Source organism: Pirellulaceae bacterium (assembly GCA_019636385.1).
Taxonomy (GTDB): domain Bacteria; phylum Planctomycetota; class Planctomycetia; order Pirellulales; family Pirellulaceae; genus Aureliella.
In genome coordinates this window covers 807,403-922,745 of the sequence record JAHBXT010000003.1, presented here as the reverse complement: position 1 = coordinate 922,745, position 115,343 = coordinate 807,403, and the positions used below count along the sequence as shown (strand labels likewise).

At 55.0% G+C, this 115,343-nt stretch carries 88 protein-coding genes (1 of these 88 running past the window's edge); 49 read left to right on the top strand and 39 right to left on the bottom strand.

The window, feature by feature from the left end; translation table 11 throughout:
* The 3 genes in view from KF752_14255 to KF752_14245 are tightly spaced (at most 1 nt apart) and all read left to right on the top strand, a layout consistent with a single transcriptional unit that may run on beyond the window.
* On the top strand, positions 1 to 903 hold the 3' portion of the coding sequence (locus KF752_14255) for a hypothetical protein (GenBank protein ID MBX3422713.1). It extends 1,389 nt beyond the left edge of the window; the window shows 903 of its 2,292 coding nt (coding positions 1,390-2,292); its start codon lies beyond the left edge, outside the window; it ends in the stop codon at positions 901 to 903.
* Complete coding sequence (locus KF752_14250) at positions 900 to 2,954, top strand: hypothetical protein (GenBank protein ID MBX3422712.1); 2,055 nt, start codon at positions 900 to 902, stop codon at positions 2,952 to 2,954. The genes KF752_14255 and KF752_14250 overlap by 4 nt, the downstream gene beginning before the upstream one ends.
* 1 nt (position 2,955) lies before the next feature.
* Positions 2,956 to 3,666, top strand: coding sequence for an aminodeoxychorismate/anthranilate synthase component II (locus KF752_14245; GenBank protein MBX3422711.1), 711 nt, complete (start codon positions 2,956 to 2,958; stop codon positions 3,664 to 3,666).
* Between the two features lie 312 nt (positions 3,667 to 3,978).
* Here KF752_14245 and KF752_14240 read toward each other — a convergent pair whose 3' ends face one another.
* Entirely contained in the window at positions 3,979 to 4,218 is a 240-nt protein-coding gene (locus tag KF752_14240; GenBank protein ID MBX3422710.1) for a hypothetical protein, read from the bottom strand.
* Between the two features lie 419 nt (positions 4,219 to 4,637).
* Here KF752_14240 and KF752_14235 point away from each other — a divergent pair, with 419 nt between their 5' ends.
* Entirely contained in the window at positions 4,638 to 5,492 is an 855-nt protein-coding gene (locus tag KF752_14235) for a M28 family peptidase (protein ID MBX3422709.1), read from the top strand.
* Between the two features lie 363 nt (positions 5,493 to 5,855).
* Here KF752_14235 and KF752_14230 read toward each other — a convergent pair whose 3' ends face one another.
* From KF752_14230 to KF752_14190, 9 genes are all read right to left on the bottom strand, one after another.
* Positions 5,856 to 6,497 carry a hypothetical protein gene (locus KF752_14230; GenBank protein ID MBX3422708.1) on the bottom strand — a complete coding sequence of 214 codons (642 nt, stop codon included), beginning with the start codon at positions 6,495 to 6,497 and terminating at the stop codon, positions 5,856 to 5,858.
* Between the two features lie 171 nt (positions 6,498 to 6,668).
* Complete coding sequence (locus KF752_14225) at positions 6,669 to 7,139, bottom strand: pilus assembly protein (GenBank protein MBX3422707.1); 471 nt, start codon at positions 7,137 to 7,139, stop codon at positions 6,669 to 6,671.
* Between the two features lie 273 nt (positions 7,140 to 7,412).
* The gene (locus KF752_14220) at positions 7,413 to 8,807 is read right to left on the bottom strand and encodes a DUF1501 domain-containing protein (GenBank protein MBX3422706.1); all 1,395 of its coding nucleotides are present in this window, start codon (positions 8,805 to 8,807) and stop codon (positions 7,413 to 7,415) included.
* 32 nt (positions 8,808 to 8,839) lie between these two features.
* Positions 8,840 to 11,326 (bottom strand): DUF1553 domain-containing protein, encoded by a 2,487-nt coding sequence (locus KF752_14215; protein ID MBX3422705.1) that lies wholly within the window; start codon positions 11,324 to 11,326, stop codon positions 8,840 to 8,842.
* Between the two features lie 324 nt (positions 11,327 to 11,650).
* Positions 11,651 to 12,268 (bottom strand): IS630 family transposase, encoded by a 618-nt coding sequence (locus tag KF752_14210; GenBank protein ID MBX3422704.1) that lies wholly within the window; start codon positions 12,266 to 12,268, stop codon positions 11,651 to 11,653.
* The gene (locus KF752_14205; protein ID MBX3422703.1) at positions 12,265 to 12,603 is read right to left on the bottom strand and encodes a transposase; all 339 of its coding nucleotides are present in this window, start codon (positions 12,601 to 12,603) and stop codon (positions 12,265 to 12,267) included. Before KF752_14205 ends, KF752_14210 begins: the two co-directional genes overlap by 4 nt.
* A gap of 216 nt (positions 12,604 to 12,819) precedes the next feature.
* Positions 12,820 to 15,675: a family 78 glycoside hydrolase catalytic domain gene (locus KF752_14200; protein ID MBX3422702.1), complete on the bottom strand. Its 2,856-nt coding sequence runs from the start codon at positions 15,673 to 15,675 to the stop codon at positions 12,820 to 12,822.
* A 319-nt stretch (positions 15,676 to 15,994) separates the two neighbouring features.
* Complete coding sequence (locus KF752_14195) at positions 15,995 to 16,273, bottom strand: hypothetical protein (protein MBX3422701.1); 279 nt, start codon at positions 16,271 to 16,273, stop codon at positions 15,995 to 15,997.
* A gap of 287 nt (positions 16,274 to 16,560) precedes the next feature.
* Complete coding sequence (locus tag KF752_14190) at positions 16,561 to 17,067, bottom strand: hypothetical protein (protein ID MBX3422700.1); 507 nt, start codon at positions 17,065 to 17,067, stop codon at positions 16,561 to 16,563.
* 354 nt (positions 17,068 to 17,421) lie between these two features.
* Between KF752_14190 and KF752_14185 the strand changes: the two genes are divergently transcribed.
* Both KF752_14185 and KF752_14180 read left to right on the top strand, forming a co-directional pair.
* On the top strand, positions 17,422 to 19,293 hold the full coding sequence (locus tag KF752_14185; GenBank protein ID MBX3422699.1) for a hypothetical protein: 1,872 nt from the start codon (positions 17,422 to 17,424) through the stop codon (positions 19,291 to 19,293).
* 221 nt (positions 19,294 to 19,514) lie between these two features.
* On the top strand, positions 19,515 to 21,041 hold the full coding sequence (locus KF752_14180) for a hypothetical protein (protein MBX3422698.1): 1,527 nt from the start codon (positions 19,515 to 19,517) through the stop codon (positions 21,039 to 21,041).
* 9 nt (positions 21,042 to 21,050) lie between these two features.
* Here the strand turns inward: KF752_14180 and KF752_14175 are convergent, their stop codons facing one another.
* A complete protein-coding gene (locus KF752_14175; GenBank protein ID MBX3422697.1) occupies positions 21,051 to 22,244 on the bottom strand; it encodes a hypothetical protein in 1,194 nt (397 codons plus the stop codon).
* Between the two features lie 108 nt (positions 22,245 to 22,352).
* Between KF752_14175 and KF752_14170 the strand changes: the two genes are divergently transcribed.
* From KF752_14170 to KF752_14155, 4 genes are all read left to right on the top strand, one after another.
* Positions 22,353 to 23,135 carry an enoyl-CoA hydratase/isomerase family protein gene (locus KF752_14170; protein ID MBX3422696.1) on the top strand — a complete coding sequence of 261 codons (783 nt, stop codon included), beginning with the start codon at positions 22,353 to 22,355 and terminating at the stop codon, positions 23,133 to 23,135.
* Positions 23,136 to 23,385: 250 nt separating this feature from the next.
* On the top strand, positions 23,386 to 25,098 hold the full coding sequence (locus KF752_14165; GenBank protein MBX3422695.1) for a glycerol-3-phosphate dehydrogenase/oxidase: 1,713 nt from the start codon (positions 23,386 to 23,388) through the stop codon (positions 25,096 to 25,098).
* Positions 25,099 to 25,100: 2 nt separating this feature from the next.
* Entirely contained in the window at positions 25,101 to 26,741 is a 1,641-nt protein-coding gene (locus tag KF752_14160; GenBank protein MBX3422694.1) for an FAD-binding oxidoreductase, read from the top strand.
* A complete protein-coding gene (locus KF752_14155) occupies positions 26,725 to 28,296 on the top strand; it encodes an FGGY-family carbohydrate kinase (protein MBX3422693.1) in 1,572 nt (523 codons plus the stop codon). Before KF752_14160 ends, KF752_14155 begins: the two co-directional genes overlap by 17 nt.
* Here the strand turns inward: KF752_14155 and uvrA are convergent.
* The 3 genes from uvrA to ilvN all read right to left on the bottom strand — a co-directional run bounded on the left by uvrA (position 28,281) and on the right by ilvN (position 32,792).
* Positions 28,281 to 31,136, bottom strand: coding sequence for an excinuclease ABC subunit UvrA (gene uvrA, locus KF752_14150; GenBank protein ID MBX3422692.1), 2,856 nt, complete (start codon positions 31,134 to 31,136; stop codon positions 28,281 to 28,283). The two genes, KF752_14155 and uvrA, sit on opposite strands and share 16 nt — an antisense overlap.
* 42 nt (positions 31,137 to 31,178) lie before the next feature.
* On the bottom strand, positions 31,179 to 32,183 hold the full coding sequence (gene ilvC, locus KF752_14145) for a ketol-acid reductoisomerase (protein ID MBX3422691.1): 1,005 nt from the start codon (positions 32,181 to 32,183) through the stop codon (positions 31,179 to 31,181).
* A gap of 87 nt (positions 32,184 to 32,270) precedes the next feature.
* On the bottom strand, positions 32,271 to 32,792 hold the full coding sequence (gene ilvN, locus KF752_14140; protein MBX3422690.1) for an acetolactate synthase small subunit: 522 nt from the start codon (positions 32,790 to 32,792) through the stop codon (positions 32,271 to 32,273).
* 490 nt (positions 32,793 to 33,282) lie between these two features.
* Here ilvN and ndk point away from each other — a divergent pair, with 490 nt between their 5' ends.
* Both ndk and KF752_14130 read left to right on the top strand, forming a co-directional pair.
* Positions 33,283 to 33,744 (top strand): nucleoside-diphosphate kinase, encoded by a 462-nt coding sequence (gene ndk / locus KF752_14135; protein ID MBX3422689.1) that lies wholly within the window; start codon positions 33,283 to 33,285, stop codon positions 33,742 to 33,744.
* Positions 33,745 to 34,235: 491 nt separating this feature from the next.
* Positions 34,236 to 36,281, top strand: a complete 2,046-nt coding sequence (locus tag KF752_14130; protein ID MBX3422688.1) for a tetratricopeptide repeat protein — start codon at positions 34,236 to 34,238, stop codon at positions 36,279 to 36,281.
* A gap of 30 nt (positions 36,282 to 36,311) precedes the next feature.
* Here KF752_14130 and KF752_14125 read toward each other — a convergent pair whose 3' ends face one another.
* The 3 genes from KF752_14125 to KF752_14115 form a co-directional block, all read right to left on the bottom strand.
* Positions 36,312 to 37,706 carry a dihydropteroate synthase gene (locus KF752_14125; GenBank protein ID MBX3422687.1) on the bottom strand — a complete coding sequence of 465 codons (1,395 nt, stop codon included), beginning with the start codon at positions 37,704 to 37,706 and terminating at the stop codon, positions 36,312 to 36,314.
* 196 nt (positions 37,707 to 37,902) lie between these two features.
* A complete protein-coding gene (locus KF752_14120; protein MBX3422686.1) occupies positions 37,903 to 40,368 on the bottom strand; it encodes a hypothetical protein in 2,466 nt (821 codons plus the stop codon).
* Positions 40,365 to 41,213, bottom strand: coding sequence for a hypothetical protein (locus tag KF752_14115; protein ID MBX3422685.1), 849 nt, complete (start codon positions 41,211 to 41,213; stop codon positions 40,365 to 40,367). The genes KF752_14120 and KF752_14115 overlap by 4 nt, the downstream gene beginning before the upstream one ends.
* A gap of 474 nt (positions 41,214 to 41,687) precedes the next feature.
* On the opposite strand from KF752_14115, the gene KF752_14110 reads away from it, so the two are divergent.
* The 3 genes from KF752_14110 to xerC all read left to right on the top strand — a co-directional run bounded on the left by KF752_14110 (position 41,688) and on the right by xerC (position 44,367).
* Positions 41,688 to 42,737 carry a hypothetical protein gene (locus KF752_14110; GenBank protein MBX3422684.1) on the top strand — a complete coding sequence of 350 codons (1,050 nt, stop codon included), beginning with the start codon at positions 41,688 to 41,690 and terminating at the stop codon, positions 42,735 to 42,737.
* A gap of 267 nt (positions 42,738 to 43,004) precedes the next feature.
* Positions 43,005 to 43,295 carry a hypothetical protein gene (locus KF752_14105; GenBank protein MBX3422683.1) on the top strand — a complete coding sequence of 97 codons (291 nt, stop codon included), beginning with the start codon at positions 43,005 to 43,007 and terminating at the stop codon, positions 43,293 to 43,295.
* A gap of 175 nt (positions 43,296 to 43,470) precedes the next feature.
* Positions 43,471 to 44,367: a tyrosine recombinase XerC gene (gene xerC / locus KF752_14100; protein MBX3422682.1), complete on the top strand. Its 897-nt coding sequence runs from the start codon at positions 43,471 to 43,473 to the stop codon at positions 44,365 to 44,367.
* A gap of 125 nt (positions 44,368 to 44,492) precedes the next feature.
* On the opposite strand, the gene KF752_14095 is transcribed toward xerC, so the two are convergent.
* Entirely contained in the window at positions 44,493 to 45,593 is a 1,101-nt protein-coding gene (locus KF752_14095) for an SAM-dependent methyltransferase (protein ID MBX3422681.1), read from the bottom strand.
* A 293-nt stretch (positions 45,594 to 45,886) separates the two neighbouring features.
* On the opposite strand from KF752_14095, the gene infA reads away from it, so the two are divergent.
* Both infA and KF752_14085 read left to right on the top strand, forming a co-directional pair.
* Entirely contained in the window at positions 45,887 to 46,108 is a 222-nt protein-coding gene (infA, locus tag KF752_14090) for a translation initiation factor IF-1 (GenBank protein MBX3422680.1), read from the top strand.
* Positions 46,109 to 46,272: 164 nt separating this feature from the next.
* Positions 46,273 to 47,970, top strand: a complete 1,698-nt coding sequence (locus KF752_14085) for a hypothetical protein (GenBank protein ID MBX3422679.1) — start codon at positions 46,273 to 46,275, stop codon at positions 47,968 to 47,970.
* Positions 47,971 to 48,111: 141 nt separating this feature from the next.
* On the opposite strand, the gene KF752_14080 is transcribed toward KF752_14085, so the two are convergent.
* The 4 genes from KF752_14080 to KF752_14065 all read right to left on the bottom strand — a co-directional run bounded on the left by KF752_14080 (position 48,112) and on the right by KF752_14065 (position 53,933).
* Complete coding sequence (locus tag KF752_14080) at positions 48,112 to 49,086, bottom strand: hypothetical protein (GenBank protein MBX3422678.1); 975 nt, start codon at positions 49,084 to 49,086, stop codon at positions 48,112 to 48,114.
* A gap of 150 nt (positions 49,087 to 49,236) precedes the next feature.
* Positions 49,237 to 49,746, bottom strand: coding sequence for a hypothetical protein (locus KF752_14075; protein ID MBX3422677.1), 510 nt, complete (start codon positions 49,744 to 49,746; stop codon positions 49,237 to 49,239).
* 307 nt (positions 49,747 to 50,053) lie between these two features.
* On the bottom strand, positions 50,054 to 51,463 hold the full coding sequence (locus KF752_14070; protein ID MBX3422676.1) for a DUF1501 domain-containing protein: 1,410 nt from the start codon (positions 51,461 to 51,463) through the stop codon (positions 50,054 to 50,056).
* Positions 51,464 to 51,470: 7 nt separating this feature from the next.
* Positions 51,471 to 53,933: a PSD1 domain-containing protein gene (locus KF752_14065; protein ID MBX3422675.1), complete on the bottom strand. Its 2,463-nt coding sequence runs from the start codon at positions 53,931 to 53,933 to the stop codon at positions 51,471 to 51,473.
* 571 nt (positions 53,934 to 54,504) lie between these two features.
* On the opposite strand from KF752_14065, the gene KF752_14060 reads away from it, so the two are divergent.
* The 11 genes from KF752_14060 to KF752_14010 all read left to right on the top strand — a co-directional run bounded on the left by KF752_14060 (position 54,505) and on the right by KF752_14010 (position 66,009).
* Positions 54,505 to 55,707 carry a DUF1080 domain-containing protein gene (locus KF752_14060; GenBank protein MBX3422674.1) on the top strand — a complete coding sequence of 401 codons (1,203 nt, stop codon included), beginning with the start codon at positions 54,505 to 54,507 and terminating at the stop codon, positions 55,705 to 55,707.
* Positions 55,708 to 57,070: 1,363 nt separating this feature from the next.
* Positions 57,071 to 58,288 (top strand): hypothetical protein, encoded by a 1,218-nt coding sequence (locus KF752_14055; protein ID MBX3422673.1) that lies wholly within the window; start codon positions 57,071 to 57,073, stop codon positions 58,286 to 58,288.
* Positions 58,289 to 58,468: 180 nt separating this feature from the next.
* Positions 58,469 to 59,578, top strand: coding sequence for a DUF1559 domain-containing protein (locus KF752_14050; protein ID MBX3422672.1), 1,110 nt, complete (start codon positions 58,469 to 58,471; stop codon positions 59,576 to 59,578).
* A gap of 199 nt (positions 59,579 to 59,777) precedes the next feature.
* On the top strand, positions 59,778 to 60,314 hold the full coding sequence (locus tag KF752_14045) for a hypothetical protein (protein ID MBX3422671.1): 537 nt from the start codon (positions 59,778 to 59,780) through the stop codon (positions 60,312 to 60,314).
* Between the two features lie 266 nt (positions 60,315 to 60,580).
* Positions 60,581 to 61,576, top strand: a complete 996-nt coding sequence (locus tag KF752_14040) for a sugar phosphate isomerase/epimerase (protein ID MBX3422670.1) — start codon at positions 60,581 to 60,583, stop codon at positions 61,574 to 61,576.
* Positions 61,569 to 61,790: a sulfur carrier protein ThiS gene (gene thiS / locus KF752_14035; GenBank protein MBX3422669.1), complete on the top strand. Its 222-nt coding sequence runs from the start codon at positions 61,569 to 61,571 to the stop codon at positions 61,788 to 61,790. Before KF752_14040 ends, thiS begins: the two co-directional genes overlap by 8 nt.
* 11 nt (positions 61,791 to 61,801) lie before the next feature.
* The gene (locus KF752_14030; protein ID MBX3422668.1) at positions 61,802 to 62,677 is read left to right on the top strand and encodes a thiazole synthase; all 876 of its coding nucleotides are present in this window, start codon (positions 61,802 to 61,804) and stop codon (positions 62,675 to 62,677) included.
* An 88-nt stretch (positions 62,678 to 62,765) separates the two neighbouring features.
* Complete coding sequence (locus tag KF752_14025) at positions 62,766 to 63,359, top strand: thioredoxin family protein (GenBank protein MBX3422667.1); 594 nt, start codon at positions 62,766 to 62,768, stop codon at positions 63,357 to 63,359.
* A gap of 164 nt (positions 63,360 to 63,523) precedes the next feature.
* Positions 63,524 to 64,537: a ketoacyl-ACP synthase III gene (locus tag KF752_14020; GenBank protein ID MBX3422666.1), complete on the top strand. Its 1,014-nt coding sequence runs from the start codon at positions 63,524 to 63,526 to the stop codon at positions 64,535 to 64,537.
* Positions 64,538 to 64,603: 66 nt separating this feature from the next.
* Positions 64,604 to 65,158: a YqgE/AlgH family protein gene (locus KF752_14015; GenBank protein MBX3422665.1), complete on the top strand. Its 555-nt coding sequence runs from the start codon at positions 64,604 to 64,606 to the stop codon at positions 65,156 to 65,158.
* A gap of 284 nt (positions 65,159 to 65,442) precedes the next feature.
* A complete protein-coding gene (locus tag KF752_14010; GenBank protein ID MBX3422664.1) occupies positions 65,443 to 66,009 on the top strand; it encodes a hypothetical protein in 567 nt (188 codons plus the stop codon).
* 115 nt (positions 66,010 to 66,124) lie between these two features.
* On the opposite strand, the gene KF752_14005 is transcribed toward KF752_14010, so the two are convergent.
* The 4 genes from KF752_14005 to KF752_13990 all read right to left on the bottom strand — a co-directional run bounded on the left by KF752_14005 (position 66,125) and on the right by KF752_13990 (position 71,004).
* Entirely contained in the window at positions 66,125 to 66,526 is a 402-nt protein-coding gene (locus tag KF752_14005; GenBank protein MBX3422663.1) for a hypothetical protein, read from the bottom strand.
* Positions 66,527 to 66,575: 49 nt separating this feature from the next.
* The gene (locus KF752_14000; GenBank protein ID MBX3422662.1) at positions 66,576 to 67,961 is read right to left on the bottom strand and encodes a GMC family oxidoreductase; all 1,386 of its coding nucleotides are present in this window, start codon (positions 67,959 to 67,961) and stop codon (positions 66,576 to 66,578) included.
* Positions 67,961 to 69,553, bottom strand: a complete 1,593-nt coding sequence (locus KF752_13995) for an aldehyde dehydrogenase family protein (GenBank protein MBX3422661.1) — start codon at positions 69,551 to 69,553, stop codon at positions 67,961 to 67,963. The genes KF752_14000 and KF752_13995 overlap by 1 nt, the downstream gene beginning before the upstream one ends.
* 251 nt (positions 69,554 to 69,804) lie before the next feature.
* On the bottom strand, positions 69,805 to 71,004 hold the full coding sequence (locus KF752_13990) for an amino acid deaminase/aldolase (protein ID MBX3422660.1): 1,200 nt from the start codon (positions 71,002 to 71,004) through the stop codon (positions 69,805 to 69,807).
* Positions 71,005 to 71,779: 775 nt separating this feature from the next.
* Between KF752_13990 and KF752_13985 the strand changes: the two genes are divergently transcribed.
* The 10 genes from KF752_13985 to KF752_13940 all read left to right on the top strand — a co-directional run bounded on the left by KF752_13985 (position 71,780) and on the right by KF752_13940 (position 82,984).
* Positions 71,780 to 73,474, top strand: coding sequence for a type II/IV secretion system protein (locus KF752_13985; protein ID MBX3422659.1), 1,695 nt, complete (start codon positions 71,780 to 71,782; stop codon positions 73,472 to 73,474).
* A 10-nt stretch (positions 73,475 to 73,484) separates the two neighbouring features.
* On the top strand, positions 73,485 to 74,705 hold the full coding sequence (locus KF752_13980) for a type II secretion system F family protein (GenBank protein MBX3422658.1): 1,221 nt from the start codon (positions 73,485 to 73,487) through the stop codon (positions 74,703 to 74,705).
* A 45-nt stretch (positions 74,706 to 74,750) separates the two neighbouring features.
* Positions 74,751 to 75,269, top strand: a complete 519-nt coding sequence (gspG, locus tag KF752_13975; protein MBX3422657.1) for a type II secretion system major pseudopilin GspG — start codon at positions 74,751 to 74,753, stop codon at positions 75,267 to 75,269.
* A 34-nt stretch (positions 75,270 to 75,303) separates the two neighbouring features.
* Positions 75,304 to 75,987, top strand: coding sequence for a type II secretion system protein (locus KF752_13970; GenBank protein MBX3422656.1), 684 nt, complete (start codon positions 75,304 to 75,306; stop codon positions 75,985 to 75,987).
* Complete coding sequence (locus tag KF752_13965; GenBank protein ID MBX3422655.1) at positions 75,984 to 76,697, top strand: type II secretion system protein; 714 nt, start codon at positions 75,984 to 75,986, stop codon at positions 76,695 to 76,697. The genes KF752_13970 and KF752_13965 overlap by 4 nt, the downstream gene beginning before the upstream one ends.
* Positions 76,694 to 77,974: a hypothetical protein gene (locus KF752_13960; protein MBX3422654.1), complete on the top strand. Its 1,281-nt coding sequence runs from the start codon at positions 76,694 to 76,696 to the stop codon at positions 77,972 to 77,974. Before KF752_13965 ends, KF752_13960 begins: the two co-directional genes overlap by 4 nt.
* Entirely contained in the window at positions 77,971 to 79,770 is a 1,800-nt protein-coding gene (locus tag KF752_13955) for a hypothetical protein (protein ID MBX3422653.1), read from the top strand. The genes KF752_13960 and KF752_13955 overlap by 4 nt, the downstream gene beginning before the upstream one ends.
* On the top strand, positions 79,767 to 81,305 hold the full coding sequence (locus KF752_13950) for a hypothetical protein (protein MBX3422652.1): 1,539 nt from the start codon (positions 79,767 to 79,769) through the stop codon (positions 81,303 to 81,305). The genes KF752_13955 and KF752_13950 overlap by 4 nt, the downstream gene beginning before the upstream one ends.
* Positions 81,302 to 82,258 (top strand): hypothetical protein, encoded by a 957-nt coding sequence (locus KF752_13945; protein MBX3422651.1) that lies wholly within the window; start codon positions 81,302 to 81,304, stop codon positions 82,256 to 82,258. Before KF752_13950 ends, KF752_13945 begins: the two co-directional genes overlap by 4 nt.
* 108 nt (positions 82,259 to 82,366) lie before the next feature.
* Entirely contained in the window at positions 82,367 to 82,984 is a 618-nt protein-coding gene (locus KF752_13940) for a hypothetical protein (GenBank protein MBX3422650.1), read from the top strand.
* Positions 82,985 to 83,013: 29 nt separating this feature from the next.
* Here KF752_13940 and KF752_13935 read toward each other — a convergent pair whose 3' ends face one another.
* On the bottom strand, positions 83,014 to 86,475 hold the full coding sequence (locus tag KF752_13935; protein MBX3422649.1) for an efflux RND transporter permease subunit: 3,462 nt from the start codon (positions 86,473 to 86,475) through the stop codon (positions 83,014 to 83,016).
* A gap of 69 nt (positions 86,476 to 86,544) precedes the next feature.
* Positions 86,545 to 88,074 carry an efflux RND transporter periplasmic adaptor subunit gene (locus KF752_13930; protein ID MBX3422648.1) on the bottom strand — a complete coding sequence of 510 codons (1,530 nt, stop codon included), beginning with the start codon at positions 88,072 to 88,074 and terminating at the stop codon, positions 86,545 to 86,547.
* 446 nt (positions 88,075 to 88,520) lie between these two features.
* Here KF752_13930 and KF752_13925 point away from each other — a divergent pair, with 446 nt between their 5' ends.
* From KF752_13925 to KF752_13885, 9 genes are all read left to right on the top strand, one after another.
* Positions 88,521 to 88,709 (top strand): hypothetical protein, encoded by a 189-nt coding sequence (locus KF752_13925; GenBank protein MBX3422647.1) that lies wholly within the window; start codon positions 88,521 to 88,523, stop codon positions 88,707 to 88,709.
* 20 nt (positions 88,710 to 88,729) lie between these two features.
* Positions 88,730 to 90,481, top strand: a complete 1,752-nt coding sequence (locus tag KF752_13920; GenBank protein ID MBX3422646.1) for a thiamine pyrophosphate-binding protein — start codon at positions 88,730 to 88,732, stop codon at positions 90,479 to 90,481.
* Positions 90,482 to 90,571: 90 nt separating this feature from the next.
* Positions 90,572 to 91,477, top strand: a complete 906-nt coding sequence (locus tag KF752_13915; GenBank protein ID MBX3422645.1) for a bile acid:sodium symporter family protein — start codon at positions 90,572 to 90,574, stop codon at positions 91,475 to 91,477.
* Positions 91,474 to 92,445 carry an SDR family oxidoreductase gene (locus KF752_13910; protein MBX3422644.1) on the top strand — a complete coding sequence of 324 codons (972 nt, stop codon included), beginning with the start codon at positions 91,474 to 91,476 and terminating at the stop codon, positions 92,443 to 92,445. The genes KF752_13915 and KF752_13910 overlap by 4 nt, the downstream gene beginning before the upstream one ends.
* Complete coding sequence (locus KF752_13905; GenBank protein MBX3422643.1) at positions 92,442 to 93,260, top strand: SDR family oxidoreductase; 819 nt, start codon at positions 92,442 to 92,444, stop codon at positions 93,258 to 93,260. Before KF752_13910 ends, KF752_13905 begins: the two co-directional genes overlap by 4 nt.
* A gap of 159 nt (positions 93,261 to 93,419) precedes the next feature.
* Complete coding sequence (locus KF752_13900) at positions 93,420 to 94,766, top strand: Gfo/Idh/MocA family oxidoreductase (protein ID MBX3422642.1); 1,347 nt, start codon at positions 93,420 to 93,422, stop codon at positions 94,764 to 94,766.
* Positions 94,767 to 94,813: 47 nt separating this feature from the next.
* Complete coding sequence (locus KF752_13895; protein MBX3422641.1) at positions 94,814 to 95,914, top strand: Gfo/Idh/MocA family oxidoreductase; 1,101 nt, start codon at positions 94,814 to 94,816, stop codon at positions 95,912 to 95,914.
* A gap of 261 nt (positions 95,915 to 96,175) precedes the next feature.
* On the top strand, positions 96,176 to 97,060 hold the full coding sequence (locus KF752_13890; GenBank protein MBX3422640.1) for an ABC transporter ATP-binding protein: 885 nt from the start codon (positions 96,176 to 96,178) through the stop codon (positions 97,058 to 97,060).
* Positions 97,057 to 98,010 (top strand): ABC transporter permease subunit, encoded by a 954-nt coding sequence (locus KF752_13885; protein MBX3422639.1) that lies wholly within the window; start codon positions 97,057 to 97,059, stop codon positions 98,008 to 98,010. Before KF752_13890 ends, KF752_13885 begins: the two co-directional genes overlap by 4 nt.
* Positions 98,011 to 98,123: 113 nt before the next feature.
* Here the strand turns inward: KF752_13885 and KF752_13880 are convergent, their stop codons facing one another.
* The 6 genes from KF752_13880 to KF752_13855 form a co-directional block, all read right to left on the bottom strand.
* Positions 98,124 to 99,416 (bottom strand): amidohydrolase family protein, encoded by a 1,293-nt coding sequence (locus tag KF752_13880; protein MBX3422638.1) that lies wholly within the window; start codon positions 99,414 to 99,416, stop codon positions 98,124 to 98,126.
* Positions 99,416 to 100,564: an aminopeptidase gene (locus KF752_13875; protein ID MBX3422637.1), complete on the bottom strand. Its 1,149-nt coding sequence runs from the start codon at positions 100,562 to 100,564 to the stop codon at positions 99,416 to 99,418. Before KF752_13875 ends, KF752_13880 begins: the two co-directional genes overlap by 1 nt.
* 47 nt (positions 100,565 to 100,611) lie before the next feature.
* Positions 100,612 to 103,488, bottom strand: a complete 2,877-nt coding sequence (locus tag KF752_13870) for a VWA domain-containing protein (GenBank protein MBX3422636.1) — start codon at positions 103,486 to 103,488, stop codon at positions 100,612 to 100,614.
* On the bottom strand, positions 103,485 to 106,037 hold the full coding sequence (locus tag KF752_13865) for a BatA domain-containing protein (GenBank protein ID MBX3422635.1): 2,553 nt from the start codon (positions 106,035 to 106,037) through the stop codon (positions 103,485 to 103,487). Before KF752_13865 ends, KF752_13870 begins: the two co-directional genes overlap by 4 nt.
* A gap of 340 nt (positions 106,038 to 106,377) precedes the next feature.
* A complete protein-coding gene (locus tag KF752_13860) occupies positions 106,378 to 106,590 on the bottom strand; it encodes a hypothetical protein (protein MBX3422634.1) in 213 nt (70 codons plus the stop codon).
* A gap of 38 nt (positions 106,591 to 106,628) precedes the next feature.
* Positions 106,629 to 106,724 (bottom strand): VCBS domain-containing protein, encoded by a 96-nt coding sequence (locus tag KF752_13855; protein ID MBX3422633.1) that lies wholly within the window; start codon positions 106,722 to 106,724, stop codon positions 106,629 to 106,631.
* 10 nt (positions 106,725 to 106,734) lie between these two features.
* On the opposite strand from KF752_13855, the gene KF752_13850 reads away from it, so the two are divergent.
* The gene (locus KF752_13850) at positions 106,735 to 107,106 is read left to right on the top strand and encodes an integrase core domain-containing protein (GenBank protein ID MBX3422632.1); all 372 of its coding nucleotides are present in this window, start codon (positions 106,735 to 106,737) and stop codon (positions 107,104 to 107,106) included.
* A gap of 638 nt (positions 107,107 to 107,744) precedes the next feature.
* Here KF752_13850 and KF752_13845 read toward each other — a convergent pair.
* Positions 107,745 to 108,359, bottom strand: coding sequence for a hypothetical protein (locus KF752_13845; protein MBX3422631.1), 615 nt, complete (start codon positions 108,357 to 108,359; stop codon positions 107,745 to 107,747).
* Positions 108,360 to 109,394: 1,035 nt separating this feature from the next.
* On the opposite strand from KF752_13845, the gene ggt reads away from it, so the two are divergent.
* Positions 109,395 to 111,146: a gamma-glutamyltransferase gene (gene ggt / locus KF752_13840; protein ID MBX3422630.1), complete on the top strand. Its 1,752-nt coding sequence runs from the start codon at positions 109,395 to 109,397 to the stop codon at positions 111,144 to 111,146.
* 119 nt (positions 111,147 to 111,265) lie between these two features.
* On the opposite strand, the gene KF752_13835 is transcribed toward ggt, so the two are convergent.
* Genes KF752_13835 through KF752_13820 form a run of 4 tightly spaced genes read right to left on the bottom strand, consistent with a single transcriptional unit; the run spans position 111,266 to position 115,334 of the window.
* Complete coding sequence (locus KF752_13835; GenBank protein MBX3422629.1) at positions 111,266 to 111,799, bottom strand: bacterial transcriptional activator domain-containing protein; 534 nt, start codon at positions 111,797 to 111,799, stop codon at positions 111,266 to 111,268.
* A 22-nt stretch (positions 111,800 to 111,821) separates the two neighbouring features.
* Positions 111,822 to 112,592: a succinate dehydrogenase/fumarate reductase iron-sulfur subunit gene (locus KF752_13830; GenBank protein MBX3422628.1), complete on the bottom strand. Its 771-nt coding sequence runs from the start codon at positions 112,590 to 112,592 to the stop codon at positions 111,822 to 111,824.
* A 51-nt stretch (positions 112,593 to 112,643) separates the two neighbouring features.
* Complete coding sequence (locus tag KF752_13825) at positions 112,644 to 114,458, bottom strand: fumarate reductase/succinate dehydrogenase flavoprotein subunit (GenBank protein ID MBX3422627.1); 1,815 nt, start codon at positions 114,456 to 114,458, stop codon at positions 112,644 to 112,646.
* 33 nt (positions 114,459 to 114,491) lie between these two features.
* A complete protein-coding gene (locus KF752_13820) occupies positions 114,492 to 115,334 on the bottom strand; it encodes a hypothetical protein (GenBank protein ID MBX3422626.1) in 843 nt (280 codons plus the stop codon).
* Positions 115,335 to 115,343 lie beyond the last annotated feature (9 nt).

Below are 115,343 nucleotides of genomic sequence, written 5' to 3'. Positions count from 1 at the left end.
CAATCGCGGCTGGAAGGCATTGGACTGGCGATTACACCCCAGGCGGTGCTGCCGGTTCGTGGGCAAGTCACTGACGATCACGGAGTCGCTCAGGTCAGCGCTGAGCTTTCGGTCGATGAAACGCTGCTGGAGCCAGTACCGTTGCGGTTAGAAGCTGACCAATTAGCTGGAGAGGTAGATTTTCAAGCTTTGGCCCAACAGGGGACGTTGCGGCTACAGCCGGGATCAACCGTTGGCTTGTGTGTGCAGGCCACCGATTACTACAACTTGGACGATCTACCTCACGCTGGACGCGGCCAGCCCCAACAGTTGGCCGTGGTGACACCTGATCAATTGCTTGTGATCCTGGACCGCCAGGAATTAGAACTGCGTCAGCGACTGGAGCAGATCATCGATGAATTGCAGCAACTGCAGCAGGCCCTAAGCGGCCTGTCCGAAGCGACCGATTCGCAGCCTGTCGCCACGCTCAGGGCCCAACAATCTCAATTGCAGTCCGACAAATCCCGGCAAGAACTGGCAGGAATTGCCAGTCGCACACAGAATGTCCGCCTACAATTGAGGAATAATCGAATTGATAGCTTGGACCGGCAGCAGCGACTATTGGAGAAGGTTGAGCAACCGCTCGGTCAATTGCTGGCCGACCAGTACAGTCAACTAGATCGTGCCATGATCGAACTGCAGTCGGCGGTGGCGGCTGATCGCGGCCAGCCGGTAGCTGTGGCGGCACTGACCTGGCTGGAAAAAATATTGATAGCGCTGGAAGAGATCAAATCCAGTATGCTGGACTTGGAGTCGTTTAACGAGATCATTGACTTGGTTCGCGGGCTGTTGGACGAACAAGAGCGACTACTGAAGGAAACGGAAGAGACGCAAAAGGCGCGTATTTTGGATTTATTCAAATGAGAACCAGCATCTGCTTCCGCCGACAATCGTTCACTGCACGGCTCACAGGCTTGCTGACTTGGTCAGATCGAGTTTTTTTTTCTCTGGCGAAGGTCTTGAATCACAACCCGCGTCTGACCGTGCGTAGGCTGATTGGCTGTCTGTCGTTTTTCATATTAACGTTTATTGCCGTCGCGTTTGCCGGTGCGCAACCGACGGAATCGGACGGCAGCGATTCGCTGGCGACTGGACAGCAGCAAGTCGCCACACAATTGTCGCGGCTGGAAACGCTGCTGTTACGCTCGGCGGACATCGAGGCCCTGGATAATCCGACTCGGGCCGCTTTATTGCAGCAGGCAGCAGGCCTCAGCAAGCAGGCGCAGTTGGCTGACTTGCTGGAACGAGCTGCGCGACATCTGTCGGACAATCGGCTGAGCGAAGCCATCGACCAGCAAAAATCTGGGCGCGATGCACTGAAACGACTACTTGAGATGTTGCAGAGCGAAAACCGCGAACAGCGGGTGCGTCAACAGCGAGATCAGGTGCGGCGGTGGATCGAGGAGACCGATCGCCTGTTGCGGATGCAATCGTCTTTGCGCGGCCGAACAGAAGGCGGCCAGTCTGCACAACAAGCGGCTCTGGACCAAGCTCAATTGGCCAACAAAGCTCAGCAGATCGCTGGTGAGTTGGACAGCTCGACTGCCGAATCCGCAGATTCTGGGAAGGACGCATCTGATCAACAAGTTCCGCCCTCTACCGACGGCAGCGATCGTTCATCTTCCCAAGATTTACAGCAACCAACTGATGCCAAGCCTCAGGACGGTTCGACCGAGCCATCCTCCACTGAACAGCCACCTGAAAGCCAATCGGCAAGTGAGCCAGCGGCAGAGCAGCAATCGTCAGATCAGCCAATGGCACCAGACAAACAAGCTTCTTCGAATAAGCCTTCTGAAAGGGACCAAGCCTCCTCCGAACAGCCAGCAAATGCGTCGTCCGATCAACCGTCTGATAAACCATCCGACGGTCAGCCGGCAGCGGATCAGCAGCCTTCGCCGGATGATTCTCAATCCACGGCACCACCCGCTGCTACCCCAAATGCGTCGCCGCCATCGCAAGCTCAACCCACCCCATCGCAGCCTTCATCGCCTTCAGAGCCATCGCCTTCTGAGCCATCTGAAGGCCAACAATCCAGTGGTTCTCCGTCGGGTGACTCAAGTCCACCTGAGCCGCAGACACCTGCCGAGCGTGCTGCCAAGCGCATCCAGCAGGCCAGACAACGAATGCAGGAAGCTCAGCAGCAACTACAGGATGCGCAGCGCGAACAGGCAGTGGAAAAACAACTCCAGGCGGAACAGCAGTTGAAAGAAGCCTTGGAGGACCTGGAAGAGATTCTCAATCAACTGCGCGAAGAGGAGATTCGTCGATCTCTTGAAACGTTGGAGAGCCGCCTGCGGAGGATGCTGGAGCTGCACACGAACGTTGTTTCGGAGACGCAGCGCTTGCATGACGTAGCGGGCGATCAGCCTGACCGTCAGATACTGACTCGGGCTGCAACCCTGGGACGCGAAGAGCAAAAAGTAGCCGCAGAAGGCGAACGAGCATTATTGTTGCTCAGAGAAGAGGGATCGAGCGCAGCGTTTCCCGAGGCTCTGGTGCAGGTTAACCAGGATATCACTGGAATAATTCTACGCTTGGAGACCGGCGATGTAGGCCGCATCACTTTAGTGATGCAAAATGACGTTTTACAAGCGCTTCAGGAGATGGTTGAAGCCATTGCCAAGGTTAAACAAGACAACCAACAGCGCGAAAAGCAGCGACAACAGTCGATGCCGGGGCAAGAGCAGGAACCGGGTGCTCAGCCGTTGGTGGATAAATTGGCTGAGTTGCGGTTGATCCGCACGTTACAGCTGAGAATCAATACGCGCACCGCAGCGCTGTCAAACATGCTAAAGGATCCCACAGATCCCATCGGCCAGGTCGAAGCAGAAGATTTGCTGGCGCAGTTGCGTCAGTTGGGAGGTCGGCAGGTAAGCGTCGAACAGGTGACCCGCAACATCATGCGCGGCGATTAGAATGATTCTGCTGATCGACAACTACGACAGCTTCATCTACAACTTGGCTCGCTATTTGGTGCGACTGGGCGCGACCGTCTCTGTATTGCGCAACGACGCGCCGGACTTGATATCGGCGGCCGAGCAATCGCAGGCCATTGTGATTTCACCGGGACCTTGTGGCCCCGATCAGGCGGGGCAGTGCTTGGGAATCGTCCAACGCTACAGTGGCTTACGTCCGATCCTCGGAGTCTGCCTCGGCCACCAAATCATCGTTCAAGCCATGGGTGGAAAAATAATCCGCGCGGCCTACCCCATACACGGGCGGGCACTACCGATTGAATTTGACGACAGCCCGCTGTTTAGCGGTTTTCCAGCAGTCGCCAACATGGCTCGCTATCACTCTTTGGTTGCGTCTCCAGACCAGTTCCCGGCAAGTCTATCGATCATTGCTCGGAGTCGCGCAGAAGAGATTAGTCCTGCACAGCAGAGTTTACAGGTTCATTCTGTGCACGTTGGCCGGATGAGTCAGGAGATTTCTCGACAACCGCAGTTTTTCCCTGAGATCATGGCGGTACAACACCGCCAGCACCCAACCTTTGGAGTCCAATTTCACCCAGAGTCAGTTCTTTCTCCGCTTGGCTACCAACTGCTGGCTAATTTTCTAGTGCAATGTGGCTCGCCGCGTGCCACCCAGTTGCCTACACCTGACTATGCTGCCGATCTGCGGTAAGGCTCAGAATTCGCTCTTTCCGATGGCTGGGTTTGGCAAGTAGAAGCTTATGTGCGGGACAGCGGATTTCCGTGATCAATGGCATTTAGGCTAGCTCACGATTCAGATAGCGGGATAACGTCCACCGTCACCGGGCAGTGGGCGAAAAGCTGTCCAACAGGAGAAATCGCCAAGCTGTATGTAAGCGCTGGGATTGTCGCTGCCCATGGGCAACTTTCGGCACCCAGACGCCTTCCCATCCAAGTTGCTAGGATCGCGCCAGTGCAAAGCTGATTTCGGTAGACAGACGGCTCACGCCCACGAGAGCCTAGCCTAAGGAGCGGCAACGATCGAAAGGACACCCTCCTCGCTGATGGTGCGAGACAATTCCTCAAACGCCAGCTCATCGGTTTCAAACTCCTCATCCCAGACAGTGGAGGTACCGCCTGAGTCGACAACCTCAAGAATCCACTTGCTTGTGCCGCCACGATAGATGTCGATCTGAAGAGTATGCCCCTCAACCTTGAGCGTCTGGCAAAGTGGCGACATGATCAATTCAGGCTCGTTACTCATTATGCATCTCCTTCTGACGCACAGGTCTGATATCACTACGTTCAGGATTACAGGTACTCTCGGACCAACACAGTCACTGTCATCCAGCGATTTTAGCAAAACGGAGCAAGCAAAGGTTCCGTTTTGCGAATTTAATCGGCTCCTAGTCACCGCCTAGCTCTCGGACTCAGGCTGGCAGCAACAGTTCTTTGCCAGCTGCTCTAGCTTTACGGGGCTAAAGGTGCCACAGGCTTGTGCTAGTCTCGGATCAAACATGCTGCGTCGCTACCAGCAGCGTTGAGGGTTTATTAGGATGTGGGATATTTCGTTCGGATTTTCGGCAAATGCAAGTTTGTGAAAAACCGAAGCCGTCAAGATTGTGAGGGCGATTGCGGTCGCTAATGCGCGGCCGACTCCTTGAACATGGAAAACACTGTCCGATGCATGCCAACAGCGAATCGCTCTACCGTCATGTCGAGTTCCTGACTTCTCTTCGGCCTTTCCGGAATTTTCAAAACCTAGACTCGCTGGAGAAGGTCTGCTGTTACCTGAAGGCTGAGTTTGGTGCCTACGGCCTGGAGACGGTCGAACAGCCGTTTTTGGTGAACGGAATTGAGTACAAGAACATCATCGCTTCCTACAGGCCAGAGAAGCAGAGGCGAATGATCACAGGTGCCCATTATGATGTCTGTGGTGATCAACCGGGGGCAGACGATAACGCAAGTGCCGTCGCCGGATTACTCGAATCAGCCCGGATGGTGGCTGAAGCCCAGCCGGATATTGACTACCGGATTGACTTTGTTGCCTTCTGCTTGGAAGAACCGCCGTTTTACTCTACCAACCAGATGGGCTCCTACATACATGCCAGGTCGGTCAGCGAAATTAAGTCCGACCTAATCGGCTTGATCAATTTCGAAATGATTGGCTACTTTCACGATGGCGAACAGCCTTATCCAGTCCCAGGATTGAGAGAGCTATATCCCGAAAAGGCGAACTTCATCGCGGTGGTCGGCAAACGGGCCTATCATGACTTTAACCAAATGGTCTATCAACTCATGAAGACCGACGCCGGTATAGATATCCAGATGATTGATCTGCCAATGATCGAAAGTCTGGCCGGCATGTCCGATCAGAGAAGCTACTGGGAATTCGACATCCCGGCGCTGATGATCAACGACACGTCGTTTATTCGAAATCCAAACTATCACCAGATGAGCGACGATATTGACACGCTGGATTTCGAGCGCATGGCGGAAGTTGTTGCTTGTGCCTATCGGGCCATAACGGGCTTCTGATCTAAGTTGACCGCCCGATATCTTGTTAGGCGTTCCGGCTAGACGAGCGATTAGTAAGCGGATGTCAATTCACGTTGCAAACACATGGAATGATGACGCTAGATGGTGGATAGTGCTTTGAATCTCACGCAATACTTTAGCTTACATTCTGTGACGAACCTGAATGGAGATCTAAAGATTAGTGGCGATGCAAATGGTCGGCTGCTTATCAATCGCATGGCCAGGTGGGCCGAGTTCAAGCAGGAAATGACAAGGTCGCGCATGGCAGACGCCAAAACAGCACTTAATGCTCCTGGTCGTCGGTGTGCTGGCCGAGTAGCACACGAATATTTCGCTGACCCCGCCGGCTCACCAGATCATGCTTTATTTCACCAGATAGGGCATCGTGAGATGCTCATCGCCACTACCATCGACTAGTGTGTTGAAAGCCGTGATAGAGTTGGCTTCCAAATCAGTGGACATCATGCCGAAGAGTCGAGCCAATAGCAAAGTTAACTTTTGAGATTGGTCACCGCCACGACGAACAGTTACTCGTACCGCATTGGCTTGGTCTGGTGGAACAGCCTCAAAACTACGCGTAGAAAAGTTCCAAAAGCCTATGTTGATTTCGGTTTGATCCAGTATTCCAGTAGCAGCCTGATGATTCCGCTCGGCAAATTCAATGGCCAGTGCCTGGAGGTGGGGTATGAAAGAGGCATCAAATTCTTGAGGCTCTTCACTTTTTTTCTTGGCTTTCTTGTCTTTCTTTTTCATTTTTTTCTCGCCTGCAGTCGGTTCCTCGACCTCACCCAAGGCTACCCGCAGACGAAGCGCACCGGTGAAACTAGCGGAGTCAGCAGCATTCTGTAAACTGCTTTTGGTTGCATACAAATACCCCAGATCCACCACGAATAACCCCACACTTAACAGCACCACGATCATCACGGGGGTGAGTGCCAATATGGAACCTCGACGCCAATCAAGACCACGTCGTGCCTGTGCATTACGTTTGTCTTTTGGTGTCATGATTGATTCCTTGTGAACGGTTTTGTTATTGAGGCGCGCCGCGAATCAAACTTTCATCACAAGTATGCGGCGGGTTGTCCTCATCTGTTCAGATGCCTGGACATTGGAGGTAAAGTACACTCGGGGGCAACCGTTCCGCACTGACATTGCAATAGTTACCAATCCCCGTAGCTACTTCTTGTTCTTCTTGTTCTTCTTGTTCTTTTTGCCGGAGACTGGGTCTGGAAGTTTATCTCCTTCCACTTCAGCTGGCAGAACGCAAATTCCGCTTAACGAAGCTTGGGCCATGAATCTTGGCTGAAACCAGGACGCCTTACTGTAAGGAATGGATACCTGCACAGTTACTGGTTCAAACGGACCAAGACTGCTTAAATCTGGCGGGTTCAGCTCCACGGAATAGTCGGACAGATTGGCCTTAGTCATGGCTTTTTGGACGATACTCGTAACATCTCCAGGTGTCGCGCCCTCCATAATGGCTACTCGGCAACCGGCCCGAGCCGCCTCTTCGAGTACGTGCCGCACCATGACTCCTCGACCGACTTCGATACTACCCATGACAATCAGCACAAACACGGGTAGCACACACGCCATTTCAACCACCGCTGCACCGCGTCGGCTCGCAAAAGCATTTGAATGGAACATCGCTTTCATTACCTTACACAAGAACTATGATTGCCGATTGGTCTGCGCCAACTGACCTCTGGCTAAACGCAGATTGCAAGCCACTTCAACTGGCTTGTTCGGCCAGTCGGCTGCCCGACAGCCCGCAGAGGACTGTAGGTCCATAAAATCGAAAACGGGGTTGAGGCTTGATCGAATTGATGCTTTAGGTTCAGACATCTTCGGCAATTGGCTGGTTTGTATCGATTATTCCGATCCAGTCGAATTTGGCCTGGGAACTTTTCCGCCAACTGTTCACGCCAGGATAGGATGCAAGACGTGGCCCAAACCGTTGGTTGCAGACTGGTCGCGACCTGCACTGCGGAAAGTCAAGCGAGATTCGTCCAGGCCCATGAGATGCAGAACGGTAGCGTGTAGATCATGCATGCTAACGGGATGCTCGACTGGCAAATAGCCAAACTCATCGGTCGCCCCCAGGGTAAAGCCTCGCTTGACACCTCCACCTGCCAGCCACATCGTAAATCCGTAGGGGTTATGGTCACGACCATCTCGGTCTTGGGCCGTAGGCCCGCGACCAAATTCGCCACCCCAGATTACTAACGTTGAATCCAGTAGCCCACGTTGTTCGAGATCCAGCAACAAACCAGCCATGGGTCGGTCGGTCTCCATACAGTTTTTGGCATGCCCCTCTGCCAAGCCACCATGTTGATCCCAATTGTTTTCGTAGCCACCGTGGTAGATTTGTATAAATGGTACGTTCTGTTCAACCATTCGCCGGGCTAGCAGGCATTGACTTCCAAAATGCCGGGTCGTTGGGTCGTTAAGTCCATACAGTTCGTACGTCGCCTGAGTTTCACTGGACAGATCAACCAGATTGGGCACGCTGGCTTGCATCTGATAGGCCGTCTCAAAGGAACGAATTCTTGCTTCCAGTTCACTGGAGAACGGATGTTGCTGAGCGTGTTGTCGATTGAGGCTTTTCAGGAGTCTCTGCTGAGCGTGTTGAGTCGATTGGCTAAGGTCTCCTGGACGATCAATATACAGAATTGGTGACTTTTTAGGCCGCAAGGTGACTCCTTGGTACTGACCTGGAAGGAAGCCTGAGCCCCAAAGGCTGGCACCGCCTTCTGGTGAACTGCGATGGTCGTACATGACGACAAAATCTGGTAGATCGTTGGATTCACGCCCCAGTCCATAGCTGGCCCAACTGCCCAGCGCTGGTGAGCCCATCTGACGACTTCCAGTGTTCATCATGTAGCAGGCAGGTACATGATTTTGCTCTTCAGAAACACAGGCTTGCAAAAACGTCAATTTGTCGACCTGATGCGCTAGATGCGGCAGAACTTGGCTGACGGCGGCACCGCATTCTCCATACCTCCGAAACTTAAATGGCGAAGGCATGATCGGACCAGGATAGGGGAACAACGTTTTCAGCTCACCCGGAAATGGCTGACCCGCGTAACGTTCCAAGGCCGGTTTGTGATCCAGTAGATCAATACCCGACGGGCCTCCGTTCATAAACAGCCAGATAACCGATGTGGCTCGAGCCGGATGATGCTGTGTCTTTCCCGACAAACTGCCTGTGGCTTGCACCTCTTTGGACAATAAAGTCGATAAGGCCAAACTCCCCAGGCCTGCCCCTTGTCGTTGAAGCCATTCGCGGCGTCTAACTTGATCGTCTTGCAGCATGGACTACTCCGCCATCCAGTCACTTATCGACGCTAGTCGAAGTACCAAAACTCGTTGCTCATCAGTAAAACATGGACCAGGTCCTGGAGCGCGCCAGTTTCAAGAAACTCGTGGGCCTGCCTCAGTTCATCTGGACGCGGCATCCGTTGGTATACAAGACGGAAGAGTTGGGAGATCGGATCAGACCGTGGCTCTAAACTGGTCGCGCTTCCGCTGGACTCGATCTGGGCTGCTATGTGCTGGGCTTGGTCACGAATCCAAGGGTCGTTCCACAACAGCAACGCTTGCGTAGGCACGGTTGTTGCTTGGCGATGGGCACATGGTTGGCTGCGCTCAGGCGTGTCAAACAGTTGCAGCATGGGGACTGGATTGCTGCGTCGTCTGAGAATGTAAACGCTACGTCTCCAGACGTCTGGGCGCTCAAGGACCTGAGTGGGCCAAGTGGCGTCAATGTCTTCCTCTTCGCGATACATAATCGCTTCGTAAGGAATTGCCGGCTGAAAGGCTGGTCCATAGCGACGTCGGTTCAACCGTCCGGCCAGGTCCAATATCGCATCCCGGAACATTTCACCGGACAGACGCTGGGGAACGCGGCGCAACAGCGAATCGAACTGTTCGGAGTAGTACGGACTATCGGAACTCACCAGCGCTTGTCGCCATGTGCTGCTGTTAACAATCAAGCGATGAACATGCTTCTGACGCCAACCACTAACAACCAGTTGCTCTGCCAACCAATCCAATAAGGCGGCGCTACTGGGCGGAGCACCCTCCGCACCAAAATCGGCAGGCGTGCGGACCAGCCCAACCCCAAAGTGGTGTTGCCAGATACGATTCACGGCGACACGCGCCAGTAGGGCCCCTGCCCCAAACCGAATGTCCGTCATCCATCGGGCTAAAGCGGTTCTGGGGCGAGGCTCAGCCGCGGTGTCCCACAACGTCCAACCGCCGTCAGCCCAGTTGACTTTGACTTGAGTTAGACAGTCGATAAAGCGTGGACCAACGCTTTCGCCAAGTAAATTGATAGAGCCACCAGTCAGCACTGGCACCTGCTGCACTTGACTTCCGGTAATTGCCAGGGCTTTGGGGGGTTCCGGCGGTAGCATAGATCGCTTGCGATCCAGTTCCTGCTGTAAAAAGTCATATCGCGGCTTGTGTTGAGGTAGCGGTTTTAAACCATCTTTTAGAAATGTCTCGTCGACCAACAAGCAACGCCCACAGCGTGACAGCAGTTCGACTTGACGAGCGTTCTCAGGATCAATCGGCTGGCGCAGTAGATCCTTTTCATCCGAGGTGAAGTCGTTGTTGTCTTCAATGCGGTCATCTCGGACTCGCTGCAAGAGCATGGCCGTCATCTCATCACGATATTGATGCGACCAGCCAGCCTGCTGCCAGTATTCGGCCCCTCGGTCAGGCTGGAGATAAGTCTCTGTGCGCTTCGTCGATTGAAAAATGGCTGCCAGCCCATAGTACTCTTGACTGAGGATCGGGTCATAAAAATGGTCGTGACATCGAGCACATGCGATCGTCGTACCCAGCATCGACTGGCCTATGGTGGAAATGATGTTATCTAACTCATCGTATCGTTCCGACAGTTGCGGAATGAACGTATTCAACGGTGAGGCGGTCAGAAATCCGGTCGCCGCTGTTGCTAGGGGATTGTCAGGACAGATTTCATCACCGGCAATTTGCCAGCGCACAAACTCATCGTAAGGAAAATCCGCTTGCAAGGCCCAAATAACGAAATCTCGGTACGGGAAAGCATGCGGCCGCAATTCGTCCTCTTCGTATCCGTTGCTATCGGCATACCGAACGACATCCAACCAGGGTGTCGAAAGATGCTCACCAAATTCTGGACGTTCTAACAACTCGTCTACCAATTGCTCCCAATCATTTTCAGCGCGCTGCATCCATTTTTCCATATCTGACCACGCAGGTGGTAACCCGGTCAGACTCAACCACAATCGGCGAACTAACGTCCGTGAGTCGGCAGGTTTCGGCGGTGCCATTCCCTGCTTCTGCAGCTGATCGAGGACGTAGGTATCCAAGGCATTTCGGCACCAGTCATCTTGAGCAGCCTCCGGCAGCCGATGGTGGCGCAAGGGTCCATGCAGTTGATGGGCTGGCGTGGACGGTTCCAATTGAGTTAAATTGGTATAACTTATCGCCGGCTCATGGGTAGCCTTTGAGAGCGCTTGAGCTTCGGCGTCCTGGATAATCTTTGTCCACTTTGCTGTGACATCAAGCGTCGCCTGGTCCGCCAGACGCGTCTCTTCGCGCAGTTGCTCCAACGCGCGATGTTCAATGAGAATCTGTTGATCTTGTACCAGCCGCTGATTGATATGCCGTACATCGGCCACCAACACACGCATGGTGGCATAGAAAATCACTCCACCGATGATCATTGTTAGTGCCGCCAGGGCCAAGTGGCGACCCGGCCAGCGCAATAAGGATTTAGCTCTAGATGGCAAGCCTGCTGTCTGAGCGATGGGGCTTGATTCATGAAGCCGCTGGCTATTCATAGCAGCCGATTCCATTCCATTTCTGAAAAAACGGTCCGGATATCTCTAGCATCTATTTCGGCAAGGGTTGGCTTTGGCCAGCTAAGATCGTCGATGATCAACAATTCGATTAAGTAATCATTACCACTTTTACCGGTTGTGACCCTTGTAAGCTTGACTGGTAAAAGTCTTGCGACTGTTCAACCACGTCCAGCAAACCGAACCCGCCAAGCGATTCGACCCACAGGATGTTGCGCAATCGACAATTCACTCCTCAATTCAACGCATCTCGTTGTCTTACTCAATCGGGGCTGGGTCGGCTGCACCCTCGCCCTAGAGCAGACCTCAAGTAGTTGTAGCGGCTGTATTCTTCAGGCGATATCCGGCATGGATAATGTAGTTGAGGCATTCCTTCGGATGGAATCGGTCGACCAGTTTGCCAACTGCGTTCCAGAGGGCTTGGACGGTCCGGGTCGCCTCGCTTCGAATCAGCCACTTTAGTTTACTGTAGAGATTTTCGATCGGGTTCAGGTCGGGCGAGTATGGGGGAAGGTAGCGAACCTCGGCGCCAACCGACTCGATGGCTTCGACGACTCCGGCGACTTTGTGCGCCGAGAGATTGTCCATGACGACAATGTCTTTATAGCGAAGCTCTTTGCAGAACTGCTGTTTTATCCAAGCTAGAAAGACCGAACCGTTCACCGGCCCATCAATGACCAATGGAGATACGATTCCTTCGGATCGTAGTCCCATCAATACAGTCGTGGTTTTCCAATGGCCGTGGGGGATCATTTCGATGATTCGCTTGCCCGGGAGGGCTCTACCTCGCAAGCGTGACATATTTGTTTTTGCCCAAGTCTCATCCAGAAAGACAAATCGCCTTGCGTCCAGGTGTGGCACCGAACGACGCCATCGCAGCCGCTTCTCTGCTACATCAGGCCGCTGCTGCTCGGCCGCCGTCAATGTCTTTTTTTAAATCGATAGTTCAAACGACGAACAAAGCGGTCGACGGTTTGATGCGAGATGCAAAGCGGAAGTAATGCCGCGATTTCCTTGGCCGTTCGATCCGGCTGTTCCTCGACAATTCTCACGAGCTCCTCTTCGTGTCCGTGTAGTTTGGGAAGCGGGCCGTGTCTTTGCTCACGAGCACCGATTTGACCTGTTTCACGACGGCGTTGCTTGAGCCTTCGAATCCAAGCGGTCGACACGTCAAACAATTCGGCAACTTCCGTCGTTCCCAACCCTGAATCACAGGCCTTGAGTACACGAATTCTCAAATCCATCGAATAAGCACGCATTTGGCCACCTCCTTGGGCAAAATGTATTAAAGCAAATCCGCTACATCCGACGCTACATCAATTCGAGGTCTGCTCTAGTGGGGTGAAAGGATCGTGGCGGAGTTCGCTCAGCACCGACTGCGTATATTCCTCTTTGGCAGTCCGCAATTTGGCTAATCGTCGCGAGAAGCGGTCGGAGGAGTGCTGGTGTTCCACAGCTGCGTGCCCGCCTTGATTTTATTCAGCGCTCAAGATGGTGAAACGATACTCGCCTGATCCGACCTGAAAATTGATACAGTCGGCGTCTTCTGTTGCTCCGGAAACACCGAGTGTTCCATGGAGGTATTTGCCGCCTCGCCACACTTCATGGTCACCTTCTTTTACCACGAGCTGGCGGAATGTGAGCTTTGGTATGCTGACGTTTGCCCGGGCGTTGACAGGAATCACGACATTCACAGCGAGCTGGTCGGGGGCACGTTGCCATTGAATGCCGACCAGCCCCAATACTGATCGAACCTGGGCGGCAGCACCTGTCAGATCTCCTACCACTTGTGGGCGAAATTCGATTTCGCGGTACCACATAGGCATCGAGCGGTTGCCATAGTAATCCGGTCCCTGGATGCCAGCCAAGTCATTGTAGAAAAATTCATTGATAGAACCAAACATTTCCATGCTCGCTTCGCTGGTGTTGTATCCAACAAAGCCTTCCTGCGCATCACCCCACGACTCCCATATCGTCGTCGCACCCTGGCGTACCATATATCCCCAACCGGGATAGTCAGTTGAGTTGACGACGCGGTAAAGTAGTTCACTCGCCCCTAGCCGCGACAGAGAATCTACCAGGCATGTGATGCCCACGTTGCCTGCGTGAAAATGGCCATTGCGTTTGTTTTCAATATCGTCGATCAGATGCTCCAAAACGCGATGACGGTTAGCTGCCGGTACAACTCCCAGTGCCAACGGGAAAATGTTGGCCGTTTGTGTGCCCAGGGCATAGCGTCCTGCGGCCTCGTCAAACCATTTCTCGTTTAAAGCCGAGCGGATCGAATCGGCCAAGCGACCAAACTTAGCAGCATCATCCTCCATTGCGAGGATGCTGGCGGCTTGCGACAAGATCCACGCGTTGTTGTAATAGAATCCAGTCCACAGCAGGGCCGGTGGTGTCTCAGGCGAGATAAACTGTTCTTTGCCCGGCGCGTCGCCCGGCAGCATGTGATCGCCGTAATAGCCACCTGTTTCAATGCGATGGTGTCCATTGGCAATGCTCGACAGGTATCCCAGCCAGCGTTTCATATTGGGATAGTGCTCGGCCAACAGGCCGGGATCGCCGTAGGTTTGATAAACATACCACACGACCAGCGGATAATTACCGGCCCAGGCCGGGTCACCTGTTTTGCGACCCTTGAGCGGGTAAGCCGGAATGACATCGGGAATTACGCCGTCGGCATGCTGGGCGCACTGAACATCACGCAGAAACTTCTCCCAGTAGCGAGGCGTGTGTCTACGCGCAAACAGCATCGACGGAGTACTGGCAGGCTCAAGCCAGCCCCAATGCTCACGATACAGACAGTCCAAGGTGATACTGTACATGCCGTTGGTGTATGTCCACAGGCAATTGCGGTGGATTTGATTCAATAGCGGATTGGAACACCGGAAGTCGCCGCTCATGTCGATCGCGTTATGAACCACGCAGCCTTCAAGATTCTCAAGCGTGAGTTCGCCCGGGAAGCCTTCGATTTGAACATACCGCACCGGATGCAAGGTAAATCGGGGTTCGTAACACTCGCCTGCCAAATCGCCCTTGAGGATGTAGTAGTCCGTAGCGCCATCCATCCCGCGATGATGGCGTTTGTCCACCAGCCCGGATTCCGGCGTAACGCGGGTGGCGTATTTCGCATCCGCGTCGCGCTGGATACTTTCCTGAAGGGCTGTCAGATCACCTTCAGGAAAAAGTCGTTCGGCATACCGCAAGGCAATTCTTGTACCCGCCGGTCCCTTGACGCGCAGTCGCGCCCAACCACCAAATAGTTGGCCGAAGTCGTAAACATAAACTCCTGGTTTGGGATTGGTCAGCTTGACGGGCTGTAAAACACGGGTGACTTGGATCGGCTCGAGCATTTGCGATTCCAAGCGTCCGCCGGGCGGTGCTCGCTCCTCCGCTGCAATCCAGGCAGAATCATCGTAGTCGACTGAGAGCCATCCTGTCTTTTCAAGTCGAGCATCGTAGATTTCGCCGTGAAAAAAATCATTCTGCAATATCGGCCCCGTGGACGACATCCAGTCGTCGTCGCTGACGACGCGCTGCATGGTACCATCAGCTAATTCGACCACCAACTCCAGCAGCAGTCTGGGCGAGTCGCCATAGTTTGGACCCGGCGGTTCGCTATACCAGCCGTTACCAATCATGACGCCGATGATATTGTGACCGGGCTGAATCTGTTGAGTAACATCGTGGCTCACGTAAAGTATCCGCTTGTCAAAATCGGTCGCTCCAGGATCGAGTACGTTGTTGCCGATTCGCTGGCCGTTGAGATAGTATTCAGACCAACCTATCCCAGCTGCGTACAAGCGTGCTCGTTTGACTGGACCGCCGACAAGAAACTTCCGGCGCAGCAATGGCGAGGCTGCCGAAGTGTTTTCGCCACCCAGCCCGATCCACTGGCCGTGCCAGTCGGTGGCTTGCAGAAGACCCATTTCAAAGGTGGCCGACTCGCTCCACGGGCCAGCGTGGCCTTGGTCGTCCCAGACACGGACTTTCCACCAGCATTGTTGCCGGCTGAAAAGCTCTGGGCCTTGATATCGGATGTTCACCGAGTCACCGGATATCACCCGACCACTGTCCCACAAGCTACCGCGATCGGAGGCCAGTTCGTGTGGTGAATGGGCCACCAGTATCCGATAAGCCTGTTGGATTGTGCCGCGACGGTTGGACTGCAGCACCCATCCAAACCGTGGTTGCGGAGTATCGATGCCGATTGGATTCACCGCGTATTCGCAAGACTGCTCGGCTACGATCAGCGGCGGCGGCTCGTCACTTCTCGCCTGCGTGAGCATGATCGGCCAGGCCAGCACCGCTGCAACGATAACTGACATGTTGGCCAAACGAAATCGCCGGGCATCTTTTCCGAACATCTTCGCGCCAAGTTGTCGAGAGTGCTAGTAAAGCTGCGGCCGGATATTTGGGGTGCCCGTCGAGACCGACCGAGCGGACCATCAGCAGCGGCTGGCCTATTGGCTAGCAGAATTATAGCAGAGCCGAAGTTGGATGTCTGGCAAGTAGGATACAACTTGCAGCGCATGCCCAAATTTGATCAAGATGAAAGTTGAGGCAAATTCAATACACGCGGGGTGGTAACACCTGAGGTTACCACCCCGCGATTGACGCTAGTTTGTAAAGTCGTCACATCTTCGGCTAAACAAGCTGTACCAAGATGATCATGGCCGTTTGCCAGTTGGCGTAGCCCGCGCCGAAAATGTGCCCGGTGCGCTGGTCCATGCACTTACAAAATGCAACTACACAACGCGCAGTCGCAACATTGACAATCGCAGTCAGCACATTCTGCGCACTCACACACTGGACAAACGCAGTTTGCGGTACCGCGTGCAGCGCTTGTGGACTGATTGCACGATGCTCCAGCGTTGCTCGCGCAGCAGGCAGCTTGGCAGCACTCCGCGTCGCACGAATTGCCATGACAATCGCACTCGTCGCAATCAGGCGTACATTGGTTGCAACAATCGCAGCAGGCTTGGGCGGCTGTTGCGCAGTTGCTTGACGCACAGGCGGGTTGCGAAATCCGCTCAGCCAGGCTGCTCGCCAGCGAACTGAAGGCGAATGTCCCGACCACTAGGAGGGTGACGGCCAACACGTTAATCGAAGGTTTGATACTCATTTTCTATCTTTCTCAATGAATGGACAATCTCGCGGTTGCAAGCAACGTGCTTGCAATCACAGGTATTTAACGAAATTCATTGAGAGGATCAAATCGTCCAAACGCTCAACCACGCCAACCGCCGGTGAACCGTTAGAAATGACGGACCTTCGGAGGCTTCCAACGTGCCTCGCTTTACGTCAGCAGGTACAGAGGATCGATATTGGTTGGAATAGTACGAGTCCAAGACGAGCGGTTGGCTGACCTGCGTTAGAGGCCTGGACTCGGCCACGAGCACTCGCGACGCGCAATTCTCGCAGCCGCGAGGAGAATCACTGGGCCGGCCCTCGGCTGAAGTGCAGCAATCACCAGCCGACTCGCCGCGCGTCGCTGCGTTGGCTGCTAACGAGGGACGACAGCAACAGCAGAAGGCGTTCCCAGAAGTCTGTTCAACGCTGGTCTGTTGTACGCAGCGCCGACTATCAGCCAGACCAGAGCGCAGAGGCTGGCTGGCACAGCAGCAGTTGCCCAGAAGTTGCGTTGGCACGCACGCGCTCAGGCATACGACCCAGGCAACGAAGCGATGCACTTTCCCAGGTAGGTTTTTCGGAAACATAACTCCATCTTATGCATAAGTCGTCGTCTTGGCAACTTTTCAGTTGCTGCGGCAGACATGTTAAGCTAGGCAGTTGTGGAATAGGCTTCCAAGGATGGCAGCCAGAGGTGCCCGACGGCTCCGGACGAGGTTGGTGGGGAGTCCTGGAATTGGTGGTTGAGGGTTTAAATTCTTGGGGAATTTGTTAATCTAGTGCGTTTTGAGCCAAGCCAGTTGAAAGCTGGCCGGTAGGTTCCCGCGCTGGCTGTGGCGGGGCGGGAAGACTAAAGTGCGTGACGCTAGCACTGCACCGCAGAAACGACCGGGCAGGCCGGGTTTGGAAGAGTTCGTTGTGCTTGTAAGAAGCGGTGAAGAATGCCATCGTCTACCGATCTAACGATCAAGAGTGTCGAGAATAAGACCATTCAGTTCGATTACCGCCAACCGATGAAGTTTGGCGGGCGAGTCGTCAATGATGTGTCCGTGCTGCGCTCTGAAGTGACAGTTACTGTCGGAGGCAAGGGCAAAGGGGTGTTGGGCATCGGCGAAATGACGATGGGCAATGCCTGGGCGTGGCCTAGCAAGATTCCCTCGAAGGTCACGCTGAAATTGATTATCGAACTGGCATCGCGGCTGGCGGCCCAGGTTTCAAAGGCGCATCTGACCGGTGACGCTCTACAGTTGACGCGACAGGTCAGTGAGCTGCGCGACAAGGTCGTGGCCGAGATGCAGACCCAGTATAAGATCGTCGAAGGCATTCCGAAACTAGCAGCCATGCTGGCCAGCAGTCCGCTAGAAGCCGCGATTCACGATGCTTTGGGGCGCAGTCAACAACGTAGCTCGTATGAATGTTTGACCAGCGAATTCCTGAATGAAGATTTGAGCGCCTATCTGGGGCCAGACTTTGCCGGCAAGTACCCGTGCGATTATTTATTATCCAAGCCCAAGCCCACAATGCCCCTGTACCATCTGGTCGGCGCTCTGGATCCGCTGTCGAGCGACGATTTGAAGACGCGATTGAATGATGGCTACCCAGAGACGTTGGAAGAATGGCTGGCCACCGAAGGAATTAGCCATCTGAAGATCAAGCTAGCGGGCAATGATGTCGATTGGGACGTGGGACGCATCGTCGAGATCACTCGAATTTGTGAAGCTGTCGCGTCGGAGCGAGCATGGAAGCTGTCGTTGGATTTTAACGAACAGTGCCCGGATGAAGATTACGTAATTGACTTTCTGGAACGCATTGAGCGGCTGAGCCCGTTGTCCCATCAGCGGCTCCAGTACATCGAACAGCCGACGCCACGTGATTTGACGATTCGCACTGAGATGACCGTGCATCGCATCTCGCGATTGTTGCCCATTGTCATCGACGAATCGTTGACAGACATGGAAAGCTTGCGATTGGCACGAAAGCGCGGCTATACCGGCATCGCTCTCAAAGCGTGCAAGGGCCATACTGAGTGCTTGTTGATGGCGGCTGCGGCGGCTGAGCACAAAATGTTCGTCTGCTTTCAGGACTTGACCTGCATTGGCGGTTCATTCTTGCATTCGGCATCGTTAGCTAGTCGCATTTCGCGAGTCGTAGCGATTGAGGGCAACGGTCGCCAGTATTGTCCGCAGGGTAATCACGCCTACATGTCCAAGTACGCTCCGCTGTTCCGAGTGCGCTACGGAACGATTCCCACCGACTTGCTGGGCGGTGTCGGTCTGGGATTTGAGTGGCAAAAGTTGACAGCCCCGCCACCGCCAAAAGTCGAGCGTCCGGCGCGACTCGCCAAAGCACCAGCCGCTGCGGCTGCCAATTCCAAGACGCCTCATAAACCTGCGTCTGCCAAGTCTACGGTGACTCACAAAGCGAAAGGCGACGCACAGATTTCAGCGAAGCCAACTGTTGAGGCTAGTAAATCGGCAGCGGCCAAAAGCGGGACGTCCAAAAGTGGTGCCAGCCATCAAGAGGCTGCAAAATCAGCCGGACCGGGAGGGCAAAAACAGTCAACTGCAGCGAGTTCCGCCAAATCAAAGACAGTAGACAGCAAAGCGAAAACTCCATCGGCAGGAAAGGGCAAGGGCTCGGCGCCTCAAGTTGCTGCTGCAAAGTCTAAGCCGATTCCCAGATCATCATCGACCGCCACTAAGTCAAATTTGGCGGCTGGCTCTGCCAAGTCTGGCTCTACGAAAATGCAGACTGGGAAATCTTATGGAGGAAAGGCGGCAGTAGTTACGAAAAAGCCCGCCAAGAAGAAATAGCGTTCGCGCGACGACTTTGTATTCAACTGAATGCACGAAAGCACTCAATGTCAATCACGTTGATCGGGACTAACGGGCCGCTGCGCATTGAACCGCTGTTTCGCAGAGCCCTACTGTGCTGCATAGCCATTTTCGCGCTCAGCTCGGTATCCGTCAGCGGACAGACCGCGACCGCCAACGCAGTTGCGGTACCACTGTCGCAATCCAGTCCCGCCCAAGAGATGCCTCAGGAGTCAAGTGCCTCCACCGTTAGCGCCGATGGCAGCCATGCCTCCGAGCGGCTAGTTCCGCTGTGGCGCCCGTTGGTAGCAATGTCCGTTGGTGTGGCGGTCGTCTTGCTGCTGATGATTGGGCTGAAGTTTCATGCGTTCGTAGCGCTTATCTTAGGCGCGTTGGCCATCAGTTGCTTCATTCCGCTGAATGTGACTGGCTTCAACCGTAATGTCCACGGACCGGGTGCCAAGCCGCACGTTGTAATTAGCGACCAAGCGGAGCCGGTGCAGATCGTGTCGCGTGTCTCAAGTTCACTGGGCAATTCGGTGGTCGGCATCGGTATCTTAATCGCCATGGCTTCGGTCATTGGCAAGTGCATGTTGGCTAGCGGTGCGGCGGACAAAATTGTGCAGACCTCGTTGCATGTATTCGGCCAACGACGCGCGGCAGCAGCGCTGATGACCAGCGGTTTTATCTTGGGAATTCCGGTGTTCTTCGACACCGTGTTCTATTTGCTTGTGCCGTTAGCGCGCAGCCTATACCGACAGACCGGCAAGGACTACCTGTTGTATCTATGCGCTATTGCTGCCGGGGGCGCTATTACGCATACCCTGGTTCCTCCCACCCCAGGCCCGCTGCTGGTTGCCGAAGCACTACGAGTTGACATTGGTCCGGCGATCTTGGTGGGGCTATGTGTTGGCGCGCCGGCTGCGGTAGTTGGTTTGCTTGTGGCTGGGTGGATGAATTTGCGAATGCCAGTTGTGATGCGACCATTGTCGAGGGCTGGCGATCGAGACGAACCACAGTTGAACAGTCTCCCGCCACTGGCAATGGCGTTGTTGCCGGTTTTGTTGCCGGTTGGCATGATTTCGCTGGCAACAGTTTTCAAAGTCTGGGTCGGCGATAGTCCAAGCGGTACACAGGCGGCGATCCGAGGGTGGCTGGAGTTGTTGGGCAGCCCGAATCTGTCGATGGTCTTGGCAGCCTTGATCTCAATCTACCTGTGCTGGCATTATCAAGGGCATTCGCTCAGACAATTATCCGAACACTCCGAGGACGCCCTCCTGAGTGGTGGTGTTATCATCTTGATTACGGCTGCGGGCGGCGCATTTGGAAATCTATTGGCAATGACAGAGATTCAAGTTGCCGTTGAAAAAGTTTTTGCAAGTGGCTCTGAGCAGCAAGGCGGCTTGGCGCTGATGTGCCTGGCCTTTTTCATTGCATCACTGCTGAAAATCGCTCAAGGTTCAAGTACCGTGGCAATGATTATTGGATCGTCGCTAATCGCGCCCATCGCCATGTCGCTGGCCGCAGATGGCAATCTGGGCTATCACCCAGTTTATCTGGTACCGACGATCGGTGCCGGATCGCTGGTGTGTAGCTGGATGAACGATTCAGGCTTCTGGGTTTTCGCCAAGATGGGCGTGCTGACCGAAGGTGAAACGCTGCGCAGTTGGACCATCATGCTGTGCATTCTGGGCGTGACGTCATTTGCTGTGACCGTAGTGATGGCGACGGTAATGCCGTTGGTGTGAGCGCGGTGGCTAGCGCCTTACCTGGGCACCATGGGCGGCAGCGGCAGTCACGTGTATGACCCACGATGGCTGGCAACGCCGGATCGCTGCGGCAGCTTCCTCGGCCGCCTGATCATTGGCTGCCACGCCGAAAATCGTCGGTCCCCAGCTACTCTGACCAACAGCACGTAGCCCTGCACTTCGAGCCAGCCCAGCAGCTTCTGCCGCCAGTGGACCGTTGTAAGGTCCTTGTTGTATTCCAGCAAACAGCTGCGATGCCAGTCGCAGATAGGACTCCAGCGATTCGACGAAGTCGCAATAGTTATCATGCTGGGCTGCCAAGCACACTGAGTTTGCCAAGTCCCACATGACTTGTCGATTCGAGTTTGGTCGATGGGCCAAGCTGTTCATTAACTGCTGTTCGCGCTGACCAGTGATCTGTGATGAAGAGCAAGGCCGGATGAGCACGAACCGCCATTGGGCCGGAATCGCCACATATTTCGCATCCACTGGCCGCTGGCTACTCACCTTCAACTGCCGGTCACACTCGGGTTCTCCACCTTCAGCGGCTTGACCAACAACCTTTGGAAATCCTCCATCTAAGACTAGCCCTCCCGACAAAAAGCCTGTCAGTCCAATGGCTGAGCGCCGGCCACGTTGCGTTTGTCGGGCAACACTTTGCGCATTCAAGGTCGGCAAAATATCGGTTAACAATTGCCAGCTCTCGGACAGCGGTTCTCGATGGTCCCACACAGCGGCCGCGGCATATAGCAGGCTGGCCAGTTGTGTTCCGGTGCCCAGACCGCAGTGGAATGGATAGGCACTTATGATCTCTAGCGTACTGCACGCGCTGTGCTGCTGCAGCCACTGGCCAATTCGTTGCTGGTATTCGACCGCACTATCGTTGGGAAGTTCAAGGGCTGCCGCGAGACTGACCTGATCCAAATGCAATTCAGTCGCAGACGTTGTGCGCTGAGCAGGGCCGCGCCAGTTAGCATTTAATGGCCCCATACCGGGAGGCGAATTGTCCAAGCAATCAGAGGTCCAATAGTGCAAGCGCAACTGCAGGCACGGTTGCTGGAGCATAACGCCCAGACCGGCAAAACGCTGCGGCGCACCCTGGGCCAACTCCATCAGCCCAAAATGCAAGCGACAACCGGTTCGTAGCTCCAAGACCGCTAACCTCGCTGAGACCGTTACGTATCGAATCGAATATGGTACCATATTTGTTCGAACCGCAAACTTCCGAGAGTGCGATTCGGACCTTTCAATTCCCACCGCTTTTCGTGTGTTACTGGTACGTACTCGATCTACCTTTAAGCAACAAGTATTATGAGTCCACTGGAAACTGTGACCTACGAAACCGATGGCGCGGTAGCTACGGTAAAGCTGAATCGCCCCGAGGCGTTGAACTCGTTCAATACTCAGTTAGGCAAGGATTTGTTGGCCGCAATGCAGATGGCCGCAGCGGATTCGTCCATTCGAGCCGTCGTGTTTGGTGGCCACGGACGAGTCTTCAGTGCCGGAGCGGACCTGAAGGCGGGTATCAACGGCGGAGAGCGAGTGAGACAAATTCTCAAAGAGCTCTACGGTCCCGCATTGTTAGCCATCGCCGAAATGGACAAACCCGTGATCAGCGCCGTACAGGGATCGGCCTCTGGTATCGGCCTGAGTTTTGCATTGACTGCTGACCTGGTTCTGATGGCTGACAACGCCTTCTTCCTGTCGCCGTTTGCCACCATCGGCTTGGTTCCAGACGGCGGACTGGCGTGGATTCTCCCGCTGGAGATCGGTTATCATCGAGCTTATCAATTGGCGATAGAGGCGGAGCGTGTGCCAGCCGAGCGCTGCGTCTCGCTGGGATTGGCCAATCGCACGGTTCCAGAAGCAATGCTACACGATGAGGCACACAAGTGGGCGCAGTCTTTGGCTGAGCGCGCGCCGCTGGCTCTGGCGCTGACAAAGCGCGCCATGCGACGTGCCGCATCACTCACGTTTGCCGAGATGATTAACTATGAAGCCGACTTGCAGGCGCAGTGCATCGACAGCCAAGATTGTCGCGAAGGGGTGACCGCCTTCTTGACCAAGCGCAAGCCGCAGTTCACCGGTCGCTAGTGTTGTACTGTACGTACTTACCGCCGCGATTTTCAGGATGATACAAGCGGGGCCACTGCGAATTGGATGGCAGATCATAGGTTGGATAGAAACCGATAGAGATCGTTCACTCGTAGCTCGACTTGCCCCACGCCGAGTCGCCACTGACGCTTTACGACAAGCCTTCCACATAGCCCCCGTGAGCAGACCGTGAACAAGCAAGAAGTTCCGCGCTTTGGCGAGCCTCGCTACCAGTTTTCTCAATGAACTTATGACATTGAAACGCGCCGACATTGCAGAGCTGGCCGAAAGGCATTGGGATTTAGTTCTCATCGGTGGCGGGATTACCGGTGCAGCCGTCGCGCATCAGGCCGCTCTATGCGGCCTGAGCGTCGCGCTGTTTGAGATGAATGACTTTGGCAGTGCGACCTCGTCGGCTACTTCGAAGTTGATTCACGGTGGGCTTCGCTATCTCAAGAATTTTGAACTTGGACTGGTACGTGAATCGCTGCGCGAGCGGCGCATTATCGCGGACATAGCGCCGAATTTCGTGCAGCCGCTGCAATTCCTGGTGCCGCGCTATCGTCGACACACAGCTCGCAATTTTGCGCTGCGCGCCGGCATGTGGCTGTACGATGGTCTGTCGTATGACAAGGCGCATGTTGTCCAGCCATCGAATCGACTGAGGCGTCATGGCGTGTTATCGACCTCCCAAACCTTACAACAGGCAGCCTGGCTGCAGCACCCAGAACTGCATGACGCGGTCACCTACTTCGACTACGCCAATATCAACCCCGATCGGATGACACTGGCTTTCCTACAAACCGCCCAGGATCATGGCGCCCAACTGGCAAATTATGCGCGTGTCGAATCGCTTGAGCTACAAGACTCTTCGGTTCGCGGAGTAACCGTTCGAGATACCTTGACCGGTCACAGCCGGATTGTCCGCGCACACTGGGTAATCAATTGTGCAGGAACCTGGGTCCATCGCGTTTTGAAGATGCTTAAGCGACCATCCGTTTCCCCGGGCGACCTACCGGTTGGCGAGCCCGCCGGCCAGCACTCGACGCCAGCGCGGTCCGAAGGCGTGCATCTTTTGACCGCTAAGATTCCAGTGCGAACTGCTGTCGTACTGCAGACCCGAGCGGGTGATCACCTGATGTTTTTGCCATGGCGAGGACTTACGATCATTGGCCCGACGGATAAACCGTATCACGGAACGCCCGATGATTATCGGCCAACGCGAGCCAGCGTCGATGAACTGCTGGACAAAGTCAATCAACATATCGCGCCTGAAGAAATTGGCGGAGCCCTGACACGTGATGACATTGTGTTTCACTACGGCGGTTTACGGCCGCTGGCCGGGCTGGAAGATTCCGACAACCCATACACCGTCAGCCGGCGTTATGAGCTAGTTGATCATGGCACCGCAACCGATGACCAGCCATTTGTGGCTCGTGGGCTGCTCTCCGTAGAGGGCGGCAAATACACCACGTCGCGCGGACTGGCACAGCGCGTGGTAGAACATATTGCTCGCAGCCGTCAGTTGCAACTGCCGTTGTGCGACTCGGCAACCTACACCCTTCATCCCTGTCGGATAGGCGATTTTAGTGAATTTTTGAACACCACCAGAGTCACGTTTGGTAAATTCTACCCGGACGATACGATCCAGTACTATGTGCGCAACTACGGCACACTGGCAGCGGACGTTTTGGAATTGGGGTTGAAAACCAGTGGGGGCGCAACTCGACTGACCGCCGACGGAGAGATTCAAGCGGAACTGGACTATACGATCAACCATGAACTAGCGTATTCCCTTGCCGATGTGCTCTTGCGGCGCACTGGAGTCGGTTGGCTGGGCCGCCCCGCGGATGCCACGTTGCGGTTGGTGGTCGAACGATTGAGCAAGCGGCGAAACTGGAGCACTGCAGACTGCGAGCACGCCATCCACGATTTCATCTCCAAGTACTATACGATTCCATAGCGATGTCTACTTATCGACAGATATACAAATGGGGCGACAAGCGCGACAGCGCCTTGGACGAGCATACGCTGCAGTTCTTGGAGCAATACTTTGGCGTGCAGCGTACGCAGCAACGGACGATTGGCGATGCCCTTCGCGCCGACTCGCCAGTGCAGCTGCCGGTCAGTCGCTTAGCGGCTGATCACCTGCGCTTCTTTCAAGAACTAGTTGGTCAACAACATGTGCAGCAGGAAGACTTCATGCGAGCTAGTCACGCGCTCGGAAAATACTACGGCGATTTATTGCTGCTGCGTCACCGGCGCGTACCCTACCCGCCCGATGCCGTCGTCTGCCCCGAAACGCATGAGCAGGTCCAACAGATTGTCGATTATTGCCACCAGCATTGTTTGCCGATTGTGCCTGTTGGAGGCGGATCGTCGGTAACGCAAGCTCTGGAAGCGCGTCAGGGGGGCATCGCACTGAATCTACGACAGCGCATGCGCAAAGTGCTGCGCTTTCGCGAGCGCAATCAGACGGTACGCGTACAGGCGGGTATCTATGGACCCGAGTTAGAAGCCTATTTGAACGAGCGTGGATATTCTTGTGGGCATTTTCCGCAGTCATTCGAGTACTCCACGGTCGGTGGTTGGGTAGCGGCCAATGGCGCTGGGCAGTGTTCCACGGGTTACGGACGCGCGGTGGATTTGATGGTGGCCTTGCAGGTAGCGACCCCCATCGGCAGTTTCCAGTCGCTGGAACATCCGGCCTGCGCTCAGGGCTGGGATTTGAATCGTCTGTTTGTTGGCTCCGAAGGTGTCTTAGGCGTGATTACCGAAGTTACCTGGCGCGTGGTGCCGCATCGGCCACAGAATCGACAACAGGCAGCCTTCATCTTTCGCGACTTCGCATCGGCTACAGAGGCCATGCGCGCCATGATTCAGGGCGAAATCGGTAAACCACATGTCTTTCGCATTTCCGATGGTCGCGAGACTTCATTTGGTTTCAAACATCGTGGTTTTGAAGGAACTTGGAAGGACCGGCTGCTGCGCGGCTTTGGTTACCATCCTCCCCAGCGTAGTACGTTGATGATGACCATCGAGGGCAACATGGCGTTTACACGCTGTGCGCTGCAGCAGGCCAAGAGGATTGCCAAACGGCACGGCGGATTCTCGGCTGGTCAGTCTCCGGTGACGAATTGGCTGCAACAGCGTTACGAATCATCCTATCTCCGCGATGCGTTCATGGATGCCGGGTATATGATTGACACCGCCGAAACAGCGGTCACATGGGAGACCCTGTTGCCACTTTGGAAAGGCGTGCATGAATACTTTGACCGATGCGGACAGCCCATCTATAGCATGTCCCATATTTCACACGTCTACGAAAACGGTTGTAACTTGTATGTCGTCTTCATGGCACCCATGCAATCGAGGACCACCGCCGATGATGTGGCGCAGTTCCAGACGCTGCAGCAGGGACTACTGAGGACTTTCGTGCAGCAGGGAGGCAGCATTTCGCATCACCACGGGGTTGGCCGCATGGGCAGCGATCTCATGGTGACTCAGGTAGGCGAGTGTGGGATCGAGATTCTCAAGTCGATCAAGCGCAGTTTGGATCCCCATGGCATCATGAATCCGGGAGGCATGCTTGGCTTGGACAACTGAGGGATACTATTTGGCAATTGACGCAGGTACGCAGTCAATCCGCGCGGCCATCGTCGATGGTCGCGGGCAGATACTGGATATCGAGAAGGTGGCAATCGAACCGTACTTCTCGGTGCAGCCCGGCTGGGCCGAGCAGCACCCGGATTACTATTGGACGATGCTGTGCCAGTCCTGCAATCAATTGCTCCAGCGCCGGGTGGTGGAGCCCAAGCGACTGAGCGCTGTCTCACTAACATCGCAGCGCGCGACGATGATCAACGTGGATGCCACAGGCCAGGCGCTGCGGCCAGCCATTCTGTGGCTGGATGATCGCAAGGCTGCCATGCAGCGCCTGCTGCCCGCGCCGATCGAAACATTGCTAAGGCCACTGGGGATCTATTCACTGCTGCGGCACACCTACAAGAACGCTGAATGGAATTGGCTGGTGCAAAACCAGCCTGATGTCGTTGCCGCCACGCACAAGTATTTGACATTATCAGGATTTTTAAATTTCAAGTTGTGTGGCCAATACCATGAGTCCGTGGCCAGCACGGTGGGCTATTTGCCGTTTGACTACAAGCTGCAGCGCTGGTATTCGGAAGGCAATTGGAAGCGGCGGTTGTTCGACGTACCTACCGACCGGCTGCCGCAATTGTTTGCCACAGGTCAACAGCTGGGCACGATCACCGACCTGTCGGCGCGACAAACGGGCATCCCCAGCGGATTGCCACTGTTGGCCGGAGCCGCTGATAAGGCAGCCGAAGTGCTAGGCTCAGGCGTCATCAACAGTCAACAGGTCGCCTGCTTGAGCCTGGGAACGACAGCCACCGTGCAGGCCGTGACGGCTCGATATCGCGAAGTCGAACGACTGGTACCGCTCTACCCGAGCGCAGTAGCCGGCATGTACAACAGCGAAATCATGATCTACAAGGGCTTTTGGATGATCTCCTGGTTCCGCGACCAGTTTGGACACGCCGAACAACAGCAGGCAGCTACACAGAATGTATCGCCGGAGAAACTGCTGGATCAGTTTTTAGCCGATGTGCCGGCCGGGTGCCTGGGCCTGATGACTCAACCGTACTGGGGAGCCGGCGTGCGCTATCCTGACCCGGCGGCCAAGGGCTGTGTGCTGGGGTTTGGTGATGTGCATACCCGACCGTATTTGTACCGCTCGATCGTCGAAGGACTTGGTTATGCGCTCAAGCAGGGCCTACAAAAGACCGCGCGCCGATTAGGCTGCAACTTTCAGGTCGTGCGAATTGCCGGCGGTGGCTCGCAAAGTGACAACATCATGCAGATCATGGCCGACATCTGTGCTTTACCAGCCGAACGTCCACATACCTTTGAAGCCAGCCTTCTGGGCACAGCGGTCAACATGGCCGTGGGATTGAGACATTATCCAGACTACGCGACAGCCGTGAGCCAGATGGTGCGGGTTGGCCAGCGCTTCGAACCGATTACCGAGAACGTGCAGCTCTATCGTCAACTGTATGATCGCATTTACCTACAAATGTATCGTAAACTGCGGCCGTTATACCGCGAAATACAGGCGATCACCGGTTATCCACGCCCCTGATCGGCGGCCTGACGCAGGTAACGACCGGTAATTGACTGTGGATGGTTGGCAATGTGGGCTGGTGGACCGCTGGCTACAATCCGTCCACCTTGTTCGGCTGCTCCCGGGCCGAGATCGATGATGTAATCGGCTGCCGCCATCAAATGCAAATTGTGCTCGACCACAATCAACGAATGGTCGGCTTCCAGCAGCGCGTCGAAGCAATCGAGCAACTGAACGATATCATGCGTATGCAGTCCTGTAGTTGGCTCATCCAGAATGAACAGCGTCTTGCGTTTGGTGGCGGTGGCCAAAAAACTGGCTAGTTTCAAACGCTGGGCCTCACCTGCACTGAGCGTCGTAGCTGGCTGGCCAAGTTGCAAATAATCCAGCCCCACGCTGGCCAGAATACTCAACTTGTGCCGGACCTTCTCTTGGCCTCGGAAAAAATGCAGCGCATCCTGAACGGTCAACTGCAGCACATCGGCAATATGATGATCGCGATAACGCACTTGTAAGATTTCGTGACGATAGCGCGTACCGCCGCAATCCGGGCAGGTGCGAAACACATCGGCCAGAAACTGCATGTCGATCTGCAGCACCCCGTCGCCCTCGCACTTCGGACAACGTCCCAAGGGGCCATTAAAACTAAAATGCCCGGCGGAGAACCCGCGAATTTTGGCCTCGGTGGTTTCCGCGAACACGCGCCGAATCTCATCCAAGGCGCGAACATAGGTCACCGGATTGCTGCGTGGTGAGCGACTGATAGGGGCTTGATCGACCAGGATGCAATCATCCACGTGACTCAGCCCCAACAGACTATCGTAGGGCAAGGTCGGCAGGCGGGCGGTCGTCAAGCGATTGGAGATCGCTCCATGCAGAGTATCTTGCACCAGCGAACTCTTGCCCGAACCGCTTACGCCGGTCACCAGACACAGAACGCCCAGCGGAAACTCGACGTCCAGATTCTGTAAGTTATTCCCGCGGCAACCGGTCAACTTCAAACTACCGCGGGGTTGGCGGCGCGCTGCCGGAATGGGCACCACGCGCGAGCCGCTCAAATAACTGCCCGTCAACGTATCCGACTTCAGCAGTTCGCTGCGTGGACCGGAGTATACAATTCTACCTCCTGCTGAACCGGCTCCCGGTCCGACTTCGATGATCCACTCAGCGCGCTCCAACAGCGCTTCCTCGTGCTCGACCATGACCACCGTATTGCCACGACACGTCAGATTAGAAATGGCCTGTCCCAATTGCTCGACGTCGTGTGGATGTAAGCCCACCGAAGGTTCATCTAGGACGTACAGCATATTGACCAGACTGGAACCTAGCGCCGCGGTCAGGGCCGCGCGTTGGGCTTCGCCACCACTGAGCGTGCGCAGGGGGCGATCCAACGAAAGATAACCCAACCCAACCAACTGCAAGTACTGCAATCTGGCTAATAACTGCTGCCACGGTTGGCGGGCGATTGTCCGCTGCTGGCTGTCGAGCTGTTCGTTTAAACTACCGAACAATTTCGTCAGTTCCACGATCGACGCATTGCAAAGCTGTGCCAGGTTGTGTCCAGCGACTTGATAGGCCAGCGCCTCCTTCTTGAGCCGCGCACCCTGGCACTGAGAACAGCGATGGTAGCTGCGCCATCGCGACAGAAACACGCGCACGTGCATCTTGTATTTTTTGCGCTCCAGCCAGGCAAAGAATGCGGCCAAGCCACCATAGCCCAGCTTTTCGTTGCCGTCGCGAATCACAGAGACCTGCTGGGGCGTCAGCCGGTGAAACGGCACATCAACAGGAATCCTCAATCGCTTGGCATGTTGCAACAGATCCTGCAGCATTCCGGCGTAGGACGGCGTATTCCAGGGGGCGATAGCCCCATCGGCGATCGACTTGCGTGGATCGGGAACGATTAAACTCATGTCCAAGTCCACCGTATCGCCAAAGCCTTCACACGTCGGGCAGGCACCGAGCGGACTATTAAAATTGAAGAGCTGCGGTTCGGGCGATGGATAGTCGATATCACATGCCGGACAAATGAGGCGAGTCGCAAAATCTACGCCAAGCCAGCTCACATTGTCGATTGACAGTTCCGCTCGTGTGGCTGGCGAGATCCATTTTGCCAACGATTCTTCCAGTAGCGTCTCGTCACCTGAGCACCACAGACGCACGCTACCATCGCCCAGAGCGAAAGCAGTTTCTAAACTGGGCACGGACCGATCGCTGAGCATGCCGCCGCGCAAGCGATCAACGACAACCCAGGCGCCGCCCGATTTGGGAAGTGCCTTTGCCAGATCGGCTCGACGATCGTCGCTCAAGTGCCAAATCTGCTGGCCAGCAATCAGTCGCACAAAGCCTTGCTGTTGTAGATCGGCCAATACTTGGGAACGTTGATCTGCGTCTTGCCAACTGACGCTACATGCCAACATTAGCTTGATGCTGCTAGGCAATTGCTGCACGATGGCGGCTACCGACTGTGGGCTAGCAGATTGGACACTTCGACCACAACCGTAGCAAAACAATTGTGCAACTTTCGAGAACAGCAGTCTCAAATAGTCCAGCGATTGGCTAGAGGTGCCCACCGTGCTGCGATTGCCGCGCGGTGCGCCGCTACGAGTAACCGCCAACGCCGGAGTTAGCCCGTCGATCCGATCGTAATCGGGTTTGTCGAAACGCTGCAAGAACTGTCGCGTATACGTCGAAAAACTTTCGATGTAGCGCCGTTGTCCTTCGGCGTACAGCGTATCGAGCGCCAACGATGTTTTGCCGGAGCCCGAGAGACCACAAATGGCCACCAGCGCACTGCGGGGAATATCAACATCCACATTCTTCAAATTGTGGACGCGCACCCCGCGCAAAGAAATCATCGGCGGGGTACGTCCGTTGGTCACCGCAGGCGATCCGTTAAATTAAACTTCTTTGGCGTCGATCCAGCTCATCAATCTTCGCAAGCGCTTGCCGACCTCTTCGATCGGATGCGAACGTTCCAGACGTCGCCGAGACTTGAAAGCCGGGGCACCAGCTCGATTTTCTAGAATCCATTCACGGGCAAACTTGCCTTCCTGAATTTCCCTCAGCACTTGCTTCATGACTTGCTTGGTCTCGTCGGTGATGATCCGCGGGCCGGTCACGTAGTCGCCGTACTCGGCGGTATTCGAGACGCTATACCGCATGTAGTTCAGACCGCCTTGATAGAACAGATCGACGATCAACTTCAGCTCATGCATACACTCAAAGTAGGCCATTTCTGGTTGATAGCCGGCCTCGACCAAAGTTTCATAGGCCGCCTTGACCAGTGCGCTCGCGCCACCACACAGAACAACCTGTTCGCCGAACAAGTCGGTTTCAGTTTCTTCGGCAAAGGTTGTGTGAATCACACCTCCGCGAGTCGCGCCAATACCCTTGGCATAGGCCAATCCGATTTTGAAAGTGGTGTCACTGGCTCCGTCGGAAAGAGCGATCAAGCCCGGCACGCCGCCACCTTTGACGAACTCACTGCGTACTAAGTGGCCTGGCCCCTTGGGGGCGACCAACAGCGCGTCAATGCCGGCGGGCGGTTCGATCTGGCCAAAGTGGATATTAAAACCGTGCGAGCACATCAGCACGTTGCCAGGCTGCAGGTTGGGTTGAATGTGATTGCGATAGATGTCGCCTTGCACCTCGTCCGGCAACAGAATGTTGACGATGTCAGCTTGCTTGACGGCCTCAGCCACATCGACGGGCTTGAAGTTGTGGCTGACCGCCAGGTCATAATTCTTACTGCCTGGACGCTGACCAATCACAACCTTGCAGCCACTTTCGCGAAGGTTCTGGGCTTGCGCGTGCCCCTGCGAACCGTAACCCAGGATAGCAATAGTCTTGTTCTTGAGCACCGACAGGTCGGCGTCGTTGTCGTAGTAAATCTTTGCGGCCATGGAAATCTTTCAGAATTCAGCGGGAAAATTGGGGTTATTGAGTGAGCGGCAGCAGTGACCGCGATCGGGTGAAAACGAGCAGGTCTGTCATTCGGCCAAGTTGGCAATCGCTTCGGCAGGTTCGGAGCTACGCTGTCCGCTGCGCACCAATGCGATGCGACCGGTGCGGCTGACCTCGACAATACCATAGGGTCGCATGCGCTCGATAAAGGCTTCGATTTTGCTTTCGCGACCAGCGATTTCAATCATCAGTTCCGTGGCGCCAACATCGACGACGCGCCCGCGAAAAATCTCGACCAACTCGCGAATTTCCGTTCGCTGGCCACCGTCGGAGCGGACTTTGATGAGCATCAAATCACGCTCGACAAAATCGCAGGAGCTAATATCTTCGACAGATACAACCGTCACGACCTTTTCCAGTTGCTTGCGCACCTGATCCAAAACACGGTCATCGCCAACGACCACAAAGGTCATGCGCGACAGACCCGGGTTCTCCGTTTCACCGACGGCCAACGAGTCGATGTTGTAGCCGCGCGAAGCCAAAAGTCCAGAAATATGGGATAGAACGCCAGGCACGTTATGAACCAGCGCCGACAACAAATGCCGCATACGGTTATTTCCATTGGTGATAGTCAGCCGACAGCCGAGGCCAAAACCGGTGTACTCGGGGCGGAATCAGGTAAGCCAAGCATGATACTTGCCCCCCCCGTTTTGCTCAAGTCTCGATGAGATTTGAGTCCACTGGGCGAGCTGCCTTTCCACCGTCTGGCGCCGGCAGCTACTGGTGTATTCATATTGGCAGCTCGCTCAACGTCAGGCAAAGGCAGCTACAAAATCGGCCGCTCGCCTAAAAGACCGCCTGGCGTAGGCAGGGTTCACCCAATCGTTCGAGTTGAACAAATCCGACTCGAAACTTGCGTTTGACAAGCGTTTTGAACCATGGAGCACCGCCATTTTCGGCTGTTTTTGCCTGAGCCGACTTCGCGCCAGCGGCGAATCAAGCCACAATTCTGCCTCTCCGTGGAACCTGAGGTTGTCGGCTCCACGGTTGTCGCTCACTCGTTTTCACGCTTTGGATGACCGGAGACCGCTAATTATGTTGGAACGATCCTTGGTATTGCTCAAGCCAGACTGCGTCGAGCGGCGTTTGATGGGGCAAATCATTGCCCGCTTTGAAGCCAAAGGGCTGAATATCGTAGCCCTGAAGATGCTGCGAGTTACCCCCGAGCTGGCCAAGCAGCACTATGCTGAACACGTTTCCAAACCGTTCTATCCTAGCCTGGAGGCGTTCATCACTTCGGCTCCCATCGTGGCGATGGCGATCGAGGGCCTGGACGTCATTCGACTGATTCGCGATATGCTGGGTGCAACCAACGGGTTGAAGGCCAATCCAGGAACCATTCGTGGCGACTTTTCTAGTTCGCGGCAAATGAATCTCGTGCATGCATCCGACAGCCCTGAGAGCGCTGCTCGCGAACTGGCGCTCTATTTTTCGTCAAACGAATTCTGCGACCATCAGCTGCTGGTAACGCCGGCGCTACGAGCCAGCGATGAAGCTTAGTTCCGTTACTAACCTCACCAGACGGTGGATATCTGAGAGCCGCGATCGCCAGAGGGTGAAAAGCATTCAATCACCGTTTGGCGATACCAAGTGCTGATGGGGACGAATGGGCTTTTGGCCTATTGGATTGTGCAATATATTCAAGTTGACAACTCCATTTGAGTGGCTGATCTGTTAAACTGCTCGTCCATTCGCATTCCTGGCTCCGGATAGTTCTTGATTGGCCCGTTGAGGCCGAACCCTTGATGCGAGTGGCGGCGTTCCAGCTATCCGCTTTGGTGCTTGCTTCCCTGTCTATTTCCTGTTGGTGTCGCTTGAAAAAGAGCCGGTCAACGCGTCAGGGTCGATGGAACAGAACGCAACTGAGAGTCCCCGCCGCATCACAGCGGGCAGCCCCCGCCGACCGCCCCCCATCGCTGCTCGCAACACTCCAATCAACGCCCCGGCAAAAGCTCGTTCAGTTGCTATGCATTCTGGTAGCTTCACTAGCCGTGCGGCTGATTTACCTGGGTGAACTCGCTGGCACACTGCCCTTCTCGACGCTGCTGATTGATGGTCGAGCTTACGACGCGTGGGCTCAACAAATCGCTGCTGGGCAATGGTTGGGGACAGAGGTGTTTTACCAGTCACCGCTATATCCTTACCTGTTGGCCATCGTCTACGCTGTTTTGGGTCATAGCTTGACGATTGTCCGTGTGATGCAGGCGGTATTCGGGGCTGTTTCTTGTGTCTTAATCGCCCAGTGCGCGAATCGGCTGTTTGGGCTGCGAGCCGGCTGGTTCGCTGGCTTGATGCTGGCAGTTTATCCTGCCGCAATCTTTTTTGACGGCCTAGTTCAAAAAGCCGCCTTGGATCTGCTATTGGTCAGCACTTTATTGTGGCTGATGGTCGAAGCTCAACATCGACGAACCTGGCCATGGTTGGCAGCCGCAGGAGTCACGCTGGCAGCCCTAACGCTGAACCGAGAGAATGCGCGTATTGCATTCCCGCTGATGTTGGCTTGGATTCTACTACAATTCTCTGAGCAACCGCGAACAAAGCGCTGGGCAGGAGCTGGGCTGTTTACAGCAGCCATGGCGCTCGTCCTGCTGCCTGTCGGCCTGCGCAATTACTACGTCGGCGGCGAATTCTTACTGACAACTTCTCAAGTTGGGCCTAACTTTTTCATCGGCAATCATGCGGGGGCTAACGGAACCTATCAGCCGCTGCAATCAGGTCGCGGAGACCCTCGGTATGAGCGACAGGATGCTATTCGACTGGCCGAGCAGTCAGTTGGCAGGTCATTATCCCCCGGCGAGGTGTCCAGTTTCTGGTTGCGACGATCGGCGGACTATATTTTCAGCCAGCCCTTGGACTGGATGAAGCTGCTGGCCTGGAAGTCGCTGCTGACAATTCACGCCATTGAACTGGTGGATTCCGAGTCCATCGACTTGTATGCCGAGTATTCGCTTGTATTGCGGTGGCTATATCGACTGTGGCACTTTGGCATCCTCATGCCTTTGGCCGTGTGGGGAGCGTGGGTCACACGACAGCATTGGCGGGAGTTGTGGGTTTTTTACGGTTTATTTGTGCTGTTGGCCGCGTCGACAGTCTTATTCTTCGTGGTCGCTAGGTATCGCTATCCGCTGGTTCCGGTGGCGATTTTGTTTGCTTCTGCTGGCCTCGCAAGATTGCCCGAGTGGATGCCTGTGATCGGGCGACCAGGAAAGGCTCGTCTGTGGTTGCCGGGTGCGCTCGTCGTGGGAATTGTTGCCGTCATGTGTAACTGGCCCATGCAGACCCTGCGCGATGTCGCTCGCAACTACTCGAACCTCGGAGGCGGACTGCTGGATGACGGTCGGTACGACGAGGCGTTAATGGCTAATGACCTCGCCATCCAACGACAGCCACTTTTCGCCGATGCCTATTACAACAAAGCCGTTGTCCTAGATGCCCTCCAGCGTCGCGATGAAGCGCTACCGCTGTACGAGCGAGCTCTTGAATTGAATCCCAGCATGGGTGAAGCGCACTCGCGCTTAGCCAGGTATCATATTGATCATCGAAATTTCGCCAAAGCGCGCTACCATTTAGACCATGCCATTCCATTGGTCTCCAATCCGGCGTCACATCATCTGGAGTATGGGCTGTTGTTGGATGGACAGGGAGATGTAGAGGGGGCCATTGCCCATTATCGTACCGCTGTCAGCTTAGATTCGCATCTTGTAATGGCGGCTAATAATCTAGCATGGCTACTAGCCACCGACGCTCGACCGGAAATTAGATCCGGTGCGGAAGCGGTTGCACTTGCCGAGTCTAATATCCGCGAAATCTTGCAGGACCCGGCTAAGATGTCCAGCCAAGACCAAGCGATTGGACTTCTAGATACGCTGGCCGCAGCCTATGCTGCTGTCGGGAGATTTGCCGATGCTGTCGATGCAGTTCAAACCGCGCTATCACAAGCGGAACAGGCTGGTGCCCCAGTTCTGGTGGAATCCCTGAAGTCCAGGCTCGAGCTGTATGCAGCGAGCAAACCGTATTATCGGCCATCTGCGCATTGACCATCAAAACCTGGTACGTTGAAGTGACGACTAGGCTTTGCGTTTCAGGCGATGAAATTTTTCCGGTTGGGTCAAGTGGCCCCAGGTCAGGGCCTCGTCTTGCTCGTAATTCTTGCTGAGGGCTAAGGCAATCGAAGCTTTACACATTTCAAAGCCCAGATAGAAGGTGTGCTCGGGGTCCAACGTTCGTCCAATGGGGCTGGCGACTAGTTGTTGCATGACATCAAACGGGTCGTTGCCGGAAACGTGGACTCCAGCCGATAGCGCATGAATCTGTCCATCGGCAACAAAAATCCTGATGTTGCGATCGCGAATGGCGGTACTCATTTCAGCCAGCGCTGTGGCGGACAACTGGCGGACGCGCGGGTCGCGGAGTGTGACGAGTTGAGGCTGGATGTTCTTGGCCGGAATGCCCTGCTGGACGGCGTAGTGGACTAAGCGGCGCGCCAAATCACATTCGCGAACGCTGCTACGCGACCAATTGATGACCTGCGTCGTCAGCACACTGCCGATGCATAGCTCTTGGCAATATCCCAACAGCAAGGTGTTGATGCCGGCTGAGTCGACATCGGTCATTTCGGTCAAGTTGCCAATGCCCATCATTATCGAGGTATCCGGAAAGCGCCGCCGGCACTGGGCATAGCGATCAAGACTGGCCGCTAACCCAAGTCCGATCGGTTCGAGAATCGGGTCCAGTCGAAAGCTTACGCCCGCGTTCTGCAAACGCTCCGCTGTTCTAAAAAGACTGTCGATGTCTTGCGGCGAATCGGGGATGGCCACGACTTCGCAGGGCAGGTCAGCAGCCAATTGCCAGTTGTGGCTGTTGACCGACAGCACCAACTCTGCACCAGCCCCGCAGGCGGCCGACACCTCAGCGGCATCAAACGAGTCGATCGAGACGCGCAGGCCATGTTGACGCAACAACTGCACCGCTAGACCGACTTCAGCCCAAGGTTGGCCAGGCGTACAACCGAGATCTATCATGTCGGCCCCGTCAGCTGCCAATTGTTGGGCTAGGGTCAGCAGTTCTCCCAACGGTAGTCGATCGGCGTGGTTGATCTCCGCGATGATCTCAATATCGTAGGCATCCAACCCATCGCTCGACGGTGCATTTGCGCCAAAAAACAGCGGCAGATCAACGATGTTTTTCGGACCACATTGGACTGGAATGGCAACTGCAGCTTGAATGGAGCTCAGGTCGGTAACCAGGTAGCCAGGTAGTACCAGCGTCGTCGCAGCTGGATCTAGTTGCAGGTGCCGCAGCAGCCAGCGACCGGTCATGAGCGCAGCGACAGTTATCGGCAGTACTTGGATCGAGTAGTTGAAGCCAAACTTGGCGGCCAGTTCGGCAACGATCGACCGCACCGCTGATTCTGCGATCCGTCCAGTAATGAACTGATAATGCTGATTTGGGTAGTTTGTCATCGCGATCTGCTGGAATCACGGAGTGGACGATGGAGAAGCGGTACCGTTTCCCCGAGTTATTTTTCGCCATGGGCCGGCTCGCCTGGTGCCCAACCAAGCGAATCTAGACTTTCGTACGAGTGCTCCAGCTGCCGGCAGCATTTTCAACTCATTCACAGCGGCCTCGCTTGGCTCGCCCCCAAAAGCGCGCGAACGGTTACGGATCAGCCTGTCGCCCCTGTCCAATGCGCTGCAAAGCAACGGTTGCGCTAGTTCGCGTCGATTCATCTCGCGTACTGCGACTCGCGTTGCAGCGGCGCAGAGCTTCGTTGGCCCACTGCTCAGCTTGCTGCCAATTCTTCAATTTTTCCAAGGCCTCGGCGGCTGACAGCGCTAACATTGCGTCATCGCTTTGCAATTCTGCGGCGCGAATCAATTGCTGCGAGGCGGCTTGTAATTGCCCATCCAAATACAGCGCCAGACCATAGCGAAACACAAGCATCGCTGGTGGAGGGTCGAGCAAACCCACGTCGCGCGCTAACAGTTGCAATTCTTCGGCGCGCAACTGCTGCACTTGGGACTGCAGTTCGGCGCGTTGAGCTTCGGGCATCGAAGGCTGTTGTTCCAATCGACGCCCAAGTAGCGCTGCCAAATTAGTGCGGGGACCTATCGTCGCTGGCTCGACCACGATGGCTGTTTGATAATTGCGTATGGCTTCGATCTCCAACCCCAATTGTTCGGCAATTGTCCCGAGAGCCAAATGTGCTCCGGAACGGTCGCTGTTTTCCAATAGCCCGGTCCGCAATTCCTTGAGTGCCGACTGGAAGGCGCTGGTGTTGTGCAGACTGCGTACTCGGTCAGGAAACTCGAGCAGATTTCGCGCGGCTTCAACGCGCACCACTCGTACCGGATCTGCCAACGCGTGCTCCAATAGTCTGGCGGCCTGAGCCGCGTCAGCATGGCCGGTTAGAGCGTTGGCAGCAGCGCTGCGAACCAGCGGATGCGCATCATGGACTGCTTCGACCGCCTGGCGCCCAGCCGCCAACGAGTCCAACTCTGAGAGTACTTGCAAAGCTGTCGCTCGGGCAATGGCCGGGGCAGCATCGCCGCGCGTCTTCAGCAGTTTCTCCAGCGGTTCGAGCGCTTCTGGAGCGCGCTTTTGACCGGCCGCGATCGCTTCGCCCCAGTGCGGTTCACGTTGCCGTTCTCCATACCAGCGCTGGCAGGCTTGGTCGCACCAGCGATTGGCACGCTCAATCTCGGCGGCGACTTGCGTGTCCCCCAAACGAGCAGCATGCAGCCAGTCCTGATACAGAGCCAGTTGGGTACGTTTGTCGGGGTCGACGTTTTCAGGCTTCAAGTGACAACCGGCGCAGGCGTTGGGAGTGTTGATTCGCAGGCTAACGTCGGGGCGCGGAATGCGCAGCGAATGATCGTGGCGCGCATCAACTTGCATGTAGGTCGTGGTTGGCATGTGGCAGTTGACACACTGGGCACCAGCACTGCCTGGAGCGTGGAAATGATGCGCCGGCGAATCGTACTTGGCAGCCGGGTGCTGATGACAGGATGTGCAGACGGCATTGCCCGAGTGTTTCAACTGGGCGGTGTGTGGATCGTGGCAGTCCGTACAGCGAATGCCTTTGTGATACATTTTGCTTTGCAGGAACGATCCGTGAATGTAGTCCTCGTCCAACACTTGACCATCCGGATAATAAACCGGCCAGACCAGCAGATTGTCTTGGTAGTGATCGTAAAAGTTATTGCCAGCTTGAAAGCCACCAGCCACGATGGTGCGGCGACTATGGCACGGGGCGCAGGCTTGAATTTGATCCTCTGCCGAGCGCTTCAGATTGGCTAATCCGTAGCCGCGTTGGCTATTCCAGCCTGGAAACCAGCGTCCGGCCAGTTCGACATGCAGACTACCGGGCCCGTGACAGGACTCGCAACCCACGCTGATCTCGCTGAAGGTCGAGCGGTAGTGCCCCATGGTCTGCGTCGGCTGGTTGACGGTGGTCGGGGCGTGCTGGTCTAGCGAAACGAAACTGCCAGGCGTGAAGTTCTTCTGAAAATTGGTGCTGTGGCAGTCAGCACACATGTTATTCCAGCGCTGCGCGATACCGGTCCAATGCAGGTCATCGCGCGGGTCGAGTCGCTCAGCGACATCGGGCGGATTTAAGTAAAACCAGCGATTTTGCTTCGTGTCCCAGCACAGCGGCAGCACCTGTATTCGCGGCAACTCGTCAGCTTGGGGTAAAGACGACTGGCCTGTAGCAGGCAAGCCAGAGCTTGCTGTGGTGGCTGAGGGGAATTCGACCATATACTGTTGCAGGGGAGTTAGTCCAAAGACAAATCGCACTTCGTAATCCTGCATCTGACCGTCTGGTCCCTGGGTGTGGACCAAGTATTTTCCATTGTGGCGATAGAGACGACTGACGATTCCGTAGTGCTGGACGGTGGCGTCGTTGAAATCGCCCAAGACAGTATCGGGAGTGGCAAGCTGCATGGCCAGAGCGTGGTGCGAGTCGCGGTGCGCCTGGCCTTGATCCTGATGACAGGTGATGCAGGCCGCCGAGCCAACGTATTGAGTTTGACTGAGGTCCCAGGGCTGCCGCGAGTTTGATTGGCAACCGCTGGCCAAGCTCGCCGCAACGAGAATTAGACTGCAATGGCGAAGCGCGCTCACAAGATTCCGTCCAACTTGCCAAAGCCTCCGCCCGAGAGAATCATCGCGACACCTGCGGCAATGAATCCGCTGGCGATGAGCAAGCCCTTGACCGGAGCCTTGTTGTCAGTCCAATGCTTGATAGCGTATGGTACGGAAAACAAGATCGGCAGAAAAAAGCAAGCCAGTCCGAGCTTAACCTTTTGCTGAAAGCCGTAGCTACAGATGTTCAGATGGGAAAATAGTGCCAGAGTCACACCGGTAATCCCTGCGGTTCCACCGAGCAAAACCAGCACCGGCAACCGCTGAAGCTTGCCCCAGCGAGTATCTTCCGGTGCTAGTTCGATCTCGCCAAAGTTCGCTTCCACCAGGACCACTCCAGCACCGCACAGGATCAACGCCCCAATCAAGAACGAAGCCATGGCCCACCAAGGCAGCGAAGCCTTGTCGACGCGTGACGAGATCATGTCGTCGCGCTTCATATTATCAACGGCCTGTTGTAAGTGCAAATTGTCGAATTCCGGGCGGATAGCCTGAGCCTGATAGCCACTGATCTTCTGCTTGGTCTGCAAGTTGAATCCGCAGGTAACACACACCACGACTCCCGGCTTCAGATCACTGCGGCACTCTGGACAAACAGGCCCGGTTTTCTTGGCTATGCCCATTTGGTCCAGCACAGAATCCAGTTGCAGCCTAGAGATTTCTGGTGTTGCCTGAGTGGGTTTGGCGACCTTCGATTCTGTGGCCCCGGTAGTCGGAATGCGGAGCGTCTGCTGGCATTTAGGACACTTGCCATGCTTACCGGCCGCTGCATCGGGTACGGTCAGCTGCCGCCCGCAATGATTGCATTTCAATTTGATCGGCATGTAAATTGGTCGCGCGAGATTACGTTAGATCTGGAAGGTACTTTAAGACTATTTAATGTACTCAGGATAAACGGGCATGCTCTGACAAGCTAGTGCCTTATGCAGTCAAAGACCTAATGGACGGTTTAGGTAGCTACATTGGTCAGAGCGCGGCTGGCTTGTCATTGAAAGCAGAATTCTCCACCTACTGACGAAGGTAGCCATGGGGGCGAAGATCGCTACTGTGTTTCAAAGTCAGCTACCGCTTTGCATTCCATTGAATTGCTCTCAAGTGACTGTGCCGATTATGCCGATACCTCTCAATGTGCCATGGGGGGCACTTGGCGCGAACAGCGCCGCAAGTTGGCTGTGGTTCTTTCTGGGCTTGAATCTGCGTCAAGCCGAGTTCACCGCCAAAACAAGGAATCCGCAGTGCCCGCTGCCGGAATAGCTGCCTCCCAAAATACAATTCTTAACCTGTGCCTTCGCGGCTTCATGGCATTTTGCTGTGCGACAAGCCTAGTGGGCTGTGCGCTTGTGCCGGATGTGCGACACAAGCAGCAGCTGGTCAATCCGTTCCCGCAGATCAAGACAGTAGCGGTGTTGCCGTTCTTCAATCAGAGCGAACAACCGACGCTCAGCGGCAATCGCGTCGCCTTAGCCTATATGAACGAGCTGCAGTCGATACGGGGCTTCGAGGTCTTACCGCTGGGAGCAGTGCAAAACCGCATGCAGCAGTTTGGGCGTCCGCTGGCCAGTGGCGATGACTTTCAAGCCTTAGCGCAATTCTTGGGCGTGGATGTGGTGATGGTCGGCGCGATTACGGATTACGAACCTTACTATCCACCACGGATGACGATGAAGGTCAGTTGGTATGCGGCCAACCCCGGCTTCCACCCGGTGTTGCCCGGATATGGATTGCCGTGGGGGACCAAACAGGAAAAGAAGATTCCGCGCTGGGTTCATTTGGAATCACAACGAGCGCTGGCGACAGAGCAACTCAAATCGCAGACACCTGGAGTCAGCAGCGCATCCGATAGCAGCAATCTTGCCGCTGTTGACAGCGCTGTTGACAGCGAAGGTAGCCTGGCGCTGTTGACAGAGGATCGACAAGCGGTGGAACAGACGCTGCCTGATGATCAACCGCTGCAACCGTCATGGGCAGAACTGGTCGAGCTGGATGAAGCTGGCAATCCGCTAGCGATGGCCGAAGGTCAATTGCCTGCCAACTGGCCCGATCCGCGCGGTTTTATACCCGACTCACCGCAGGCCGAGCCGCCGATCTTGAGGGCTCAACACGATCCGATCATTTCTCACATGGCCACGTTTAACGGTCATGATGAAGATTTCACCGAGCAGCTGGCGGATTATTTTTATTTCCGCGACGATGCGCGCTTCGGTGGCTGGCAAGGTTACTTGCAGAGAAGCGAGGATTTTATTCGTTTCTGCTGCCATCTTCACCTGGCCGAGACGCTCGTGGCCCGTGGAGGGCAGGATAAAAGCCGCTTGATCTTACGGTGGCCTATCGACCGATACTCACGCTAGGCACGCGGGACGACTAGGCACAGTCGTTTGCAGCGCGCACAGGCTTCTTGATCGGCTAGCAAACCGAGTCAGTCTCGATTGCCAGCATGATCATCACGGCACGACGCAGAATTGGTCCAGGACGGACCGCTTCAACCGTTTCGGCACAGCAACCCAGCGTGCCTAGCGGTGCGGCTGGCACAGACGCGACTGACCCCGCGTGGACCAGACCCGTGCGCTGCCGAGCCACATGAGATACCACTTGAGACATGCTGCAAGGAGGCAGGCATGGCCCACGAGGAAATTAACATCCTAGCGATGCTCAAAGGCGAAGAGCGCTACATCTTCATTTTCAATGACAACAATCGCATTGAAATGCTTCGTACCTTGGGCCGCTACGCCGCCGATCCACAACTTAGTTTCTCCTGGTACGACGCAGCAGTAATGAGCAAGAAGGTTCGTGAGCTGGCCTTTGCCCAGGAGTCTGACCACGCACCGTGTCACACTCCTTTTGCCAATCAGTCCCAACCCGCCCCACATCGACGGTTTGAAATTCGGCAAGAAGAAGACATGATCTAAGGCTGGTAACCAACTGGCGCTAGATCCCCAAGCATGCTGTGAACGAAGAGCAACTTTCAAGTTCAAGTAGTTCGTGCCAGCGCTGGCCACCCATTACAAAGCTACTCGTACCCATAATCTAACTTTCCGTTTCGAGTACGAGCACCATTGGATTGAGTACGAGTTTAATCGTATCATGCATCAGTATGTTGCTCAATTCTTGCATTACCTAGCCATCGAAAGGAATTCGTCGGACTTGACGATCAAGTCCTATCGCGAAGATCTGATAGACCTGGCGGATTTCTTGGTCGACTCGTTGGGCAAGAATATTCAACCCAAGGATGTCACGCCACGCGATCTGCGAGGCTATGTGGCAGCCCTACACGAGGCGGGGTACGCTCAATCAAGCATCTCTCGCAAGCTAGCCTCGCTACGAAGCTTCTATCGTTATGCACAGCGGCAACAACTCAGCCCGTCCAATCCAGCCAAACCGCTGCGAAATCCGCGCGGCGGGCGAAAACTACCTCACTTTTTGACCAGTTCTGAGATTGGTCAGTTGTTGCAAGCACCGCTTGTGGCCGAAAGTGGTGGGGTTCGCGATCGGGCCATTTTGGAAACCATGTACTCGGCTGGATTGCGTGTCAGCGAAGTTGTGGGTCTGAACGACGGCGATATCGACTGGGCCGAAGCGATCACGCGCGTTCGCGGTAAAGGACGTCGCGAACGACTAGCACCGCTGGGCACGTTTGCCATCGCCGCTCTGAAACAGTATTTGTCGGTTCGCAAGCTATCTCCGCGTATCCCCAAAGGTGCCGAGGCTCCGGTTTTTGTTAATCGCTTTGGTACGCGGCTGACAGTCCGCAGCGTGGGACGTATGCTGGAGAAGTACATCGCGCAGGTTGGGCTGGACACACGCACATCACCACACACGTTGCGCCACAGCTTTGCCACACACCTGATCGACCGCGGTGCCGACATCCGCAGCGTACAGGAGCTGCTGGGCCACAAGAGTCTGGTCACGACGCAAATCTACACGCACTTATCAACCGCCAACCTGCGCGAGATTTACCTCAAGGCGCATCCACGCGCCTAGTTCGAAGCCAAATCTTAAAGTGACTTCGCTCCCGGTTGCGTCATGCGCCGGAACGTGGCCAGTCGCCAAATATTACCGTGGAATTCCACAATCTGGCGAATGTGTCCGCCAGACCCAAGGTAACGCTATGCTTTCCTGGCCGCGACGACGCATAATTCCCGGCGATTATGAGCCAGCTGTCGTACCTGAACTCGTTCCATATGCCAGCTGCGGATGCGCTTAACATAGTCCTCCAGATGCTCCAGCAAATCGAAACTGGGCAGCTTGAGCGTCAGCAAAAGTCCTTCGAGTCGGCTGGTGGGGTAGTTCACAATGTCCTCGACGAGGTCCAACGTGTAGTTTGGAGCCACATTGGCGTCGGCAGCCAACCAACGGAATTCGCGGTAGCCTCTGCGCTTGACGCCCGCCGCCTTCGATCGCCAATGTGTGAAGCGAGGATGCTCCAAAATACTGGGATCCATTTCAGCCGGATCGACTCCCGTCACTCGCAGCCCCATGTCTAAGAGACACTGAGTTGCCCCGCCTGGAGCGCTGCCAATTTCTACGATTGCGTCGCCGGCCTGCAAAGACAATTGACTCCACCGAATCGCTTCAGCCATTTTCAGATAGGCGCGGCTGACCATCAACTCGGGCTCGATGATCCTGGCGACGCCTCCTGGCCAGCAGTCGATGGTATCGCACGCCGTGTGTTGCCCCACAATCCAGTAATCGGGCTCGACGATGATAACATTCAGAATCTGCTGGCCTATCACACAGTCGCCGTTTACCGCGACCGCCACTGGCCAGATTTTGCCAAGCTGGTGGGCGATTTCTTCGGCCAACGGAGTAATACCGGGCTCGAAACCACCATGGCCAGGCAAATTGCTATCGCGTTGGAAGACGTGCATGTCGGTCTGCGAATCGGCCAGCCCATGCGCAGTAGCCAACTCAAGTACTCGCTCAAGCATGGGCTGGGCGATTCCGCCCCGAATCTGGCCCAATACCCAGCCAGCGCGGCGAATCAGTGGATGGGCTGGTAGTGCGAGCGGCTGGCCGGGCCTGCCCTCATTTGCTTTCAGCGTTAATAGCCCTGGTCGTGAAAATGCCAACCGGTAATCGTGGCTGGGCGATGCAAATTCTCGTTTGAGTACCGCTTCGGTGCCCGGCTGACAAACCAAAAAGGCAAACTGTTCTGGAGAGATTTGCTGCGAACTGGCGGCAGAATCCTGGACGGATGGTAGGGTCATTATCTATAACATTAGGCTCACGACTGCGCGGTAGGGAGCTAGCATTGTACTTGCGGTGCTGGAAATTGGCTGCCCAAACTGGCAGCTCGCCGAAACTGTGCAGTAAATTGAATCGCACATTCGATCAATTCCCAACCCGCTGCCTCAGCAAGGGACCGCTCTGCGGTAACCCCCAAACTGACGCACCTGGCTTACGTAGCGGTTTATGTGATCATCGAGTTTGAAATTACGCTCCGTAACCAAGTGTGGTTTAAACTGCTGGCGAAACTGAATCATTCAACTTAGGAAAGCTTATGTCAAAGAAAGAAGAGGCCTTCGAGGTCGAAGGCACTGTGGTCCAGGCGCTGGCGAATACTCGGTTTCGAGTTCAGCTGGACACGGGCACGGAGGTGCTGGCGCACGTGGCTGGTAAGATGCGCAAAAACTTTATCCGTATCGTTCCTGGCGACAAGGTGCGTGTCGAGCTATCTCCTTACGACTTAACCAAAGGCCGTATTGTCTTTCGCGAACGCTAAACGCGTACATTTTAGCGCTGGACATGCCGGTTGATTGGGCTAAACAGCCTGACACAACATCTGTTCAGCCTCTTTTCGGTGCGTTACGCTGAGAGTTGTGCTGTGGGCGCTGCTGGCTAGCTATACGTGCTCGCAGTTGGCAACGACAATCAGGAGTTGAAGACATGCGACCGAGTCGACGAATTCTCTTGGCAGTTCTGTGCATCCACGCGCTGGCGATTTCGACACTGGCAACCGTCAGGGCACAGGCGCCGATCAAGCACGTGGCCGTGATCTCGATTGCACCGCTGGAGCGGATGATGCCAGAGATGTCCTACCTGCTGTCTGCATTCAGCATGGCAGAAGTGACAGGCGTCATGGAAATGGTGACGACTTTTTACTCCAAGGGACTAGACCGCACCAAGCCAATTGCCGTTACGGTTTCTTATGACGGCCCTGAGCCTAGCTTCCAAATATGCGTGCCTACCACAGATTACAAGCAGTGGTTTCAAACGCTCGCAAGCATGGGCATCGAGCCCACCGAGCTGGCCGAGGGACTGTACGAGTTAGCCGCCGGGGGACAGGTGATGATTGTCAGAATCGCCAACAACTGGATGTACTTTGGGGCTTCCGCAGAATCGCTAGCCGAAGTTCCCGACGATCCGATCGAGCTGCTAGGCGATTTGCCTCAACGATACAGCATCGGTGTGCGATTGGACCTGCTGCAGATACCTGCAGAGATGCGTCAAGTGGCGATTGACCAAATTCAATCTGGCTTCGAGCGTGGTTTGGCTCAGCAACTGGACCAGCAATTAGAACAACAATTGGAGCGGGCTCGCCAAGCCGGCCAAGAGCAGTTGCAGCAGTTGCAACAGATGCAGGCGTTGATCCAAGAAACGCAGCAAATGGTGTTTGGTATGTTGATTGACCCGGCCGAGCGCACTCTGTTGGTCGATGCCGCGATCCAGTTCCTGCAGGGCAGCCAGCTGGCCAATCAAATGGACTCTCAGACTGGCCTGCGCTCTCAACTGACGAATTTGAAACTACCGCACTCATCGCTTGACGTACGAGTCACCGCCACGCTGCCTACTGAAGCCGAACGAATACTTGCCAAACAGGAACTACGTGCAGCTTTGGAACAGTTCCAGTCGTCGTTACCAGGCAATGCGTCCACCCAAAATCCGCTGTCTGATACCGAGCTAACAGAAGAGCAGGTTACGTTGGTTCGAAAGTTTGTCGAGCGGTTCATCGCCGTGGCCGAGCGATCGATTGATGAGGGGGTCTTGGATGGGGCCATGAGTTGGAGCTTACAGAGTGAAACGCTGACGGCTCTGCTGGGCCTGCGTGTTGCCGACGGCCAGGAGGTTGCCCAAGCGGTGCAGAGTTTTGTCAAGGAACTGCCCCAGCCTGAGGGCCAGCAAGTTCAGTTTTATTATGGTAAGCACAAGGAATTTGACCTGCATCGCGTGCAACTGGCGGTTCCGGCTGACGACCCTGCAGCCAGTCGGCTCCTGGGCAACCGCCTAACACTTCATGTCGCCACGGCCCCCAATATGGTCCTGCTGAGCGTTGACGCAAGCGGTGATAGTCCGCTCCTGTCGGCTATCGACCGTTATGTGGCGACGCCTCCCAGCGAAGTTCCGCCACTGACCGGATCGCTGCGACTGGCAGAACTCATGCGCTTTGCACAGAACCTTCAAGCCAACGCAATGCCGGAGCCATTGATAGCGGCCTTTGACACTCTGGCTGAGGATGATCGCGTGCAGTTTTCTAGTAAGATTCTTCCACGCGGCGTGGTCACGCGATTCATGATTGACGAAGGCGTGCTGCGAGCATTCGGCTCGGCAGTTAAGAGCAACAGTATAGCGCTGCCTGCATTCTAATGCTGGCCGTTACTGCATTTGCCATCATTCAGATACCGTGACGATCAGCGGAACGTGGAGCGGATAGCTCGGACACGGAAGCTGATCACCACTCTTAGGCAAGTGCAGCATCCGTTTGGCGCTGGATTGGCAGCGATCGAATCAACGCACAATGTAATTCTGCCAACCAGGGCTGGTGGGACTGGCTGTGTCCGTGCGATAGACCGGTGGCGTGGGAGTCAGGGTTTGGCCTCCGGTGGATACGGGGGTGGCTAGTGTGCGTTGGGCCGGCAACGATGCGGATTGCATCGACGCATTGGCTTGCACTAAATCCACCGTGCTCATACCGGTGCTGTCGGGCAGCATGAAGCCGTTGCTGCTGGCTACCGGTTGATTGATCAAATATAGGCCAGCATCCACAGCGAACGACAATGGCTCGCCGACATCCGGATGCAATTGCACAGCGACGCGATGTGGCAGCGACCAGTCGATGGCCGCGTAGTATTGATGATCGCTCATCCGGGCGTGGGCTACCAACTTGCCAACTTGATTGTACAGCAACGTCTCTTCAACCGTTCCCGTCTTGGCCGCCATGACCAACACGCGGCGGTAGTCGCCTCGTGGCGATGGGATAAACGATGTCACTTGCAGTCGTCCATCGGGACGGGTAATGGGACCTTCATGTTGACCGTTGGGATCTAATTCCACGATGCCAAACGCCTCGCGCAGCCACAACGGGGAGACCGGCAGAACATGCCTTGGACCATGCTGATTCTCGAATTGATCATGGCTGGCATAGTATAGCGTCGGACTAGGACGCTGGATCTGCAGCCAAAACATATCGGAGTTGCTGCCCGCAGCCAGCGGCATTCCCAGCGCGCTGCTAAATAGTTTGGTTTCCAATCGTAAGTTGTGAGGTCGCTCCCACCGGAAGCTGCCTGACAACTTATGAGCCAATTCCTGGCTGTCGATGGTCAGCGTGTTGGAAGCCAGCGTCTGGATAGCCAGACTGCGGTTGGTTTGCTGGATTAAATCGGTTAGCGTCGGTTGGCCTGAAGAGAACACCAGCGGCGGTGCGAACTCGGGGATTGCCGATCGCCCGCGCGCACAGGTCGCCCCGCTGCTGACAAAGACCAACGTCAACAGTCCGCAGACAAGCCACAGCCCGCTGTACCTGTGACCAGATGCGCGGCCTTGCGTCTGTTGCTTCGTGTCGTCCGTTAGAAAGTTGGATGGATGAATGTCAATTACTCCACGTCAGTCATGGGGATCACCGGCCGCCAAGATTCACTCCTCGGTGTACAACAACTTCATGAGTTGTTCTTGTAGATCATGAGACTGATCGCCCGAAGGGGGCAGCGCCACAGGCACCTGGTATTGGCGACCGTCCACGGGATGAGTCAACTGCCAAATTGAGCCATCGTCGGTTGACGGTCCGGATAACTCCAGCAGTTCCTGTTCGATCAGAATTCGTCGACGCACTAGTAACAGGGCCAAGAGGTAGGCCAATTGCGATTGCGCCGGCCGAGTCAATAAATCGCTGAGCACATCCAGTAAAACTTCCGCTGGTGCAGGACGAAGGTGACCTGCCTGAGTGGTCGGCATGCGGCACTTCCACCAGCCTACCGCCTGCTGGCTTGGCCCCTGCCACTGCTCGGACGCCACATCGACGCGTGTCAGCTCATCACCGGAAGGCACGAGCATCGAAATATATTGCTCGCCAGCCGACAGCGGGCGATTGCTGACGTGGCAGCGGCGAGTGCATTTGGTCGTCGGATAATCATGATACGTCGTCACGGGAATCCCCAATCAGCGGTCGCGACAGATTCTTGCTCCTTGGCTGATAGCAAATTCACGTAAATCATGGCAAGAGCAACAGACGCGGAATTGCTAGCTGCGAGTGCAAACTGCGCAGCCCTGACAGCCGATCATTGGCTGCGCCTGGCGGTGGGAACGCACCCATTGCCAAGAACGCCTTAAGGATGCAGCTGACGCAGATTGCCTAGTTGGCACCAAATGCTCGCCATCTACCGCATCGTCGAGCACAGTCCGTTGTTCGGACTGCACTATAGTTTTGGCGGAGAACAACGATAGCCTGCGGACGCTACACTGAGGAAACCAGCCTGCTCTGGAAGCGGCCTTCGTTAATCGTCGGCCGCTCGATCCTGCCTCTCTGATCGTAGCTCAACTGCATGTGATCTAACCCCATCAACCACAGAATGGAAGCATGGATATCATGAACGTGCATTCGTTCTTGGATGGCATATAGTCCCAGCTCATCGGTTGATCCAATGGCTTGACCTCCCTGAACTCCGCCTCCGGCCATCCAAATAGAGAATCCAGTGGGGTTGTGGTCACGGCCATTCTTCTTTTCGCTCATCGGTGTTCGCCCAAATTCACCGGCCCAAACTACCAGAGTATCATCGAGCAAGCCGCGCTGTTTCAAATCTTGCAACAGTCCAGCGACTGGCTTATCCATCGAGCGGCACAATTGCGCGTGACTGGTTTCTATCGAAGAGTGCGAATCCCATTTGCTGCCCGTACCGCTGTAGAGCTGCACGAAACGAACACCATGTTCGACCAGCCGTCGCGCTAGCAAGCAGATTTTGCCAAAAGGTTGTGTCTCCTGTTGATCGAGTCCATAAAGCCGATTGGTCGCTTCCGTTTCGCGTGATGAATCCAAGGCATCGGGAGCCGCCGCCTGCATCCCGAAGGCCAGTTCGTAGCTGCGAATGCGGGCTTCCAACTCTGTCTGTTGGGGATACGTGTTCGCGAAGGAGCGATTGAATTGATTCAATAGGTTTAGCTTAGAAGTCAACCGAGTCTCACTCAGACCGGCGGGAAAATGAAGATTGGCAATGGGCTCTGGCTCCGTGCCATGGATTCGGACGCCTTGATACGACGCCGGCATGAACCCGGAACCCCAATTGCGAGGCCCATTGACGGGTCGTCCAGGGTTATCGCACATGACAACAAAAGACGGCAGATTGTCGTTTAGCGAACCTAGCCCATATTGAATCCAAGAACCCAGTGAGGGTCTTCCGGCAAAGTTGATGCAGGTATTCATTTGACAAACGCCACCCGCGTGATTGATGCCGTTGGTCCAACAGGCTCGCAAAACAGCGATGTCATCCATGCACTGCCCGATATGAGGAATCCAGTCGGAGGCCCACATGCCGCTTTGACCGTAGCGAGTCCATTTGCGTGGTGAGGCGAGTAGCGGTGACCCCTTTTCGCCCATGGCCGTAATCGGTTCTCCAAAACTAATGGGCAGCGGCTGACCAGCCAGCTGATTCAAGAGCGGCTTTGGATCGAGCATATCCAAATGGCTGGGGCCGCCTTCCATAAACAACCAGATAACGCGTTTAGCCCGGGCGGGGTGGTGAACTCCGCCCAATGCCTCGCGCTGCAGCATGCACTGCAAGGCCAGCGCTCCAAACCCCATTCCGCTGGCGCTAAGCCACTCACGTCGTGACAGGCGTCGAGCAGTTTCCAATTCAAAGTCATCTGGCATAGGGCGACTATTCCACATACAGGAATCGGCTGGAGTTGAACAACACATGGCAAAAATCACCCAACCGCTCGATATCCAACTGGTCAGCAGTCTCACCCGATTCGTATTCCAAAAACCGAACGGCTTGCTCAAAATCGTCCAATCGCGGCTCGATACCCCAGGTCCAGCGAAAAGCGGCGCGAATTGTCTCTGTGGGGCTCGCATGCTCTGCCAGCAGACGACTGGCCAGACGCGTGGATCGTTCGAGCGTATACTGGCCATTAAGCAGCAACAACGATTGAAGTGGCGTGGTCGTCGCATCCCGCTTGGCAACGCTTTGCAAACCACTGGCCAAGTCAAAGGCGTGAAGGAACGTATCGTTCACATTACGAAAGCTCTGTAGGTAGATCGAACGCCGCATGGCATTCTCGTTTTGGCTGGGACCGCCAAGGTTAGGGGACATCTCGCCCGTCATCACCAGCATCGCGTCCCGAATCTGCTCGGCGGACAACCGACGAACGCGAGACCTCCATAACAGTCGATCGGCAGGATCCCGCTGCTGATGCACCATGGCCTCCGGATGCAGCGATGATTGCTGCCAGACGGCGGACGATAAAATCAGCCGATGAAGCCGTTTCATGCTCCATCCCTGATCGACGAAATACTGCGTCAACCAGTCCAGCAGGTCGGGATGCGTCGGCAAATCACCCAACTGCCCAAAGTCGCTGGACGTGCCAACCAATCCTACTCCGAAGTGCTGTTGCCAAATGCGATTAACGATGACGCGCGTCGTCAAGGGATTGCGCGGATGAGCGATCCACTTTGCAAGCGCTGTCCGACGCCCCGTCGAGCCCTGACGAACTGCTTCGGATGTTGATCGCGGCAAGTCCAATTCCGAAAGCACCTCTAGAAACCCAGGAGCAACCGAATGGCGTTTCGCGTCACCAGGGATAATCGTGGGAGAGATGATGCCTGCAAAGTCCGTTACCGACATTATCTCAGGCAGTTCAGGCGGCTTGAGATGATCGAATTCAGCCAACTGCTTCAGCAGTTCTTCGTGCCGCTGTCTGTCCTGTTTTGATAAGTCGCTCAGCGGTCCGCCTGACTCCTCCGTGAACTGCCGCGTGACTAAGTAAGCCATCTGTTCCTGCCAGGATGTGCGATCTTCGCGCGGCATGTGGAAGCAGGCTTGAATATCGAGAGGGAACTTATCGACCGTCGACTTCCACTTGCGTTGATGATACGGCTCCAATAACTTGGCGATCTCATGGCGAATCGACTGAGTGGCCTGCTCCCACTGCGCCATTTTTTCAGCGTGGGCTACTTTCTGGGCTTGTGTGGTGGCCACCAAGTCGTCGCGCCAAATCAGCGGTTCGAAAATGGCGCGAAGTTTGTAATAGTCCTGCTGAGGAATGGGATCAAACTTATGATGATGGCAGCGCGCACAGGACATGCTCAATCCAAGGAAGACATCGCCGGCCACGTCGGTAATCTCATTCATGATGTCATTCCACTGGCCGCGAGCATCCCGCTGGTTGTATTCATAGACTCCCAAGCGAAGGAACCCGGTGGCCACCAGCCCACTGGGATTATCGCTATCAGATTCGTCGCCCGCCAATTGATCGAGCACAAACTGCGGATAGGGAAGATCGTTGTTAAAGGCGTCGATCACGTAATCACGGTACCGCCACAAGTGTGGACGATAGGCATCTTTATTCCAGCCGTCTGATTCGCTGTAGCGAACCAAGTCCAACCAGAAACGCGCCCAGTGCTCACCATAACGCACATCGTCCAGCAAACGATCTATCAGGCTTTGGTAAGCTGCAGGTGACGGATCATTGACAAAGGCGTCGATCTCCTGAGGCGATGGAGGCAGCCCGATGAGATCAAAATACAGACGCCGCACCAATACCTCCTGGACTGCTTGCGGAGCCGGTCGCATTCCTTGCTCGACCAGCCGCTGCCAAACAAAACGATCAACATCATTTTGGGACCATTTGTCGTTGGCTGCGACAGGGGGCTCGACTTTCTGGAGCGGCTTAAATGCCCACCACTGTCGATCCTGATCAGATACCTGCGGCGTGATTGGCCGCACCACATCAGCTGAATCGGGCCAGGCCGCTCCAGCGGCGATCCAGCGCTCGAACTGAACGATTGTCTTATCGGGCAACTTGCCGGTGGGAGGCATTCCGAGGCTACGGTGGTGAAGAGCCTCGACCAGTAGACTTGCCTGCGGCTTTCCGACGACGATCGCCGGCCCGCTATCACCTCCAGCCAGAACACCCTCCAGAGAATCCAACCGCAATCGGCTTTCTTGTTTGGACGGGCCATGACAGCCAGTACACTGCTGGATAAGTACCGGGCGAATCTCCCGTTCGAAAAACGAACTCTGCTCGGCCAACCGACGATTGTCATCTAAGGCATCGTCGGCCTGAGCCGCAATACAGACAGCAAGCAGGCAGGCAACAATGACAATGCGAGGTAACATCATCGGTCGGAGTGCAGCGTAAAACCTCTGGTCCGCAGTTGGTCAGCCAAGTGCCCGTCTTATGAGGCGTGCGCGGCAGAAATGTATCCACCATCCTTGTAGCTACCGTCGCCAGACGGCGAACCTCAGTATACTCCTAATAGCCGCTGGCCAAAATACTTATTCTCGTCGCTTTTTCCAGCGTTTATCATCTGGCGCAAAGAGATCATCCAGCACTTGATCGACTGCGGCCGAGTAAGCGGTTTGTTGCAGGAGAGAGGTGTCGTCGCCCACGATACCGTCCTCAAAAGATGGCTACTCGGCAAAATAATTTCCGTTCCAACCTTTGCCGCCGCTCCCGCCTCCGCCGCTAGCAGCAGGCATGATGAGGTTCGTTAGTTGAGCAGATACGTTATCGCGCCCGGCGGTAAAATCAGCGACATGAAACAACAACGCTCGTGTCAATGTCGTAAATGCTGTGAATATCGACGACAAGCGATACTGCAGGCTGAAGCTGTATAGCCTATCCTACGGACAATGACCTAACGCTATAATAAATCACCGCTCCGTTTTGTACACGTCTAGGAATTTTACAATGCACCGCCTTGCGTTCACTCTGATACTTTTCTTCAGCTCAGTCCACTGTATCCAAGCCGATGATGGTGGGTTCGTTGACTTGTTTAATGGTCAGAATCTCGAAGGTTGGACTCAACGCAACGGCACGGCGACTTATCGAGTCGACGAAGGTCAAATCGTCGGTACCACGTCTGATGGCAGTCCCAATTCATTTCTATGTACGAATCAATTATACGGCGACTTCGAGTTGAAGTTTGAGGTCAAGGTTGATAGCCGGCTGAACTCAGGTGTGCAAATTCGCTCGCAGAGTGTTGGCGATAAGCCCAGCGGGCGAGTTAACGGACCACAAGTAGAAATTTCCACCGACAAGATGGCGGGCTATATCTACGGCGAGTCCGCAGGTGGCTGGATGACGCCTGACGAAGTTCGGCGACCACACGACTATTTTAAAGAAGATCAATGGAACTCGTATCATATTGTGGCTTTCGGCGCGAACATCCAGGTCTGGCTCAATGGTCAACACATCTCCGATCTGACTCATCAAGAACGCTTTGAGTCACACCCACGAGGTTTCATTGGATTGCAAGTTCACGGAATCGGTCGTGGCCAAGGACCATACGAAGTTCGCTGGCGAAATTTAAAAATTCGCGATCTGACCAACTTCAAGTCGCTGTACAACGGCCAGAACTTGGATGGCTGGAAGACCACTGGAAATTGGCTGCCTCAGCCTGATGGCTCGCTGCTCATTCAGCCACGTGACGGCGAACTAGGCTGGGAACGTTACGACGCTTATCTGTGGACAGAAGACAAGTACAAGGATTTCGTATTGGATGTCCAGTACCTGTATCCCCCGGGCGGAAACAGTGGCGTCTACTTCCGAGTTGGCGACAGAGCCGATCCAGTCGAGCAGGGGATTGAGGTCCAGATACTCGATTCATCTCAGAAACAAGGACCGCTCGGGCACCATGATCATGGTGGTGTCATCCGCACAATTGGTCCCTCGCGAAACATGTCCCAACCGCCGGGCACCTGGAATCGAATGGTAGTGACCTGTATCGGTAGTCATCTGCAAGTCGAACTGAATGGCGAGCAGATCATCGATACGCAATTGGACCAAGGCCCGATGAAAGACCGGCCACTTGAAGGTTACATTGGCTTTCAAGACCACGGTCAACCCAACAACCTAAGATTTCGCAACATTCGGATTTTGAAGCTGAACTAGCCGAGTGAAAAAGCAATTCGCGAGTGCCTAGCGGAACCGAGCAATTGGCGAGCAGATCGAATGCTTACCGAAGTAAAATTGTCGCAGACAGGTCGTTGGTGCTTGTTCCAGGGCAGTCGCTGGCTATAGTTGTGAGGCGTGACAGTGTGAAATTGTCACGTACTGAGGACGTAAAAAACGGTTGTTACGTGAGACCTCGAGCGCACAATTCGCGGGTTGGTGGCCTTGAAGGGAAAGTGGTTACGCTCCTTCTGCTGGTCTGTTTCTGCGCGGCCAGCGTCTCGCTTCCGTTGTCAACCGTCAGTATACCGGACAAGGACCTCTCTCAACCGTTTCCTTGTCAGAACCGTCCCTGCGGATGTAAGACGGCCCAAGAGTGTTGGACCAATTGCTGCTGTTTTTCGCCCGCAGAAAGATTGGCCTGGGCCAAGAAGAATGGTGTTACTCCTCCAAAGTATGCCAAGCTGCCTGCTCAAGACGAATCCGTAGCACCGAGGATTGCCAGAATCGCGGCAAGTGTCAGTGGTAACGCAGCGACGTCCAAATGCAAGTGTTGCACTCCCAAGTTGTCGTGCTGCGAAAGCACACCGCGAACCAAAAGTTCGGTTGGAGCGGGCATCGATCCGGTACGGGCCGCCGATTGTAGTTCCGCTTGTGGTCTCGTCCTGACCAAGTGTAGCCAAGTCCATCAGCGTGAATCGCAGCCTAGGCCAGCTATCGCTCAAAAGCCAAAGAGCTGCTGTGATGCAGTTGGCGTCCAGGCCAAATCAGAGTCATTGGAATCAAGGCCCTTGGGTTCGACCGCTAAGAGCAAAATTGTTGTCAGCGTGTTCGCATTGAAGTGCCAAGGCAAGTATTCGGCGTTTACGTATCTACCCTGGACGATTCCGGCGTCTACTCCAATGGTGATCTTATATGAGCCTGAACTTGGGCCGGCTCATAGCTCAAGCCCCAAAGACCCTATACCGGTATTCATTGCACCGGACGTTCCACCTCCAAAGCAGATGCTCTCTTAAGCATCCACGCGCGCGACCCATTGGCATGTCGATTGACACGTCAATCCACGGGGCTTCTTGATTGACTGGAAGGTCTGTACGCGACGTGTCGTATGTTGCGCACATCGGCAATAGAGCTTTGCCGTACGGTTGGTTTCGTGCTCATCTGGGCGCTGTACTCAACGGTGTGAAGCTGGCTGCTGAGCTGTATTTGCGTTGATGCGATTCGATGCGCGCGTACGTACATGTGCGTCAGTCTACTGATCGCCGACCAACGTGAGAAAGCACCCCAACTTGTCCATTCGGCCTAGTGGGTCGGCTCATAATCCTACTTGTGCACATTTATTCACTGACTGGTTGGAATCCACATGCAAATAGTTCATCGACTTATGGTGGTCGGTGCCACCCTCGTTGGAGCTCTTAGCCTCCATGCTGAAACTCCATCCGAGATTTACCAGCGACGAATCATTCCGTTGTTGCAGTCGCCTCAGGCGAGCAGTTGTGCGGAGTGTCATCTTCACGGTGTCAAACTGGATGATTTTTTAACTTCCGATCCCCACGCGTCGTTTGCATCGTTAAGGGCTCGCGGATGGATCGATATCGACAATCCATCCGAATCCAAATTGTTGCAGTTCATCGCCATGAAACCTGAGAACTCGAGCGAATTGATGAATTCAGTCCGTGCGTCCGAGTTGGCAGCAATTGGCGAGTGGATTCGCGCCTCGGTTCGAGACCCAGATTCGCTGAAGACACCAATACCGCAGTTAAACGATCTAAAGCTTGACGAATTGCTAATTCAGCACGCCAGAAAGGATGTGGTTCTTTCACGGTTTGTCGACGTGGTCTGGTCGCAGTTCGAGCGTTGTGCCAATTGTCACTCGCCCGATCGCAATGCCAGGCAGGTGGAAAAGCATGGTGCACAGATGAATTGGATTATTCCCAATTCTCCCGACAAGACTCTCGACTTGCTGGAGCAGCGAAAGTTAATCGACTTTGACCAACCCCGGGCGAGCCTCTTACTGACCAAGGCCTTGGGCCAAGCAGACCACGGCGGTGGAGTGAAATTCTCAGAGGGTGGTCATACCGATCGTCAATGGCAGCAGTTTCTGACAGATTACGCCGCGATTAAGCTCGGTCGCTACGTTGATTCCAGTGAAATCCCAGCCTTCAGTTCATTACGAACTTGGCGAACGGGGCTTCATTTGCGGATCAAGGAACTGCCGGCCTTGCCTGTGGGACAATACGCGATCGTTTCGATGCACCGCCTGTCACCTGAGGGCAAGGCGGAAGATCAGGCAGTCGCATTCGGCGAAGGACGCGTTGCAAAAGACGGAACCAGTTGGAGCACAACGATCATGCTCTTGGAACCAACTGCGATGCCCCGTCTCCGTGCACCCATTGAATGCAAAACTCTGTTGCCCGATGGCAGATATCAGCTTCGTTGGACTGTCGTGGAGGATGTGACTCAAGCGTTGGAAAGAATCCTTGCCCTGCCATCTACGGCCAGTGCAGAGATAGATTCGCTATGGAAGACAGGTCATAGCGCTGCCAAAACTCTGCTGTTCAATTCGTTTTCGAAGTACTAGTCGCAGAGTGGAACCAGCCGAGCCAGTGCCAAAACATGCACTTGAGCCCGATGGAACGCCACCGACACAACATATCTCAAAAGTTTCGGCGGTTCGGCCCCGCGCCGGACCACCGTTGGTTCTCAATTCAGTTAACTCGAAACACTAACCACAAACATCAATATCACGAAATCTTCAACCATGTATCGCACTCAAAATTTTCGGCGTTTAAGCCATCCCAGAGCCTTCACCCTTGTCGAACTGCTAGTGGTAATAGCCATCATCGGAATCTTAGTTGGTTTGCTGCTACTCGCTGTTCAGGCCGCTCGAGAGGCTGCCAGAAGAATGCAATGCACCAGCCATCTACGCCAATTCTCGCTGGCCATGCACAACTATGAATCTGCTCTGAGTTCTTTCCCAGCACAAGGAACAGTCGACATTGACTTTTCGGTGCAAGCCAGACTGCTGCCCTACATGGAGCAATCCAACATTCACAGCCAGATCGACTTTACGCAGCCGGCCTTTCAAGGCCCATTCAACGCGAAAGTTCCCAACCCACTATTTGTGAAACTCTTTGCCCAATCCATTCCGATTTTTCTTTGCCCAACCGATCCAGCTCCGACCACGACGACCGTCACCGTGAACGGATCGCAGTATACCTACGGTGCCATGAACTACATGGTTAGTTTTGGAAGTGGCACCAAAACCAACAACGATCTACGCTGGCCAACGGACGGACTGGTTTATCAGTATTCCAAGCGTGGCTTCAGCGCGATTACCGACGGTGCCTCGAACACGATTGCCTTGAGCGAAACGGTGCGTAGCGCTGGAGATGATTTCACGCTGGCTGCGGGAACGCTGCCTAAATTCCCCTACCAGGCGACCTTAAATGGATCGGGAGGACTGAGCGCTGCATTGAATCCGACGCCGGGCATCAAGATTTCCGGCAGTCCATGGAACGCTTTCGCCGATGCCAACGGCATGGTCTCCAGTCCGCAGCTCAGCACCACATCGACTGCATTTACGGGGTGGCGCGGCGGCAATAACGGGGCGCTACGAGGTCGAGGGATTTCATGGGCTTTTAGCGGATCGATCAATTCGCTGACCAATGGTTACCAACCCCCGAACAGCAAAATCCCCGATATCGTCACGCATTTTTCAGGCTACTTTGGCCCGCGCAGCTTTCATACGGGAGGCGCCAACGTTGGTCGAGCAGATGGCTCGGTGGCCTTCCTCAGCGATGGCTTAGACCAGAGCACTTGCCAGGCGCTGCACAGTTGCAACGGCGGCGAAATTGTTACTATTGATTAACTGAATTTGATAATTCACCGAATCGCCGGATGAAGTGGAACGCCAATGGCGACCGGCGCTCGTCAAAAAACCCTGAATAGCCCAAGATAATGATGGCTGCGTGGTAGCCTGAATATTCGCTGTTGATAGGATACCTGCTGTCGGCGACGACAAATCGCTCAGCAGACTGACCGGACAAGCAATTGTGGCAAGTGAAAACGTGAAAAACTCCGTTGGCGAAGACCCTGACACAACGACCCCCGGCATATCAGGGCGTAAGTTGACGGCTGCGGTTCTGATAATGCTGTTGCTGATCTGCGCCACACTAGCCTATCTGCTATTGATGTATGATAGATTAGATAAAATCCGCAATCAGTCCAACGCTCGTTGGAGGGAAGTCGCAAACCTGTTGGATCAAGATTACTTGGCCTGCTCCCAGAAGTTAATGGCGGTCACGCAGAGCGCGAAGTCCAATGCGACGACTATCAGCAAGTTTCAAGAGGTGACCGACCGATTTCGCACGACGGCTGAAGTCCGCCAGCAGCGCGAGCAGGCCGAGGAGGTCGAGCAGTTGTGCGCAGCGGCTGACGACGCACTCCTGGAATTACCGGCGGCCACTCTGGCGTTGCAGCAAAAGGTCCAGTCCTATAACGAACTGTTGCAACAGGAGCGGCAGTTGCTCGAATCCTTTGGGGGGCAAATGCTCAGAGTGTTTGTGGCTCTTCCAATTAGGCAGGATTTTCTGCTCGCGCGCTAAGCCGAGCAGCCATATACAATTTACCGCTAGCGGTTTGCTAGAGACTATGGGAGCCAAGACTGCCCATCTACGGGCGATGGTAGCTACCGCCACCCCACCGACCGAAACCGCCGATACTGGTGCGGCCTGCGCCCAAACCAGCCCTGCAAACTGCCGCCAAATTGCGGCGTCTACCTCTAGCGAATGGACGCTCCCAAGGATACCTTAGTGTCGCCCGTTGCTGGCAATTACGTGTTGATTTTGGCCTGTATTGAGGAGTGTTTACGATGGGGCGTCCGGTCACGTTATTTACCGGTCAATGGGCTGACTTGCCATTGGAGCAGATGGTTAAATTGACTAGCCAGTTTGGCTACGACGGCATTGAACTTGCCTGCTGGGGCGACCACTTTGAAGTTGACAAGGCACTCAGTCAGGCCGACTATTGCAGCCAGAAGCGTGCCCTACTGGAAGCTCATGGTCTTCAGTGCCATGCCATCAGCGCGCACTTAGTTGGACAGGCGGTGCTGGACCCAATCGACCAGCGCCACAAGGGCCTGCTGCCAGATTATGTATGGGGTGATGGCGATCCGGCTGGCGTGAATCGTCGAGCGGCCGACGAACTCATGCAGACAGCTCGCGCCGCACAGCGCTTTGGTATCGAAGTCGTCAACGGCTTTACCGGTTCAAGCATTTGGCACTTGTTGTATTCTTTCCCCCCCGTTCCTCAGTCGATGATTGACGATGGGTACCAATTGTTCGCCGAGCGCTTCAATCCAATTCTGGACGTATTTGGCCAGTGCGGCGTTAAGTTCGCGTTGGAAGTCCACCCCACCGAGATCGCGTTTGACCTGTATTCTGCCGAGCGGGCTCTGGAAGCTGTCGACTATCGCGAAGAATTCGGCTTCAATTTTGATCCCAGCCACTTGATTTGGCAGGGGGTTGATCCGGTAGAATTCATCCGTGCTTTTCCCGATCGCATCTACCACGTGCACGTCAAGGACGCGATCCAGACGCTCAACGGTAAGACTGGCATCCTGTGCAGCCACTTGAATTTTGGCGATCCGCGACGCGGTTGGGATTTTCGCTCACCAGGACGTGGTGGTGTGAATTTTGAGGAGATCGTTCGCGCACTGAATGCGGCAAAGTACCAAGGTCCGTTGAGCATCGAATGGGAAGACAGCGGAATGCACCGCGAATTTGGTGCCGCCGAAGCCTGTCGCTTTACCAAGAATTTGGATTTTAGCCCAAGTGACCGAGCGTTTGACTCTGCCTTCGATGAGTAACCTAACTTCCTACGTTTGTATCCATTTCAACGGCCAACCGGTGGAGCTGGCCGCAGAATCGACTGTCGAGCAATTGCTGGAACAGATGGAGATTCGCAGTCAGTTGGTAGCGGTGGAAATTAACCTGAATATTATTCCTCGAGCCGACCATGCGCGGCACCGGCTAAAGCCCGACGATGTCGTTGAGGTAGTGACGCTGGTGGGCGGAGGATAGGTCAACGGTTCATGTCGATTCAACCAGCCGCAGTTCCTCCCCCCCCCGAAAATCATTCGTTAGCGGTTACCGATCGGCCGTTGCGGATCGGTCCGTTTACGCTTGTCAGCCGATTGATCGTTGGCTCAGGCAAATATGATACGCTGGAACTGATGCGAGCTTCCCTGGAGGCATCGGGCGCGCAGGCCATTACAGTGGCGGTGCGCCGCGAGCGAATGTATGATCGCTCTGGGAAAAACGTGCTGGACTATATAGACCCCAGCCGCTATCTCCTGTTGCCCAATACAGCCGGCTGCTACCACGCAGCCGACGCTGTGCGTGTCGCCAAGCTGGGACGCGAAATTCTTCGGGCCTTGGAGAATCCAGGAGCCGATTGGGTCAAGTTAGAAGTGCTGGGAGATAGCAAGACACTGCTGCCCGATCCAGTGGGGACGCTTGAGGCCTGTAAGCAGTTGGTTAGCGACGGATTTCAGGTGCTGTGCTACACCAGCGATGATCCGATTATGGCCAGACGTCTCAAACAGGCCGGCGCCAGCTGTGTAATGCCTGCCGGCAGCCCAATTGGCAGCGGCCAAGGCATTTTAAATCCCAATAATCTAAGAATCATTTTAGAGTATTTGAAAGAGGACGACCCGGAGTACCCCGTGATCGTGGATGCAGGTGTTGGAACGGCCAGTGACGTAGCGGTTGCGTTTGAGCTGGGTGCTGATGGAGTGCTATTGAATTCGGCCATCGCGCACGCTCGCGATCCCGTTGGCATGTCAATCGCTATGAAATACGCAGCTCTGGCGGGACGCAACGCCTTTCTGTCCGGTCGCATTCCGCGCCGTTTGTACGCAACCGCCAGCAGTCCACAAGAGGGTGTTATTACAAGCCGGCCATGGTAGACTGGGTGGTCTACCGAGTAAGCCAGAGGGAGATGCAGGTTGTAGTCTCTCAGATAGTAATGCCCAAGTTCTAATTAGGAAACTAAGCATGGTGCGAACCGCCAGTACAATGTTGCCGTTGGGTACCACGGCCCCCAATTTTTCATTGCCAGATGTGGATGGGCGTGTGGTCAGTCGCGATAGTGTCCGAGGAACAGCTGGTCTGTTAGTCGTTTTCTTGTGCAACCACTGCCCTTACGTCAAACACGTCGCAGCTCAGCTTGCGCAGCTGAGCCGTGATGCATTAGCCAAAAATGTGGGCGTTGTGGGCATCAGTAGCAACGACATATCGACCCACCCGGACGATTCGCCGGAATTGATGAAACAAGAGGCAGCCAAGTGGGGCTATCCGTTCCCCTACCTGTACGACGAGTCGCAACAAGTTGCACAAGCCTACCATGCTGCCTGTACACCAGATTTCTACCTGTTCGATAGTCAGCTCAAGTTGGTCTATCGTGGCCAGATGGACCAGACGCGGCCCAACCAAGGTACAACGGCGACCGGAGCTGACTTGCGAGCTGCCATCGATGCCTTGGTGGCGGGCTCGCCAATTCCAGAGCCACAGAAGCCGAGTATCGGCTGCAACATTAAATGGAAGGCTGGGGCCGAACCGAATTACTTCCAACCTGCTGGCAACGCCTAGCCCAGGTACTGGTCGTATGGCGAGCGGACAATAAGAATATACGATTAGCCATCGTCACCGGACCGTGCCCCAATTCCCCCGCCGCGAGCGCGACGGTCGTGGCCAATGAGCCCATCGCCTAACGTCAGGATCACGCTGTCAGCCACTTGCCAAAAGGATTTGCTGTGCCGTATGCTCAGATTGGTCCGATCGCGATCGCGCTGCCGGAACATGTAGAAACCAACCAGCAGCTAAAAGAGCTGTTCCCCGAATGGGAAATGGACGAAATCGGTAGCAAGACCGGAATTCTGCAGCGCCACATTGCCGCCCCCCATGAAACGGCTGGTGATTTGGCCGTGGCTGCGTCAGAAAAGCTGTTTGCCGAGCACAGTATTGATCGTTCAACCATTGATTTTGTGCTGCTGTGTACGCAAACCCCCGACTATCCGCTACCGACGACGGCTTGTTTGATTCAGCATCGCCTACAGTTGCCTGATCGTTGCGGTGCGCTCGATTTTAATCTTGGTTGCTCCGGCTTTGTTTACGGGCTAGCGCTGGCCGAAGGTTTGATCCATAGCGGTGCTGCCCGCAGAATCTTGCTGTTAACGGCAGAGACCTATTCCAAATACATCGATAGCCATGATCGTAGCCTGCGCACCATCTTCGGTGACGCCGCTGCCGCAACGCTGATCGAATCAGGCTCTCAGCCGAGTCTGCGCGCATTTCAGTTTGGCACCGATGGCTCTGGAGCCGACACGCTGCTGGTCAATAGCGGTGGCGCACGTAGCGGGCCACAACTTCTCAAGCCGCGACATCGCCAGCGATGGAGTAGCCGTCTGTACATGGATGGCCCTAGCTTGTTGAGCTTTACCGTTGTGGCAGTCCCCAAGCTGATCGATCAGGTGCTGGAGACGGCACAATTGTCGCGCGCACAAATCGATTTATACCTACTCCATCAAGCCACACGCAAAATGCTGCAACAACTGCAAGTTCGCTTGGGCGTGAATGAGGAACAATTACCGATTCGTTTGGAGACATGTGGAAATACGGTTTCAGCCACGCTGCCGATCCTGATTTCCGATTTGCGAAATGAAGGTAGAATTAGCGGCCAGAAAAACAATTTGCTGATCGGCTTTGGCGTGGGATGGTCTTGGGCCGGTTGCGTCTGGACCGATCACTGGCTGGCCGAACGCAAATGACGTTTTTGATCGAAGTCGTTTTTTGATCTGCAGCCATCAACTGAGTAGATCACCTGGAGACGTTTTGTGGAGTATCATCAAGGAAAAGCCCTGGTTGCATCGCCCTATTTGACCGACGGCAACTTTATGCGGACAGTCGTCTACCTACTCACGCATGACAAACACGGTGCTGCGGGCGTCATTCTGAATCGCCCGCTGAACCTGACTGTCGGAGAATTGCTAGGTGACGTTATCAAAGCCGCGCGCAACAATACCGATCCTGTGTTTTGCGGTGGCCCAGTGGACGGTCAGGTGCTGATGCTGCAAGCCATGATTGGAAAGGCCGATCAAGACAAGTTCGTCTTTTCCACTGCCGAACGCGGATCGATCGCTGATGTGGTCCAACAGCCCAGTTCCGCAGCCTGCCCATTTCGCATTTTCGACGGATATTCAGGCTGGGGCACTGGACAACTGGAAAGCGAAATGGCGGAAGGTAGCTGGCTTGTTTGGGACGCTCCGGCCGATGTGTTATTTGGAGCCTCGGAAGAGCTGTGGGAAACCGCCATTCGCCATATCGGTCGCAAGATCATTTCCACCAGTCTTGTGGGCACACAAATCTCAGCAGATCCGTCGACCAACTGACATGCTCAGTTGTGCAACGTGCGTTGACTGGCTCCCCCTCCCAGGTGCTAAGCCCAAGTCACAGCGTATGTTTCATGGATGATTTGGCTTGTCTCTACAAATGCACGGGAGAAGCAGAACGCCCACTGTCTAATTCGGCAACTTGCGCAATCTAGGTTCATCTTGCCAGACCAACGCAGTTTCTAATAGACTTGGGGTGATTGCAGTCAATCGTGGCCACGATTGCCCTCTATCGACTGCACTCTGTTAACGTGCATCCATGGAATGGCCAGGAGAAAACAGGCATGAGCGGGACGTCTACCAATGAGCGTTGGTATCAAAATACGACGATCATCTCAGCACTGATTACCGGTGCGCTGGGGTTGCTGGGCACGTGGTTGACGATGCAGGGAAACCGTGAATCGGTAGGCATGCGAGTTGTGGAGCCCGCGGTCGAAGTTTTCGTGGACGCCAGGAGTGTGCCGGAGCAGCCAACAACCAGTACTAACAATTACCTGCTCAATTTCAGCCAGTTTCAGCGTGCTGCGACCGAATCAGCGCTTACCCAACGCCAGCGCGCGGAACTGGAAGCTGCCGTGCTAAACCGAAGCGTAGTGTGGAAGGGGTTTGTAGATTCAGTTACTCCCATGTCTGAACCGACCGATGCAGCTGCGGTAACTGTAGTGTTGGTCGAGAGTACGGACAAGATCCAGCAGTCCATGTTCAAAACTCCGGCGCTGTTCCGCCTGGGACGAGACGCTGCTCGGGAAGTTGAAGGTCTTCAGCCAGGACAACCAGTGACCATGACCGGCGAGGTGGTGCAGCACACAGCGCTAGGAACCATCGTTGAGCACGGAAGACTGTTGCGGTAGTTGGAGAATCTGTGCCCAGAGGACGTTGAATTCCAGTCGCAGACTAGCACTACCTGGGTAATCGACCCATGGGCACGGCCCAGCGGTTAAACGCTTCGGCTCTGCGATTGGTCATTTAATCCGTCACGCGGTTGAGGCGGAAGTGAATGATATCGACCGGGTCGAGGCCTTGGTAGCTGCTTCCGGGACGGTTGGAATAGTAGCTGCCGTGAATGAGCCCCCACCAGCCGTAGTAGATCATCCGGAACACACCTGCCAACGGCCCGCTGGATTGATGCGCTGCCACAGCCCGATTCACCAGCCAGCGCAGAATGAAGCGCGGGGCCAGCCCCAGTAACGTCATCATCCAATTGAGTGCTTGTCGATCGCCCTCGGGCACGAAGGCGGCAAACTTGTCGATGTGCTCGATGCCACCATAGTGAGTGTACGACGGAAATTGCTCGTCGCCAGGAATCATGATGTCGCCGACACGCCGCAGTCCTCTAAGGGCCAAAGCTGAGAAGTATTGTGATTTCATCGGGGGGCTCAACGTTTTCGACCGATTCGCGATTCGATTGCAACACTACTTAACGCAGTTTTTCACTCAGCATTTCTCCCAACGCATAAATGGTCAACGAGGGATTGATGCCGGGGGCAGCGGGGAAGATTGACGAATCCACAACGGAAACTCGCCGATGGTGATGGAGCTGGAAGTCTGGGTTGACGACGGAGTGGCGAGCGTCGGTGCCCATGACCGCTCCGCCCATCAGGTGCAAGCCGAAATAGACTGGCGACTGTATCACTTCCTGAGCTCCGGCTTGGACCATGATGTTCCTGACTACCTGTAGCCCGGCATCTCGCTTGCGTTGGTCGGCGCTGGTCAATGGCTTGTCAATTAACAAGCGACCGCTCCGATCGATGCTCAATCGCCCGATGTTCTCGTCGCGGATGGCCACCTCGACGCAGGAATAATGTGTGTAGTTGCGCATCAATCGATGATGTTCGCGGCCGATGGCTGGAAAGAGCAAGGCGACGCTGACAGGCGGAGCGTAGACAACTTCGATCTTAAAGCCTTGGAGTCGAAAAGCCGGGTCGCTGGAGGCAATCGTCTGAAAATATCCTTGATGCGCGTTCACGGGCTGATCGAATCGACCAAACGACATGTACTGGGGATGAGCTGCAAAATTATTGCCGAGAGACGGGTATTGCGACCGCATTCCGGATCGCAGCAACAATTGCGTCGTGCCAAACGAACCAGCACACAACACCAAGTGCTGGGCCTCGAACGCAATCGGCTGGCCGCCGCGCGTCGCCTGAATTTCCACATGGGTTTCAGCGGGTTGGATCTTGTGAACCATGGTATCTGGACTAATTTTCAGCCCAGCGGCTTGAGCTTGGCGAATGTAGGTTACCAGACTGCTCTGCTTCGAGTCGCGATGGCAACCTCCCAGGCACGCGATGCAGTCGTTGCCTCTCTGCCAGCCGCAGTCCGCCTGAGCCCTTCGCAAGTACTTCCACTTGTAGCCCAAGTCGGTCATGGCAGCCGAGATCAATTTGGCGCTGGTGTTGAACTCACTCTCATGGAACACGTGGCTTTTCAGGAACGCATCGACCTTGGCGTAGTAGGGCTGGAGCGCCGCCGTGGAGAAGAACGAAACTCCTGAGCGGCTGCGCCAATCTTGCAGCGCTACATCATCAAACCGGTCAAGGAGAGCTTGGTTGACGATAGTCGACCCGCCAACCGCTTTGCCTCGCAGAAACCCCATCGAGGCGTTGCGAGTCAGTTCGATGCCACCGCCCCAATAAAGCTGGGCGGAAACATCCGCTTCGTTTTTCGGAAACGTGTCCTTGGTGAAATGCTTACCGGCTTCGAGCAGTAGCACATCGGCCCCCTGCCTTTGCAGATTGTAGGCCACGACACCGCCGGCAGCTCCAGCTCCAACAACGACATATTGGTGACGCTGGCCAGCCATCACTTGAACTTTTGTTTCTTGCCCATTGAATCCATGCGCAGCGCGCTGGCCAAGAATCGAATCCAGCTACGCCGTCTACCAAAATAATGTTTTAGCATGTTGCTCATGAGCTGATATTTTTCTTTGGTAAATGGATACCAGTGAGAGTCGATTTTGCTGCCTTGCTTGTCGATACCAATCGACTTGACGTTGCAGAATCCTAACAAACCGTGTTCGCCCTTCAGCCGCCCAAAACCGCTATGTTTCACACCGCCGAACGGCAGCCAGGGATTGGCTTGTGTAATCATATGGTTGTTGATCGACACATTGCCGGTCTTGAGCGCCTTGGCAACGCGGACTGCTCGCACTAAATCGCGTGACCAGACCGATGCGCCCAGGCCGTAGCTGGATTCATTAGCCAGCCGAATGGCTTCTTGCTCCGTACTAAACCGCATCACCGCTACCACCGGTCCAAATGTTTCCTCGCGGCCCAGCTTCATAGCGTGAGTCACATCGGCCACGACGGTTGGCGGAATGTGGTGCGAGCCATGCTCGCGCGGCCCGCCACACAGCAGTTTCGCACCTTGACTGACCGCTTCGCTGATGTGGTTTTCAATGGTGGCAATTTGATACGGTGCCGTAATCGTTCCCATGTCAAAGCTATCGCAGCGGCTAGTGTCGGCACCCGGTGTCGAACTGCGAATTTGCTTGGTGCGTTCCACCAGTAGTTTGACAAAGGCGTCATAGATCGAGTCCTGCACATACAAGCGTTCGAGTGAGGTACAGGCTTGGCCCGAAGTGGTGAACGAACCCCACAGTACGCCGTTTACTGTGCGTTCCAGATCAACGTCGTCGAAGACGATTCCAGGGTCCTTGCCACCCAGTTCCAGGTCCACAGGAATCAAATGCGGTGCACACTGTGCCATCACCTTTTTACCTGCGGCAACACTACCGGTGAAGTGAACTTTATCTGGTAGCGCCTCGATCAACTGGGTGCCAGTCTCACGACCGCCGTAGACCACTAACAAGGCATCGCGGCAAAAGCCGCTTTCGGTCAGCAGTTTGTCCCATACCGGCTTGAGCGGAGTGACTTCGGAAGGCTTGAGCACCACCGCATTGCCGGCCAGGAACGCGGTCACGGTTGGCACAATGCCTTGATAGAACGGATAATTCCAGGGTGTGATCATCAGCACTGTGCCCAGTGGCTGATAGGTGATACGAGACTTCTTACCCATTAAGAAAATCGGTGTCTTCACTTGGCGGTCGGCGAGAATCTTAGGCGCTAGTTTAGCGAATACGTCGATCACATCGCAGACGCTGAAGACTTCCGATGCGAACGCGTCGAACCGCGACTTGCCCGTTTCTGCCAAGATGGAGTCGATTATGAATTCGCTATTCTCTACGATCCAGTATTGCAAACGCTGAACCTGCCGTACGCGTTCTTCGATCGGCATGGCGGCGATCTGCGCGGCTGCTTGTCGCGAGCGTTGCATCGTGTCTTGGATCGCCTCGGCAGTCGCCTGTGAGACACTATAGACAACCTTGCCGTCCATGGGATTACGAACGGTAATTGTGCTGTGCGTGGACACGCGGGGAGTTTCAACTACGGTCATGGCAAAATGTCTCCTCGACAAATGAAAATCAATGTATCCGAAGTGGCGGTCGCTGTGTAGTTAGTCCGCGCAGCTTTGAGACAGCCGTGCCACCTAGGCCATCAATCTTCAAGAATATTCCAGTAGCCACTTTAGCCGGACAGCCGTGTCCTAGTCGGAACACGGCAAACGCGACGGTCGCTGCGGCCAGACCGCTCGCATGGCCTATTACCTGTGGCCAGTTACCTGCCTTGAGCAGCATTCTGGCTGACCTACAAGAAGCACTGCCCTTGTCCGCGGTAGGTGGGGACGATCTGGACGACTTTTCCGGCACGAATGAGGTGCAACTGCTGAAACCGCTCGCACAGTTCGCCGGCCTTGGCGTGGCGCATGAAGACAGGGTCCCCCAGCCCCAATGGTTCTACGCCGGTATACGTAAACGGACTTTGAACTTCGCCCGCGCCCTCGTCCTTAAAGAGTTTGACACCTGCCGGAAGATAGGGCACGGGTTGCTTGTCTGGATTGATGCTGCCTGACGCGATGTATCCGCCGCCGCTAAGGGTAAATACGTGATCGGACCATTGTCGAGTTACTTCGAGGGCAAATCCAGCAGCAGGCTTGAGTCGAAAACTAGAGTAGTAATCAAACAGTGCCGAGCAGTAAAAGCCAGAGCCAACGGTGATTTCGGTCACGCTGGTGTCTTGGCGCGTTGAGTCGATGCTGCCGGTGCCGCCGCCGTTGACCAAGCAGATCGGGTGGCCACGCTCAACAGCCAGCTTGTACGCCTGCTGGCGGCGCTTGGTTAATTCCGGAATCGATCGCCTTTTTAGCAACTTGATTAGCGGATTCTTGAGCCCGTTAAAGGGGCTGGCGTCGCCTACTCCAGCGATTTGAGCTTCATAGCCCATGATGCCTACGAGTTTGAGTCGCGGCATTTTGTCGAGATCATCCAGAAACCGGCGGAACTTTTCAATGCTATCCAGCGGCGACCGGTGGGCACCAAAATGTAACAATGGAAACTTGGATGACATGTCCACGTCCACACAGACCGGTTGGTCGAAACCAATCTCCTCGGCGGCATCTTGAAGTCGCTGCATCTGTTCGCGGCAATCGACCATCGGGATGATGGTCTTGCCCAGTAGATTGGCGGTGACCAGCGCCGCTAGCTGCTGCCGGTTGGTATTGGGGTAACCAACTAACAGGTCGTCGAAACCGTTGTCCGCCAGGAACAGCGATTCGGGAATGCTAAAGGTCATTAAGCCCTGAAACTGAGAAGAGCTACTGAGTAGGTAACGCAACACGTGAGTACACCGGACCGACTTGGTGGCAATCCGAATCGGCAGGTTTCGCGCAGACGACAAAATCGCTGTGATATTGTCATCCAAGAGATCCAGGTCGAGGTAGGCCAACGGCAGCGGCAGCCCCTGGAGGGCGCGCCGATAATACTGGTAATCCGGCATCGAGTTCAGCATCCGCAATTTCGCTTCAAGGCCACAATAGAACTGACTCCGCACCCGCCGCCACCGAACAATAGCTACCTGGCCGACGCAACAGCTGCAGCATGTACCTCGCACGCCAAAAGCTGGGTTGCACCTCCAGCCTAGCCCCCGCTTACCACACGCTCGCTAAGCCGTTCAGAAAGTAGCTCAGAGTTACGTCTATTGGGGCGGTATTCTAGCCTATTTCCGACGGGCCGCTCCAGGATGAGCAGGTGAAATGCTACCCCCCCACCAATGGAGTATTCCCTGTCGGCATTTTCCAGAGGGTTGCTCACCCGCAGCCAAAGGCGATGCTTTTACCCCTAAGTCTATTTACCAAAAGGACTTACGGAGTTTTATGAAATACCTGACAGGAGCGGATAACGAGCAGTTTTGCACAGCGGGCAGCTGCGAACCACCTCCACCCGCAAGCCAGCATAAACGGCATAAATTGACGTAGGCCACTTTTAATGCTAACATGTCCCGATATTGGAAGCTGTTAAACGCCCCTTGCCGATAAACCAGACATGGCTTTGAAGCAACGTGGCGATCCTGCCTCAAGCACCAATATCCCACCTATAAAATCCCACCTTGAATGTGACTGCAACTAGTCGATGGCCCAAACGGCCACCCGCTGGTTGTTCACCAGCCAACAGAGTTCAACCCTGCGGTCCTCCTCTTCGGCCGCGACCAGTTGACTCACTGGCTGACCCACCCACCACACGGCTCACGGAATTGAGTCGTCCCACCCTTGGAAGGACCAACTGCGATGCTTACCAATGCGAAACTGCTTGAAACCCGGCTCGACTCGACCCAACTACGCCAAGTGGCCGATTGTCTTCGCGAAGGCGAGCCGATTGACACCTTGGCCGACCAATGGGATTTCGATAATGCAAACCACCTGCTGGCGGTTGCAGCACGTTCCATGGGGCTGGAGTGTCTTGAGTCCGAAGAATTGGATTTGGATGCTCAGGCATTGGATGGATTTCCAATCAAGTTGATTCATCGCCATGAGATATTTCCCCTGGAGCGCGGCGACAATTGGCTCAAGCTAGCCATCAGCAATCCATTTGATTTCGCAGCGGTTGATACCGTGGCTTCAGCGCTGGAGTTGGAGGTGCATCCGGTTGTAGCAGCTCCCGAAATGATCCAACGGCTGATTAAGCGGCACTTGGGCGTGGGTGCAGAGACGATTGATGGATTGATTGCCTTGCAGCGTCTGCAAACCGGTGATGCGGAGATCCTCGAGGGCTTAGATGCCAATAGTTTGGAAGTTGTCGAAGAGGCGCAGCAGGCGTCAGTCGTTCGACTGGTAAATGAGATTCTAACCGAAGCCATCGAAGCTCGCGCAAGCGATATTCACATTGAGTCTCAAGAGGGTGGACTCAAGCTGCGATATCGCGTTGACGGTGTTTTGCAAAAGCAACCTACTCCGCCGGAAATGAACCACTTCTGCGCCGCCATCATCAGCCGCCTGAAGATTATGGCTCGGCTGAACATCGCTGAAAAGCGAGTGCCCCAAGACGGACGTATCAAACTGCGGCTCAGCGGTCGCGAGATCGACATTCGCGTGTCTGTAATTCCGATGCTGCACGGCGAAAGCGTCGTCATGCGCGTGCTCGATAAGTCGAACTTGAAATTCTCGTTGCGCGGCATTGGCATGCCGGAAGCCGTGCACGACCAATTCCAGCAACTGATCCGCCAGCCGCACGGCATCGTGCTTGTGACTGGCCCGACCGGTTCGGGCAAGACCACGACGCTGTATAGCGCGCTGAGTGAAATTAAGTCGGAAGAAGTAAAAATCATCACGACTGAAGACCCGATCGAGTATCAACTGGAAGGCATCAATCAGATCCAGGTCCACGCCAAAGTTGGTTTGACGTTTGCTGCGTGCTTGCGAGCCATTCTGCGGCATGATCCGGATGTGGTGCTGGTCGGCGAAATTCGGGATTTGGAGACTGCCGAAAATGCTACCCAGGCATCGCTGACGGGTCACATGGTTTTCAGTACCCTGCACACCAACGATGCGGCTAGCGCTTTCATGCGATTATGCGATATGGGAGTTGAGCCGTTTCTGGTAGCGAGCACGATTTCAGGCGTACTGGCTCAGCGATTGGTGCGCGTGTTGTGCGATGAGTGCAAGGAATCCTATCGCCCGGACCCCAATGATTTGCCGAGCGATTTTCCGGCTGAAGCGCGACTGAATCCGAACTTGAAACTCTACCGTCCTGGTGGCTGTGAAGCCTGTCGCCGTACTGGCTACCGTGGGCGAATTGGCATCTACGAATTGTTGGTGGCCAACGAAGAAATTCGACAACTCGTTACCGAGCGGATTACGTCGGACGTTATCAAGCAATCGGCAATGAAGAACGGAATGCACACCCTGCGCATGGATGGTTGGAATAAAGTGCTCAACGGTACAACGACTCTGGACGAGGTACTGCGGGTCACCAAGGCCGACTGAGATTTTCGCGATGCCTGACTTCGCTTACACGGCCAAATCGCTGGCCGGCCAGATGCACTCTGGTAAGATGAGTGCAGCCACTCGAGGAGAAGCCTTGCAGCGGCTGCGCGATCAATCGCTATATCCGATGAAGGTCACGGACATTACGCCCAGCGTTGGTTCATGGTCGACTTTCGAATTGCCAGTCCGCATCAAGAAGGAGCAGGTTGCAGACTTCTGCTCGCAGCTGTCAGATTTGCTCAGTGGCGGCGTGGCGATGCTGGACGGTCTGAAAATATTGGCGGACGCTACGGAGAATCCGCGTTTGAAGCAGGCCGTTCTCAGGATTCATGATCAAGTGTCACAAGGTAGCACGCTAGATCAAGCGATGGCTCAAGAGTCCGCGATTTTTTCCGAGCTAACGTTGAGCATGATTCGCGCAGGTCAAGAGGGGGCCTTCCTGGAAGAAGCCTTGCAGCGAACCAGTGTCTTTTTACGCAAACAAGATGAGATGCGAGGCAAGATCGTGAGCGCCTTGACCTACCCCTTGATTTTGGCCAGCGTTGGAACGGTGATCGTGACTGTCATGATCGTATTCATGGTTCCCAAGTTTCAGCCGTTCTTTGATCGCTTGGAGCAGACGGGGGCGGGCTTGCCATTGGTCACGGTGCTGCTGTTGGGTGCCAGCCATACACTGATGCAGTATGGCGTCTTGGTGGCAGCCGGCTTGGCGGCGATCAGCTATGGGGTTTATCGACTGCTAAAGACCCAAGCGGGCCGACGCTGGCTGGATCGTACAAAACTGAAAATACCGATTTTAGGTGGTGTGTTTCATGATGCAGCGGTATCACGCGCCTGCCGAGTGTTGGGGACCCTGCTACGCAATGGGGTACCGCTACTTAAGTCACTGAAGATTAGTAGCGAGTCAACCGGAAATATGTTGCTGGCCGATGCGATGCTAAACTCTGCAGATAACATCACGGCAGGGGATTCGCTATCGAAACCCCTGGCTGCGAGTGGCCTGATTCCACCGCAAGTTATGGCCATGATTCGCGTGGCCGAAGAATCCAACACACTGGACGAAGTACTAGTGAAAATCGCGGATCGAATCGACAATCGTATCGAAAGAAGATTGGAAGTCCTGGTCAGATTGATCGAACCGCTGACCCTGGTGGTTATCGGGTGTCTGGTTATGTTTGTTATCGTTGGCGTGCTGCTGCCTGTATTTGACCTGAATGCATCGGTCGGTTAGTCGCCTTGGTTTACCGAAACTCTATTGAAATGGGGAGCTGAATCAGTGAAACACGGAAATAATCGTCGCGGCTTGACGCTGCTGGAAGTCATGATCGTCTTGATCATCTTGGTGGGCTTGATGGCCGTCGTGGGACCACGACTTTTGGGCACACAGAAGAAGGCTGACATTCGTACCGCTCAGTTACAAATCGGCAATGTTGTCGCTGCGCTTAAGCTGTATGCGGCCGACATGCGTAGCTTTCCAATCACCGAAGAAGGTCTGGAAATGTTGGTCAAGGCCCCTGAAGATGAGTCACTGGCTCGCAATTGGTCTGGCCCCTATCTGGAAGATGGCAAATTGCCTGTCGATCCCTGGGGCAGTGCCTTGCAATATGAGTATGCCGGTGCTGACCAACTGGCCAGCGATGGCGCTGATCAAGATCAAGCCTCGGACTTTCCATTGATTTTCTCGATGGGACCGGATCGTCAACCAGGTACGAGCGACGACATCAGCAATCGCGCGGTGCAGGATCAGGAGGATGCCGCCGCTGGAAACACTGGCAGTGCTCAGGCAACGCGGTAACACACCAAAGTGTGACGGCCGATCGAGGCGCAGGGTGATTCGACACACGACCATATTTCGCGCAGTGCGAGCTGCATTTAGCTTGCTGGAATTGATGATCGTATTGTCGGTCATGGTCGGTGCGACCGCGCTGGTCTGGCCCAGTTTAAGCAAGCCACTACAGCGGTCTGCACTCAGCGAAGCCGCTCAGGGACTACGAGATGTCTTAGATCAGACTCGACATCAAGCACTCGAGCGCGGCCAGGTGCACATGGTGGAGCTGGCTGCCGGCTCAAGCCAGGTAACGTATGGTAGCTTCGACCAGTTAGCCCAGAGTTTGGATGCCAATCGCTCTCACGGTAGCACTGCTGCCCAAACGCTGTCTCGCTTCGACGCAGCCACACAGGCTTCAGCCAGCCGCTATCGATTCCCCACCAACGTAGTGATCGACCAGGTCTATTGGTCGATCACTGCTCCGGTCACCGACTTTAGTTCGACCGACGGCGCGGTGGGTACGCTACTGCCCACAACGGATGGCGCGCCAACAACGTTGGTGATGCAGCAGAATTTGTCGACCGAGGAGTTCGATCCATCTGCTTCGCCCAAGACATGGTGGCTGGCAATTGCGGCAGACGGGTTGGGGCGCGACGCGCACATACGCCTGCGCGACCAGCAGGTCAACCAAACCATAACCGTACTCTATCGGGCCATGACCGGTGCAGTGGAGATTATCCCATGAGTCGACTTGTGCAAAATCGACTTAGAACTCTCGACGCATGGCTCCGGCGACAAACCGTACCTGAACTTTCGACTTTAGGACTTGGGACTTGGGGGCGCTACGTTTGCTGGGACGGTCGGCGAAAAAAGCTAGATAGTCCCTATCGCACCGGCTTTTCGCTGCTCGAAGTCATCATTGCCACTGCCGTTTTGGCGGGCAGCGCTATGATTCTAGTTTCGGTCGTTGGAGCAGGAGCCAGATTTGGCACCAGAGCCGAGCGCCAGACGTTGGCGTACGCCGCCGCACAGTCCGTCCTGGACGAGTTTCTGGCGGTTTTTCCGCAGGATAGCCGGCAGACGGATTGGACAGGGCCCCTCGACGGCCCGATTCCGATGAGCTATCGGATTATCACGACGGACTTTAACCAAGTCACTTCAGAATCATCAAGTGCTCTGTCCCCAGGCGGAGGGCCAAGTGCTGTATCCCCAAAAGGCCCTGTGTCCCCAGGCGGCCCAAATGAGAATCGTGTATCCACACTTCAACGGGTGATTGTCGAGGTATTTGACGGTGATGTAACCGGGTCAAGTGAAGCGCGTGAGCCGCTGTGCAGACTCAGCCGCTTGGCACGCCGGCCCATAGAAGCGCTAGATTCCGGCTCGGCGACTGAGGCTGCTCAAGTTGCACCGCCAGCCAGGGCCATGCGCGACGCTGGCGGAGGTGGACGGTTGTGAGTCTTGCTGGAATAGGCGTGCTAAGAACTACTTCTCAGCAAAGTTTCAATGGACCGGCTCGACGTCCTCCAATTCCAGTTCGGCAGGCGGCCGACCGATGTCCGCCGTCTGGCGTCGCCAGCTATGTTCGCCAGAGCCTAGTGACACCAACTCTGGCTAGCCTGCGACCTGCTTATTCATTGCTGGAACTCATGATTGCACTGGGACTGCTGGCCGCTCTACTGACCGCAGCTTGGAGCATTCTGAATACTTACCAGAACGCAGAGCGGCGGGGTCGCGAACTGGTTCAGCGCATCGAGGTGGTACGCGCCTCGCGAGTCTGGTTACAGCAGGATCTGATGCGAATCCTCCCGCAGAACACTGTTTTGGTGGCCGATCAAAAGTCACCATCACCTGCCATGTTTCGCGGCGATGAATTCGGCTTTTCCGCCACCGTGCTCCTGCAACCGCATCCGATTGACCTATTGAAGCAAATCGTCGATCAAGACGATCTCGAATCGTCAGCAACCGACATTGGTGTGGCCAGCCAGCCTGAATGGCCTCCGCAAAGCAACTCGGCACGCCGAACATTCGGCGATGGCGGACGCATGGCGACGGCCCAAGTCGAATATCGGCTCGAACTCGATGAATCCCAAGCTGGTTTGGGAACACCTAGCAGGTCAAGCATGCTAGATCAGCCAGCCTCCGAGAAATGGATCATGGTTCGACGGGAATATCGCCCCCTGAATGTTGCTAGTAACGCTGCTTCGCAATTGGCCGACAATTCTCAGCGTGAATTGTCGGCAGCCGATCTGTACCGCCAAACAGTTGATGCTGAACCTTGGAACGGTATGGAAGACAATTCTGTGCGCTTGCCAGGTTTGTCAAGCCCGCGCTTTTTATACTGCGACGGCTCCGCATGGCGATCGAATTGGAATAGTCAAAGTAACCGTCGGCTGCCTACCGCAGTGGCCTTAGTTTTCAATTTGCCGACCGCCGAGCACAGTTCAAAGTATCCATCGATCGGTGGGGCCCGTGATTTTGCCACGGATCGCGTTGGTGTTGTCGGTCAGACGCAGTTCGAGTCGCCACAACCCCTAGTTCAACAGTCATTCAGTAAGTCAACACTGAATTCCGCCAGCGCTGATGGCGAGCAAGGTACTTTGCTACGCGACCCGGCGAACCCAGCCGATGTATATGTCGTTGTGTGCGTTGGGAACAAATCAGAAGGTAGTATGTCAAGTTCTACCGATACTGGTGAAACGAGCCCGGATGCCCTTGTCGGAACTTCACCATGACGTTGCGTTCAACTCAACGAGAAGGAATGGCACTGCTGGTAGTGTTGGTGCTGGTCGTCATGGCAGCCATGAGCGCTTATGGATATGCCTTTCTGATGAATAGTCAGTATCGCTGGACGCGATTGCACGAGCAACAAGTGCATGCCCGCCTAGCCGCTGAAAGTGGGCTTGAACTTGTTGCCAATATCCTCGAGCAGCCGATGAATGTCCGCCGGTCGCTGGGCAATTTAAGCGACAATCCTGAGCTATTTGCCAGTGTCCGCGTTGGACTGGAAGAGGAGGTTAGTCGTAGCATTGAACATGAGCCGGTCTGGCGAACAAGTATCGTGTCGCCAATGCCAGTGCCGAACGCTGCCGAATCCCTTGAGGTAATGCAAGATCAAGCCTCCCCGGGCACAAACCTGACTCAACGGTTTGTCTTTGGATTGGAAAATGAGTCGGCCAAGATTCACTTACCCTCGCTGTTGGCCTGGGATCGCGAGCGTCCAGGGCATGCGCGACAAGTACTGCTCTCGCTCCCGGGCGCAACAGCGCCAGTCATCGATGCGTGGCTCAGTCGATTGTCCAATCAATTGCCATCCGGACCAGAGTTGGATGAGCTGTGGCAGGGCTTCGATTCAAACCGAAATTATCAGGTAGACACGATCGAACTTGCATTACGCAGTAATGCGATTGCTGCTCCCTACCGAAATGGCTCCACAGCTAGCTCGATACGGAATTCAACAATTCGTGAAGCTGAAATGCCAATGGCTGGTGGCGCGGCTGGATCTGGAGGCGAGGCAGTTGGGGATATCGTGGTTCCAACTTGGAATCGTTTTGTGACGTGGCATAGCGGGGGTCGCAACGAGACTCCTAGCGGACGACGCCGCATCGACTTGAATCAACCTGATCTACGTGAACTGCATCGGCAGTTGCTGGAGATTTGGACGGCTGAACAAGCAAATTTTGCCGTTGCATTTCGGCAGTATGGCCCCTCGGCAAGAAGGCGTTCTGCTGCTGGTCGGGTTCCACGCTCAAGGCCTGCTGCGTCTGGCGGTAGCAGCTCAACTTTGGGGCAGACCAATACTGTTTCGACACCGCCGCCATCACAGTCGCCAGCACCTTCAACAGACACGATGTCCGCACAGATCGAGCCACCGAACTTTGCGATTCCGGCCAGCTATCAACTTCGCTCGCCAGTCGAGTTAATTGATGCAGTTGTTGAGGTGCAAGATTCTGCCGACTCAACTGCTGGCAGCGCCAGGAATAGTCGCAAACGACGAATGGCCAGTCCTTTTTCAGCTGAAATTGTCCGGGCGGGCAATTATCTTAATACCTTACTGGTTGAAGTCGCGGTTGACGGCAGAGCTTCGTTTGAAGGAAGAATTGACTTGACCGAGGCTCCACTACCGGTGTTGATGGCCATCCCCGGAATGGACCGTGCGCTTGCCGAGGCCATTGTGAGCCACCGGTCGCGACTGGCAGGAGTAGGTTTTGATCAAGATTCAGGTACTGGACTACTAGAACGTTTGCTGGCGGAAGGTGCGCTCGATTTGTCGCGTTTAGTTTCAATTGAGCCCTACCTGACGACTCGTAGCGATGTTTACTCATGCCAGGTCGTCGGCTTCCTAGACGATCGAAGTACTCTATTTCGCTGCACCGCATGCATTGACGCAAAGGTTCGTCCAGCAATTATTCGCGATTTTCAAACTTGGCATCAGTGGGATCGTGGCTTTACGACCGACGAATTGTCTGGAGTTGATTTATCCCAACAACAACGCGGAGTCGCCACTGCTAGGACTGAGAGTATGCAATGAGAGTATTTGACAATTGGTCGCTACAAAGTATTCTCCCGGTTCGCCGCCGTTGGAAACCTCCAACAAAACTGGTCGCCGCCTTCTGGGATCGGGAAACTGTTTGGTATCTAGTGGCCCATCGCACTGGCAAACGCCATCAAATAGTGGAGCTTGGCAGTGTCTCCTACAGCGGCAGCACAACTGCGCTGAGCGCGTTGGCCGCGCACCTGCAGCCCAGTGGACATGCTGCGCTACCTTTGGTCGCCCTGCTCTCACGACCTGAAGTGGACGTATTGACCTTGAACTTGCCGGCTGCCAGCTCAGGTGAATTGCCTGATTTGGTGGCCATAGAAGTCGATCGGCAATTAGGAGAATCTGAAATCCCGCCGGCGGTCGATTTCCTGGTTACCTCGCCAGATTCTATGGAATCTCAACAGGTAATGGCTTTTGCCGTTGCAGCTTCATGGATTGACAGCCTACGCGCGGATGCAGCCCAGGCTGGTTGGCGACTCTCGGCCGTGTGTGTCCGGCAATTGGCAGCACTGTCTACGCTAAGGCGTGCCAGCAGCGATCAGGCTGTACTAAACATTGTGGTGCAACTTTATCATGGCGAAGTTGAACTTTCGCTATGCCACGGCACTCGCCCGCTGATTTTTCGCTCGATGCGCGTAAACCTAGACGACATCGAGCGTGTCGCCGAGCAGCTCTTACTGGAGACCGAGCGATGTTTGACGCTTTTGCCGCACGAAATTGAATCCTTGCCGCGTCGTTGGTATGTGCAACATGCGCACGCGACTGGTCAACGGCTGGCGGAAGGATTGCGATCTCAACGGCAAACCCTTGAAGTATGTACGCTCAATGCAGCTGCAGATTGGGATGTCGTTGAATCGCGGCACGCTTCCAGCACTTTGGACAGCATGAACGATTCTATAGTGCCTCTGTATGGTGCCGCTTGGGATGCTTTGAATGACCAATTGATTGTCAATCTATTGGCACCCAAACTTTCACCTGCGCCACCCAAGCCATGGGTACGGCCGGTACTGTGGGCGATGGCGGCATCCGTAGCCCTGAGCATCGCTGGCGGCGCTCTAAAGTCAGATGTCTGGCAACTTGAAGAACAGGTGGCCAATCTAGAAGCTGAAGTGGCGCAGGAGCAAAAGCAACTGGCTAGATTTCAAGAAAAGTCAGATCAAGTAAATGTGGTTGAGACTTGGCTGGCCAACCAAGTTAATTGGCTGGGGGTGTTAAGCGAAGTTTCCCAGCGATTGCCCAATGGCCAAAACGCCACAGTTCGCCGCTTGAACGCTTCGGCTTTAGGGCACCAAGGCATCATCGACCTGTCCGTGCAAGTCTCGCAGCCAGAGGATATCGCCGAGCTCGAGAATCGGCTGCGCAGCGTCAAGTACTCGGTGTCCAGCAAGCGTATTAACCACAGCCCAGAGGCAATCGAATATCCCTGGCAATTTGAGACGCGGCTAACCTTCGATGTTGAGCCACCGGATTGGCGAGCGTATCAAGCAGAAGGCGATCGGTCAGAATCGGAGCCAGCATTATGAATCGACGGACGCAATTGCTGTTGCTCGCCGCCGGTCTTGTGTTTGGACTATACGGCGCCGATCGACTTTATCGCACGCAGATTGAGGAGCCGACGCAACGTTTGTCGGCAGACTTGGTACGGCTGGGGCAGCAGCGGAACGACCTGGATAGCCAATACAAGGCGGCTCAGAAGGCGGTTCAAAGGCTTGATAGTTATCAGCAGCGGGCTTTGCCCTATGAACCACAACTGGCTCGGGCTGCATACCAGGATTGGCTGTTGCGGCTGGTCAGCGAGCATCAGTTGCGATCGGCTTCGGTTGATGCCGCATTGCCACGGCGCATTGAAATTCGTTCGCGTACGGAACGCCGCCAGCGAGTACTGGTAGGGCATTCGATCACATACTCCTTGCGCGGACAAGGCACATTGGCGCAATGGTCTGATTTGCTGAGCGAGTTCCAGAACGCGGCGCAGTTACACAAGATCACTTCCGTAGCTTTTAATCCGCTGGGTGCCGGAGGCGAATTGGATGGAAATTTGACTATCGAGGTACTGAGCCTTAACGGCTCTACTCGCAAAGATTCGCTGAGCACCTGGCAGCTCGCGAAGGATCGACGACCACCCGCCAGCGTGCAAACGGAATTGGTAAGTCGCAATTTGTTTGCTCGTGGATTTGCCAAGGCTTTGATGGATGTGCAGTTGAAAGCTATCACCACCGACCGCAATGGTCAGTCACAGGTCTGGTTCTCGATTGACGCTTCCGGTCAAACGGAAGTGCTGAATGCTAGACAGCGATTGCCTCTTGCGTTGCACGATATTGAAGTGACAGAGATTCACCAGGATCATGCCTTGATTCAGGTCAATCGCCAGCCAATTAAAATATCACTTGGGCAATCTGTCGCCGAAGCACTGTCCAGGGTATCCAATGCAGGGGAGTCTGGCAGTGCAAATGGCGCGCTTCGCGAGCGATCCTAGTTTCAACCCTTCATGATACAGGTCTCCGCGGGCGTTGATCGGAACCCAGCCGAATTCTGGAATCGCTCCCCTAATGCCCACAACCTCAAACACTAGATCGGTATAGTCATGAGATTCAACCAACAGCTGCTCGTAGTACTGGTTCTTGCATTTATCTGCTGTCAATGGAACAGCACGGCTAGCGCCCAAATGTTCGGCCAGCGACCTGACGCGCAGCCCGGCGTGCTGAGTGGTAACGAACGCTTTTTGCGCGGCAATCGGTCGAAGCGCGAGTTTGTCGGTGCTAGCCGCACCAGTCAGGCAGGATTCGTAGGTGCTCAACAAGCCGTGGCTACCGGGCGTGTTCGACCGGCGACCGAGACCCTAAGAGTTAAGCCTGATGAATCGCGACGACTGAATCGTCCGCTACCGCCGCAGCCAGCATCGGGCCTTTACTACCCGCGACTGGAACTCGCTCTTGATGATGTCGTCGATGTACAGCCGTTTGGGCAGGTTGACGTCCAACGCGTTAACTTGGTACAGCAGCGGTTACAGGAACGAGTATTCCGAATTGGCGGATCGGAAGTGCAGCTCCAAATCTCCGGGAGCGTCGCTCAATTGACAGGTCGAGTGAACTCTCAACGAACTGCCGATTTGCTCAGCCAGATGGTGGCCATGGAACCTGGCATCGAGCGTGTCGAGAACCAATTGCAGCTGGCGGTTGCACCGCCCACTGAATCCTTCTGAGGAACAATCGCGGCTAGTAGGTTGCCTTGCTAGGAGCCTTGGCCTGTCCAGCGATCCTTCACTGAAATTACCAGGCTGAATAGGGCCGGGATCATGACCAGCGTAAATACTGCCGATGCGATCAGCCCCCCGAAAACGACGCTACCGATACCCCGATACAATTCACTACCAGCGCCAGGAAAGAAGACCAACGGTGCCAAACCAAACACTGTAGTGAGTGTGGTCATGAAGATGGGCCGAATTCGTGTACGAACGGACTGGATGATGGCGCGCTGTGTATCCATATTCTCAATTCGCATCAGATTCAGCGCCTGATGGACGAGCAAGATGGCGTTATTGATGGCGGTACCAATCAGAATCACAAAGCCCAACATGGTCAGCACATCAAGATTCTGTGGTCGAGCACCTACTAGGCTGGAGTACAGATTGAGCAACTGTAAGCCCAAGATTCCGCCGACCATCGCCAACGGCACTGTCAAAATGATCACCAGTGGATAAAGCCAGGACTCAAACAGGGCGGCCATCAGCAGGTAGGTGATAAGCAATGCCAATAAGAAATTCCATCGTAGCGCATTCCAGGTTTGGACTAATTTGTCGGCTGTTCCACTGAGATTGATCTGATAGTCGCTGCCTAACGCACCGTCCTCCTCAAGCGGCCTGAGGATTTCTGAATTCAATTGAGAGATGCAGCGATCCAGGCTCAATTCGGGAGGTGGCGAGACCTGGATAGTCACAGCCCGTTGGCCTTCACGGCGAAGAATCTGTTGCGGCCCCGAAGTAATCGTAACATCGGCCAGCGCATCCAGGCGAACCGGTGCACGCATATTACGTGTGGCGATGTACCGCGACTGTAAATCCTGTGTCCGTGATGCATAACTATCATTGGTGCGAAGCACCAACCTGACCTTTTGCCCGGCCAAGAAATAGTCAGCAATATATGCTCCGTCGACCATGGTGCTAACCACAAAGCCTAGCTCCGAGTTACTGATTCCAAGTTCGGACCCTTGCTCTGGTTTGCGAATCACATGCAACTCCGGGCTCGACAGGTCCAGACTGGGAATGGGTCGTACCTGCGTTGTATCTGGGAAAGTAGCTTGTACGTCGCCAAGAATTCGACCGCCGATGTTCACAAGGTCTTCCAGCTCAGGTCCAACGATCTCGACATCGATGCTACGTCCGCCGGACATGCCGCGTCCAAATAGGCTGGACTGTGAAACATGGAGAAAAGTTCCTGGAAAATCTTGCTTGAACTCTTCGCGAATCAGCGGAATCAAATTGCGGGCCTGCAGCGGATCGTAGGCGCGGAAACCGAGAAAAGCACCACTGTCCCGAGCGACATAGTAGAAATCGTCAATGGCAACAAAGTCCTTGGATTTCTGAGCGAGCTGATCAGCGTTGAAGTCCCAGTTGGGCCGAGTTCTCTGCTCGATCTGTTGACCCATGGCGGACAAGCGTTCGATGTTGTATCCCGGTGGCGGATTCAAGATACCAAAGATAAGGTTGCGATTTCCTTCAGGTAGATACTCCAATTCTGGGCGCATAAACAAGGTTGCACCCAGCGAGCCCGCCAACAGCAAAAAAACTGTGGAAATTCGGCGCATGGTTGTGCGTTGAATCCACTGGTTGAGATTGCAGACCGCATCGGTAAACCACTGACCACCCCTAGCCAGCAGGCCGCTCGTCGGCAGCTTGTCGCCAGCAGAATTGACAACTGAACCCACGGTAGTACCTGAATGATCGTTAAGTATGCGCGCCGCCGCCGTTGGAATTACAACAATGCTAACCAGCAGACTAAATGTTACGGCAGCACTGATCGCCAGCGCGATATCGATGAACAACTGGCCGACTTCGCCCTCCAGAAATAGTACCGGCAGGAATACAAACAGGGTGGTCAGCGTCGATGCCAGCACTGCCCCCCAGACTTCCAAGCTAGCTGTTCGAGCTGCGTCTCGGGCGCCCTGGCCTGACTGGTGATGGCGATAGATGTTTTCCAAAACCACAACGGCATTGTCAACCAACATACCCACCGCAAACGCTAAGCCCGCCAAACTAATTACGTTCAACGATCGCCCTAGCAGGGTCAAGACAATGAATGTGCCGAGAATGCTGGTGGGTATCGCAATAGCTACCACCAGAGTGCCTCGGGCATACCAGAAGCCTGCCGTCACGATGATGGCCAAGGTGAGTATGAAGAACCAAGCCGACCAGAGGACGGCTAAGCCTGCAGTTGCCGCCAGCAGCGGCACGACAATCCATGTCCGGGCATCAAGATGCAAGAACAAGATCATCACGATGATCGTCAGCGCCCCGCCCAGCATAATATTTTGATTTACCAAACCCACTGCCGAGCTGATGTACTCAGTTTCGTCGTATACCTGATAAAGGACCAATCCCTCACGGCGCAATCTGCCCGTATTGAGTTGTTCCATTTTCGCCTTGAGGCCGCGCATGATTTCCATCACGTTGGCGCCGGGCTCACGTTTGCAATTGATCGAGATGTTGGTGGCACCGAATCGACGCACCATACCTGTCGGTCGTTCGTAACCCAAGCGCACCTCGGCGACATCGCGGACATAGACGGGTTGTCCCGCAGTGTGGCGAATAATTTGTTGGCCAATCTGATCCGGGCTACGATATTCGCCTAGGGTGCGTACCGTCCAGCCACGCTTACCCTCGTCAAATTTTCCGCCAGAAGTATCGCGATGATCGTTGCTCAAAGCGGTGCGCACATCCGTCAAGGTTAGTCCCCGAGCTGCAAGTTTATCCGCGTCGACCAGCACTTCCATTTGCGGAATCTGCCCGCCAAAGACATCGGATTTAGCCACGCCGTCAACGCGCTCGAATTCTGCCTTGATGTAGTCTTCGGCGTACTTGCGATAGTGACTCAAATCGCGAGCCGGAGGCAACAGCGATTCGGCCTCCGCATGCTGTTGCGCCAGTTCATCCAATCGTAGATTCTTGAGCGCTGGGCTACGAGCTTTCAAAATATGCTCGATTGCCTGACGATGTTGCGGATTTTGTTCGGCAAAGCGGGTCAACAGTTGGTCGTCCGGGGGCAAGGTGCTCAACACAAACCAAGCAATGGCGTCGTCCGAATTGTCAGAGGTGCGAATGACCGGTCGCTCGGCATCTAACGGATAGGTTTTGACACGCTGGAGTTGCGAATTGACCTTCAATACCGCCTCTTCCATATCGGTACCTACGCCAAATTCAAGAATGATGGTACCTTCCGATTCACGACATTCGCCACTCATCTTGACGACGCCTTCGACAGATCTAAGCCGCTCTTCCTGCGCTTGAACGATTTCCTTTTCGACTTCCGAAGGGCTAGCGCCCGGCCAAACCGTTGAAACGGTGACAATTGGTTGCTCGATATTCGGAGCCAGTTGGATAGGCATGCCCCACAGCGAGATAGCGCCAAATAGCACTACCAAGATGACCCCCACCGAAACCTTAACGGGGTTCTCAATAAAGGCGGCGATCGGATGCATGGAATTCGCGTTGTGTGGAGCTAACAATCGGTCAGGCAGGTGCCGAATACCTGCCGTCAGCCTTAGATTCTAGTTGGTGACAGCGCCTGAATTGGGTTTTTCGGCCGTGGCCACCGGCTGACTGACAGGATTAGACTCGGACAGTGTTGGGGTGGTTTGCAAATCATCGCTGTTAACAACTTTAACCGTCTGTTCGTTGCGAAGTCGCTCGTTGCCATCTACCACAAGCCAATCTTCCTCTGATACATCGCCTATCAACTCCACGCGATGATCCACCGTAGCGCCCAGCTTGACCGGAACCAATTGCGCCCGATGTGGCTGCACCGAGCGATCGACGCGCACGACAAACTGACCGTCTTTGTTCAATACCAGCGCATCTTTGTCGGCCAGTAACCGCTGCTGTCGCTGACCAATGGCCAATTGAACTTTGACCAGCATGCCGGGAAGTAATTGAAACCCCAATTCCGTTCGAGGATTACGAGCCCGAATCTTGACCGGGAAAGACCGCGACAGCAGATCGGCAGCAGGCAAAACAGCAATGACCTCACCCTGAACAGCTGGATCTTCTTCATGGACCACCACCTGCGCTGCCAGTCCAGGTCGCAACGTCGTTGACGCAGAACTGGCTGAAAGACCTTGTGCTGCCGAAGTGCGAGAAATCGACCGCTGCAAGTCGCGCAGACTATTCTGGGGCACCGTAATCACGACTTCAATTGGGTTCATTTGCACCACTTCGGCCACCGGCGCGCCCACCATTAGCCACTGTCCAAGCTCTGCGTGTCGCGCGCTGACAATCCCTTCAAACGGAGCAAAAACTGTATGTTTGCGACGACGATCTTCCAGCAAACGTATGGCTTCCAATTGATTGAGAATACTGGCTTCCAGCCGTGCCATGCGCGCATGCTGTGTCTCTTGAATTCGATCCAAGTCGGCCTCAGCAGCTAACAGCTCAAAGTGCGACGCTTGATGCGCCGAGCGCGCCAGTTCGAGTTCGCTTTCGGAGACAACTCGTCCACGCTCCATCAGCGATTCAGCGCGTTCCCGCTGCCGCTTGGCCAATTCAAAACGGGACTGAGCCGCCCGCTGAGTCGCTTCTGCCTGGCGAATTTCGGTTGGTAATGCGGCTTGCAACTCGGCGTGCATGGCTTGACGAGACTTCAACTCAGACCGCGCGGCGGCCAGTTCGATATCGACGGTATCGGTTTGCAGCCGAGCCAGCGGGACCCCCAGCTGCCAGGAATCAGCCGTCAATGGGTCGGTCGGGCTGGATGTGGGTATCACGGCGTCACCGGCTTCAAACATTAATTCCGCCACGCGACCCTCGACGCCGCTACCGATGAGCGCCTTGCGAATCGGAGTTACGTTTCCAATGAAAGTCTGCACCTCTTGAACCACTTCCCGGTGCACGACAGTCGCCCGAATGGGAACGGGTTCTTGAGCGAACACGCGCCCCTGGTTATGTAATGTTTCCAGCAATACAAACACTGCACACAGTGCCATCATTACGTGCCGGGAAACCCCGCGAAAGCGCGCACTTACAGATCGTTCGGCACGACTTGCAGCTTGATTGGCGGGCTTGAGCAGCAGGATTGCGGTCATCGAGTTTAACTCTGGGCAACGGTAGGCAGGGTCAGCCTAAAGACTAACCCTGTTCCAGCTGGCCCTCAACAGCCAGCTAGGGCAGGATAAAATCCCTTGTCGAAGGGATTGTGGTATAACCTTATCATACCACCAATGGCGACCAGACGCAAAGCACGGCCCGAATTAGCCTTCAATCACGAGCATCGGTAACAGTTCGGCCCGCACTCAACCGTACTCGGCGCCACAACCTCTGGAGTGGTCACCTAGGGAAGAAATATCCTGGAGAGCGCAATTGGCTTATGGAAAAGTTCGTTGCGGTAAGTCGGCCATAAGGTATACTTTGCCCGCCTAATTGCGTGCGACAGAGGGAGTTGATCAAGGCGATCTGACCCATTGGTGTAGTTCCGCTTGACCACTGAGTAACGTTTTCTATTCGAGTTTCGTTGTTGCTCTTGCTGAACATCATGACAGCAAAAAATGAAGCATGGCTGGTCTGCATCTCCATAGTCCGCATGCTCGCCAGCCAGATAGATGAAGCCAATACAATGTACGGCAACCGCAGCATTGGCGGGTTATCCATTGTCGATAGTCGTGTGCCTCAAACCAGCATCTACCGAGAGTTGACAGCTCTAGTGCTGCCTGCAGTGCGTTAGTATTCATTGGGGGTCACGTAGTGGAACGAATGCTGGGTGGTGATGCTGTCGCTCGCATGTTGGCGACCGAGGGCGTGCGGCACGTATTCGGAATTATCGACGGAACGTATTTCGGTTTGTACTCTTCGTTGGGCAAGCACGGGATTCAACTGATTAGTCCTCGCCACGAGGCCTGTGCGGTTCACATGGCGGCGGCATACGCCAGAACGACCGGTCGCCTAGGAGTGTGTATGGCCAGCAACGGACCGGGGGTTGCAAATGTTCTGCCCGGCATCGCAGTAGAAAACGGCGAAGGCAATCGCGTGTTGGTGCTCACCAGCACACGCCGATCCGGCATTGGTTATCCCGATCGCGGGGGTAGCTATCAGTACTTCAATCAAGTCGGTGCGATCAAGGCCATGTCCAAGTGGAGTGGTGTAGTGCCATCGCCAGACCGCATTCTGGAATTGATGAAGCGGGCACTGCGTATTTCTTATCGAGGCCGGCCAGGTGTTGTGCATTTGGATATCCCGGAAAATATCCTGAATGGAAAGCAGTTAATCGCTCCCATTCCCCGGCCCGAATCGTACCGTCGCACCTCACCGATTGTTCCCGATCCGCAATTGGTGCGGCAAGCTGCCGAACTGCTGGCTGAGGCTCAAATGCCGATGATTCATGCAGGCAGCGGCATCGTGCATGCTCTGGCTGCCGGCGAACTGACCCGGCTTGCCGAAACGCTGCAGGCACCGGTGACCACCAGTTGGGCAGCTCGGGGAGCCATCGCCGAAAGCAGTCCGCTGAGCATTCCCATGATTTACGTGGCGCTAAACAATCAGGTCCGAAACGATGCTGACTGCGTTTTGACCCTTGGCTCAAGGATCGGCGAAACGGATTGGTGGGGCAAGGCACCCCATTGGCGGCAGCCAAGTCAACAAACACACATTCAAGTTGACATCGACGAGGAGATTCTCGGCTTGAACAAGCCGGTGGATCTGGCCATCCTGGGTGATGCTCGCCTGTTTCTTACGCAATTAGTCGACCTGTTAGCTGACAGAATCGGCGAAAAGCAGTTGGCGGCGCGACGCCAAGCCATTGCCAGATACCAACAGCTGCAACACCAACAGCGCGACAAACTGGATAGTCTGTGGAAGCAATCTGACGCACCACTGACAGCCGCCCACGTTGCGCGCGCCTGCCAAGAGACGTTTCGCGACGACGCGTTTTATGTCATTGACGGCGGCAACACAGCGGTGTGGGGGAACTTTTATCACCAGATTCGCACGCCAATGACCGTGCTGGGAACCCCCAAGTTTGGAATGTTGGGTGCCGGAGTTGCCCAAGCTTTGGGCGTCAAAGTGGCTCATCCCGACCGTCAAGTCTATTGCATCATAGGCGATGGCGCTATGGGCTTTAACATTCAAGAGATCGAGACGGCTGTGCGCAACCGCTTGTCCGTTATCTATCTTGTTTGCTGCGACAAGCAGTGGGGGATGGTCAAAATGAACCAATCTTTCGCACTCCGTCCCATCAAAACCTTGATCCGCAAGTCGCTCGGACCAGAGGAGACCATTAACGCCGACTTTGATGAAATTGCCTTTGATCGGGTGGCGGAGGCGATGGGGGCGCACGGCGAACGGGTCAGTCACACCGATCAGCTCCGTCCAGCTATTGAGCGCGCTCTGGCCTCCGGTCGCTGTACCGTAGTTCACGTAGACGTTGATCCAGTCCGGCACATGTGGGCGCCAAGTTTGCTGGAGTTTAAGAAAATGCACCAGGAACCCAGTGGACGATGATACCGTGCTCTCAAATTGCGTCGTTTCAAGTGCACGCCAGCCTACTATGGCAACAGTGTTGTTTGAGCCATTACGGCTAGGTGTTTCAGCATGTCCATCGATGACGCTCAATTGCAATTTGACAGCGGTGGCTTAGGACTGCTCAACGGCGTTATCGCGCTCATCATGTTCGGAGTCGCGCTCGATATGCGGCCTGCTGATTTTCGGCGCATTGCAGAGGCTCCGTTGGCACCGTTTGTCGGGTTGTTGGCCCAATTCGTTTTGCTGCCTGCTATGAGCTTTCTGTTGACTTTTGCACTCCAGGTCTCACCCAGCTTGGCGCTAGGGATGATTTTGGTTGCAGCCTGCCCCGGCGGCAATCTGTCGAATTTCCTGACTCACTTGGCGGGTGGAACGACCGTGCTGTCGGTTACGATGACGGCGGTATCAACAGCCCTGGCCATTGTCATGACTCCCCTGAATCTGGCTTTTTGGGGCGGTCTGCGAGGCGATACGGCGGCCATCTTGCAGCAAGTTCGGTTGGAGCCGATCGATCTGTTGGGGACGATTGCCGTCATCCTAGGATTGCCCTTGGTCGCCGGGATGCTGTGCGCAAGAGCGCTGCCGGAATTGGCCAATCGATTACATCGTCCGCTAAAGATTTTTTCCATCTTATTCTTCGTTTGTTTTGTAGGCTTCGTGTTTTCGCGCAACTTCCATCTGTTTTGGCAATGGATTGGCTGGATAGCCCTGGCTGTGGCTGTGCAAAATGCGTTGGCGTTGGGTCTTGGGTATTTCAGCGGCACAGCCGTTGGCTTGCCTGAGCAAGATCGTCGGGCCTTAGCACTCGAAGTAGGAATTCAGAATTCAGCTCTGGGGTTGTCTCTCATTTTTACGTTTTTCAGTGGCCTGGGGGGCATGGCACTGATTGCCGGGTGGTGGGGCATCTGGCATATCTTGACGGGCTTGCCGCTAGCACTCTTCTGGTCGCGTCGACCGGCCAATGCAATTCCATGAGTCCACAGACACGTCGAGTCCTGGTCACGGGCGGCGCAGGCTATCTCGGTCGTGAAGTCGCCAGCCGACTTTTGCAGCAACGCGAACTGTTCTCGCATGTCGTGTGTGCCGATATACGGTGTCCTAGCCAACCACAGCGACTGGAAGCCGCCAGCTACCGCCAGATCGACGTGCGCGATGTGGAACTGGCGAATCTCTTGCGGCAAGAACAAGTCGATACGGTGGTGCACCTGGCATCCATTGTCCATCCAGGAGGCCCGAAACAGCGACCATTCGAATACTCGGTTGACGTTTTAGGAACGCGAAACGTAATCGAAGCCTGCCTCAGAGCAAACGTGAAGCAGTTGGTCGTCACCTCCAGCGGTGCCGCTTACGGGTATTACGCCGATAATCCAATGCCCTTGACCGAAGACTGCCCGCTGCGTGGTAATCCATCTTTCGCCTACGCGGACCACAAGCGTCAAGTCGAGGAGCTGCTGGCCAAATACCGACGTTCGGACAGCCAGCTTCGACAGTTGATCTTTCGGCCTGGAACGATTCTTGGTCAGTTCACCCACAACGCCATTACGCGACTCTTTGACCGTCGCCGTCTACTGAGCATCAAGGGCAGTGATGTGCCGTTTGTACTAATTTGGGATCAAGACGTCGCACAGTGTATTGCGCTGGGCATACAGCGCTGGGCCACTGGTATCTTCAACTTGGCCGCAGATGGTGTGCTGACGATGCGCCAGATGGCCGCCATTCAGAATAAAGCTCTAATCGAGTTATCACCGCGAACACTCGGTGCGATTCTGTGGAGCCTACGTGCTCTTGGGCTAACACACTTCGGTCCCGAGCAGGTTGATTTCTTGCGTTACCGGCCAGTGCTCTCCAATGAGAAATTGAAGCGAGAGTTCGGCTATGTTCCGCAGATGACTACGGAACAGGTATTCCGTTACTATCTCCAGTGCAGGTCCAATCACTCATGAGTAAGTACGCCGGAAAAATAGTCTTGATCTCTGGTGGCGCGGGTGGCATTGGTTTAGCAGTGGCTGAGAGATTCGGTAGAGCCGGCGCGCATATCGCGCTGGCTGACATCAATGCAGCCGATGTGGATACTCATTCCAAAAGGCTGCGCCAAACTGGAATCGACTGTCGCGATTTTAAGACTGACGTTACGTGCCTAGAGGCCTGCCAGCGATTGGTTTCTGAAGTTCTTCAGTGGCATGGAAGCTTAGATGTGTTGATCCATTGCGCGGGTATTACTCAGGTCAGCTCGTTCCTGCAGACGCAACTGGCAGTCTACCGCCGTGTCATGGAAGTCAATTTTTTTGGTGCCGTCACCTTAACCCAAGCAGCCATTGAGCCGCTGCTGGCCAGTCGGGGACACATTGTAGTGTTGAGCAGTATCGCGGGGTTTGCACCGCTGCTTGGCCGTACCGGCTATTGTGCCAGCAAATATGCTGTGCACGGTTTTTTCGAAACATTGCGTGGTGAACTCTCAGACTTGGGAGTGCGCGTGACGTTGGTCTGTCCATCATTTGTGGAAACCGAATTCGCATCGCGTGGACTCAAAGGGGATGGTTCGCGAATCGACTTTGCGCGTTCAACAACCGGTGGCGTGCTGTCAGCCGATTACGTTGCCCAGTCGATCTATCACGCGTGCGTCCGCAATCGCCGACAGATCGTGTTGTCGCCCCTTGGCAAATTATCCTATTTTATGACTCGGTTTGCACCAGCCTGCTACGATCATCTCATGCGCCGCAGATTCCAAAGCGAAATGCGGCGAAATCAAGGTGGGTAGCAGACAGGGGCACCTGAAACGGATGTATTCTCAGCGAATTATTAGGCTCCAGCGTCGATTTTGTCTTATTGTTCCAGAGCCAACACCGGATCTGCTCTCATATGCTGTATCATAGCAAGGCATTAGCCCTGACAACACATCCGCGCTAGGAGAACCGACATGTCTCAGCAGTTACCAACATCCAGCGTGTCCGCGAAGCCACCGAGACGCCGGGAGTTCTTGCGCAACGCTGCCGGGGTCGGCGCTGCACTCGGCGGCGTTACGACGCTGATAGCTGCAGACTCTCAGCAGCGTCTGCCGATAGCTCTGATTGGTGCGGGCGGTATGGGGATGAATCATTTGCGTCAATTGGCTCGGCGGTCCGATGTTGACATAGCCTGGGTGTGTGATGTTGACAACAGTCGTCTACAAGCCGCCGCCGCGTTGACACGTGAGTTGTCCGGTCACGACGTTCAAGTGACATCCGATATGCGGCGGGTGCTGGACGATCGCAAAATCGAAGCGGTATGGATCGCCACACCAGATCACTGGCACGCGCCTGCAGCCATACTAGCACTTCAAGCCGGCAAACATGTGTACGTGGAGAAGCCCTGTTGCCACAATTTGCACGAAGGGCAGTTGCTGGAGCAAGCTGTTGCTCGTTCGGGAAAGCAGTTGCAAGTCGGTACGCAGAGCCGCAGTTCAGACTGCGTTCGCGAGGCAATTCGTCGTGTGCATCACGGCGAAATCGGTCAAGTGCTGGTTGCCAAAGCCTGGAACAGTCAACGACGTGGATCGATTGGACGACTTCAATCTGCCGATCCACCGCCAGACTTAGACTACGACTTGTGGCTTGGCCCAGCACAACCTGTACCGTACCGCGCAAATCTATTGCATGGAACGTGGCGCTGGTGGTACGACTTCGGCTGCGGTGATATAGGCAATGATGGGGTGCATGATATCGACGTTGCCGTGTGGGGACTGGGCGTGAGCCACTTTCCCAGCAGCGTGACCTGCATCGGTAACAAGTGTTTCTTCGACGATGACCAGCAGTTTCCTGATACGCAATACTCGGTAGTGGAATTTCAAGATGCGCAAGCACCTCGTGGTACGCGACAATTGATTTTCGAACAGCGGATTTGGAGTCCCTACGTGCAAGAAGGCTACGAAAACGGGGCTGCCTTCTATGGTACGGATGGCTATGTGGTCATCGGCCATAACGTGGGTTGGAAGCTGTATGGTCCACGCAATGAGCTACGAGCCCAACGTGAGGGGCGGCCCGAACTGTCCGACCATTACGACAATTTTTTACAAGCGATTCGCGATGATTCAACGACTTGCAACGCAGACATCGCTGCAGGGCGACTATCAGCCGGCATTGTACACTTGAGCAATATTGCAGCGCGCATCGGTCGTGTGATTCGCTACGATCCGTTGCAACATACCATTGTCGACGACCCGCCAGCTAGTGGTTTGATGCATCGCGAATATCGGTCTGGGCATTGGGCCAGTCCCCGATCTGTGTGAATTGGCACGTCGGGCGCAATCGAATACCTCAATTTACAGGAGTTGTCGTGTCGCAGTATTCAGTGGCAATCATCGGTCACACGGGGCGAGGGGACTACGGCCACGGGCTGGATACCTGTTGGCAACAACTGCCAAACTTTCAGGTTGTCGCAGTGGCCGACCCGGTCCCTGAAGGCTTAGGCAAAGCGGTTCAGCGCACGGGAGCGCGGCGTGGCTACGACGACTACCGGCAGATGCTGGAACGGGAACGTCCACGAATTGTTGCCGTGGCTCCTCGGTGGGCAGACCAGCACCACGCCATCGCCCTGGCCTGCGCCGAACACGGCTGCCACATGTACATGGAAAAGCCGTTTTGTCAGAATTTGAACCAGGCTGATGAGATCATTCAGGCCTGTGAGATGCGACATGTTAAGTTGGCAGTGGCTCACATTAGCCGGTACTCTCCCCAATTGGCGGTTGTCAAGAAGTTAATTGCCGAAGGAGCGATTGGCGATGTGCTCGAATTGCATGGGCGCGGTAAAGAAGACGCACGTGGTGGCGGTGAGGACTTCTGGGTACTGGGTTCTCACGTCCTGGACTCGATGCACGCTATCGCGGGTGCTCCCATTCGTTGTCATGCCACCTTATGGGATGACGATCAGCTCGTAACCGCCCGGTCAGTTCACGAAGGTAACGAAGGGCTCGGTCCGCTCGCCGGTACGCAACTCGTCGCCATGTACGAATTTGCGGGCACAGTCCTCGGTTTTTGGAGTTCTCGCAAGAATGCCGGTGGATCGCCGAGTCGATTTGGTCTGCGAATTGTGGGAACAAAAGGCGTGATACAAATTGCTTCAGGCTATGGCGTCCCAGCCTATTTGCTGGAAGACCCAACGTGGAGCACTGCCAACAGCCAAGCCCATTGGCGAACAATCAGCTCGAGTGGTCTGGACCAACCTGAGACACTAACAAGTACAGGCTACGACGGCGCGCATCCGGTTGTGATAGAAGATTTGGTGCAGGCCATTCAAGAAGATCGCCAGCCCAAGTGCAGCATGTATGAAGCTCGCAATACCATCCAAATGATCATGGCTGCTTTTGAATCTCATCGACAAGGCGGCGCAGTGGATTTGCCGCTCCAAGTCGCGGGAAATCCATTGCTAGATTGGTAAGCCAGCACTTAGAGTTTCCAAGGCGGCACAGGCGTGGTGAAAATGCCGCATCCGAATGTCTGAACATGCCTAGCCTGAAGCGCTTACAAGGCTAAAATTTGTACTCGGGCCAGGTTAAATCCAGAGCTATCTGGCAGAGTTCGCGCTCTGCGGATACAAACCTCGGATTGCAAATGCCTGCATAGCCGGATGTGTTAAGAACAAGGTCGCTTCTGACACTAAGCATCTTTGCACACTGCCAGAACGGAAAATCTGCTGCTGATGACGATCTTGCGCACCGAGAAGCTCACTAAAGTCTACGGCAAACTTGTTGGCTTACGTGATTGCACGCTGGATGCCAGCGGTGGCGAAGTGCTGGGACTGCTTGGTCCCAATGGCGCTGGTAAGACAACGCTCCTGCGGATGTTGGTTGGACTGCAAAAGCCTACCTCCGGCCGCGCGTTTGTGCTGAATCATGACGTTAGTTCCAACACGACCGCTGTGCGCGAAGCGCTGGCTTACTTGCCCGGCGATGCTCGACTACCCCCGGCTTTCTCCGGCAAAAACGCGCTGCGGATTTGGTCGGGTCTACATCCCCGCGCGTCTCTTGAGCGAAGCCAACAAGTTGCCGAGCGACTGGACCTGGACCTATCGCGGCGCGTTGGGTTGATGAGTACCGGGATGCGCCAAAAGCTGGCGCTGGCGGTTGTGTTCGGCATCGATGCGCAGTTGATTATTCTAGACGAGCCCACTGCCAATTTGGATCCTACGGCGCGGGGCGAGGTAATCAAGCTGGTCCTCGAAGCTCGGCAGGCGGGCAGGTGCGTAGTTTTCTCTAATCACGTTTTCAGTGAAGTGGACGAGGTTGCCGATCGAGTGGCTGTGCTGTCAAAAGGTCGATTGGCTCAAGTAACGAACATACAGTCGCTGCGTCGCCATTATCGCGTAACCGGAATTCTGCCAGCCGTAGTGCATGATATCCCAGCGGATTACGAGATTACTTGGAATAGCCAGACTGCCGGCAACTGTCGCTTTGAAGTTAAAACGCAGGGCTCGCTCGTGGCGCTGCTCAATTGGCTTTCGCACCAGCAAGTTGATGATTTGCGTGTTGAACCGATTGGTCTTCGATCTGTGTACGAGCTAGCGGCCGGGGAGGAATCCGTATGAACCGTTCGCTGCTGAAAAAATCCATTCGCGAAGCGTTACCGTTGTTGATCGCGTGCGTGTTGGCATTGTTTGCGTTTTCGTGGATTCGCGTGTGGGTAACAGGACTGTTCGAGTTCACTGAAGTGCAGGAGTTGCTCCAGCGCTTTCGGCGTTTTGAACGATTCAGCCCAATTCCGTTTGATCAGCTGGCTAGCTACGAAGGCCGCATTGGCATGAATTTTGACGAACCCATCGTCTTGTTGTGTGTCGTCATTTGGAGTATTGCTCGCGGATCAGACATTATCAGCGGAGAATTGTCACGCGGGACAATGGAGATGCTGTTGTCGCAGCCTATTCGCCGCGCGGAATTACTTAGGACTCAGATTCTGGTGGCAGTCGGTGGACTGTTGCTGATGGTTACGGCACATTGGTTGGGTATGACCTGTGGTATATACACGGTGTGGGTTACGGAAGCGGTTGGCCCAGTACCTGTTAATCTGCCGCTGTTGGGGGCCCTGGGACTACCGCAGGCAACTCCCGAAACAGTGCAGGTTGTCTTGTCCTCGCGCGTCAGTCCATTTCAATTCTTGCCAGCCACATTGAATCTGTTTCTGTTTGGCTTTCTGGTGTTTGGACTGGCAACCATGATCAGTTGTTTCGACAGTTTCCGCTGGCGAACTATCGGCCTGACGGTTGGCATCCATGTGTTTCACGTCGTCCTACTAGGTCTGAGCCAAGCCACGGATCGCCTGAAGTTCTTAGCCTGGTTCACCTATTGCAATGCCTATCAGCCTCAAAAGCTCATTTTACTAACCGCCAAGACCAACCGCGAGAATTGGCGCAGCAACTGGCTTCAGCCGGACGGATCATGGCTAGTGGCCGGATTGCTATTCCTGCTGTGTGCTGGTATCACCTGTCTGCTGGTCGGACTCTGGCGGCTCAATCGCCGCGATCTCGATCCACCGTTTTAATTTCCAGCCGTTGCGTCAGCGAATGGCTGTGCGCGGTTCCTGTACAGCCCATCCTGAATTTGCGTCGCTCAGATCGAAGTCGGCCAGCATGTTCGAAAGTCTGATTCTCGCACTCACAGTCCGCCACTGACAAATCTACCGCTAATCTCAGCCGGTCTGCCGGGCAGCATCAACTGTGTGGTTTTCCTGTGGCACCGTGCGACAATGTGACCGCGAGAGACAACCAACAATCGGTCGGCGCGCAAGCGAATCGCCTCAATAGCATCCGCAGCATCTAACACCACCAAACTCGCCCGCTTACCCGGTGCCAGCCCTAGATCGTCCAGTCCAAGTATCTGAGCGTTGTCTTTAGTCACCAGATCAAAAGTGCGCTGCATCTGATCAGGGCTCGTCATGTGCGCTACATGTAGCCCCATAGAGGCTACATCCAACATGTCCGCCGCCCCCAACGGATACCAAGGGTCCAAAACACAATCGTGCCCATAGCCCACGCGTACCCCGTGAGCCAACATCTCTGGGACTCGTGTCAAACCACGACGCTTGGGGTAGCTGTCATGCCTACCCTGGAGTGTGATATTAATCAACGGATTTGCGATGGCAGCTACACCCGCCTCGGCCATCAGCGGCAGAAGCTTGGACACAAAATAGTTGTCCATCGAATGCATCGACGTCAAATGCGATCCGGCGACTCGGCCAGTCAACCCGAGACGCTGCGTTTCGTAGATCAACTGTTCAATGTGACGCGACAGCGGATCATCCGTTTCGTCACAGTGCATATCGACTGGCAATCCACGTTCGGCAGCCAGCTCGCACAGCTCAGTCACGGATTGTCGCCCCAGGCCCATCGTCCTTTCAAAGTGCGGAATGCCGCCAACGACATCCACTCCCAGGTCGAGTGCCCGAATCGTTAACTCGCGAGCCTGCGGACAGCGGTAAAATCCGTCTTGTGGAAATGCCACCAGTTGCAGATCTAAATAGCTGGCCACCTGTCGCTTAACTTCTAACAGCGCCTCAACTGCCACCAAGCGCTCGTCGCACACATCCACATGACTGCGAATCGCCAGAATACCGTTGGCGACCGCGCGGTCACAATAGGCCAGCGCGCGGCCCGTAACCGCTTCGTGTGTCAGCATTGGCTTCAGCTTGTTCCACAGCGCTATGCCTTCTAACAATGTCCCCGAACGATTGATTTCCGGAATACCGTAAGAGAGTGCTGCGTCCAGGTGAAAATGAGCATCGACAAACGGCGGGGCTACCAAGCATCCGGTGGCGTCGAAGGTTTCGGCGGCCTGCCCTCCAATCGCTGGACCGATCTCCACAATGCGATCGCCCACTATGGCGATGTCGGCTGGGCCGTAGCCCACAACGTTGCCTCCGCGAATGAGCAAATCAACTTGCGTAACCATTATTGACCTGTATGACCACCACGGGACTGTGAAGTTAATGCTGATGGATTCAGTCCCTGCAAGGATTCTGGCACAAACAAGCCGTCACGACGAATGGTTTGTCCATCAAAGTCGATGCTGCCGCCCCCATATTCAGGCCGCTGGATGAGCACCAAATCCCAATGAATCTCAGATCGATTGCCGTTACCCGCATCTTCGTACGAATTGCCAGGTGTGAAGTGCAGCGAACCGGCGATCTTTTCATCGAATAGAATGTCTTTCATCGGTTGCAGGATATACGGATTAAATGCGATCGCAAATTCCCCAATGTAGCGTGCACCTTCATCAGCATTCAGTATTGTCTCGAGCCGCTGAGAGTCACCAGCGGCCGTGGCCTTCACGATCCGACCTCGCGCGAACTCTAACCGTATGTTGTGAAATGTCAGACCGTTGTAAATCGTAGGCGTGTTGTATTCGATTACGCCCTCGACGCTATCGCGCACTGGCGCAGTGAAGCACTCGCCATCAGGAATGTTTCTACGCCCGCAACAGCGTTTGACGGGAATGCCTTTGATTGAGAAAGTCAGGTCTGTGGCACCTGGCCCACGAATGTGCACCCGGTCGGTCTGTTGCATCTGCGCTTGAAGTACGCAACACGCCTTATCCATACTTGCATAATCCAACGTACAGACGCGAAAGTAGAATTCCTCAAATGCTGCGGTACTCATTTCGGCCAATTGAGCCATACTGGGTGTCGGCCAACGGAGCACACACCACTTGGTATGATTGACTCGCTGCTCAAAGTGCACAGGCCGCGCGTACATGCGGCTAACCAGCTGCATCTGTTGGCTGCTGACTCCTGACATTTCACTGACATTGTGCGAGCCGCGCAGCCCAATGTAGGCTTGCATTTTTGCCATCCGGAAGCGGTCACAATCAGCCCACACCGCCAGATTCTCCTCGCTGGCCGATTCGTTCAGTGCTCGCATGACACGATTATTGCGCAGCGATACAAGCGGATGGCCACCGGCCGCCTGTGCCGTTCGCACCAGCGCAATGACCATCTCTTCCGGAATATCGAACGCTTCGATTAGCACGCGCTCGCCCGGCTGTAGCTCTGTCGAGTAATCGATGAGCAACTCAGCCAACTGTTGATATCTTGCGTCCATCTACTATCCAATCTGTGGCTGTTGACACTGTGAAGCACGACCGCCGTTTAAGCTAACCGATAGACGCGTCGCGACAACCACTCCAAAGATAAGCTACTGGCGATCAGCGACATTAGCCAACCTAACCACCTCAGTTGAAACTCGCGCTCGGATACTCCGGGGGAATAAGCGACTTGATCCTGCGAGGCGATGGCAGCGACCAAATCCAATTGGCCGTTTTCGATGGGCTGAATCGCTGCGGCGACTCCCGGCCAGTACCTGCCGCCGGTGTCGTTGGCCAGTTGACTTAATAAAGCATCATGCCGTTGGGCGTTCTGCAACTCCAGCTTGGGCACGCGAGCCTGCAATTGTGTGCGTAGGATTTCGTTGGAAGACAAGCCGCCAAGCTGCAGTTGAATACGGTAGGTACCGACGCTTAACACCGGAAATTGCCCAGAGTAAACGCCGGGTTGAGAACCATCAGCTAGCGGCCTGAGCACGAGCGGAATGTTTAGGCCTTGAGGATCCACCAGCCTGGCCACAACTTCGCTTTGCACCAGAGGTTCGTAACGCTCGTTTTTAAGTACAGCGCGAACGCTCACCTGCTCGCCCTGCACCGCCTCTTCACGATCCATGAGCAAGACGCCCCGATCCGAGTCCAATAAAAGTCGGCCTTGAGAAATCCAACGCACCAGCTTGGTGTAATACCGGTCAAAGTACTGGTCGCCCAAGCTGCGCAGCCGCCACATTTCGCTGCCACCTTGAAAGACCACCCGGCCGGCGCCGTAAAACTGGCTCGCCAGGTAAATAGGTTGTTGTCCACCGGCTGCCGATGTGGGATCCGAGAAATAGGCTAGCGCTTTAGCGCCGGGCTTCAGCTGATAGGCAGAGTAAAACGTATGGACCCCAGAAAATGACTGCCACAACTCCAGGCTGCTAGTCGGCTCATCGGTCAACCACAGAAACTCGGTTTGACGACCGTCGGGGCTAATCAAAAGTGGCCAGGTCGACTCGCCTTCTACTCTGCCAGCCGCCAACAGCGCACTTCCACGGACATCCAGAATGACCGGCGACAAATCACGCAGAATCTGCGAGCGTGTGCCGCTGGCAGATCGCGCCAGCCATTTTGGTGTTTCCACAGATCCAGCCACCATCAATAATCCACCGGCTTGTTCGGCGACCCATTTTTCCATGGCCTGTAAGGCCGCTTCGGGCACGCGAGTCCAATCCGCATCCAGCGCTAAAATCGCGTCGTATTGTGATAGGGCGCCGCGATCGGCCGGGAACTCGCTCAGAATCTGTTGAGCTTCCTGCGAAGTGCCGCTATCGCCCGACTGCAACAGAACATGTGACTGCACATCTTGGTCGCGATAGAGCAGATTGCGAACAAACTGATACTCGCGCAGCGGACCGCCGGCTATGATCAGCACGCGATTTTGTCGCTCGATTACTTCCGCTTCGGCTAGCGCGGCGTTGTCGTCTGGATGTGCTTCGCCTGGCAGCGGTGTGATACGAGCCATGTATTTCCATTGGCCAACGGCTTTAGGTGACAATTCAACGGACACCGTTACCAATGAACCATCCGTGGGTATTTGGGCTGTCGCCTCGGTCTCGATCTGCATCGCCTGAATATCGTCCTGCTTACGCCCCGACAGAAACTGCACTTGAACAAATTGTCCCTGGAATCCAACCGAGTCGATTAGGGCAGAAACTGAAAAGCGATCACCAGGGTAGAGACGACGTGGCATGTCCAGTTCGACGAGTTGCAAATTGGCTGGACGCTGATCGGAGCCAACTCCAATAATGTACAGCGGTACGCGGGCAGTCTGGGCCGCCGGCACTACCGCCCGCGGATCGACTCCGGCGTTGCTGCGGCCATCGGTAACTAAGATAATCCCAGCCAACGGATTACCGGTCTCATGATCCAAGATCCAACGCAATGAATCGCCAATTCTAGATTCCACGCCAACGGGTTGCAGTACCGTGGACCAATCGATCGCTGTCGTTGCTGCGGGAGTCAGCCCCGGTTGATCATTGCCGCTGGCGGACTGAGCGGTGGGGGAATCCGTTCCGCGAACAGCTGACGTTGTATCTGCGGTCACATTCTTAGGCGCAGCCAGACTCCAGAGACTAGCTAACGTGTACTGAGAATTTGGAACCACACCCCAAGCCCCTAGGACGAGCGCGATCGGCGCCAGACAACTGCCAGCCAACAGCATCCATGGACCAGGACGCCACTGGCTAGCTCCGAGCGCATGAGCTAACAGTGCCAGCGCAATCGACAAAGCGGCAACTACACCCAAAGCAGTAGAAGCCAGGACTAACCAGCGCGCAGCCGTTAGACTGATCCAAATTGGTCTTCTGCTGGAATCTGCTACGGATTCGTTCGCTACATCGTCTGCTGTGGCACTCTGTCGATCCAATGCCACCAATGCGGTTGGGCGTTGGGCTTGATCGAAGCGGTAGACCGTCACCTGATGTCCGTCAGTCAATTGTTTGAGCAGCGGCGACTGTGTCAGCATCTCAGCCATCTCTTCGCTGCGATTCACGCTGGCAGGCACGCCCGATGGCGACGGCGTTCCAGGCGCGGTCATGCTTAGGCTGGTATCGACCAATACGGCCACGCGCGAGGGGCGGACGATACGCTGTTCGGTACGCTTGTCCAGTTGAAAAAAATAGAGCAGTATGCCAATCAATGCCACCAAGCGCAGCCACAATAACGCCCAGCGGACCGGAGCGGGCAATTGTAATCCGTCCCACTTGTACCACTGAACAACATGAGCGACCACCAACAGGACGATCAGCCCCAGTAAAAGCCAATGCCACCACTGGTCAAGTTGCTCTAATCGGACCCACTGATAAACGTCGCGCGACTGCGCCAGAAATAGGCTGCGCGTCTCTATGAGAGTTATGACTCGGAGTGAATCGACCAGCGGAGCAATCATTGTCCCACCCCCTGGTTCGGCAACATCTGCAGCTTGGCCGATCGTACGGGGCGGGCGTGATAGCTAGCCGAATAAGCCAACATTTGTTCGGCCAGTAATAATGCTACCAACAGAAACAGCAATAGGCTGCTCTGCGATGTCTCTCGCGAATTCAATCCGCTGGACAAAGCTCCGCTATCGCGAATCTTTAAGTTGACGCCAGCAAACTGCCTAGCCAATTCCTGATGACCAATCCTTTCCAGATCACCTTCCTCGGGTGCGACATTGCGAACTTGGTTGTGCAAACGCAGCGATCCGTCACTGGCCGTCATCCAGCTCTCAATTACGCCTGGGCGCAGAGCCGCATCCAGCAAATTGCGATCCGACACTTGCAAGTCGATTGGCAGCGTGAGCTGCGCGACCGTTTGCTCCGCATTCCACTCGATGGGCCGCTGGAGCCGAATGCGGCGTCCAGAGCTGCCGGGCAAAAGAATATCACCTTGCGGCAGAATCGTCGAATCGACAACAACCATCTTCAGTTCAGTGCCCACAGGCGCTTCGGTTGGCGGTCGCCGAAAACTGCCCAAATATCCCAAGGATCGAAGCGCCATGACCACAAAAGTCGGATCCTGAGCCCACGTGCTCCACTCTGATGACATGCCTGTTAAGATCGTGACAACATGGCCAGCGCCGCGCGTGCTGTCAATGACCAGCGGACCAAGGTCTGGCCCGAAGGCTACAACCTCCAGGCCAGGCGACTGTAATGTTGCAGGCAGCGTGCGAAGATAGCGGCGGATCCGTAATGCAAAAAAGGGATTGCTGGATAGCTTGCTCAGTGGAGACAAGATCGGGTGCTCTGTGGCCACAACTTGCGGTCCGCGAGATGAAACCACCTCTGGCACCTCTTCAATCGACTGCAACTGCACCGGCAGCAGCCCTTCGCCGCCGCGATACAGTTGCTCGTTGGCGAATTGCAGGTTTGTATTTGGGCCGCACATAATCAGCACCCCACCACCGGCATCGCGATATTCCTCCAATTTGGAAATCGCTTGTGGATCCAGTCTGGGGATGTCCAGCAATGCAATAACATCATATTCCAACAAGCGTTCTGCAGCGGCATCTCGCAAAAACGAAGCGTCGAATTGATCAAAGCTAATTCCAGTCTGCAATCGTTCGCCCGGCTGTATGACCGATTGAAAATAAAAGGCATTTGAGCGCAGCGCATCTCCGTCAATTAACAACACTCGCTGCGATTGATGAATATCCAACACGCAGTGCCTTCGATTGTCAGCCGCCAACGCATCATCGGGCAAAGTGGCTTCAATGATGTGTTGGCCAGCTGTGGGAAAGACAACCTGAAACTGTCGTGTTACCGACTGGCCTGGGCCAATTGACTCGATGACGACCGGCGGTAGCTCCAGTGTGACCCCGGAATACTCTTGATCGGCGCTGGGAGCCACGTCACCATGCCGATAGCTGACTTGTCGTATTTTGACCACTACGTTCTTAGCAGGTTGGCTTGTCTGGTTACGCACAACAACTTGGGCCATCAGCGGCACACCGATCGCCCACACTTCCTGCTCGGGAACTAGCGATACCAGCGACAAATTCTCGCCCATGGAATCAGCACAGTCGACCACATGGATCGCAACCCCTCTTTGCGACAGCGGCAACAACCGCCGACGAAGCGATTGAGCGTCGGCAAATTGACTTCGTCTCAGGTCGGTCAGAAAATAGACGATTGACAATTCATCAGGCTGAGCCGTGATGGCGGGTTCGATAAGTTCAATCGCTGACTCTGGGGCTAATTGCAAGGCTGTCGGCTCGGTCGCTGTCAGCCGATCCAGCAGCCGGCTGGGGTCGCCAGGAACGGTTTGGGCTGACAGGTCTGCGGCCAGATTCATTTGCCCAATTACAGCGCTGACTTCGGTCGGAGGTTGCGCGACTATGGTTTCTAAACTTCTAGCCGCATTGCCTGACGGGGCAACAGATTGGTCTCCAGCAATTTGGTTTGAATCATTCTGAGGCCGGGCTTCTGTCGCAGGCATTTGCCCAAGGGCCAGCGCCGCTCTACTCCAACGTAACAACGTGATCTGATGTTCGCCCGGTTGATTGGCAATGTCCCGAGTCAGTCCCGCCAACGCCTTGAGCGCCCGCTGATAAGCCGTTTCGCCTTGCAATTGCAAACTGCCCATCGAATAGCTATCGTCCAACAGGACATAATGATGCGTGGTCTTTCCTCCCAGCCAACTGAGCCACTGCGCACTGCTAACCCATTTGGCCAGCAGCATAACCAGCAGCATCATGGCCAACATTCGAGACATCAGCAACAGCCATTGCTTGAGCAACACCCAACGTCGGTTGCGACGGTAACTCTCCAGCAGAAACTCCATCGCCGCCCAACGCTGTCGCCGATATCGTAGCAGGTTGATCAGATGCACCAAAATGGGAACACCAACCAGCAAGAAGCCCCATGTTAATGGCGAATACAAGAACTGCATGTCGACGACGTGATAACTTGCGAACCATCCTAGCGAAAGTCGTTGGCCACCGATCGGCCAACCACTCATTCTACGAAAATACGCCGGGACAACCAGCAGCGATCAACGGGGTCAATAGAAACCACCGCGACACGCCGAATTTAGGCCGTTTTCAGGACAGACCAATCCCGAAGCAGTGGCAATTCCTGTGTCACTTGCCGCCTGTCTGGTTGCATGCCAAGAATGTAGCCCAACTGCCGCCACAAGACAGCCCGCGATCCCCAAGACACGCTCATCTTCAAATCAGCAGCAGTCGGTGCGGCTCGGCAAGTGGCTTAAGGCCAATGTTTGCCGTGGACAATTCTTATAAAATTCCCGCGCGCCCTGCTCAAATCTCCAATGGCAAGCGCATTTTAAAAAATTTCAATTCTCAATTATCAAACAGCCGACCCTCGAAGGTTTGATTCTCTGCCTCTTCTTCTTCCTTGGTCTCCTTTGTGCCTTGGATAATCACCAGCGGATCGACGTGGACCCAAGCGGCGGAACTGGCTAGGACGGCAAGCGCAACCTGCCCTAGATAGACGACCCACACCACAACACCTGCTCCCAAGCTGACCGCAAACACTGAATCCACACCGACCATGAATTGAATTCCGCCGCGATCGCTGCCGCCATCAGTGTTCAGGTCAGCGTATCGGCAGCGGTTCGCAGCGCCTGCACGTCCGGATGCAGCTGGTCGATCACATACTGGTAACTGCCGTCGGCCTGCAGAGTCACCCAACCGTAGTTGCCCGCAACGCTCGAGCCTACCGCACCGGAGGTCGATGCCTGCACACTGACGGCCATGCCCACTACGCTGCGCGTGGCCCCTGATCCACATCCCTGTCCCCCTGATCCATCCCACCTGAGCCAGACCGAACTGCTTAACGAACTCGATGCACGCCTCAATGCATGTGCCTGGCAGCACGACTTCAACCAGCAGCGCCCGCATAGTTTGCTTGGATACTTAACCCCACCTGAGTTCGCGCTCCGTTGTGGTGCTTCGTCCCGTCGAGTAGGCACGGGGGATTGCTCCCCCGCACCTCTCACAGAACCGGACTTGTGGGCCCACATCCGGCTCCTCAAGCTGAACATGCTAGAACAGCATAAGCTGCCCTGACCAGTGCGGCTGGCTGGAGTTCTTGCCATCGGACGGAGAGCGATACAAGCCGTTGCTCGAACCATGCGTTCGAGTAGGCTTTGTGGACACCAAAGCTGCTGCTTCGCTTCCAAACGCTACGAATCTGATAGGCGGTTTTCCAAGCTTGGCCCCGGGATACGCCGCGGGTTTGCAAATGACGGTACAGGTGACGTGAGCGTTTCTTCTGGCGGACTAAGATGGCTCGTGGAAGCCGCCGGATATGAGCATCAAAGCTGCTGAAGGAATCTCTTGGGCTGGTGCATAACCGAGTATCCAACCCAACCCGTTAAATAGCGGTTGGCACTGTTCGACGCAGCGAGCGAATGAGTTGCTCCCATGCGAGGTGTTAGCTCGCGAATGCGGGCAGACAAACGTTGCTTTGTCTTAGCGGAGATACTGACTGAGATTGAGCCATCGATGCTTTCCGCAGGCTAAAGCCAAGGAAGGAAAGGTCAAACGGCTGACTCTACCGAACTCTTTTCCGTATTCACCTGAGGCGAAGACGGTCTTCGATGAATCGTTGCACGGATGCCATCACGCGTTCTCCAGCCCCAGACTGCGGACGAAAATACTGAAATCATCAGCATAAAGCCGCACCTAGCGAAGGCCACGACGACTTAATTCCCAGTCGAGTTCGTCAAGGACGACGTTCGAGAGGAGTGGTGAAAGCGGACCGCCTTGCGGGGCCCCTTCTGCGTCGGAGAACTACTGCCATCTGGTAAGACGACTTTCGCTTTCAGCATCAAGTGAATCAGCTTCAGGATAGCGTCCATCGCCGGCTCGCTGGGCCAAGCGGCTAAGCAAGCGTTGGTGATGAACTCGGTCGGCTGAACTGGAAAGATCAATATCGACCGAGGTGCCGTAACCTTCTGCGAAGTAACCCTTAGCTTCGGCGATCGCAGTCTGTGCACCGCGACGACGGCGAAACCATGACTGCCGTTATGGAAGCTTGGTTCAAAGATCGGCTCCAGAACCTGGAGGACCGCCTGCTGAACAATTCGATCCACGACATTGGGAATGCCTACCTTCTTTCGCCACCCCCGGGCTTGGGTATCCAAACTCGGCGGATGTCTCCAGGGATATACGCACCCTCGATCAAGGCTTGATGAAGATCGGCCAGCAACTGTGGAGCATGCTCGACAGCCGATCTGACGCTTCTCTCCATCGACGCCGGGAGCACCTTTATTCGATGCAACCTTGAGCAAGCCGCGCGTGCCAAGTTCGGCAGCCATGCTACTGTTCCAACAACTGATCAGTCAGTTGCTCGGGTGTCTGTTTCTGTTCGTCAAATTGACTTCCGTTGATGCTGCAAGTACTCTTGGCCTGGCAGATACGTTCAGGGACCGCGCGAACTCGCCCTGAACTCTGCATAGTGTCAGACTGTCGGCAAACACGAACTTCAGTTGACGTGATTCAGAACTTTTCAACTTGTCACTCCCTTCGCTCCACCGGCATTACCCGGCTTCAACGCTACTACGAAGTGATCCGACTTCATCGACTCTTTGGGCAGTTGTCGTTTCCGCGTGCCCTACCACATGCTCGTGGGAGTCTGATTGTGGACCGATAGAGATCTCTTGGGGTAAGGTTGAGTAATGTACGTCGCCCGGCCCTGAATGATTTCCTGGCCCCGATCGGATATTGGGCGTCGTGTATAGCGGCACACTAACCCGGGCCAACAAGCCTACAATGAGGTTCACTTGCGTTCGGTGCTGCAGTTCGCTAACAGCTTCCATCCCACATGGCCTCGCGGCGTATGAAACAGCTAGATTTAGTTGTCCATTCATGCAGTTGCCTTCGCTCGCGGTTACCTCCGATAGGTCCCGCAAAGGACTTTCACCTTCAATTACTCAACCATGCCCAACGCACCGCTCATTGCGGTCGCTCCACCGAAGCACCACAACGCCATGGCTACGCCATTACCAACTACTTAACCAAACCTTTCATAACCCCTGGTACAGAAAACTGGGGCATTCCAGTCGATTTGCAAATCGTTAGCATGTACCGGTAGAACGCTGGCGGCTAGGAGAATTCCCGCTCTCCAGGCAGATGAGAGAATTTACTTGATCGAGGCTTGAGGATGGCAATTTCGAATCATGGTCAGTGCCAGCGAAGCAAATAGAAGGTCAGCAGTTCTCGTGGAGAGTTTCCAAAGCATTTGTGATTGCATTCTAATGTTGTCCAGTTGCGGTACAATCACTGTGTGGTTATCGCTGGCAGGACCTGCTACCTGAATTGGCCATCAATAGTCGTTGATTAGGAATTGAATCATGCGAATTGTGACGCTGGGTGTTATGCTGGCAGGGCTACTGGATTACCAAACACCACTTCTTGCGCAGAACGACGCGCAGCCACATGCGGTTGCTGAAATTGGAGCCTACGATCGACCGGCCGGACCTCTGCACCAAAGCCGCTCGGTGGTCAACGCCAAGCGTGCGATGGCTTGCACCAGCGACCCTCGAGCCACACAGGCTGCCCTGGAGATTCTGAACCAAGGTGGCACTGCGGTGGATGCAGCAATTGCGGCCAACGCTGTCCTGGGCGTCGTAGAACCAATGAGCTGTGGGATTGGTGGCGATTTGTATAGCATTATTTGGGATGCCAAATCACAGAAGGTTTATGGACTAAACGCCAGTGGTCGTAGTCCTCAGAAGTTGACTCGCCAAATCGTGGCTTCGCAAGGCCATGCGGAATTGCCTAGCGCCGGACCGCTATCCTGGAGTGTTCCTGGCTGCGTTGCTGGTTGGAATGACCTGCATTCGAAGTTTGGCAGGCTGACGATCGAGCAGATACTGCGTCCGGCCATACGTCTAGCCGAGGATGGGTTTGCCGTTGCGCCGCTGATCGGTGCGTTTTGGAGTTCCATGGCGCATCCCCTCAGTCGCCATCCAGACACGGCAGCGACCTACTTAATTGACGGGCAAGCGCCCAAGTCTGGTCAGGTATTTCGCAATCCGCGACTGGCCAAGACGTATCGACAATTGGTTGATCAGGGACTTGCTTCGTACTATTCCGGTCCAATTGCTCAGGAGATCGTTAGGTTTAGCCAAGCTCAAGGTGGCTATTTTACGATGTCTGATTTTGTGGGGCATTGCAATGAGTGGGTCGATCCGATTTCGACAAACTATCGTGGTTATAACGTGTGGCAGATTCCACCCAACGGCCAAGGGCTCGCGGTCTTGCAAATCTTAAATGTTCTCGGCCAACATGACGTGGCCAAGCTGGGGTGGGGGTCGCCGGAATACCTGCATCTTCTAATTGAAGCCAAAAAGCTGGCCTACGCCGATCGGGCTCGCTACTATGCCGACATGGCTTTTGAGCCTGTGCCCGTTGCCCAGTTGCAGTCGCTGGAGTATGCGAAACGTCAATCGCAGCGAATCAACTGGCAGCAGGCCGCTCACGACATAAAACCAGGTGACGTCAAGTTGCGTGATGGCGATACGGTGTACTTATGTGTGGTGGACGAGAATCGCAATTGCTGCTCGTTGATTCAGAGTAATTATTCCGGCTTCGGCAGTCTGATGGTGCCCAATGACTTGGGATTTGTATTGCAAAATCGAGGTAATCTATTTTCACTCGACGCCCAGCATCCGAATCGTTTAGAACCGGGCAAACGGCCATTTCACACCATCATTCCTGCGTTGGTCACCCGTGACGGTCAACCGATGTTTGTGTTTGGCGTCATGGGCGGCGATATGCAGCCTCAAGGCCAAGTGCAGGTACTGGTCAATTGGATCGACTTCGGCATGAATATTCAAATGGCAGGCGACGCGGCTCGAGTGCGTCACGACGGAAGTGCAACGCCCAGGGGCGAAGTTGAGCAACCTGCCGGTGGTGTGGTACGGGTCGAGAGCGGAATACCGGCGGCGACCGTCGAGCGGTTGAGAGCTCTGGGCCACCGCGTCGAGTATTCCAAAATGTCGATGGGCGGCTATCAGGGCATCCTGATCGATCATCAGCAAGGAACGCTGCAAGGTGCAACAGAAAGTCGCAATGACGGGCTAGCCCTTGGATTAGATTGAGCAGTCGCCAGGAGCAGCAGTGCTTGTGCTGGAACCGATCGCGCTCCAGTACGAAGGTTGAGGATGTGATGCTAATCAGCACTAGCGAGTGAACCGTTACGCAACCCCGGATCACATGGCTAGCTTAGCGGTACATCATCACCATACTCCCCATCAACGTCTCGATTGGGGGAGGCAATGGCTGGGCTGTGTGAAGCAGTTTGCAGATCGTATTGATCCAACAATCGCAAGCAGCTATTCCAGCGCAGTATAGGATTCGGATCGTCGGCCGGTGCAAGTTCATTGGCCTGCATAAAGGCATTCATCGCCTTGCGAATCCATTGTTCAGCAGCCTCGATGGGTAGTCCGGCTCGCAGTTGTGCCCGCGCCCAGCGCTCGCTGATGATACCCGCATAATAGCAGCGCCGGAATTCGCTGGCAAAGTGGTCGACCAGTCGCAGCGAGTGATCCATCGCCTCACCCTGCCGGGTATCGAATTGATCCGTCAAAGCCAACAGCAGCGTCACCCAAGCATCTTCATTTTCCGGAGCCACAGCAATAATGTCCCGACAAATGCTTTCGGCCAATGCCGGCTCGCCGAGCAGTCGATAATGCTGTGCCTGCTTGAGGGCGATCGGAACACTTTCGCGACGAATCCTGCGTGGCTCTAGCATGGAACTGTCCTCGGCGTTGCACTCAGTCCGACTTGGTTGGGAGACGCTTCTTGGGCGGCATAATCTTGTGAAGGATCATCTTCACCGGATCGTAAAATCGATCTACGACGCGTTCCTTAAGTGGAATAATCGCATTGTCGGTAATCGCAATATGCTCCGGGCAGACTTCGGTACAACACTTAGTAATGTTGCAGTAACCGATGCCCATTTCTTTCTTGATGAGTGGTAGGCGATCAATCTCGTCCAGCGGATGCATCTCCAAGCTCGCGGCGCGCACCAAGAAACGGGGGCCCGAGAACTCTTCCTTCAACTCGTGCTCGCGCACAACGTGACACACGTTTTGGCATAGAAAACACTCGATGCACTTGCGAAATTCTTGAACGCGATCGGCTTCTTCTTGAGTAAATCGTGGATCCGTCTCAGCGCCTGCACGCATCTTGAAAGCTGGTATTTTCTTGTTTACCTGATAGTTCCAAGATACATCGGTTACCAGGTCTCGTATCACCGGAAACGCCTTCATGGGCCTGACTGTGATAGTCTCGCCCTCCTGATAATTGTCAATTCGATCCATGCACATCAGCTTGGGGCGACCATTGACTTCAGCGCTGCACGAACCACATTTGCCGGCCTTGCAGTTCCAGCGAACGGCCAAGTCGGGAGCTTGCGTGGCCTGCACTTTATGAACTGCATCCAACACAACCATGCCGGGATCGGCAGGAATGGAATAGTCCACCATTTGCCCACCGCCATGTTGGTCGGTTCGGTAAATCTTGAGATGAATTTTTTCTGCCATGGTGTGGGTCGTTCCGTGTCGCTGCAGGTTATCCTAATCCTAAATGGTCCACTAGCCCTTGAGCTCCGTCATGATCTTCTTGAGTTCATCGGGCATCGTCGGCAAGGGGCGTTGTTCGAGTTGAATTTCTTCACCGCGCTGGCGAACTAAACTGTTTTTGGTGCCCCAGTTTGCTTCGTCTTTGTCTGGAAAATCATCGCGCGTGTGAGCACCGCGACTTTCCTGGCGAGCGAGCGCAGCGGTGGTCACGCACTGGCTGACGTCTAACATATTCCGCAAGTCCATAGCCAGATGCCACCCTGGATTGAACTGAATGTTGCCAGTCACGCGAACTTGCTCCGCGCGCTTCTTTAATTGGGCAATGCCTTCCAGCGCCTGCTTCAAATCTTCTTCATTGCGGACAATGCCAACCAAGTCCTGCATCAGTTTTTGAAGCGCAGTATGAACATCGTAGGGATTCTCGCCTTGGCTACGATTAAATGGAGCCAGGCAGCGGTCAGCCTGTGCGGCAATCTCATCTTGGTTCAGTTTGCCGAATTGGCGACCCTTGGCAAGTTCTGCGGCATACTTGCCGGCGCGCTGACCAAACACCAATAAATCGGACAGCGAATTACCACCCAGTCGATTCGCGCCATGCAATCCGCCACCGACTTCACCACAGGCGAACAGACCGGGCAGAGTCGACTCCTGCGTGTCAGGATTCACGTACACGCCACCCATCATGTAGTGGCAGGTCGGACCAACCTCCATCGGCTCCTTGGTGATATCGACGCTGGCCAGCTCCTTGAACTGGTGATACATGCTGGGCAGCTTCTTTTTAATCTCGTCGGCAGTTCGCTGTGAGGCGATATCTAAATAGACGCCACCGTGAGGCGTGCCTCGCCCCTCGCGCACTTCGCGGCGGATAGCGCGAGCTACCACGTCACGGGTCAGCAATTCGGGAGGACGGCGGGCTTCCGGTCGTCGGCGAGCGACGACGGCGTCCACCCACTGCTTGGCCTCGCCTTCGGATTCAGCAAACTCTCCCTGATAGAAATCGGGCACATTGTCGAACATGAAACGGCGGCCAGCCTTATTCTTAAGCACGCCGCCTTCACCGCGGACGCCTTCAGTAATCAGCGTGCCTTTGACGCTCGGCGGCCAGACCATGCCCGTGGGATGGAACTGCACAAACTCCATGTCGATCAAGTCTGCCCCGGCCCACAAAGCCATGGCATGACCGTCGCCGGTGTATTCCCACGAATTGCTGGACACATCCCAGCACTTGCCGATACCTCCGGTAGCCAAGATCACCGCCTTGCTGCGGAATACGACAAATCGGCCGCTTTCCCGATAGTAACCGAAGCAACCGCTGACGCGACCGTCGTCCTGCAAGATATGGCGGATGGTGACTTCCATGAATACGTCGATACCTTGATGCACGCCGCGATCCTGCAGCGTGCGAATGAGCTCCAAGCCAGTGCGATCGCCCACGTGAGCCAAGCGCGGATAGGTGTGCCCCCCGAAGTTGCGCTGTAGAATGCGACCATCTTTGGTGCGATCGAACACCGCCCCCCACCGCTCAAGTTCGCGCACACGTTCGGGCGCCTCTTGGGCATGCAATTGTGCCATGCGCCATTGGTTGAGCTTCCAACCGCCCTTGAGCGTATCGCGAAAATGCGTCTGCCAGCCGTCGCGCTCATCGACATTGGCCAATGCGGCTGCCACACCACCTTCAGCCATTACAGTGTGCGCTTTACCGAGCAGCGATTTGCAGACGATAGCGGTCTTAGCCCCCAAGGCTGACGACTCGATGGCCGCCCGCAATCCGGCTCCACCAGCTCCAACCACAATTACGTCGTATTCAAACGTCTGATATTTGTCCATGGATCAACGAGCAACTCTTGCAAACGGGTCAGATCAAAAGAAGCGAAAATCGGCCCAACGACCGGACGCTACCATCCACACATAAAAGTCGGTAAATCCGACCCAAAACAGGCTCAACCAAGCAAATTGCATGTGAAACTTATTCATCAGCGACACGCGCTTCCAGGCTTGATAGCGACCAGCGCCGAACCGAGCGCATGAGAAACAATTCACGTTGCCACCGATCAAGTGTCGGAATGAATGACACGAGAACGTATAGGCCCCCAACAGGCCAACATTCAGCAACAACACCAGAGTACCGACACTCACGCCAAACCGGAGACCACCCTGGCCGCTAGGCCACATGGCTGCATGGACGACGTCGACGAACAGCAACACCAAAAACACGATAGCAACGTACAAAAAGTAGCGATGCAGGTTTTGAAACAGAAACAATCGCGTTTCGCCACGATAGGCTTTGCGACCTTCCCCCACGGCACATCCAGGCGGGTCAGCCAGGTACGCGCGGTAGTACGCCTTGCGGTAGTAATAACAGGTCAAACGAAATCCGCCTGGTGCCCACAGAATAAAGATGGCCGGTGAAATCCAGGCTGGTAGTGAAGGCCATACCAACAGCGGCGAGAACAGCGGTGACAACAGATACGAATGCGTTGTGTCATTGTTGGGAGGCACATAGGGCTGGACGGCACCATGTCCATATTGAAAGTAGCCCACTGGGTCCACGAGCGTCGGATAGAAGGCTCGCAATGTTGCGTACACACCGAAAGCCCCTAATCCTAACGCAGTCAACAATGGCCCAACCCACCAGCGATCAGTTCGATGCGTTTGTCCCAGTGCGTCAACCTGTGCCGGTGGTCTGGTAAGGGCGGTGGACATAGCGTTGTA

Bases quoted from the DNA above. Each gene is read 5' to 3' on its own strand.
- KF752_14250 (MBX3422712.1), top strand. From the start codon at position 900: ATGAGAACCAGCATCTGCTTCCGCCGACAATCGTTCACTGCACGGCTC.
- KF752_14245 (MBX3422711.1), top strand. From the start codon at position 2,956: ATGATTCTGCTGATCGACAACTACGACAGCTTCATCTACAACTTGGCT.
- KF752_14240 (MBX3422710.1), bottom strand. From the start codon at position 4,218: ATGAGTAACGAGCCTGAATTGATCATGTCGCCACTTTGCCAGACGCTC.
- KF752_14235 (MBX3422709.1), top strand. From the start codon at position 4,638: ATGCATGCCAACAGCGAATCGCTCTACCGTCATGTCGAGTTCCTGACT.
- KF752_14230 (MBX3422708.1), bottom strand. From the start codon at position 6,497: ATGACACCAAAAGACAAACGTAATGCACAGGCACGACGTGGTCTTGAT.
- KF752_14225 (MBX3422707.1), bottom strand. From the start codon at position 7,139: ATGTTCCATTCAAATGCTTTTGCGAGCCGACGCGGTGCAGCGGTGGTT.
- KF752_14220 (MBX3422706.1), bottom strand. From the start codon at position 8,807: ATGCTGCAAGACGATCAAGTTAGACGCCGCGAATGGCTTCAACGACAA.
- KF752_14215 (MBX3422705.1), bottom strand. From the start codon at position 11,326: ATGAATAGCCAGCGGCTTCATGAATCAAGCCCCATCGCTCAGACAGCA.
- KF752_14205 (MBX3422703.1), bottom strand. From the start codon at position 12,603: ATGCGTGCTTATTCGATGGATTTGAGAATTCGTGTACTCAAGGCCTGT.
- KF752_14200 (MBX3422702.1), bottom strand. From the start codon at position 15,675: ATGTCAGTTATCGTTGCAGCGGTGCTGGCCTGGCCGATCATGCTCACG.
- KF752_14195 (MBX3422701.1), bottom strand. From the start codon at position 16,273: ATGGCAATTCGTGCGACGCGGAGTGCTGCCAAGCTGCCTGCTGCGCGA.
- KF752_14190 (MBX3422700.1), bottom strand. From the start codon at position 17,067: ATGTTTCCGAAAAACCTACCTGGGAAAGTGCATCGCTTCGTTGCCTGG.
- KF752_14185 (MBX3422699.1), top strand. From the start codon at position 17,422: ATGCCATCGTCTACCGATCTAACGATCAAGAGTGTCGAGAATAAGACC.
- KF752_14180 (MBX3422698.1), top strand. From the start codon at position 19,515: ATGCCTCAGGAGTCAAGTGCCTCCACCGTTAGCGCCGATGGCAGCCAT.
- KF752_14175 (MBX3422697.1), bottom strand. From the start codon at position 22,244: ATGGTACCATATTCGATTCGATACGTAACGGTCTCAGCGAGGTTAGCG.
- KF752_14170 (MBX3422696.1), top strand. From the start codon at position 22,353: ATGAGTCCACTGGAAACTGTGACCTACGAAACCGATGGCGCGGTAGCT.
- KF752_14165 (MBX3422695.1), top strand. From the start codon at position 23,386: ATGACATTGAAACGCGCCGACATTGCAGAGCTGGCCGAAAGGCATTGG.
- KF752_14160 (MBX3422694.1), top strand. From the start codon at position 25,101: ATGTCTACTTATCGACAGATATACAAATGGGGCGACAAGCGCGACAGC.
- uvrA (MBX3422692.1), bottom strand. From the start codon at position 31,136: ATGATTTCTTTGCGCGGGGTGCGCGTCCACAATTTGAAGAATGTGGAT.
- ilvC (MBX3422691.1), bottom strand. From the start codon at position 32,183: ATGGCCGCAAAGATTTACTACGACAACGACGCCGACCTGTCGGTGCTC.
- ilvN (MBX3422690.1), bottom strand. From the start codon at position 32,792: ATGCGGCATTTGTTGTCGGCGCTGGTTCATAACGTGCCTGGCGTTCTA.
- KF752_14125 (MBX3422687.1), bottom strand. From the start codon at position 37,706: ATGACAAACTACCCAAATCAGCATTATCAGTTCATTACTGGACGGATC.
- KF752_14115 (MBX3422685.1), bottom strand. From the start codon at position 41,213: ATGCCGATCAAATTGAAATGCAATCATTGCGGGCGGCAGCTGACCGTA.
- KF752_14110 (MBX3422684.1), top strand. From the start codon at position 41,688: ATGGCATTTTGCTGTGCGACAAGCCTAGTGGGCTGTGCGCTTGTGCCG.
- KF752_14105 (MBX3422683.1), top strand. From the start codon at position 43,005: ATGGCCCACGAGGAAATTAACATCCTAGCGATGCTCAAAGGCGAAGAG.
- xerC (MBX3422682.1), top strand. From the start codon at position 43,471: ATGCATCAGTATGTTGCTCAATTCTTGCATTACCTAGCCATCGAAAGG.
- KF752_14095 (MBX3422681.1), bottom strand. From the start codon at position 45,593: ATGACCCTACCATCCGTCCAGGATTCTGCCGCCAGTTCGCAGCAAATC.
- infA (MBX3422680.1), top strand. From the start codon at position 45,887: ATGTCAAAGAAAGAAGAGGCCTTCGAGGTCGAAGGCACTGTGGTCCAG.
- KF752_14085 (MBX3422679.1), top strand. From the start codon at position 46,273: ATGCGACCGAGTCGACGAATTCTCTTGGCAGTTCTGTGCATCCACGCG.
- KF752_14070 (MBX3422676.1), bottom strand. From the start codon at position 51,463: ATGCCAGATGACTTTGAATTGGAAACTGCTCGACGCCTGTCACGACGT.
- KF752_14065 (MBX3422675.1), bottom strand. From the start codon at position 53,933: ATGATGTTACCTCGCATTGTCATTGTTGCCTGCCTGCTTGCTGTCTGT.
- KF752_14060 (MBX3422674.1), top strand. From the start codon at position 54,505: ATGCACCGCCTTGCGTTCACTCTGATACTTTTCTTCAGCTCAGTCCAC.
- KF752_14055 (MBX3422673.1), top strand. From the start codon at position 57,071: ATGCAAATAGTTCATCGACTTATGGTGGTCGGTGCCACCCTCGTTGGA.
- KF752_14050 (MBX3422672.1), top strand. From the start codon at position 58,469: ATGTATCGCACTCAAAATTTTCGGCGTTTAAGCCATCCCAGAGCCTTC.
- KF752_14040 (MBX3422670.1), top strand. From the start codon at position 60,581: ATGGGGCGTCCGGTCACGTTATTTACCGGTCAATGGGCTGACTTGCCA.
- thiS (MBX3422669.1), top strand. From the start codon at position 61,569: ATGAGTAACCTAACTTCCTACGTTTGTATCCATTTCAACGGCCAACCG.
- KF752_14030 (MBX3422668.1), top strand. From the start codon at position 61,802: ATGTCGATTCAACCAGCCGCAGTTCCTCCCCCCCCCGAAAATCATTCG.
- KF752_14025 (MBX3422667.1), top strand. From the start codon at position 62,766: ATGGTGCGAACCGCCAGTACAATGTTGCCGTTGGGTACCACGGCCCCC.
- KF752_14010 (MBX3422664.1), top strand. From the start codon at position 65,443: ATGAGCGGGACGTCTACCAATGAGCGTTGGTATCAAAATACGACGATC.
- KF752_14005 (MBX3422663.1), bottom strand. From the start codon at position 66,526: ATGAAATCACAATACTTCTCAGCTTTGGCCCTTAGAGGACTGCGGCGT.
- KF752_14000 (MBX3422662.1), bottom strand. From the start codon at position 67,961: ATGGCTGGCCAGCGTCACCAATATGTCGTTGTTGGAGCTGGAGCTGCC.
- KF752_13995 (MBX3422661.1), bottom strand. From the start codon at position 69,553: ATGACCGTAGTTGAAACTCCCCGCGTGTCCACGCACAGCACAATTACC.
- KF752_13990 (MBX3422660.1), bottom strand. From the start codon at position 71,004: ATGCTGAACTCGATGCCGGATTACCAGTATTATCGGCGCGCCCTCCAG.
- KF752_13985 (MBX3422659.1), top strand. From the start codon at position 71,780: ATGCTTACCAATGCGAAACTGCTTGAAACCCGGCTCGACTCGACCCAA.
- KF752_13980 (MBX3422658.1), top strand. From the start codon at position 73,485: ATGCCTGACTTCGCTTACACGGCCAAATCGCTGGCCGGCCAGATGCAC.
- KF752_13965 (MBX3422655.1), top strand. From the start codon at position 75,984: ATGAGTCGACTTGTGCAAAATCGACTTAGAACTCTCGACGCATGGCTC.
- KF752_13955 (MBX3422653.1), top strand. From the start codon at position 77,971: ATGACGTTGCGTTCAACTCAACGAGAAGGAATGGCACTGCTGGTAGTG.
- KF752_13950 (MBX3422652.1), top strand. From the start codon at position 79,767: ATGAGAGTATTTGACAATTGGTCGCTACAAAGTATTCTCCCGGTTCGC.
- KF752_13945 (MBX3422651.1), top strand. From the start codon at position 81,302: ATGAATCGACGGACGCAATTGCTGTTGCTCGCCGCCGGTCTTGTGTTT.
- KF752_13940 (MBX3422650.1), top strand. From the start codon at position 82,367: ATGAGATTCAACCAACAGCTGCTCGTAGTACTGGTTCTTGCATTTATC.
- KF752_13935 (MBX3422649.1), bottom strand. From the start codon at position 86,475: ATGCATCCGATCGCCGCCTTTATTGAGAACCCCGTTAAGGTTTCGGTG.
- KF752_13930 (MBX3422648.1), bottom strand. From the start codon at position 88,074: ATGACCGCAATCCTGCTGCTCAAGCCCGCCAATCAAGCTGCAAGTCGT.
- KF752_13925 (MBX3422647.1), top strand. From the start codon at position 88,521: ATGACAGCAAAAAATGAAGCATGGCTGGTCTGCATCTCCATAGTCCGC.
- KF752_13915 (MBX3422645.1), top strand. From the start codon at position 90,572: ATGTCCATCGATGACGCTCAATTGCAATTTGACAGCGGTGGCTTAGGA.
- KF752_13910 (MBX3422644.1), top strand. From the start codon at position 91,474: ATGAGTCCACAGACACGTCGAGTCCTGGTCACGGGCGGCGCAGGCTAT.
- KF752_13905 (MBX3422643.1), top strand. From the start codon at position 92,442: ATGAGTAAGTACGCCGGAAAAATAGTCTTGATCTCTGGTGGCGCGGGT.
- KF752_13900 (MBX3422642.1), top strand. From the start codon at position 93,420: ATGTCTCAGCAGTTACCAACATCCAGCGTGTCCGCGAAGCCACCGAGA.
- KF752_13890 (MBX3422640.1), top strand. From the start codon at position 96,176: ATGACGATCTTGCGCACCGAGAAGCTCACTAAAGTCTACGGCAAACTT.
- KF752_13885 (MBX3422639.1), top strand. From the start codon at position 97,057: ATGAACCGTTCGCTGCTGAAAAAATCCATTCGCGAAGCGTTACCGTTG.
- KF752_13880 (MBX3422638.1), bottom strand. From the start codon at position 99,416: ATGGTTACGCAAGTTGATTTGCTCATTCGCGGAGGCAACGTTGTGGGC.
- KF752_13875 (MBX3422637.1), bottom strand. From the start codon at position 100,564: ATGGACGCAAGATATCAACAGTTGGCTGAGTTGCTCATCGATTACTCG.
- KF752_13870 (MBX3422636.1), bottom strand. From the start codon at position 103,488: ATGATTGCTCCGCTGGTCGATTCACTCCGAGTCATAACTCTCATAGAG.
- KF752_13865 (MBX3422635.1), bottom strand. From the start codon at position 106,037: ATGAGTGGTTGGCCGATCGGTGGCCAACGACTTTCGCTAGGATGGTTC.
- KF752_13860 (MBX3422634.1), bottom strand. From the start codon at position 106,590: ATGGTCGGTGTGGATTCAGTGTTTGCGGTCAGCTTGGGAGCAGGTGTT.
- KF752_13845 (MBX3422631.1), bottom strand. From the start codon at position 108,359: ATGGCTGCCGAACTTGGCACGCGCGGCTTGCTCAAGGTTGCATCGAAT.
- ggt (MBX3422630.1), top strand. From the start codon at position 109,395: ATGCGAATTGTGACGCTGGGTGTTATGCTGGCAGGGCTACTGGATTAC.
- KF752_13835 (MBX3422629.1), bottom strand. From the start codon at position 111,799: ATGCTAGAGCCACGCAGGATTCGTCGCGAAAGTGTTCCGATCGCCCTC.
- KF752_13830 (MBX3422628.1), bottom strand. From the start codon at position 112,592: ATGGCAGAAAAAATTCATCTCAAGATTTACCGAACCGACCAACATGGC.
- KF752_13825 (MBX3422627.1), bottom strand. From the start codon at position 114,458: ATGGACAAATATCAGACGTTTGAATACGACGTAATTGTGGTTGGAGCT.
- KF752_13820 (MBX3422626.1), bottom strand. From the start codon at position 115,334: ATGTCCACCGCCCTTACCAGACCACCGGCACAGGTTGACGCACTGGGA.